This is a genomic window from Staphylococcus sp. GDY8P131P, assembly GCF_017891975.1.
Taxonomy (GTDB): Bacteria; Bacillota; Bacilli; order Staphylococcales; family Staphylococcaceae; genus Staphylococcus; species Staphylococcus nepalensis.
Genome location: NZ_JAESKF010000006.1, coordinates 230,686 through 328,309, shown reverse-complemented (window position 1 = coordinate 328,309; position 97,624 = coordinate 230,686). Strand labels below are relative to the sequence as shown.

Below are 97,624 nucleotides of genomic sequence, written 5' to 3'. Positions count from 1 at the left end.
AAGTGAGTAAGCAAAGCGTGCAAGTGAGGAAAGATGCGAGCGCTTGCCTCATGGCAAGAAAGCTTCTTAGCGCCGATTGTTGCCAACTTACGTTCGGCTAGAGTTGGACGTTGCCAGGCAAACATATAGGGTGCGATGAGCCGAGACCGAAAGGTCTCTTTTTTTTGCCAAAAGGACTTAACTACCAGTGTGAAGCACTGAAAAACAATTGTTATGAGAAAGCGTTTGAAGCTGACGAACTAAGCGAAAGACGAAACGAGCTTACAAGTGGTAAGTGAGTAAGGAAAGCGTGCAAGTGAGGAAAGATGCGAGCGCTTGCCTCATGGCAAGAAAGCTTCTTAGCGCCGATGGTAGCCAACTTACGTTCCGCAAGAGTAGGACGTTGCCAGGCAAACATATAGGGTGCGATGAGCCGAGACCGAAAGGTCTCTTTTTTTTTGCCAAAAGGACTTAACTACCAGTGTGAAGCACTGAAAAACAATTGTTATGAGAAAGCGTTTGAAGCTGACGAACTAAGCGAAAGACGAAACGAGCTTACAAGTGGTAAGTGAGTAAGGAAAGCGTGCAAGTGAGGAAAGATGCGAGCGCTTGCCTCATGGCAAGAAAGCTTCTTAGCGCCGATGGTAGCCCAACTTACGTTCCGCAAGAGTAGGACGTTGCCAGGCAAGCATATAGGATGCGATGAGCCGAGACCGAAAGGTCTCTTTTTTTTTGCCCAAAAGGAGCTTAACTACCAGTGTGAAGCACTGAAAAACGATTGTCATGAGAAAGCGTTTGAAGCTGACGAACTACGCGAAAGACGAAACGAGCTTACAAGTGATAAGTGAGTAAGGAAAGCGTGCAAGTGAGAAATACATGAGCCCTCAGCTCATGTATAAGTTCCATTAACTGCATAAAAAGAAAAGTGACATTTTAAAAGAAAGAATTTTTAATCTATTATTTAAATGATACTAATTTATACTATTAAAGATTTAATAAGCGCATCTGTATGTTCTTTTAATTGAGATATAGGTATCCCACCAAATCCTAAAATAAATTTTGCTGAATTTTGGTTATTGTCATATTGACTAAAAGGTATGATTTTTAATTTGTTTTTTTTTGCGTTCTCTAGACATTGTTTCATTGTGAGACTGTTTTTTACAGTTAATGTAAAGTGCATACCTGCTAAAGCACCGTCTATTTTTAACTGAGATTGATATGGCATCAATGCATTTAAAATAGTCGTTAATTTATGTCTATATACATTTCTCATTTTATTTAAATGTCTTTCAAAACTACCGGATTTCATAAAATTTGCTACTATTTTTTGCGTGTGAGCAGGAACTGTATTACCTTCCTTGTTATTTAATTGATTATAAGTTGATAATAATTTATTCGGCAATACTAAATAAGCTATTCTACAGCTTGGGAACAGTGATTTGGAGAAAGTACTGATATAAATAACTTTGTCTTTAGTATCTAAACTTTGTAAGGCAGGAATAGGTTTCCCAAAATATCGAAATTCTGAATCATAATCATCTTCAATGATATATCTACCTTCACTTTGTTGTGCCCAATTTATAAGTTGTGTGCGTTTTTTTAAGCTCATCACATAACCTGTTGGAAATTGATGAGAAGGTGTGACATAAGCAATATTATTATTTGATTTTTGGAAATAATCTATTTCTATCCCTGTATGGCTGACCGGGACTTGAAGGTAGGTTATTTGTTTTTTATCTAATACTTGCTTAATAGGGGGATAACTAGGGTTTTCTATTAAAAATTTGCCGTTACTTAAAATATCTGTTAAAAGATTGATAAGTTGCTCAGTCGAAGAACCAATAATAATTTGTTCAGGATGGCAAGTAACACCACGACTATTAAATAAATAATGCGCAATTTCTTGTCTTAATGAGATTTCCCCTTTGAAACTTGCATGTAGCAGAAGATCGAGTTCATCATCTTCAAAAGCATCTTTAGCATATTTTCTAAATTGTTTCATTGGGAAGTATTCTGTATCAATTTCAGACATATTAAACGCTAAATCGTAATCTGGTTTTGGATTATGGAAGTTTTCGTTTGAGCTAAATATCTGATGTGCATGATTGATATTTGTAGGAATGATAGGAAGCGTTTCAATATCAGAAACAAAATAACCCGACCTCGGTTTAGAATAAATGTACCCTTCATCTAATAAAAGTTGATAGGCATGTTCAATCGTAGTGTTACTTACTGATAAATGTTGTCCCAACGCACGTTTAGATGGAAACTTATCTTCAGATTTATATTGACCTTCTATGATTTGTTGTTTCAAAGTTTCATATAAATTGACATAGAGATGATTTTTAGACAATAAACTGACCTCCTAAATTATTTTGAAAGTGTACCTTTTTAAATACCAGTTTATCTTTTAAAATGAATTTAATCAACTAAGTAAAGGGGTAAATAAGATGTCTAAATTTACAGGATCAGAAAGAGTTAAAAGAGGAATGGCTGAAATGCAAAAAGGCGGTGTTATTATGGACGTCGTTAATGCAGAACAAGCGAAAATTGCAGAAGAATCAGGTGCAGTTGCAGTAATGGCATTAGAACGTGTGCCTTCTGATATAAGAGCTGCAGGCGGTGTTGCTAGAATGGCAAATCCTAAAATTGTAGAAGAAGTGATGAATGCAGTATCTATACCAGTAATGGCAAAAGGCCGTATTGGTCATATAACAGAAGCACGTGTGCTTGAAGCCATGGGTGTTGATTATATCGACGAATCAGAAGTTTTAACACCAGCAGACGAAGAATTCCACTTGCGTAAAGATACCTTTACAGTACCATTTGTTTGTGGTTGTCGCAATTTAGGGGAAGCTTCACGTCGTATAGGCGAAGGAGCTGCTATGTTACGTACAAAAGGCGAGCCAGGTACAGGTAATATTGTTGAAGCCGTTAGACATATTAGACAAGTAAACGCTGAAGTGAATCGCATCACAGTGATGAATGACGACGAAATTATGACTGAAGCCAAAAATATTGGCGCGCCGTATGATGTGTTAAAATCAATTAAAGAAAATGGTAAGTTACCAGTTGTAAACTTTGCTGCAGGCGGTGTTGCAACCCCACAAGACGCAGCTTTAATGATGGAATTGGGGGCTGATGGTGTATTTGTTGGTTCAGGCATTTTTAAATCAGAAGACCCTGAAAAATTTGCCAAAGCAATTGTACAAGCTACAACACACTACCAAGACTATGAATTAATTGGACGTTTAGCTAAAGAATTAGGTACTGCGATGAAAGGTTTAGATATTAATGACTTATCCTTAGAAGAACGTATGCAAGAGCGTGGTTGGTAATATGAAAATAGGTGTCTTAGCCTTACAAGGGGCTGTAAGAGAGCATTTAAAACATATTGAACTAAGCGGTCATGAAGGCATCGCTGTTAAGCATGTAGAACAATTAAAAGATATTGATGGTTTAATACTACCTGGTGGCGAATCAACGACATTGCGCCGACTAATGAATTTGTATGGTTTTAAAGAAGCATTACAACAATCTGATTTACCTATGTTTGGAACGTGTGCGGGGCTCATTGTCATGGCAAAAGATATCGTTGGAGAAGAAGGCTATCTCAACAAATTAGATATTTCAGTCCAAAGAAATTCTTTCGGTAGACAGGTAGATAGTTTTGAAAGTGAATTAGATGTTAAAGATGTTGCTGCTGATATAGAAGGCGTCTTTATTAGAGCCCCACATATAGCAGAAGTGCATGGAAATGTATCCATCTTAAGCAAAATCGGAGAAAAGATTGTAGCAGTCCAAGAAGGACGCTATTTAGGTGTCTCATTTCATCCGGAGTTAACAGATGATTACCGTATAACACGATATTTCATTAATCATATTGTGAAAACAACACTAAGTGAAAAAGTTTAAAATAAACCAAATAAAAACAGGTCGATTCTTGTATATATACAAGAATCGACCTGTTTTATCTTAATTTCATTTAGATGAAGAAACCTGCGATTGCAGCAGAAATAAATGAAACGAGTGTAGCACCAAATAAAAGTTTCAACCCAAAACGCGCTACCATATCTCCTTTTTCGTTGTTAAGTGATTTAATTGCGCCTGAAATGATTCCGATAGAGCTGAAGTTAGCAAATGAGACAACAAATACAGATATAACGCCTTTAGCATGTTCGCTCATGTCTTTAACTTCTTTTAAACTTTGCATAGCAACGAATTCATTTGACAATAATTTTGTTGCCATAATCGAGCCAGCTTGAACGGCATCGCTCCATGGCACACCAATTAAGAAGGCTAATGGTGCAAATATGAAACCAATGAAAGTTTGGAAGTCCCAAGTAATACTTCCACCTGAAGCTGCTGTGAAAATAGCACTGACAACTCCATTGAGTAAAGCAATAATGGCTATGTAACCAATTAGCATTGCACCTACGATTACAGCGACTTTAAATCCATCTAAAATGTATTCCCCTAACATTTCAAAGAAAGATTGTTTCTCTGTTTCACTGTCTTCAACGATTAATTTATCTTCATTAACATCTACTTTGTATGGATTGATAATAGAAGCAATAATAAAACCGCCGAATAAATTTAAAACGACTGCTGTAACAACATACCGTGGTTCAATTAATGTGAAATACGCGCCAATGATTGAAGCTGATACAGTAGACATGGCTGAAGCAGTTAATGTATAAAGGCGTTGTCTAGGAATATGCGCTAATTCTTTTTTTAGCGAAATAAATACTTCTGATTGTCCTAAAATTGCTGCTGCTACTGCATTATATGATTCTAAGCGTCCCATCCCATTCACTTTAGAAATAGCTAATCCTAAATAGTTAATAATAAACGGTAATATTTTTGTATATTGTAAAATACCAATTAGTGCTGAAATAAAAACAATTGGTAATAAGACATTGAAGAAGAATGGTGGATTGTTAGGATCCACAAATTCAAACCCACCGAAAACAAAGTTGACGCCTTCTGCAGCTTTAGCTAGTAGATAGTTAAAGCCGTCTGAAATGGCACCAATGACAGTAATACCAAATTTTGTTTTTAATAGTATAAACGCAAATACAAGTTGTATGACGAGTAATAGGCCAATGTATTGCCAACGAATATTTTTTCTATCAGAGCTAAAGAGAAAAGCTAATGCAAGAAAAACTGCAATCCCAATTAAACCAATGATAATATGCATAATAATTTCATCCCTTTAAATTTTTTCTTAACTCCTATAATACAATAAATGGGAGATTTCTTACATGCATAAAATGAAAATTTTTAAAACATATTGGTTGAAAAAGGTCAAAGTTGGTCATATAATATAGTCAAAGAAGGTCAAAAGAGGTGATAATCATGCATAACATGTCCGACATCATAGAACAATACATTAAAAAATTATTTGAAGACGCCAATGAAGATGTTGTTGAAATTCAGCGTGCAAATATTGCACAGCGTTTTGACTGTGTGCCTTCTCAATTAAATTACGTGATCAAAACACGATTCACTAATGAACACGGCTATGAAATAGAAAGTAAAAGAGGTGGCGGCGGCTACATTCGAATCACTAAAATTGAAAATAAAGACGAAACAGGTTACATTAACCATTTACTTCAATTAATAGGACCGTCTATTTCACAACAACAAGCCTATTACATTATAGATGGCTTATTAGATAAAGAATATCTTAGCGAACGGGAAGCGAAGATGATTTATGCGGTCATTGATAGAGAAACATTGAAAATGGATGTATTATCAAGAGATATCATACGTGCTAATATAGTTAAACGCGTATTACATGTGATAAATTACTATTAAAGAGAGGTGTTTAGTCGTGCTGTGCGAAAATTGTCATTTAAATGAAGCGGAAGTTAAGTTAGCGGTTAAAGGACAAGACGGTATACATGAAAGATGGGTATGTTCCACATGTGCACAAGGAGGTAATCCTTGGACTCAAAATCAGCAAATGCAGTCACAAGATGATATTGAGGGTGCCTTTGTTGTAAAGCAAATATTACAGCATTTAGCAGCTAAACATGGTATTGATTTCGATGAAATAGCTTTTAAAGAAGAGAAAAGATGTCCTACTTGTCAAATGACGTTAAAAGATATTGCACATGTCGGTAAATTTGGTTGTGCAGACTGCTATGCAACATTTAAAGATGACATTGTTGATATTGTACGACGTGTACAAGGTGGTCAAATTGAACACACTGGAAAAACACCACGCTCTTCACACAGAAAGTTAGCGTTAAAAAAACAAATAGAAGAAAAAACAAACTATTTAAATCAATTGATTGAAGAACAAAATTTTGAAGAAGCTGCAATTGTTAGAGATGAAATTAAAGCATTAAAAGAAGACAGCGAGGTGAAACATGATGAGTAAAAATGATATTAGTACTCATATTAGTGAGTGGATGAGAGATGAGGAAGAGAGTCCAATTGTGATGTCCTCAAGGCTCCGATTAGCTAGAAATTTAGAAAATCATGTTCATCCTTTGATGTTTCCTTCAGAACAAGATGGTTATAGAGTAATAAATGAGGTACAAGATGCGCTTCCTGATATGTTTATACAGAGATTAGACACTTTGGATCAACAGAGTAAGTATAAACTTGTAGCGAAACATCTTATAAGCCCAGAGTTAATAAAGCAGCCTGCTTCAGCTGTGCTTTTGAATGATGATGAATCTTTAAGTGTTATGGTAAATGAAGAAGATCATATACGCATTCAAGCTATGGGAAATGACCTATCATTGCAAACATTATATGATAAGGCTTCTTCTATAGATGATACACTCGATAGTGAACTAGATGTTAGCTTTGATGAAACACTTGGTTATTTAACAACTTGCCCGACAAATATAGGGACTGGTATGAGAGCGAGTGTAATGCTACATCTGCCTGGCCTAACGATTATGAAGCGGATGAATAGAATCGCTCAAACAATCAATCGCTTTGGATTTACTATAAGAGGTATCTACGGTGAAGGCTCTCAAGTATATGGTCATATTTATCAAATTTCTAATCAGCTTACACTTGGTAAAACAGAAGAAGAAATTATCGAAAGTTTAACTGAAGTTGTGCAACAAATTATTAACGAAGAAATGCAAATTCGCGAACGTCTCAGTAAGCATAATGAAATTGAAACATTAGATAGAGTATATCGTTCGTTAGGAATATTAAAATATAGTAGACTAATATCTATGGAAGAAGCGTCATTTAGATTAAGTGAAGTGAAACTCGGTATAGATTTAGGCTATATTGATTTAGAAGACTTCAAATTTAATGAGTTAATGGTCGCAATTCAATCACCATTCTTGTTAGATGATGAAGATGATAGAGCAGTTAATGAAAAAAGAGCAGATATATTAAGAGAACATATAAATTAGGAGGTCATGCTATGTTATTTGGTAGACTGACAGAACGTGCACAACGCGTATTGGCACATGCTCAAGAAGAAGCGATTCGCTTAAATCATTCAAATATTGGAACAGAACATTTACTTTTAGGTTTAATGAAAGAACCAGAAGGTATTGCAGCAAAAGTATTAGAATCATTCGATATTACTGAAGAAAAAGTAGTGACAGAAGTTGAAAAATTAATTGGTCACGGCCAAGAACAAATGGGTGCTTTACACTACACACCACGCGCTAAAAAAGTGATTGAGTTATCAATGGATGAAGCAAGAAAACTACATCATAATTTTGTAGGAACAGAACACATCTTGCTTGGTCTAATTAGAGAAAATGAAGGCGTTGCAGCACGCGTATTTGCTAATTTAGATTTAAATATTACTAAAGCACGTGCGCAAGTTGTTAAAGCTTTAGGTAGCCCTGAAATGAGCAATAAAAACGCACAAGCAAATAAATCTAATAACACACCAACATTAGATAGCCTTGCACGCGATTTAACAGTTATTGCAAATGATGGTACTTTAGACCCTGTGATTGGTAGAGATAAAGAAATCACACGTGTTATCGAAGTATTAAGTAGACGTACTAAGAATAACCCAGTCTTAATTGGGGAACCGGGCGTAGGTAAAACAGCAATTGCAGAAGGCTTAGCACTTGCAATCGTTAACAACGAAGTACCAGAGACACTTAAAGGTAAACGCGTGATGTCTCTAGACATGGGAACAGTAGTAGCTGGTACGAAATACCGTGGTGAATTCGAAGAACGTCTGAAAAAAGTTATGGAAGAAATTCACCAAGCAGGCAATGTTGTACTCTTTATTGATGAGCTACACACTTTAGTTGGTGCTGGTGGTGCAGAAGGCGCAATTGATGCATCTAATATTTTAAAACCAGCGTTAGCGCGTGGCGAACTACAATGTATTGGTGCAACTACACTGGATGAATATCGTAAAAACATTGAAAAAGATGCAGCACTAGAACGTCGTTTCCAACCAGTTCAAGTGGACGAGCCAACAGTCGAAGATACAATTGAAATCTTGAAAGGCTTACGTGACCGTTATGAAGCGCATCACCGCATTAATATTTCAGATGAAGCTTTAGAATCTGCTGCGAAATTAAGCCATCGTTATGTGTCAGACCGTTTCTTACCAGACAAAGCAATTGATTTAATTGATGAAGCAAGTTCTAAAGTAAGACTAAAAAGTCATACAACGCCACCTAACTTGAAAGAATTAGAGCAAGAAATTGAACAAGTTAAAAATGAAAAAGATGCTGCTGTACACGCACAAGAATTTGAAAATGCAGCAAATTTACGTGATAAACAAACTAAATTAGAAAAACAATATGAAGAAGCGAATAATAATTGGAAAAACGCTCAAAACGGTGCAAGCACATCATTGTCTGAAGAAGATATTGGAGAAGTTATTGCAGGTTGGACTGGTATTCCATTAACTAGAATTAATGAAACAGAATCAGACCGCCTACTTAATTTGGAAGACACGTTACACAAACGTGTTATTGGCCAAAAAGAAGCAGTTACGTCTATCAGTAAAGCAGTAAGACGCGCTAGAGCAGGATTGAAAGATCCTAAACGTCCAATTGGTAGCTTTATCTTCTTAGGCCCTACAGGTGTAGGTAAAACAGAATTAGCACGTGCATTAGCAGAATCCATGTTTGGTGAAGATGATGCAATGATTCGCGTAGATATGAGTGAATTTATGGAAAAACACGCTGTGAGCCGTTTAGTTGGGGCACCTCCAGGTTATGTAGGTCATGATGATGGTGGACAATTAACTGAAAAAGTTAGACGTAAACCATATTCAGTTATACTATTCGATGAAATTGAAAAAGCACACCCTGATGTATTTAACATCTTGTTACAAGTGCTTGATGATGGACACTTAACAGATACAAAAGGACGTCAAGTAGATTTCCGCAATACAGTGATTATTATGACTTCCAACGTTGGCGCTCAAGAACTGCAAGATCAACGCTTTGCAGGTTTTGGCGGCGCATCTGAAGGACAAGATTATGAATCAATTCGTAAAACAATGATGAAAGAATTGAAAAATGCTTTCCGCCCAGAATTCTTAAACCGTGTTGATGACATTATTGTATTCCACAAACTTTCTAAAGATGAATTGAAAGAAATTGTGACTATGATGGTGAATAAATTAACAGATCGCTTAGCAGAACAAGATATTGATATCGTAGTTTCTGATGCAGCGAAAGAAAGAATTGCAGAAGAAGGTTATGATCCAGAATACGGAGCTAGACCACTTATCCGCGAAATTCAAAAAACAATCGAAGATAACTTAAGTGAGTTAATCTTGGATGGTAACCAAATCGAAGGTAAAAATGTTTATATCGATTATGACGGTAAAGAATATAAATACGATATTAAAGATAGAACAGAAGATCAAAAAGAAAAAGAGACTTCTGATTCATAAGATTGAGTTATTAAAGTGATATCAAGTATGAATAGCGCTTCTCAAGTATGCAAATGCAACTTGGGGAGCGCTTCTTTTATAAAAAGTATCACTAAAATGTTAATAAACGAAACATCATCGTATGTTAATCAAAAATTTTAATCACCTATATCATATTAATAGTACTGAATATATAATAGTGTTAATTTAAAAAATAGACTTTAACATTAATCTATTGAAGTGCATGCTATAATATAAAATTAAAGGCTAAGAAACAATAAATATCGAAATGAATCGAATATAAATAAAGTTTGTTTTTAATTAGACAGAGGTATAAAATAGATTTGTTCAATAAAGATGGAGGTGCAGTTTTGGCCAAAAAGAAAGTGATTTTTGAATGTATGGCGTGTGGTTATCAATCACCAAAATGGATGGGCAAATGTCCCAACTGTGGTGGTTGGAACCAAATGGAAGAAATTATAGAACAAAAATCGACAAGCCCAAAACATGGGGTTCGAAGTCGTGAAAATAGCGCGAAAGTACAAAAACTAAATGAAATTAAACATGAGACGACACCACGTATTAAAACCAACTCAGCAGAATTTAACCGAGTACTTGGCGGTGGCATTGTAAACGGTTCGCTTGTATTAATTGGCGGCGACCCAGGTATTGGTAAATCGACCTTATTACTACAAATTTGTGCTGCTTTATCACAAAGTAAAAGCGTTTTATATATAACAGGTGAAGAGTCGTTAAATCAAACTAAGTTAAGAGCAGATAGATTAGAAGAGGATTCAAGTAATTTAAATGTGTTTGCGGAAACAGATTTAGAAGTGATACATGAAACGGTTAAACAATTGAAACCAGATTTACTTGTAGTTGATTCTATACAGACTATTTTTCATCCTGAAATCAGCTCTGCGCCTGGTTCAGTATCTCAAGTAAGAGAAAGTACACAGAGCTTAATGAATATTGCTAAACAATTAAACATCCCAACTTTTATTGTTGGTCATGTAACTAAAGAAGGGCAAATTGCAGGTCCACGTTTATTAGAACATATGGTGGATACAGTACTTTATTTTGAAGGTGATGAGCATCATGCTTACCGTATTTTAAGAGCAGTTAAAAATCGCTTTGGTTCGACAAATGAAATGGGTATTTTTGAAATGAAGCAGAGTGGATTGAAAGGCGTGAAAAACCCTTCAGAAATGTTTTTGGAAGAGCGTTCTACTAATGTTCCTGGGTCAACAATCGTATCGACAATGGAAGGCACAAGACCATTGCTCATAGAAGTACAAGCATTAGTGACACCGACCACATTTAACAACCCAAGACGTATGGCTACAGGCATAGACCATAATCGATTAAGTTTATTGATGGCTGTCTTAGAGAAAAAAGAAAATTATTTGCTTCAACAACAAGATGCTTATATTAAAGTAGCAGGTGGCGTCAGATTAACAGAACCTGCTGTTGATTTAGGTATTGTTATTGCCACGGCGTCTAGTTTTAAAGATTTAACTGTAGACGGATTGGATTGCTTTATTGGTGAAGTTGGATTGACGGGAGAAGTAAGACGCGTCTCTCGTATCGAACAACGCGTACAAGAAGCGGAAAAACTAGGATTTAAACGTATTATTATTCCTGAATCCAATATTGGTGGATGGGAATTCCCTAGCGGTATTAAAGTCATTGGTGTTAAAAATGTACATGAGGCTTTAAAATATGCTTTAACTAAGCATTAATATCACTTAATGATACAACATGTAACTGGCTTATATAGTCAAAATAGCTTTCATGTGAAAGGAGCGTTAACATTTGAACATGATAAGACTCATTGTAATCTTGTGCTATATTATATTAGGTGCAAGTTTAGGCGTGTATCTTATACCAGAAATTATTACAGATGCTGGTTTGGGGCATTTCACGCTACTAACAAATAATTATTTCAATGGGCTACTAGGGATTGTACTGATATTTGTAATCTTTGGTTGGTTTATTAAAAAAGTAACATTAGCATTGAAAGAACTAGAACAAATGATTATGCGTCAAAGCGCAATTGAAATATTGTTCGCCACAATTGGACTCATTATAGGGTTACTTATTTCAGTTATGATATCATTTATTTTCCAAATTATTGGTAACAATGTTTTAAATCATTTTGTACCTATTATTATCACGATTATCTTGGGGTATTTAGGGTTTCAATTTGGTCTACGCAAACGCGATGAAATGCTATTGTTTTTACCTGAAAATATGGCGCGATCTGTGTCAATGAATACACGTAGTGCAATGCCTAAAATCATAGATACGAGTGCCATTATTGATGGGCGTATTTTAGATGTTTTGAAATGTGGTTTTATAGATGGTGAAATATTAATTCCACAAGGGGTAATTAATGAATTGCAAGTAATTGCAGACGCAAACGATAGTGTAAAGAGAGAAAAAGGGCAAAGAGGCTTAGATATGCTCAATGCTTTGCATGATGGAAAGCACCCTACGCGCATTATACATCCAACAAAATCGCATAGTGATATAGATGCAATGTTAATTAAATTGGCATTGCATTATAGAGCACAAATTATTACTACAGATTTCAACCTAAATAAGGTCTGTCATATACAAGGTGTTCAAGTGTTGAATGTGAACGACTTATCAGAAGCAATTAAGCCAACCGTACATCAAGGCGATCGATTTAACTTGTTGTTGACTAAGATGGGGAAAGAAGCTGGTCAAGCAGTAGGGTATTTAGATGACGGTACAATGGTAGTTGTAGATAACGCTAAAAAATATATCGGTGAATATATTGATTTAGAAGTAGTAAGTTTGTTGCAAACTTCATCCGGACGCATTATTTTTGCTAAAAAAATATACTGAAATTAAAAAGCGGGTTTCATTTGATATTGTAGCTAAAAAAGTTACAGTTTCACATGAAACCTTTTCATTATGAGCAATATTTTCAAAAAATTGTTCAGATAGCATTTTAATTTAAGCACAGTGATATCATAATCATCTTTAAAGTGCTACAATAGATAGCGAAATTGTATTACTGTACTTAGAATTATAAACTTGAAATTCAATGGGCGTCATACGTTTGTTTTTAGTATAGTGATGCTTTAAAAAATGATGAGCTATGATATCATAAATAAGCAAATGAGCAACACGCTTTGAATGCTTTTATATTAACTTATTGTTAGGCACATTTGAAAAGTGTAGTAACATAGGTTGAATTCTTTTTATGTGTGTGCGCAGTTAAGCTGAAAATATAAGATTAAAATCGTGAAAAATTATTAAACAGGAGTGAACATAATGAGTAATCGTGTAAGAGTTAGATATGCCCCAAGCCCAACAGGCTATTTGCATATTGGTAATGCAAGAACTGCATTATTTAACTATTTATTTGCTAAACATTATGATGGAGATTTTGTAATTCGTATAGAAGATACGGATAGTAAACGTAATTTAGAAGATGGAGAATCTTCACAATTTGATAACTTAAAATGGTTAGGTATTGATTGGGATGAGTCTGTAGATAAAGATAAAGGTTATGGGCCTTATCGCCAGTCAGAACGTGCTGAAATATATAACCCACTTATCCAACAATTGTTAGATGAAGATAAAGCGTATAAATGCTATATGACTGAAGAAGAATTAGAAGAAGAACGTGAACAACAAATTGCACGTGGTGAAATGCCACGTTACGGTGGTAAACATGCACATTTAACAGAAGACGAACGCCAACAATTTGAAGCAGAAGGACGCCAACCTTCGATTCGTTTCCGAGTGCCAAAAGATACAACATATGCATTTGACGATATGGTGAAAGGTGAAATTTCATTTGACTCAAATAATATGGGTGATTGGGTTATTGTGAAAAAAGACGGCGTGCCAACGTATAATTTTGCAGTAGCAATTGATGACCACTTGATGGAAATTTCAGATGTTATTCGTGGAGATGACCATATTTCAAATACACCCAAACAATTAATGATTTACGAAACGTTTGGTTGGGAAGCGCCAAGATTTGCACACATGTCACTAATCGTAAACGAAGAACGTAAAAAATTAAGTAAACGCGATGGCCAAATCCTACAATTTATTGAGCAATATCGCGATTTGGGTTATTTGCCTGAGGCGTTATTTAACTTTATTACATTATTAGGTTGGTCCCCTGAAGGTGAAGATGAAATTTATTCTAAAGAAGAATTCATTAAAATCTTTGATGAAAAACGATTATCTAAATCACCTGCATTCTTCGACAAACAAAAATTAGCTTGGATTAATAACCAATATATGAAACAAAAAGACACTGAAACAGTCTTTGAACTTGCTTTTCCTCACTTAGTTAAAGCGAATTTATTACCTGAAAACCCATCTGAAGAAGATAAAGAATGGGGACGTAAACTGATTGCTCTTTATCAAAAAGAAATGAGTTACGCTGGCGAAATTGTTCCGTTATCTGAAATTTTCTTCCGTGATGAACAAACATTAGGAGCAGATGAGCAAGAAATCATCAATGGGGAACAAGTGCCAGAATTAATGAACCATTTATATGGCAAATTAGAAGCACTAGAACCTTTTGAAGTGGCAGAAATTAAAAAAACAATTAAAGAAGTTCAAAAAGAGACAGGTATTAAAGGCAAACAATTATTTATGCCAATACGTGTAGCTGTGACAGGACAAATGCATGGTCCAGAGTTACCAAATACAATCGAAGTATTAGGTAAAGATAAAGTATTGAATCGCTTAAAAAAATACGTTTAATGCTGATTATAAGTAAATTGTATCAAATAGATAATACTTGAAAAATTACAATCAAGCACCTATGATTATAATTGAATACACTAAAGGATTAGTAGACAATGGAATGTGTCAAGAGAGTGTGCGGTTGCTGCGAGCACATCATGGAAATTGTTGAATGCACCTTTAGAATAATGAACTGAATAACTTTAATGAGTTAATATAAGTTGTTTTACCATGTTAGATTATTGCTAACTTAATGAACAAGCAGCTTGTTTTAAAAAAAGAGTGGAACCGTGCAAAGCACCTCTAACAATAATGTTAGAGGTGCTTTTTTAATAAGGAGGTCGCAACCTTGTTTAAAATATTAAAAAGAATAAAAGACGATATAAATATGGTGTTTGAACAAGACCCAGCTGCACGTACTACTTTAGAGGTAGTCACTTCATATGCGGGCGTACATGCAGTATGGAGTCATTTAATCGCACACGCTTTATACAAAAAGAAAAGATATATATTAGCAAGATTAATTTCACAAATTTCACGTTTTTTTACTGGCATCGAAATTCATCCTGGCGCCCAAATTGGGAAACGTTTATTTATCGACCACGGCATGGGCGTTGTTATTGGAGAAACATGCAGAATTGGTGATAATGTTACAATTTATCAGGGCGTTACTTTAGGTGGTACTGGTAAAGAAAAAGGAAAACGTCACCCTGATATAGGTGATAATGTACTGATAGCAGCAGGCGCCAAAGTACTCGGTAATATTAAAATTAATTCGAATGTAAACATCGGGGCGAATTCAGTAGTATTGAATTCGGTGCCTAGCTATTCTACAGTCGTTGGTATACCAGGACACATTGTTAAACAAGATGGTAGAAGAATTGGTAAGACATTCGACCATCGTAATTTACCAGATCCGATTTATGAACAATTAAAACAATTAGAGAAACAACTTGAGAAAACAAGAAATGGAGAGATTCAAGATGATTACATTATATAACACGTTAACGCGTCAAAAAGAGACGTTTAAATCTATAGAACCAGGTAAGGTTAAGATGTACGTCTGCGGACCAACTGTATATAATTACATCCATATAGGTAATGCCAGACCAGCAATTAACTATGATGTTGTGAGAAGGTACCTTGAATACCAAGGTTATGAAGTAAATTATGTTTCAAATTTCACTGATGTAGATGATAAATTGATTAAGCGCTCGAAAGAATTGAATGAACCTGTTAACACAATCGCTAATCGTTATATCGATGCATTTTACGAAGATGTTGGCGCTTTGAATGTGAAAAAAGCAACTTCAAACCCAAGAGTAATGAATCATATGGATGACATTATTAAGTTTATAGGAGAACTTGTAGAAGAAGGTTATGCCTACCAAAGTGGTGGAGATGTGTATTTTAGAACACGTAAATTTGAAGATTACGGTAAACTCAGTCATCAATCCCTTAATGATTTGAAAGTAGGTGCACGCATTGAGCAAGGCGAGCAAAAAGAAGATGCGCTAGATTTCACATTATGGAAACAAGCAAAACCTGATGAAATTAGTTGGGACAGTCCATTTGGCAAAGGTAGACCAGGTTGGCATATTGAATGCTCTGTTATGGCTTACCATGAACTTGGTGCGACGATAGATATTCATGCTGGCGGTACTGATTTACAATTTCCACATCATGAAAATGAAATCGCCCAATCTGAAGCCCATAACCATGCGCCATTCGCCAACTATTGGATGCATAACGGGTTTATTAATATTGACAACGAAAAAATGAGTAAATCCCTAGGTAACTTTGTGTTAGTACACGAGATTATTAAAGAAATTGATCCAGATGTATTACGATTTTTCATGATTAGTGTACATTATCGAAGCCCAATCAATTATAATATGGAACTTGTTAGTGCTGCTAGAAGTGGTTTAGAACGTATCCGTAATAGTTACCAAGCTATCGAGGAACGTGAAGCGATTGCCACAAATATCGAAGCTCAAGATAATTATATAGAAGAAATCAACCAGATTTTAGAACAGTTCGAAACTGTTATGAATGACGACTTTAACACAGCTAATGCCATTACAGCTTGGTACGATTTGACAAAATTAGCTAATAAATATGTATTAGAAAATACAACGTCAACTGAAGTGATTGAACGATTTAAAACAGTATATCAAATTTTTAGTGATGTATTAGGTGTACCTTTAAAACCAGAAACAAGTGACGAATTATTAGACGAAGATGTTGAAGCTTTAATCGAAGAAAGAAACACAGCAAGAAAAAATAAAGATTTTGCACGTGCAGATGAAATTCGCGATCAATTGAAAGCACAAAATATTATTTTGGAAGACACACCTCAAGGCGTGAGATTTAAACGTGGCTAATATGGATAATAAATTGTTAAACCCATTGACTTTGGCATATATGGGGGACGCGGTCTTAGACCAATTTGTGAGAGAGTATATTATATTGAAATTAAAAGCTAAACCTAATCGATTACATCAAGAAGCCAAGCGTTACGTGTCTGCGAAAAGCCAGGCACAATCGCTTGAATGCTTGTTAGAAAGCAACTGGTTTACCGAAGAAGAATTAGATATTGTTCGCCGTGGAAGAAATGCGAAGAGTTATACGAAGGCGAAAAATACAGACATACAAACGTATCGAAAAAGTTCAGGGTTAGAAGCAATCATTGGTTTTTTATATCTTGAAAAAGATCAAAGCCGTTTAACAACATTGCTTGAACATATTGTGAAAAGTATAGATGAAAGGTAGTGAGACTTTGGAAGAACTTGTTATCGTAGGTCGTCATGCCGTAAAAGAAGCCATTGTTTCTGGGCATACAATTAATAAAATTTTAATTCAAGACACCGTAAAAAAAAGACAAATAAATGAAATTTTAAAAAAAGCAAATAGTAATAAAATCATTGTACAATCAGTGCCAAAATCTAAATTAGATGGATTGTCTGACACCCCTCACCAAGGTGTCGCTGCGTATATTGCACCGTACGAATATGCGGATTTCGATGCGTTTCTGGCACAGCAAAAAGAAAATGAAAAACTATCTACAGTTTTAATTTTAGATGGACTTGAAGATCCTCATAATTTAGGTTCAATCTTGAGAACTGCTGATGCCTCTGGCGTTGACGGTGTGATTATCCCTAAAAGACGCTCGGTTTCACTGACTCAAACAGTTGCAAAAGCTTCTACAGGAGCAATACAACATGTCCCGGTGATGAGGGTTACAAATTTAGCGAACACGATTGAAACATTAAAGGACAACGGCTATTGGGTAGTGGGCACAGAAGCTGAAAACGCAACAGATTACCGTGAAATGGACGCTGGCATGCCTTTGGCAATCATTATTGGAAGTGAAGGCCAAGGCATGAGTCGTTTAATTAAAGACAAATGTGATTTTTATATTAATATTCCAATGGTAGGCCATGTAAATAGTTTGAATGCTTCTGTTGCAGCAAGTCTAATGATGTACGAAGTGTATCGTAAACGTAACCAGATTGGAGATAAATCATGAAAGATCGTTACTTAATTATTGATGGTTATAATATGATTGGCCAATCGCAAGAATTAAGTCAAATAGCGCAAGAAAATTTAGAAGAAGCTCGAGACCAGTTATTGACGGCTATTGCAAATTACAATGCAGTTATAGCTGATGAAGTCGTATGTGTGTTTGATGCTTATGAGCAATCTGGTACAGGATCGGAGTATATGTATCATGGTGTAAAGATTATATTCACTAAAGAAAAAGAAACAGCAGATAGTTTTATTGAAAAATATGTGTATGATTTATATGACAAACATACGAGGCACATTACAGTTGTAACGAGCGACATGAGTGAACAACACGCTATATTTGGCGCAGGTGCATATCGTATATCTTCAAGAGAGATGTGGCGTGACCTAAGGGAAAACGAGATTTTAGTATCGAAAAAGCTTGACGGCTTTAATGAGCGTAAGCCTAGGACTCGAATCGAGCTGTCTAACGAAATTTTAGAAGAATTTGAAAAAATAAGGAGGGGGAACAATCATAAATAAAGAGATTGTCCCCTTGATTTTTTTGTAAGGAACTTTGTATGCTATCCTTAATCTAAGGAAAGGATTTAAAATATGCTACAAAGGATATGCCAACCAGAATCTACAACTATTTTAAATAATACACTGGATGATGCGAATGCATTAATCGAGTTGTTAGATAAAATGCAGCCGTATATTTGGAAAAGTTTAAATCATTTCTCAATACACCCTAACGATAAAGAAGATCTTCAACAAGAAATACTGTTTAAAGTATTCAAAGCACTCAGCCAATTTGATTTTTCAAAAGAAACACCATTAGCGCATTATGTAAATCGTATTATTAAAAACACCAAAAATGATTACATACGAAAAAAATTAATAAACTTAAAACGTCAAAAATTATTAGAAAATGAATTTTTAATAACTGAGCAAATGTTAAGACAACAACACACGATAGATGGCATTGTTTTAAGAAAAGAAATAGTATCTACGCTGCACCAGAACATTGATAAATTAACAGAACTCGAACAAACTATTATAAGATATGTTTTGAAAGATTATAAACCGTGTGAAATAGCGACTATTTTATGTGTCGATGTCAAAGTAGTTTACAATACAATACATAGATGTAAAATAAAGTTGAGACATTTTTTGAAATAAATTTCATTTTACTACCTAAGTTATTTAGCGTGCGATAGTGACTATATGGATTGATAGAAAGCAATGGTGGAAGATTGACAATAGACAGCGATGTTATGTATAGTAGATTGGTATTATAATGAGTAAGGTGAAGTTATATGAAAAAAGTACCGTTAAGTTGCGAAGCATGTGGGAATAGAAACTATAATGTGCCCAAGCAAAGTAACCTTACATCTAGATTGACATTAAAAAAATATTGTCCGAGATGTAACGCACATACATTGCATAAAGAAGCGAAATAATCATCGGTATATTAGATGGAGCAATTGAGTAAATATATCCTTCCAATTTAAGTTGTGAGTATTGTATTTGCTTAATTTGTCGTATGAATAAGCAAATGAGGAAAAAACGAATTAATACGGAGGTATTGCTAATGGCTAAAAAAGAAAATTTCTTTCAAGGCGTAAAGTCAGAAATGGAAAAAACAAGTTGGCCAACGAAAGAAGAATTGTTTAAATATACTGTCATCGTTGTAGCAACGGTAGTATTTTTCTTAGCGTTCTTCTATGTTTTAGATTTAGGAATTGGTAGAATTATAGAGTTAATTAAATAGATAGGAGTGACGACATGTCTGAAGAAGTTGGCGCAAAGCGTTGGTATGCTGTGCATACTTATTCTGGTTACGAGAACAAAGTTAAAAAGAATTTAGAAAAACGTGTAGAATCTATGAATATGACTGAATTGATATTCAGAGTGGTTATACCAGAAGAAGAAGAAACACAAGTTAAAGATGGTAAAGCCAAAACATTAACTAAAAAAACGTTCCCCGGTTACGTTTTAGTAGAATTAATAATGACGGATGAATCATGGTATATTGTAAGAAATACACCAGGAGTAACAGGATTTGTTGGCTCAGCAGGTGCTGGATCAAAACCTAATCCGTTATTACCTGAGGAAGCACGTTTCATCTTGAAACAAATGGGCATGAAAGAAAAAACAATTGATGTTGAATTAGATTTAGGTGAACAAGTTCAAATCAAATCTGGTCCATTTGCAAACCAAGTGGGTGAAGTTCAAGAAATTGAAGCGGATAAATTCAAATTGACAGTTCTTGTAGACATGTTTGGTAGAGAAACACCGGTTGAAGTAGAATTTGATCAAATTGAAAAATTATAGCTAAACAAATATAGCGAAAAGCATATATTAACGGATAAAGTTCTTTTCAAGGATTTGTTAAAGTAAAGCTATACAAGTGCGCTCGCACTTGTATAAGTAACACTAACCTTGTTGAAGCAAGAAGTGTTACTTTGTATGCATTAAGGCTATCCAATCATTTTAATGACGTAATTAGAGGAACGCCCGAGCTAGAGCTCATGCATTAAGCCCCCTTATCATTAAAATGATTAGGGGAGCTATATAAAAAGTTACGCTTTACTCTTGCTTTATATATAAGGACAATGTTATAATACTGTGGTCGCGCTCATAGAGCGTTCATTTCGTCACGAAATGTAGAAGAGTGGGAGGACAAAACTCAGTCCTGTGACCACATCACGATATCAAGGAGGTGCACATCGTGGCTAAAAAAGTAGAAAAAGTTGTTAAATTACAAATTCCTGCAGGTAAAGCGAACCCAGCACCACCCGTTGGCCCAGCATTAGGTCAAGCAGGTGTGAACATTATGGGATTCTGTAAGGAATTCAATGCACGTACACAAGAAGACGCAGGTTTAATCATTCCGGTAGAAATTAGTGTTTATGAAGATCGTTCATTTACATTTATTACAAAAACACCACCGGCTCCAGTACTACTTAAAAAAGCAGCTGGCGTTGAAAAAGGTTCTGGTGAACCTAACAAAAACAAAATTGCTACAGTAACTAAAGATCAAGTACGTGAAATTGCAAACCAAAAAATGCAAGACTTAAATGCTGCAGACGAAGAAGCAGCTGTACGTATTATCGAAGGTACTGCACGTAGTATGGGTATCACAGTTCAATAATTTTAAAAATTAACTAAAAACATAGATTGACGATGAAGCAGATGACAGAAATGACAAACAGGATCAGAGCGTTCAATATTGTCGTAATAAGAGGAAGCGTGTCGTTTATTAAGGAAATGTTTCCTGATATAAAATACAATTTTGCAACCTCTCTGTTATCTGCTCTTAACTTGCAAAAGCAAGTAAATGTGGGAGGAAATTCCGCTAAAACCACTAAAGGAGGACATGAAATGGCTAAGAAAAGTAAAAGATTTCAAGAAGTAGCTAATAAAATTGACCGCCAAAAACACTATAGTGTTGAAGAAGCAGTTGAGTTAGCTAAAGAAACAAGTATCGCAAACTTTGACGCATCAGTTGAAGTGGCGTTCCGTTTAGGAATTGATACACGTAAAAATGATCAACAAATCCGTGGTGCAGTAGTGCTACCAAACGGTACTGGTAAATCACAACGTGTATTAGTATTCGCAAAAGGTGATAAAGCAGCTGAAGCAGAAGCAGCAGGTGCTGATTTCGTAGGTGAAGGTGAATATGTTCAAAAAATCCAACAAGGTTGGTTCGATTTTGACGTAGTAGTAGCTACACCAGACATGATGGGCGAAGTTGGTAAACTTGGTCGTGTATTAGGACCTAAAGGTTTAATGCCAAACCCTAAAACTGGAACTGTAACAATGGATGTTACAAAAGCAGTTGAAGAAATCAAAGCAGGTAAAGTAGAATATCGTGCTGAAAAAGCAGGTATTGTGCATGCTTCAATTGGTAAAGTATCATTTGATACGGACAAACTTGTTGAAAACTTCAAAGCATTACAAGATGTGTTAACTAAAGCTAAACCATCTTCAGCTAAAGGTACTTACTTCAAATCTGTTGCTGTTACGACAACAATGGGCCCTGGAGTTAAAGTTGATACTTCTAGTTTCAAACTATAATCTTATATATAAATGAAAATACTGAGATATAAATAATGTTTCAGAGTTGAATATTATATTGGCAATAGATGACTAAAAAGAAAATGTGCTTTATTAAGATTTTAAAGTGCCAATGCTTAATCTGTTGAGTTAGTAGCATTTATGAAAGAACATAGTACTTGTACTCTTTTTTCTCGTTCTACTTGCCAGAGGTGGACGGCGAAATCATTTTGAAATGATTTCTACCCTGTCCCCTTAAAAATGTATTGACATACCACATTGAACCAGTTATATTGGTTAATGTATTATTTTACCTAAGACAGTAGGAGTTAGCGATAACTTAAAAATGATCCTACCGAGGCTAAAATTGACTTGAACGTGAAGGTTTTTAGATCTTTCAAGCACTTTTTGCCGTGGGTAGAAAGTGCTTTTTTTATTGAGACAAAATTATTAGTTGTCGTGATTAATGGTTGTAATCAAGATTAAAAGCACCAAATAAAAAAACTATGGAGGTGTCTAAATGTCTGCTATCATCGAAGCTAAAAAACAACAAGTTGATGTAATTGCTGAGTCACTTAAAAATTCAGTATCTACTGTAATCGTTGACTATCGTGGTCTAACTGTTGCTGAAGTAACTGAATTACGTTCACAATTACGTGAAGCTGGCGTGGAATTCAAAGTATTAAAAAATACTATGGTTCGTCGTGCAGCTGAACAAGTTGGTTTAGAAGGTTTAAATGAACACTTAGTAGGTCCTACTGCAGTTGCTACTTCAACAGAAGATGTTGTTGCTCCAGCAAAAGTACTTGCAGGATTTGCAAAAGAACATAAAGCTTTAGAAATTAAAGTAGGTGTTATGGAAGGTTCTGTTATTTCAGGCGAAGAAGTTAACACAGTTGGTACATTACCATCACATGACGGTCTTGTTTCTATGCTTTTATCAGTATTACAAGCTCCAGTACGCAACTTCGCTTATGCGGTTAAAGCTGTTGGAGAAGATAAAGAACAAAACGAAGAAAGCGCTGAATAATTGCGCATAATTAACTAATCAAAATTAATGGAGGAATATTAAAATGGCTAATCAAGAACAAATCATTGAAGCAATTAAAGAAATGTCAGTTTTAGAATTAAACGACTTAGTAAAAGCAATTGAAGAAGAATTTGGTGTAACTGCAGCAGCTCCAGTAGCAGCAGCAGGTGCAGCAGGCGGCGGAGACGAAGCTGAAGAAAAAACAGAATTCGATGTTGAATTAACATCAGCTGGATCATCTAAAATCAAAGTCGTTAAAGCTGTTAAAGAAGCTACTGGCTTAGGATTGAAAGATGCTAAAGAATTAGTTGACGGAGCGCCTAAAGTAATTAAAGAAGGCTTACCAACTGAAGAAGCTGAAAAACTTAAAGAAACATTAGAAGAAGTTGGCGCTACAGTAGAATTAAAATAATTCTAGCTGGCTAACAGTTCATAATTATATATTGAAGATTATCCGAATTGCTTAATACATTAGCTGCTTCGGTACGTTGGTTTTAAGTGTTATATGGATATTCTGAAATCTTTGAGAAATGAAAACCCCGTTATCGATATAACGGGGTTTTATCTTATTTGATCTATACCCCTCCAAGCATTTGTTAATAGCATCGCGTTATGGGTATAGTATTAATCTAAGACGAATTAGATTAAAAGAGGTGTAATCATGAGTCATTACTATGATGAAAATCCTGAAGTAGAAAGTGATGAACTTCCTTTTACGTATTCCTACAAAAATTATGATTTAAAATTAGTAACTGATTCAGGCGTGTTTTCTAAAGGGAAAATAGACTTTGGTTCAGATTTACTAATACGCACTTTTTTAAAAGAAAATCCCCCTGGGCCCACTAAAAAAATAATAGATGTTGGCTGTGGTTATGGACCGATTGGTTTGATGATTGCGAAAGTATCCCCGCATCATGAAATAACGATGGTTGATGTAAACCAACGTGCACTTGCTTTATCGGCCAAAAATGGAAAACTAAATCACATAGAAAATGTAGAAATTAAAGAAAGTGATGGTTTGTCGAAGGTAGAGGATAATGCTTTTGATGCAATCCTAACTAACCCACCAATTAGAGCAGGCAAAAAGGTAGTTCACAGTATTTTAGAAGATTCATTTAAAAAATTAAAATCAAATGGCACGCTTTATGTTGTTATTCAGAAAAAACAAGGTATGCCATCTGCTAAGAAGAAAATGGAAGAGACATTTGACAACGTGAAAGTCATAGAAAAAAGTAAAGGCTATTACATATTAAGCAGTGTAAAAGGTTGATTAAAAAGCACTGTTCTGATATAGTAATAGAATGTAAAAAATTATGTTCAATAAGTGTGTACTTTTACGTATAAATTAACAAAGTATATAAGGTGAAATAGAAAATGGTGTCATGAGGTATGCTACCGTTTTCTTTTTGTCTAATTATATTTGCTTATTTAGTAAAAGTAAACACGCAATTTTTGAGGGGTGAATCTGTTTGGCAGGTCAATTTGTCCAATATGGAAGACATCGTAAACGTAGAAACTATGCGAGAATTTCAGAGGTATTAGAATTACCGAATTTAATTGAGATTCAAACTAAATCTTACGAGTGGTTCTTAGAAGAAGGTTTATATGAAATGTTTAGAGACATTTCACCGATTGAAGATTTCACAGGTAATCTATCTTTAGAGTTTGTTGATTACAGACTTGGTGAACCGAAATATGATTTAGAAGAATCGAAAAACCGTGACACGACGTATTCTGCACCTCTACGTGTAAAAGTACGTCTAATCATTAAAGAAACAGGCGAAGTGAAAGAGCAAGAAGTGTTTATGGGTGATTTCCCATTAATGACAGATACAGGTACATTTGTCATTAATGGTGCTGAACGTGTAATTGTATCTCAACTAGTTCGTTCACCATCCGTATATTTTAATGAAAAACTAGATAAAAATGGTCGCACAAACTATGATGCAACAATCATTCCTAACCGTGGTGCATGGTTAGAATATGAAACTGACGCAAAAGACGTAGTATATGTACGCATTGATAGAACAAGAAAACTACCATTAACCGTGTTGTTACGTGCTTTAGGATTCTCTACAGATCAAGAAATCATTGATCTTTTAGGTGATAACGAGTACTTACGTAACACATTAGAAAAAGATGGTACAGAAAACACAGATCAAGCATTATTAGAAATTTATGAGCGTTTACGCCCAGGCGAACCTCCTACAGTTGAAAATGCTAAAAGTTTACTATATTCACGTTTCTTTGATCCAAAACGTTATGACCTAGCAAGTGTAGGTCGTTATAAAGCAAATAAAAAACTTCATTTAAAACACCGTCTATTCAATCAAAAATTAGCAGAACCTATTGTTAATACTGAAACAGGCGAAATTGTTGCTGAAGAAGGCACAGTCTTAGATCGTCGTAATTTAGATGAAATTATGGACGTATTAGAAGCTAACGCGAACAGTGAAGTGTTTGAACTAGAAGGTACAGTGATTGATGAGCCAGTTGAAATACAGTCAATCAAAGTGTATGTTCCGAATGATGAAGAAGGTCGTACGACTACAGTGATTGGTAATGCGTTCCCAGACTCTGAAGTGAAATGCATTACACCGGCAGATATCATTGCATCAATGTCTTATTTCTTTAACTTGTTAAGTGGTATTGGCTTTACAGATGATATTGACCACCTTGGTAACCGTCGTCTACGTTCAGTAGGTGAGTTGTTACAAAACCAATTCCGTATTGGTTTATCAAGAATGGAACGTGTTGTACGTGAAAGAATGTCTATTCAAGATACAGACTCTATTACACCACAACAATTAATCAATATTCGTCCTGTAATTGCATCTATTAAAGAATTCTTTGGTAGTTCTCAATTGTCACAATTCATGGACCAAGCTAACCCATTAGCAGAGTTGACACATAAACGTCGTCTATCAGCATTAGGGCCTGGTGGTTTAACACGTGAACGTGCTCAAATGGAAGTACGTGACGTTCACTATTCACACTATGGTCGTATGTGTCCAATTGAAACGCCAGAGGGGCCAAACATTGGTTTGATCAACTCATTATCAAGTTATGCACGTGTAAACGAATTTGGCTTTATCGAAACACCATACCGTAAAGTAGATATTGAAACAAACAGCATTACTGATCAAATCGATTACTTAACAGCTGATGAAGAGGATAGCTATGTGGTAGCACAAGCGAACTCTAATTTAGATGAAAATGGTCGCTTCTTAGACGACGAAGTTGTTTGTCGTTTCCGTGGTAATAACACAGTGATGGCTAAAGAAAAAATGGATTATATGGATGTATCTCCTAAACAAGTTGTTTCGGCAGCGACAGCATGTATTCCTTTCTTAGAAAACGATGACTCTAACCGTGCATTAATGGGTGCAAACATGCAACGTCAAGCGGTACCATTGATGAATCCAGAATCACCTTTCGTAGGTACTGGTATGGAGCACGTAGCAGCACGCGATTCTGGTGCAGCTATTGTTGCTAAAAATAAAGGACGTGTTGAGCACGTTGAATCTAATGAAATCCTTGTACGTCAACTTATTGAAGAAGATGGCCAAGAATACGAGGGAGAAATCGATCGTTACCCATTAGCTAAGTTCAAACGTTCAAACACAGGTACTTGCTATAACCAACGACCTATCGTTGCTACAGGTGATGTCGTAGCTAAAGGTGAAATATTAGCCGATGGTCCTTCAATGGAACTTGGTGAAATGGCGTTAGGTAGAAACGTAGTTGTCGGCTTCATGACTTGGGACGGCTATAACTACGAGGATGCTGTAATTATGAGTGAACGTCTAATGAAAGATGACGTTTATACTTCTATTCATATTGAAGAGTATGAATCAGAAGCGCGTGATACAAAACTAGGACCTGAAGAAATTACACGTGATATCCCTAACGTTTCAGATAGTGCACTTAAAAACTTAGATGACCGTGGTATTGTATACGTAGGTGCTGAAGTTAATGATGGTGACATTTTAGTAGGTAAAGTAACGCCTAAAGGTGTAACAGAATTAACAGCAGAAGAGCGTTTATTACATGCAATATTCGGTGAAAAAGCACGTGAAGTACGTGATACATCGTTACGTGTACCTCATGGTGCAGGCGGTATTGTTCTAGATGTTAAAGTCTTCAACCGTGAAGAGGGAGATGACACACTATCTCCAGGTGTAAACCAATTAGTACGTGTTTATATCGTTCAAAAACGTAAAATTCATGTTGGTGATAAAATGTGTGGTCGTCACGGTAACAAAGGTGTTATTTCTAAGCTAGTTCCTGAAGAAGATATGCCTTATTTACCAGACGGTACACCAATTGATATCATGCTTAACCCATTAGGTGTGCCATCACGTATGAATATCGGACAAGTATTAGAGTTGCACTTAGGTATGGCTGCTAAAAACTTAGGTATTCATGTCGCATCACCAGTATTTGATGGTGCGAGTGACGAAGATGTATGGTCAACAATTGAAGAAGCTGGCATGGCACGTGACGGTAAGACAGTATTGTATGACGGACGTACAGGTGAACCATTTGATAACAGAATTTCAGTCGGTGTTATGTATATGCTGAAACTTGCACATATGGTTGACGATAAACTACACGCACGTTCAACTGGACCTTACTCACTTGTGACACAACAACCACTTGGCGGTAAAGCACAATTTGGTGGACAACGTTTCGGTGAGATGGAAGTATGGGCACTTGAAGCTTACGGTGCTGCATACACACTTCAAGAAATCTTAACTTATAAATCTGATGATACTGTAGGTCGTGTTAAAACTTACGAATCTATTGTTAAAGGTGAAAACATTACTAAACCTGGTGTGCCTGAATCATTCCGAGTATTGATGAAAGAACTACAAAGTTTAGGCTTAGACGTTAAGATTATGGATGAGCATGACAATGAAATTGACATGCAGGATAATGAAGATGAAGACGCAGTAGAACGCAAAGTGGATCTCCAACAAAAAGGAGCTCCACAATCACAAAAAGAAATTACTGACTAATACAATTCGCATTTAAGTTTATAAAAAGATTTACCGTATTGAGGTTAAGTATTGATTACTTGCCTCATTCTCGGTTTATCTATTATTGATATAGAGCAATCAATCAATTTGCACAGCTAATCTAAATTGAAGGAGGTAGGCTCCTTGATTGATGTAAATAATTTCCATTATATGAAAATAGGACTTGCTTCACCTGAAAAAATCCGTTCATGGTCTTTTGGTGAGGTTAAAAAGCCAGAAACAATTAACTATCGTACTTTAAAACCAGAAAAAGATGGTCTATTCTGTGAGAGAATTTTCGGACCTACAAAAGACTGGGAATGTAGTTGTGGTAAATACAAACGTGTACGTTATAAAGGTATGGTTTGTGACAGATGTGGCGTAGAAGTAACTAAATCTAAAGTACGCCGTGAAAGAATGGGGCACATTGAATTAGCTGCACCTGTATCTCACATTTGGTACTTCAAAGGTATCCCAAGTCGTATGGGTCTTTTATTAGATATGTCACCAAGAGCGTTAGAAGAAGTTATTTACTTTGCTTCATACGTTGTAGTTAACCCAGGACCAACTGGATTAGAGAAAAAGACATTATTATCTGAAGCAGAATTCAGAGAATACTATGATAAATTCCCAGGTCAATTTACAGCTAAAATGGGTGCTGAAGGAATCAAAGAATTACTAGATGAAATTGATTTAGACGCCGAATTAAAAGCGTTGCGTGATGAGTTAGAATCTGCAACTGGACAAAGACTTACACGTGCAATTAAACGTCTAGAAGTAGTTGAATCATTCAGACATTCTGGTAACAACCCAGCTTGGATGGTATTAGATGTACTCCCAATCATCCCACCAGAAATTAGACCAATGGTTCAATTAGATGGTGGACGTTTCGCTACAAGTGACTTGAACGACTTATACCGTCGTGTTATTAACCGCAATAACCGTTTGAAACGTTTGTTAGATTTAGGTGCTCCTGGCATCATCGTACAAAACGAAAAACGTATGTTACAAGAAGCAGTGGATGCATTAATAGATAATGGTCGTCGTGGTCGTCCAGTAACTGGACCAGGTAACCGTCCATTAAAATCACTTTCACATATGTTGAAAGGTAAACAAGGTCGTTTCCGTCAAAACTTATTAGGTAAACGTGTTGACTATTCAGGCCGTTCAGTTATCGCTGTTGGTCCTAGCTTGAAGATGTATCAATGTGGTCTACCTAAAGAAATGGCATTAGAGCTATTCAAACCTTTCATTATGAAAGAGTTAGTTCAGCGTGAAATTGCAACAAACATTAAAAATGCTAAGAGCAAGATTGAACGTATGGATGATGAAGTTTGGGATGTATTAGAAGATGTTATTAAAGAACATCCAGTTCTTTTAAACCGTGCACCAACACTTCACAGATTAGGTATCCAAGCATTTGAACCAACGTTAGTGGAAGGCCGTGCAATCCGTTTACACCCACTTGCAACAACAGCTTATAACGCTGACTTTGACGGTGACCAAATGGCTGTTCACGTACCGCTATCTAAAGAAGCACAAGCAGAAGCACGTATGCTAATGCTTGCAGCTCAAAATATCTTAAACCCTAAAGATGGTAAACCTGTTGTTACACCATCACAAGACATGGTATTAGGTAACTATTATCTTACTTTAGAGCGTAAAGATGCTGTAAATACTGGTACAATTTACAATGATACAAATGAAGTACTCAAAGCTTATGCAAATGGTTATGTGCACTTGCATACGCGTATTGGCGTACATGCATCATCATTTAACAACCCAACATTTACAGAAGAACAAAACAAAAAAATCTTAACAACATCTGTTGGTAAAGTTATCTTTAATGAAATCATCCCTGATTCATTTGCATATATTAATGAACCAACTAAATCTAATTTAGAAAACAGTACACCAGATAAATATTTCGTTTCTGCTACTGAATTAGGTGAAGATGGATTGAAAGCATACTTTGATAACCAAGAACTCATCGATCCATTTAATAAGAATTTCTTAGGTAATATCATTGCAGAAGTCTTCAATCGCTTCAGCATCACTGATACATCAATGATGTTAGACAGAATGAAAGACTTAGGATTCAAATACTCTTCTAAAGCGGGTATTACTGTTGGTGTATCTGACATTGTTGTATTACCAGATAAACAACAAATCTTAGATGAACATGAAAAATTAGTAGATAAAGTACAAAAACAATTTAACCGTGGTTTAATCACAGAATTTGAACGCTATAATGCAGTTGTTGAAATTTGGACAGATGCTAAAGATCAAATTCAAAAAGAATTGATGGGATCACTTGAAAAAACCAACCCAATCTTTATGATGAGTGACTCTGGTGCTCGTGGTAACGCATCTAACTTTACTCAGTTAGCAGGTATGCGTGGTCTTATGGCTGCACCATCAGGTAAGATTATTGAATTACCAATTACTTCATCATTCCGTGAAGGTTTAACTGTATTAGAGTACTTCATTTCTACTCACGGTGCACGTAAAGGTCTTGCCGATACAGCACTTAAAACAGCAGACTCTGGTTATCTTACGCGTCGTCTTGTTGATGTGGCACAAGATGTTATTGTTCGTGAGGAAGACTGTGGTACTGACCGAGGTTTACTTGTATCTGATATTAAAGAAGGTACAGAAATGATCGAACCATTCAGTGAACGTATTGAAGGCCGTTACTCAAAAGAAACTATCCGTCACCCAGAAACAGACGAAGTGATTGTTCGACCAGATGAATTGGTAACAGCAGAAATCGCTAAGAATATCACGGACGCTGGTATAGAAGAAATGTATATCCGTTCAGCATTTACATGTAACACACGTCATGGTGTATGTGAAAAATGTTATGGTAAAAACCTTGCTACTGGTGAAAAAGTTGAAGTTGGTGAAGCAGTTGGAACAATTGCTGCACAATCAATTGGTGAACCAGGTACACAGCTTACTATGCGTACATTCCATACAGGTGGGGTAGCAGGTAGCGATATCACTCAAGGTCTTCCTCGTATCCAAGAGATTTTCGAGGCGCGTAACCCTAAAGGTCAGGCAGTGATTACTGAAATTGAAGGTGTTGTTGATGACATTAGTGTTGCAAAAGACCGTCAACAAGAAATCGTAATCAAAGGCGAAAATGAAACTAAATCTTACCTGGCTTCAGGTACTTCAAGATTAAAAGTTGAAATCGGCCAAAGTGTTGAACGTGGTGAAGCTCTTACAGAAGGTTCAATTGAACCTAAGAACTTCCTATCTGTTTCAGGTCTAAATGCTACTGAAAGTTATTTATTAAAAGAAGTGCAAAAAGTTTACCGTATGCAAGGTGTTGAAATTGATGACAAACACGTTGAAGTTATGGTAAGACAAATGTTACGTAAAGTGCGTATCATTGAAGCTGGAGATACGAAATTACTTCCAGGTGCACTTGTTGACATTCATAACTTTACAGATGCTAACCGTGAAGCGTTCAAAGACCGTAAACGTCCAGCTACATCTAAACCAGTATTACTTGGTATTACGAAAGCTTCTCTTGAAACTGAAAGCTTCTTATCTGCAGCTTCATTCCAAGAAACAACACGTGTACTTACAGATGCAGCAATCAAAGGTAAACGTGATAATTTACTTGGACTTAAAGAGAACGTTATTATTGGTAAATTAATTCCAGCTGGTACAGGTATGAGACGTTATAGCGATGTTCAGTATGACAAAGCAACACCAGAAGAAGTTGTAGAAGATATTCAAACAACTGAAATCTAATGCTATTGTTAAAAAATGATTAGCGCATATTGTATTCATTATGAGTACTGTATTGATCCAGTCCAATATTAAAAATTAAAAGTATTTATACTAAATTTTTAAAACCTAATCCTTTTACAGAGGGTAGAAACAGAGATTAAATTTTATAAATTTAACCTTTGTTTCGCTCTCTTATTTTTAAAAAATAATTCCTGTAAAAAATGTTAATTAAAGTTGACTTAGCAGTAATTTAGATGTTATTATTATTAAGGTTGATGCAAGCAGAACTTTGGAGGATATTTAAATGTCTAATGAAAAAGTTGCACGCTTTAACAAACAACACTATGTTATTGGTCTTAAACAAACGCTCAAAGCTTTGAATAAAGATCAAGTTACATCATTGATTATTGCTGAAGACGTTGAAGTTCATTTAATGACTCGCGTATTAAGTCATATCAATCACAAAGACATATCTATCTCATTTTTCGAAAGCAAACAAGCTTTAGGAAAGTGTGTAGGTATAAACGTTGATGCGACAATTGTTGCATTATTGAAATGAGATTAGTAAGATTTTTCTTACTAAATTTTATTTACCCTTAAAATGAACCACCTGGATGTGTGGGATTATAAAAGAAGAGAGGAGGACACATTCATGCCAACTATTAACCAATTGGTACGTAAACCAAGACAAAGAAAATCAAAAAACTATGATTCACCAGCATTGAACAAAAACTTCAATAGCAGAAAGAAAAAGTACACTACTTTAAATTCACCACAAAAACGTGGTGTTTGTACACGTGTAGGTACTATGGCACCTAAAAAACCTAACTCTGCGTTACGTAAATATGCGCGTGTGCGTTTGTCTAACAATATTGAAATCAACGCGTATATCCCTGGTATCGGCCATAACTTACAAGAACACAGTGTTGTACTTGTACGCGGTGGACGTGTAAAAGACTTACCTGGTGTGCGTTACCACATCGTACGTGGTGCACTTGATACTTCAGGTGTTGACGGTCGTAGAAAAGGACGTTCATTATACGGAACTAAAAAACCTAAACAAAATAAAAAATAAGTTTAAGATTGCGTAAATTTTCGTTATAAAGCATAAAAATATATTACAATTAGGAAGGGAGGATTTACATTATGCCTCGTAAAGGATCAGTACCAAAAAGAGACGTATTACCAGATCCAATTCATAATTCAAAATTAGTTACAAAATTAATTAACAAGATTATGTTAGATGGTAAACGTGGAACAGCTCAAAAAATTCTTTATTCTGCATTTGAATTAGTTCAAGAACGCAGTGGTCGTGAAGCTATCGAAGTATTCGAAGAAGCGATTGACAATATCATGCCAGTATTAGAAGTTAAAGCACGCCGTGTAGGTGGCTCTAACTATCAAGTACCTGTAGAAGTTCGTCCAGAACGTCGTACTACTTTAGGTCTTCGTTGGTTAGTTAACTATTCACGTCTTCGTGGTGAAAAAACTATGGAAGAACGTTTAGCTAACGAAATCTTAGATGCTGCAAACAACACTGGTGGTGCAGTTAAGAAACGTGAAGACGTTCATAAAATGGCTGAAGCTAACAAAGCCTTCGCTCACTATCGTTGGTAGGATAGTAGGTTTTTCCCTGAGCGTGTTCCAAAACGATAGTTTACTATCTAGGTGCATGTTTAGGGTATCGCCATATTTATAGTATTTATTCGCAGTTATACTGGAAGGAGAAAAATACATGGCTAGAGATTTTAGTTTAGAAAGAACTCGTAATATCGGTATCATGGCTCACATCGATGCTGGTAAAACAACTACGACTGAACGTATTCTTTACTATACTGGACGTATCCATAAAATCGGTGAAACTCACGAAGGAGCTTCACAAATGGACTGGATGGAACAGGAGCAAGATCGCGGTATCACAATTACATCAGCTGCAACAACAGCTTCATGGGATGATCACCGTGTAAACATCATTGATACACCTGGACACGTAGACTTCACTGTAGAAGTTGAACGTTCATTACGTGTACTTGATGGTGCGGTAACTGTACTTGATGCACAATCAGGTGTTGAACCTCAAACTGAAACAGTTTGGCGTCAAGCTACAACTTACAGCGTTCCTCGTATTGTTTTTGTAAACAAAATGGACAAATTAGGTGCGAACTTTGAATATGCTGTAAGCACTATTCATGATCGCTTACAAGCGAATGCGCAACCAATCCAATTACCAATTGGTGCGGAAGATGAATTTGAAGCAATCATCGACTTAGTTGAAATGAAATGTTTCAAATACAACAATGATTTAGGAACTGAAATTGAAGAAATTGAAATTCCTGAAGATCACAAAGAAAGAGCTGAAGAAGCTCGTGCAACACTAATTGAAGCAGTAGCTGAAACTAGTGATGAATTAATGGAAAAATACCTTGGTGACGAAGAAATTACTGTAGCTGAATTAAAAGATGCTATTCGTCAAGCAACTAATAATATTGAATTCTACCCAGTTCTTGTTGGTACTGCCTTCAAAAACAAAGGTGTTCAATTAATGCTTAACGCAGTAATTGATTATTTACCATCACCATTAGATGTTAAACCAATTGTCGGCCACCGTGCTGAAGACCCAGACGAAGAAGTTATCGCAAGAGCTGATGACGACGCTGAGTTCGCTGCATTAGCGTTCAAAGTAATGACTGACCCTTATGTTGGTAAATTAACATTCTTCCGTGTGTATTCAGGTACATTATCATCTGGTTCATACGTTAAAAACTCTACGAAGAACAAACGTGAACGTGTAGGTCGTTTACTACAAATGCATGCTAACTCTCGTCAAGAGTTAAACACAGTTTACTCAGGAGATATCGCTGCTGCGGTAGGTCTTAAAGAAACTGGTACTGGTGATACTTTATGTGGTGAGAAAAATGATATTATCTTGGAATCAATGGATTTCCCAGAACCTGTTATTCACTTATCAGTTGAACCAAAATCTAAAGCAGACCAAGATAAAATGACTACAGCTTTAGTTAAATTACAAGAAGAAGACCCAACGTTCCATGCGCATACTGATGAAGAAACTGGACAAGTTATTATCGGCGGTATGGGTGAGCTTCACTTAGATATCTTAGTTGATCGTATGAAGAAAGAATTTAACGTTGAATGTAATGTTGGTGCGCCAATGGTTTCATATCGTGAAACATTCAAGCAATCAGCAGAAGTTCAAGGTAAATTCGCTCGTCAATCTGGTGGTCGTGGTCAATACGGTGACGTTAAAATTGAATTCTCACCTAACGAAACAGGTGCAGGTTTCGAATTCGAAAACGCTATCGTTGGTGGTGTAGTTCCTCGTGAATACATTCCATCAGTTGAAGCAGGACTTAAAGATTCAATGGAAAATGGTGTATTAGCTGGATATCCATTAATTGATGTTAAAGCTAGATTATTTGATGGTTCATACCACGATGTCGATTCATCAGAAATGGCCTTCAAAATTGCTGCATCAATGGCACTTAAAGAAGCTGCCAAAAAATGTGATCCAGTTATCTTAGAACCAATGATGAAAGTAACAATCGAAATGCCTGAAGAATACATGGGCGACATCATGGGTGACGTAACTTCTCGTCGTGGACGCGTTGATGGTATGGAACCTCGTGGTAATGCACAAGTTGTAAATGCTTTTGTACCACTTTCAGAAATGTTCGGTTATGCAACTGCATTACGTTCTAACACACAAGGTCGTGGAACATACACAATGTACTTCGATCACTATGCAGAAGTTCCAAAATCAGTTGCTGAAGATATTATCAAGAAAAACAGTGGTAATAAAGCTGAATAATTAAACTTGTATTGTTTAGCGCTAGTCTGTACAATACATGTAAAGTTTAATTATGTAGTTTACAGTTTTATCAATTGATTTTTTTGGGAAAATGCATTATAAAGGTACTGTACAGTCCTTTTAAACCTAAATAAATCATTTTCTCATGATGGTGAGAAACTGTCATGAGAGATAAATTTTACAATTAATTTTCTAACGAATAGGAGAGATTTTATAATGGCTAAAGAAAAATTCGATCGCTCAAAAGAACATGCCAATATTGGTACAATCGGACACGTTGACCACGGTAAAACTACTTTAACAGCTGCTATTGCAACTGTTTTAGCAAAAAATGGTGACGCTGTTGCACAATCATACGACATGATTGACAACGCTCCAGAAGAAAAAGAACGTGGTATTACAATCAATACTTCTCACATCGAGTATACAACTGACAAACGTCACTATGCTCACGTTGACTGCCCAGGACACGCTGACTATGTTAAAAACATGATCACTGGTGCTGCTCAAATGGACGGAGCTATCTTAGTAGTATCTGCTGCTGATGGCCCAATGCCACAAACGCGTGAACACATTCTTTTATCACGTAACGTTGGTGTTCCAGCATTAGTTGTATTCTTAAACAAAGTTGACATGGTTGACGATGAAGAATTATTAGAATTAGTAGAAATGGAAGTTCGTGACTTATTAAGCGAATATGACTTCCCAGGTGACGATGTACCTGTAATCTCTGGTTCAGCATTAAAAGCACTTGAAGGCGACGCTGACTATGAGCAAAAAATCTTAGACTTAATGCAAGCAGTTGATGACTTCATTCCAACTCCAGAACGTGATTCTGACAAACCATTCATGATGCCAGTTGAGGACGTATTCTCAATCACTGGTCGTGGTACTGTTGCTACAGGCCGTGTTGAACGTGGTCAAATCAAAGTCGGTGAAGAAGTTGAAATCATCGGTATGCAAGAAGAATCAAGCAAAACAACTGTTACTGGTGTAGAAATGTTCCGTAAATTATTAGACTATGCTGAAGCTGGTGACAACATTGGTGCATTATTACGTGGTGTTGCACGTGAAGATATCCAACGTGGTCAAGTTTTAGCTGCTCCTGGTTCAATTACACCGCACACAAGCTTCAAAGCAGAAGTTTATGTTTTATCTAAAGATGAAGGTGGACGTCATACGCCATTCTTCAGTAACTACCGCCCACAATTCTATTTCCGTACTACTGATGTAACTGGTGTTGTTACTTTACCAGAAGGTACTGAAATGGTTATGCCTGGCGATAACGTAGAAATGCAAGTTGAATTGATTTCTCCAATCGCTATTGAAGACGGTACTCGTTTCTCAATCCGTGAAGGTGGACGTACTGTTGGATCAGGCGTTGTAACTGAAATCTTCAAATAAGATAGTTTATCTTAAAAATAGATTAAGAGGGTCTCCAATATTGGAGGCTCTTTTTTTAGACACTATGCTAAACAGGACTGGTTTTTATATCAGTCCTGTTTTTTGATACAAAAAAAGCGCAAAATCTCTATAATTTAAATATCCGACCAAATAAATTAAGGAGAGATTATGCGCCTATGAATTATTTTATATCAAAGACACTTGGAATTGAAAATTGAACGCTTTGGAATAAGTATATTTTTGAATTTTACCAGCCATTGTTATTTTATATGGGTTTAAGATGTTAGTTATGTTGTAGGTTGGCTAATTACGTTTTCTAACTCTAATATTTTTAAGAATTGACTAGCCGTGTATTTCATAGCTTTTTCATCTAAATTGAAATAAGGACTGTGGTGCGGATATGTGGTATTTTTTTCAGGATCGCCACAGCCAGTTAAAAAGAACGCACCTGGACGTACTTTTTGGTAATGTGAAAAGTCTTCACCAATCATCATCAGTTCTGATTCATTAAATCTTAAATTCATATCATTAGTAGCTTGTTTTACAATTTCATAGCATGTCGGATTGTTATGGACTGGTAAATAACCTTTGATATAATCCAAATCATATGTGATATCGTTTGCGACAGCCAATCCTTGTAATAATTTATCCATTTTATTCATGACATGGGCTTGTATCTCTGTATCAAATGTACGAACCGTTCCTTTACAAAATGCACTGTCTGGTATGATGTTATCTGCTGAACCAGCTTGCACCATTCCAAAACTGATGACAGCTTGCTTTACTGGATCGATAGTTCGAGATACAATCTTTTGTGCACTCATAATAAATTCAGCCATAATCACAACAGGATCAATGGTTTCGTGTGGTTTAGCACCATGACCGCCTCTGCCATGTATTGTCACATTGAATTCATCTGGGGATGCCATCATAGCACCTGGTCGAGAATAAATCGTACCAGTTGGGTAACCACTCCATAAATGATTGCCATAAATTCTATCTACATTTTGTAAACAGCCATCATCAATCATTTCTTGCGATCCGCCGGGCATAATTTCTTCACCATATTGGAAGATTAATACTACATTGCCATTGAGCGCATTTTGATGTGCTTCGATGATTTCTGCAACGGCTAATAATATTGCAGTATGACCATCATGCCCACAAGCGTGCATAGCACCTGGATTTTTAGATTTATAATCTAAATCAGTCAATTCGTCGATAGGTAATGCGTCAAAGTCAGCACGTAAAGCGATTGTAGGCCCATCGCCATGACCTGTAAATGTCGCAACGATACCATTTCGTCCAACCGGTGAACGTACTTCACATGATAATTGGCTGAGTTGATTGAGGATGTAATCACGTGTATGATACTCCTCGAATGATAATTCAGGATATTGATGTAAGTAACGACGCACTTGAATCATTGAGTTTTCTTTTTCTTTAGCTAGTTGAAACCAGTCAAACAACTTCAACCCTTCTTTCTTAAAAATGATTACTCCATTATACCATTTTAAATGACTTAACTGTAGAGCCAATGATTATCATAGCAATTAAATCGTAGAAAACGCTTTACTGTTTAAGATGATTCTACTTTCCTGTTGATAAAAAATGGGGTATGATAAGCATAACATTAGATAACTCAAAGGGGGACATTGCAGTGGTACAGTCACTACATGACTTTTTAGATGAAAATATTCAATATTTGAAAGATAACGGATTATATAATGAAATTGATACAATTGAAGGCGCTAATGGGCCAGAAATTACTATTAATGGAAAAAATTATGTGAACTTATCATCAAATAACTATTTGGGACTAGCAACAGATACAGATTTAAAACAAGCAGCAAAGGATGCCATCGATACACATGGTGTAGGCGCGGGCGCCGTACGCTCAATCAACGGCACCTTAGATGTGCATGATGAATTGGAAGCAACACTTGCAGAATTTAAAGGGACTGAAGCAGCTATAGCGTACCAATCTGGATTCAACTGTAATATGGCTGCCATTTCAGCAGTTATGAATAAAAATGACGCGATTCTTTCAGATGAATTAAACCATGCTTCTATTATTGATGGTTGTCGTTTGTCTAAAGCAAAGATTATTCGTGTTAACCACTCAGATATGGTTGATTTACGTGCTAAAGCGAAAGAAGCTGTAGAATCTGGACAATATAACAAAGTCATGTATATTACTGATGGTGTATTTAGTATGGATGGTGACGTAGCTAAGTTACCAGAAATCGTTGAGATTGCAGAAGAATTTGGCTTAATTACTTATGTCGATGATGCACATGGATCAGGTGTCATGGGTAAAGGTGCTGGAACAGTTAAACATTTCGGATTACAAGATAAGATTGATTTCCAAATTGGTACATTATCAAAAGCCATCGGTGTTGTTGGTGGTTATGTAGCAGGCACGAAATCATTAATCGATTGGTTAAAAGCGCAATCTAGACCATTTTTATTCTCAACATCATTAGCACCTGGAGACACGAAAGCAATCACAGAAGCTGTAAAAAAATTAATGGCATCTACAGCGTTACATGATAAACTTTGGGAAAATGGTAATTACTTGAAAGATGGCTTACAAAAATTAGGTTTTGATATTGGTAATTCTGAATCGCCTATTACGCCAGTAATTATAGGTGATGAAAAAGAAACACAAACATTCAGTAGTCGCTTAAAAGACGAAGGTATCTATGTGAAATCTATTGTTTTTCCAACAGTACCTAAAGGTACGGGTCGTGTACGTAATATGCCAACAGCAGCGCATACAAAAGAAATGCTTGACCAAGCATTAGCTGCATATGAAAAAGTAGGTAAAGAATTAGGAACTATTTAAAGAACGATATAAAGCTAGAGTCCAATGGTATTTTATGCCAGTCATACTTGATGGGAACTTGAAAAAAGCTATCATTTCTAAATCATTTTGTTACCATACTTAGGCAGCGTAGATGACTCTTTAAAAACGCAATATAAGTGTGTTGAGGGTTCTAGTTATGATAATCGTAAGAAATGCCTGAGATATTTATGTATCTCAGGTTTTTTTATGATATTGACAGTAAGGTGATTATAAAGTGGAATATGAAATGCCATTCCTTTATTAATTGAGCTATGAAGCGTGCAACAGCTTTAGATTATGTCATCTATATATGAAGTATAGTCGTTCTGATGTAAGCATGTTAGTGCTTATATCTTTTTTCTAAATTAACAAAGAATGGGTTGAAGAACGCAATTTTTAGAAAAAGAGGTTATATTCTTTATGCTTTCGTTTTTTGACTTTTGAATAGGGTATGATTTTAAGATAGGTTGTTGATTTTATAGAAAATTATATGATTGTGATGCATTAATAATAAAAATGAATTATAGAAGAAATGATAGAAAATAAAATCGTAAAAAATGATTTTAAAAACTATGTTATATAATGATTAAAAGTAATGTATTTGATTGTTTATATAGGTGTCTCATCGTTTCAAATTAAAAGGTTGATTTTATACCAAACGATGTTATAGTTTGGTTGCTAAAGCCTTTTATTAAGGGGTTTTTGAATGAATAATAATTTAGGGTTGCAATTCAGTACACAACGTCTTATCATTAGACCGTTGGAAGAAAAAGATTATGAATCTTGGTTGTCTGGGTTTGTCAATCGTCATGCTTCTCAATATAAATATGACAAAGGACAAATAGATATGTCAGATGCGACAGAACCTTGGTTTGCAGCAATGATACAAAAGCATCAACAAGCGATTGAAGCAGATGATATATATATTTTTGCTGTCTTTGATAAAGCTGGGCATCACTTAGGCATGCTTAATATTAAAAATTTAAGCCGAGACCAATTTCAATGGGCAGAAATAGGTTATTTTATTCATAACCAATATTGGCGTCAAGGTTACGCTTATGAAGCTTTAACTGAACTTATTAAACAGACGAAAGAAACATTAAAGTTTCACAGAATTGAAGCCCATATTAATTTGGATAATCAGCCTTCAATACAGCTCATTGAAAAAGTTGGCTTTGAATTTGAATGTCTGCGTAAAGGATTTATTTTTGAGCATGGTGCGTGGACAGATCATTACGTATTTTATCTTAATACCCATGACGAACCGATTGAATAGCGACTAAAGGGAAGGAGTGTCAACATGGTTGAATTTAGAGAGTTAACAATGAGTGACGAATCATTATATTGTGATTATATGAAAGAATGGATTGATCACGATGAAATGGTAGTGCCTGAGATTACGAATATCACCAAGTATAGTAATTTTGAAGAAATTGTTCACGAATTAGCAGATAACAAATCTAATGATGAGTCGGTAGATAACACAACATTGTTTTTAATTGACGATGATAAAATCATTGGTGCTGCCAATATTCGTCATAATTTGAATGAAAAATTGAAAGTTATTGGTGGCCATGTTGGCTACGGTATTCGTAATAGTTATCGAGGCAAAGGCTTTGGTAACAAAATTTTGAAAAAGTCATTAGATTATTTATCACGCATTGGCGTACAAGAAGCTTTAATTACTTGTGATAAAGATAATGAAGTTTCTGCATCTGTTATCTTACACAATGGTGGAGAAGAAATTGAACCCTCTATCTTAGAAGATGGTACAGTAATTCGTCGTTTCCAAATCGAAATTGCATAGTCCAAAATAGTCTAAAAGTTGTCAGTTATTATTACTGGCAACTTTTTTGTTTATCTAAAATGAAAACGCCAACATCAATTAAAAGACTTCAGAAATAATTTCAAGTATAATTGTTTTTAATACTAGGTATTAAATTTAAATATAGAAACGAGGTTTTACAATGTCAAAGGTAATTCAAGATATACATAGTGCGTTTGACCACTTAAAAGATGGCATGACAGTACTTGCTGGAGGATTTGGTTTATGTGGTATACCGGAACATGCTATTGAAGCAATTCGTTCAAAAGGTACTAAAAAACTAACTGTAGTAAGCAATAACTGTGGTGTCGAAGATTTTGGATTGGGTCGCCTATTAGAGAAAAAACAAATCGATAAAATGATTAGTTCATACGTAGGTGAAAATAAAATATTTGAACAACAGCTGATTAATGGTGAATTAGACGTAGCGTTAACACCACAAGGTACTTTAGCTGAAAAACTACGTGCAGGCGGTGCAGGCATACCTGCTTTTTATACAAAAACAGGTGTAGGTACATTAATTGCTGAAGGTAAAGAAACGCGTGAATTTGACGGAGAAACATATGTCATGGAACGTGCTATTAAAGGTGATTTCGGGATTGTAAAAGCGCAAAAGGCGGATACCTTTGGCAATTTAGTGTTTGAAAAGACTGCACGTAATTTTAATCCTTTATGTGCCATGGCAGCTCAAACCACAGTCGTTGAAGTTGAAGAAATTGTTGAACTAGGAGACATTGATCCAGATGACGTGCATATGTCAGGCGTATATGTAGACTTTATATATTTAGGAAAGGATTATGAAAAACGTATAGAAAAACGTACAGTGAAGGAGGCTAACCATGGATAAACAAGCACAACGCAAGAAGATTATTCAACGTGCTGCACGAGAAATCAAAAGCGATATGGTGATTAATTTAGGTATCGGGATGCCCACGCTTGTAGCTAATGAAATCAATGATCATGTGGAAAACGTCTTTTTCCAATCTGAAAATGGATTACTAGGTATTGGACCTTATCCGACGGAAGATGAAGTGAATCCTGATTTAATCAATGCTGGTAAAGAAACAGTAACTGCTGCTAAAGGTGCGTCTTATTTTGATAATGCAGAGTCATTTGCCATGATTCGTGGAGGGCATATCGATTTAGCTATTCTTGGCGGTATGGAGGTATCAGAAACAGGCGATTTAGCAAATTATATGATACCTGGCAAACTAGTTAAAGGCATGGGCGGTGCGATGGATTTGGTCGTTGGCGCGCAAAAGGTAGTTGTAATTATGGATCATATGAATAAACACGGACAGTCAAAGATTAAATCAAAATGCGAATTGCCATTAACTGGTGCGGGCGTTGTTAATACATTGATTACAGATTTAGCTGTTTTTAAATTTGAAGATAATGTTATGAAATTAATAGAGATCCAAGAAGGTGCAACACTCGAACAAATACAAACAAATACTGATGCTTATTTTGAAAACTGTTTGAATGGTCAACTTTAAAACCAACGAATGTGGAAATCATTAAAAGTGCTGTTAAGTGATCACTGGAATTCGTTTAAATCCATAATGGGGTGTTTAAACATAAGCGTCATTTTGGAAAAATGTATGTTATTGTAAACATAAGCATACAGAACTAACGACAAAGGTGAGGATATAAGTATGAAGCAACATTCAGAAGTGAAGAGCTTTGGTATTGCCATCTTATTGGCAGCTGCTTCAGATTTATTGCAAAACAGTTTTTATCATAGGCTGATATTAATGGCAGCTATTTTAGTAATGATTTATAGTTTGATTACCCATTTAAAGTTTACGATATATCAAATTAAACATGAAGAAAGAACTCATAAATCATGGTTTAGTGTGAAAATAGATTATTGGCTATTATTTGCGAAAAATATATTGGCTTTAGGGTCGTTATTAGCGATATACTTTGTTTCGGTGTATGTAAACAATCAATTCGCATGGTTGATTATCCCTTTACTGATTGTATTGATGATTGGGCTCATTATGTTCGAAAGTAAATTGAATAAAAAGAGTGGTATTCTAGAATCAGAAAGTGAAAGTGTTGAAGAATAGGGGTGACTTATGGAATTTATTGATGCAAATGAACAAGCACAATTATTAAATATGGAAGAAGTTGTTGAAGCGGTGGCGGAATCTTTAAGTGCTTATTCTGAAGGTAAAACTGATACGCCATTGCGCTACGCTTTACCTTTCAATGGAGATAACCGTTACCTTGTCATGCCTGCTTTATCGGATGAGTTAAAAATTGTTGGCCTTAAAACAGTAACAGTCGCGCCAAATAATACGACAATTGGTAAAAACACGATAGTAGGGTCTGTAATATTATCAGATTACGAAACTGGAGAAACATTAGCTGTATTAGAAGGTTCGTACTTAACTAAGATACGTACAGGTGCCATATCGGGGGTAGCCACAAAATATCTGGCACGTCAAAATGCAGAAACGTTATGTGTGATTGGGACTGGCGATCAAGCGCAGGGACTGATTGAAGCCGTATGTGCTGTTAGAGATATTAAATATATCCAACTGTATAATAGAACATATCGTAAAGCAGTAACATTTGCTGAAGCCGTTCAACATAAATATCCTTCTATAAATATTGAAATAATGGAAGCTGTAAATGACGCTATAACCAATGCAGATATTATTGTCACTGCTACAAATGCGGTGAGGCCAGTTTTTAGTCAGCCATTAAAAGCGGGTGTCCACGTTAATGCGGTAGGTTCATTTAAGCCTGATATGCAAGAGTTACCTTCACAAGCAATAGCAAATGCAGATAAAATTGTCGTAGAAGCATCACAAGCAGCATTAGAAGAAACAGGCGATTTAATTACTCCGCTGAAAGAAGGTCTGTTTAGTCAGGAAGATTTATACGGTGAATTAGGTCATATTGTTAAATCAAATTTACCTGGACGTGAATCCGAAGATGAAATAACGATTTTTAAATCTGTTGGTGTAGCTATCGTTGATATTGTTGTTGCTAATTATTTTTATCAAAAGCGTCAGAAAAAGAAACTGTGTCTATAATGATTGTATATAATAAGCAGTAAAATTTTGAAAGTTTATAGTAAAATGAATGAGCGTTTTATTGTAGATCTCTATAGTATAATATATGTATTATTTTATACTTATAAGGATATATTACAATGAAACGTTTTTTTATTCTATTATGTTTAATTAATATTTTTATATTTCCCTCGCAAATGCATGCAGAAACCTCTATTGATGTCACAAAGTCTTACGGCATCGAAATGAGTTCATTTTATCAACCTAAAGGAAGCATTGTCGCAGATAATCATACTGGTAGAATTTTATGGGAAGAAAACATTGATCGGAAATGGCCTTTAGCAAGTATGTCTAAGCTAATGACTTTGACATTTGTATTAGATAAAATTAAAGAAGGCACATTACCTTTAGATAAAAAGATCACTGTTACCGTAGATGATGAAGTGTTTAGTCAACACCCTTTGTTAAGTAATAATAAAATGCAAAAAGGTGCAGTTTACAGTGTTGAAGAACTTATTTATCTTACGATTGTGCCTAGTTCTAATGTAGCTACGCGCATGCTAATGCAACAAGTAGAGCCTGACATGCGTCAGTTTGTAAAAGGCATGAATCAACGTGCTAAAGATTTAGGTATGAGAAATACTTATTTTACAAACCCATTTGGCGCTGAAAATGCAATAGTTGGTAAACAATATTTGCCTACAGGATTTGCTTTAAATGAAGATAATATTTCAACTTCTAGAGATTTTGCAAAATTAGCATATTATATGATGAATACCTACCCTAACATAACAAAATATACGAAACATGCGACTTATGTTAGTAAACCGAACACTGAATTAGAAGAACAGTTTCACACATATCTCCATTCATTAAAAGGGGATGTACATGAATATCCAGGCACAGACGGGTTAAAGACTGGTTCAAGTGGACATGCTGCATATAATTATACTGCTACTGTCCAAAAAGGTGGTTTTCGAATTGTGCAGGTGTTGTTGGGCGTTGGACATTGGGACGTGGATGATTCTGAGTATAAGCGTCATGTGATAGGTAATGCTTTATTGGATAGAGTATATGAACGATATCAATATAAAGAAGTGCTTTCAAAAGGGATGCATTATATAAATGGAAGATGGTATAAAGTCGAACACCCATTAAAAGATGTAGTAGAAAAAGATAAGCCAGTGCGCTTTGAAATCTTGAATAATAAAATAACTGTACTTGACCCAGATAGACACTATTTAACAAGCGATATGAAACCCCCGAGCGTGGTTGTGACCCCATTAACGAATTATAAAACTTTTATTATAAGCGGTGCGTTTACCCTGTTTATGATGATTTGTATATTGATATTACTTAGTTTAATTCGTAAGCACCGACACAAATACATGAGTTAATCGTGTTTTTGTTCAATTATTATTACAATTTTACCTCTTTTTCTTTTGATTTGTAATGCAAACTTGTTAAACTTGAACTTAAATAAGAAAATACGAAATAAACAATATATTGTCATATATTGTTTATCACATGCTTGTAATTATTTTATTTAATTAATAACTTTTTTAAAGAATATGTGTTATAATTTTTTCGACTAATCAAAACAGTGCAATGTATAATAAAACGAGGAAGTAGGAGAGTGAACAAATGAAAATTCTAATTACTGGCGGTGCTGGGTTTATCGGTTCTCACTTAGCGGCGTATTTTATTAATGATAACGAAGTCTTTATATTAGATAATTTAAGTACAGGCCATCGTTCAAATGTTGATTTTATAGATGACGCACACTTTATTGAAGAAGATGTGATGCACAAATCTTTCGTGACAGAACTTATAAAGCAGAAACAATTTGATATTGTCATTCATTTAGCAGCAGTAGTTAGTGTTGTAGAAACAATAAATAATCCTATAAACTCGCAATCTATTAATATAGATAGTACATTAAATCTTTTAGAAGCAAATCGTCAATATAATGCTAAGTTAAAAAAATTTATTTTCGCTTCATCTGCGGCTGTATACGGTAATACAGATGAATTACCAAAACAGATTGAAACATTTATTGATCCTGAATCACCATATGCTATAGAAAAGTATGCTGGGGAACAATATGCAAAACTTTATAATAAATTATATGATTTACCAACAACTGCATTAAGATTCTTTAATGTTTATGGTCCTAGACAAGATCCAAGCTCTCCATATTCTGGCGTTCTATCAATTATGGATAAAAAATTTAAAAACGATGAACCCTTTACATTTTTTGGAGACGGTGAGCAAACTAGAGACTTTGTCTACATAAAGGATTTAGTACAAGCAGTGGCAATCGTTATTGATAATGAAGCGTCAAATGGTAAAATATATAATCTAGCTACCGGTACACAAATATCATTACTACAAATTTTTGAAAAATTCAAGTTGATTTATAATAAGTCTATTAGCTATCAATTTGCTGAGCCAAGAAGTGGCGATATCAAGCATTCATGTGCTGAAATTAAAGGTTTAGAAGCGCTGGGCTTTAAACCTAAATATGATATTGTATCAGGCTTAACAGAATATATTAATTACTCAAAAACAGATAAATAAATGATGAGGTGGAATCATGGCAGGGAAAGCTAAAAAGTTTGTATTAAATCAAGGAAAAAGAAAATTAAAATTTGTTTTAGAACCATTAAAATTACAATTAAGAAGCAAATACACCAAAAATATTATGCATTATGCCAATTTATATAAAACAATCGAAGTAGATGAAAATCATATTTTATATCAAGTTAGAGACGGACAAAGTATGACAGATAGTCCGTACGCTATTTTTAAATATTTAATGGAACACCAAGCCTATCAAAAATATATACATATTTGGGTCGTTGCATCTCAAAAAATGCAAAAGGCATATTCAAAAAAGTTTAATAAATATAAAAACGTAAAGTTTATTGTTAAAGAAAGTGATGATTATTTACATTATTTAGCTAAGTGTAAATATCTCATTAATAATGCAACATTCCCTACATATTTCACGAAAAAACCAAATCAAGTTTATGTGAATACTTGGCACGGCACACCGTTAAAGTCAATGGGATTGGATATCAAAGATAATTTATTAGAATCTCAAAATACTATTAGGAATTTCTTGAGTTCTGATTACATTATTTCACCTAATCAACATACTACTGATATTTTTAAAAAAGCGTTTAAATTAGAAGAGTTAAATGACGATGCAATTTTAGAAATAGGATACCCTAGAATTGATGCAACGCTAAAAGCACAATCTGAAACAGTTATTCAAAAATTGAAAAAGCAAGGCCTTAAAATGACGAATGCACCTATATTATTATGCTCACCTACGTGGCGCGGTCATACTGTAAGCACGCCAGAAGATAATATTGAAGAAATGGAAGAAATGATAGAAGTATTAAATAAAAAAACAGACTATCAAGTACTGTTAAAAGTGCATCCATTCATTTATAGGAAAGCAGAAGGCAATAAGAAGTTAAAAAAATATCTAGTAAATGATACCTTTGATACAAATGAGCTATTAAGTATTGTTGATTTATTGGTAACAGATTATTCGAGCATCTTTTTTGATTATTTAGTTACTAATAAACCGATTATTTTCTATACGCCAGATTATGAAGACTATGAGGAAAACAGAGGCTTCTATCTACCGGTTGATAGTTTGCCAGGGCCTAGCGTACATTCAATAGAAACATTGGTAGATACAGTGAACCACCAACAAAATATATTGACTCAATATAATGATAATTATCGTGCTTATCAACAAAAGTTTGCTAATTATGATGATGGTCATGTTACAGAGCGTGTAGTTAACAAAGTATTTAATACAACCCAACAGCACAAAGAAAAACAACAAAATCGAAAAGAACGATTATTAATTTACCCTGGTGGCATGAAACCAAATGGTATAACGACATCCATGATGAATTTATTAGAAAACGTGGATTATGATAGGTATGATATTACAATTTACTTAGGTTTCAATAGAAATAAGGACGTCGTGGATAACCTTAAGAGTTTAAATGAAAATGTTAGGGTTATTTTAAGAAAAGGTCCGTTACTAGCTACTACTATGGAATATTATCGTAACCTTTTAGTACGTAATCGAGGTATTAAATCTAAAATTGAAGAAAAAATCTACCCTAATGAATTGTATGAGCGTGAGTTTAGGAAAGTATTTGGTAATTCAGAGTTTGATGTAGTCATTGACTTTAGTGGCTATGCCATGTTCTGGTCAGAATTATTATTAGCAAGTAACGCTAAACGAAAGTTAATATACTTGCATAGTGATATGAAAATGGACATGGAACGTAAAGTAAATGGCGTGAGACCGCATTACACTAATTTAAAAGGCGTTATGTCCTTATATCCTTATTATGATAAGCTTGTAAGTGTTTCTGAAGTTACGAAACAAGAAAATATTAAAAAAATAGCAACTAGAAAAACAATTAATAAATTTAATGCTTCAATGAATACGATTAATTTAGATAGAATTTATAATTCGATTAATGAAGACAATGATATCTTTATGAAAAACGGAGAACGTGTCATCGTTAGGGAACAAGATAAGCAAATTACTAGTGTGCCTTTCCATAAAAATGATTATAAAGTAATGACGATGGGCAGATTATCACCTGAAAAAGGATTTGATAATTTAATTAAAGCATTTAGTGGTATCGTAGAAGCCAATCCGAATGCTAGACTGTATATTTTAGGCGATGGCCCGCTTAAACATCAGCTTAACAAGTTAATAGAGTCATTGAATTTGTCAGAACACGTATTTTTAATGGGGCAAAAAAGAAATCCATTTAATATTATGAAAGATTGTGAATTATTTGTCTTACCATCTTATTATGAAGGCCAATCAATGGTCCTATTAGAGGCCCTGACAGTAGGCATTGATATCCTTGCTTCAGATATACCAGCTAATCAATATGTACTTGATTATGGTAAATACGGCATGCTTAGTTTCAATGATTCTGAATCACTACAAGCAAGCATACAACAGTTTATCAGCGGTGAAACGCCTGATTATGCTAAGTTTGATCCAGAATTATATAATAAAGAAGCGGTTGAACAATTTTATCATTTATTAGATGATTAAATTGAAATAAGAAACCAAGACAAGGATCACATTTTTTTAGTGATTTTGTTACGTAAACAAGAAGGCAAGATGGCTAAGTAAAAAGCGTACAAGAATTAGAAATTTATGTAAAAATGACGGAGTTTAAGTGGACTAAATAAGCTAAGGTTCATGTATAAGAACTACAAATGCGACATGATTACAAGAACTAAGATGCTTATTCTTGTATAAGAATGATATACTCCTTCATCAATGAAAAATGGCTCTTTAAAAAAACAACATTTTAAATGATTGATATTAAGGCTATTTTCATTCTAATCATCTATGATTAATATTATAGAAGATGCTGAGACATTTTGAATGTCTCAGCATTTTTAATATGACTAACTATGATGTTTATAATTATTAATAACCATAGGGTGTAATGTGTTTCTCCCTACAATCATTCTCACATAAGGTATAAATGATAAAATAACAGCTAAACCAATACAAAAACCAAGTGTGAAAATAGTATTAATTATTAAAAATGGTATTGGCAATGTGACAAATGACGCCAGTGACCTAGAAATAGCATCTACAATAATTTGATGTGATAAGTAAATGAAAAAGGAAATTTCACTAATCAAAAAGATAAACACTAAATTAAATTTAGCCAATAGTTTTGAAAAATATACGATAAACACAAAACTAACTGCAGAAAATAAGACTAAGTCAAACCGATTGGATTCATTTAAATATACACCTAAATAAAAGAAATTAAATGCCATATATAAAATAGCTAAAATCCAGATTAAAATAAGCCAAATTAAATGCCGTTTTAAAAATTGAATTACGGTGTCGTAATATTTTCCGAAATAGAACCCAACTACAAAATAAAATAACCAATATAAAATAATAGTTCTGTTAAACAAAGGGTAAAAACCCCAAAACTCAAGATACGACGTACTATAATACATTAAATAAGAATGTGCAAAACTAATTATAAAAGTTGTAATAAGTACAAAGGCTGGATTGGCTTTGCTTAATAATTTATAGAATAAGCGATGTAATATATAAAACTGGAAAATAACAATTACAAACCACCCAAAAAAATTACCTTTTATAACAATGCTTATAAAAATGTCTAAAAATGATTTATTTGAGCCGTCACCTAAAAATAATTTAAACGTAACGAATAAACCGAATAAAACATATGGGATTAAAATAAACTTCATTCGTTTTAGTAAAAAGTTTTTAGGGATGCTATTTGAATATCGCATACCTAACAAAATTTCCGACAAAATAATAAAGCATGGTGTTGCGAATAGTAAAATAACTTGCACAAAACTAAAACTTATTTTTTCAAATGATGTAATATGAGGATCATTGACTAAACCAGTTAAACAATGAACGATAACTATAGTAATACAAAAAATCGCCCTAGCATATGTGAGCTCTATCTTCCTCTCCAAAATAACAAACTCCTCTCAAAAATCCATTCCATGATATGATAATTAGAGTAAAAAGTAAAGTTTATATATTTCCATTTTTATAATTTATTTATATAAAGTATCGTACCGTATAAATTTTGAAAATAAATAAAGAAAATAAAAAACTAAAGAGAGTAAGTTTAACTATAGAATAAGCAATGCGGTAATAGTTTTAAATTTTTAATGCATGTGTATAGAATAACAGTATTTGTTATTAAATGTTAAAATAATAAAAAGTTGGAATTTGAAAGGAAATGAGTTATGAAATCAATTTTACTTATTGGACAATCAAATATGGCAGGTCGTGGTTTTTTAAATAGTGTGAAGCCTATTATAGATGAGCGTATTTTTGTATTAAGAAATGGTAGATGGCAGATGGTGGAAGAACCAATACATAGCGACCGTTCTGTTGCTGGTATAGGGCCGGCTGCATCTTTTGCAAAGATGTGGTTAGATAATCATCCCAATGAAACTATTGGTTTAATCCCATGTGCAGATGGAGGTACTTCTATTGATGATTGGGCAGATAATGGCGCATTGACACGTCATGCGTTAAGTGAAGCCCGCTTCGCAATGGAAACATCTGACCTGATGGGTGTGTTATGGCATCAAGGGGAAAGTGATAGCCAAAATAAGCAATTTCAAACATATGAATCGAAATTAATGCATTTAATTACGTATTTTAGAGAAGCGCTTCATAAACCGCAACTTACTTTTGTGATGGGCTTATTAGGAGAATTTTTAGGACAAGATGGGTTTGGTGCGAGTGCAACAGAATATCAAGAAATTAACGAAATCATTAAAAGTGTAGCCAATAAAAATGCACAATGTTTTTATGTCACAGCGGAAGGGTTAACAGCAAATCCAGATGGCATTCATATTGATGGTTATTCTCAACGCTTGTTTGGTTTGCGTTATTACGAAGCTTTTTCAAAAAGGGGAAACATCCAACACCCTTTAGCAAATGAGGCAGAAAAAGAATCATATTTGTACAAAAATGAATTTACTCAAAATGAGAAGATATATATGCTTGTTGCGCGTCTATCTCAAAATAAAATTACGTATCAAGATTTCTTAAAAGAAATGGCGCAACTATATTAGAAATACCGTTGGAAAATATTTTAATTATCAAAATTGGATAGTCAAGATATAAATATAATAAGCCTTCCATATCAAAATATTGATTGATATGAAAGGCTTATTTGATTATATAGATTCATTGATTTAATCTAAGCGGCCATGCGTTATTTGAGTGAGCACATCATTGGTAGCTAGAATTTTTGCATTTACGTTTGGCACACCCATAGATTTAAGACGTTCACTATGCATGTTTAAGTAGTTTTCTGCATTTTCGTAACTATCAAATGCATATATGCCGCCAGCTTCTTTGGTTGCCTCATTTTCAGTCCATATTTTCCATAAAAATCCTGGTTCTTCGTTAATAGACTTGGCTAAATCAGAGAATTGGGTTGCCATCTCTTCTCCAAAAGGGCCATCAATAGGAAAATCAACTTGTAAAATATAACGCATTATAAATCATCCTTTCTAAAATACTTATTTATGTAACTTTACCAGATTAAGTAGCATTTCAGTAAAATTTCGCCTTAACTATATAGGAATTGATTGAAATGCTGTAGTTAAAATAGGCCTAGTAACATATTTAATATCAACATCATAATTAAACCACAAATGCCTACAATGAATTGAACTAATTGAAATATTTTTAATCATAAATTTAATTGTAAAACAAAACAATTCCTATTACAATAAAACGCTTTCTAAAAGGTTATTTAAGTATATAAGAAATAGAGGGTATTTTTTGCTTGCAAATATAAATGATAGGTGTATGATTAAGGTGAATAATTACACTTTGCATTTGAGAGACTACGAATAAGGAGGAATTAATTATGTATAAAGTAGTAAAGATACTTTCGTCAACAGTCGTTGTATCCACACTTGTCTTAGGTTCTTCAGCAGCATATGTTGCCACGAGTAGTCCGAACGTGCAAGCAGCAGAACAGGTTCAAAAATGGGGCCACGGTGAAGGTGGCGCAAGTGGTGCCAGCAGTGAAAGTGACGTTAATTTAAAAGCCGAAACACCATGGTACAATTATGAAGGTTATACCACATATGATCCTTCATTCACTCAAGATTATAACTTTGTACGTGCTTTGAAATATGATAACGTCTCAATCAATGGTTATAAAGTTGATACAGGAGCCAAAGAAGAGTTTGATCATAACAAGAAAGTTTATGATACGACAGTAGAATTTAATAGCGCAAATGAAGTAGTACAAATCACTTTCTTTACTAAACCTGACTCAGTTTCTAAAGATACTTTTAAAAAAGCACATACATCTAACGAAATAACTGAAGAAGGTAAATTAGGTAACGGCGATGGCACATTTGTAACTTATGATACTAATAATGGCTCTTATACTGCTTTCTTTGATCAAAACGATAACTTAATGGAAATGACAATTGGTCAATAACTGTAACTGGTATTTATAAAACGTGACGTGTTTTGATAATAGTGTCTAATTATTGTTATCAACAAGACGTTTTATGAGTCAATCGAACTCAGACGACTCAATACAGTTAGCAATATGGGGCTGGGGCATGTATACATGTCCCAGCTTTAAATATGATAAGGACGATGGATTGAAAAACACATGTGCATGAAGTGCTTTGAATTTTAGGTAGATTTTATTAAAAAGCGCTTATAATGACTTTAATAGAAAAATTAAATAGACGTGGTAGATTACTAATCTATCTCCATTTGTACGTTTTATGAGTTCCTTTTATAAGATAATTGTATTTTATAATATTTATGATTATAGTTAAACTTAAGTAAAGACATAGCAATCATATATAGGAAAAGGGGAGAATAAAAAATGAGGAAATTATGTTTAAGTATATTGGTTGGGTTCATGTTGCTCATTTTAACGGGGAATACTGCTTCAGCAAAGACATTTGAGCAAATTGAACAAGACAATGATACAATCGTAGGGGTCTATGGTGTAAATACAGCTAATGGCAAACACATACAACATCGCTCAGATGAACGATTTGCATTTGCATCTACATATAAAGCAATCGCCAGCGGGATATTATTACAAAACACTGCTACCTCAACACTAAATAAAAAAATAGATATAAAGAAAGATGATATTGTAGCAAACTCACCTGTAACTGAAAAATATGTAGGTAGTCAGATGACTTTAAAAGCATTAATCCAAGCATCTATGCTACAAAGCGATAATACAGCTAATAATAAAATTATTAATGAAATTGGTGGCATCAAGGGTTTTCATGAAGAATTAAAACAACTCGAAGATAATATATCAAATCCGCAAAGATTAGAACCCGAATTAAATTTATATGATCCAACAAGTACTGCAGATACTACAACGCCTAAAGCTGCGGCAATGACATTAAAACACATTTTAACGAATGAAGATATGAGTAAAGCTAATCGTAATTTATTAAAAAATGTGATGATTCATAATGAAACGGGCGATACTTTAATTAAGGCTGGTGTACCTAAACAAGCCGTAGTAGGTGACAAAAGTGGTCAAGGTTTAACTTATGGTACGCGCAATGATTTGGCTTTTATATATCCTAAAAACCAAAAAGAGCCGATTGTGCTTGCTATTTATACGAAAAAAGATGGCAAAGATGCAAAACCTAATGATAAAGTGATTCAAATGGCAACAAAAACAGCAATGGAAGCTTTGAAATAATTACGTATGCAAACGATTATAGAGCGATTCAGAGGGGTTAAAAATGGAAATTAAGCAAATGAAATATTTTGTAGAAGTTGTGAAAAATGGTGGGATGACCCAAGCATCTGAACATTTATATATTGCGCAGTCTACAATCAGTAAAAATATTAAAAGTATTGAAAATGAATTCAACATTACCTTGTTTGATAGAAGAAAAAAACACATTATTTTAACGGATATCGGCCAAATATTTTATGATAAATGTGTAGAAGCATTAGCCGTCTTAGATGATTTATCTTTAGAAATGGGAGATGTAACAAATTTAGAAAGAGGTCATATTAGAGTTGGGATATCAGCGATTATGAATGTAAGGCTTTTTACAGAAAGCTTGAATCAATTTCATAATAAATACCCCAATGTGACTTATGAAGTCATTGAAGGGGGCGGTAAAGCAGTTGAATTATATTTAAATAATGATGAGATTGACGTAGGTATCACAACGTTACCCGTAGATGATGATGTTTATCACGCTGTCCCTTTATACAATGAAAAATTATTATTAGTAGTAGATAAGCAGTCTGAAATTGCCAAACAATCATCGGTCTACTTAGGTGATTTAAAAAATGAAAGTTTTATTATGTTTCATGATGACTACTATTTAAAGGATCAAATTATTGAAAGCTGCAGAAAAGTTGGATTTCATCCTAAAACAGTAGCGAAAATGTCACAAATTACATTTATTGAAAATATGATTCGTGATGGTATCGGTGTCAGTATATTACCAGAAAGTATTGTAAATATTTTGAATGATGATGTTGTAGGCTTAGACATTAAGGGCGCTGATGTGTCATGGAATTTAGGTATTATTTGGAAAAAAGATAGTTATATGAATTATGTAACGCATGAATGGATTAATTTTTTAAAAGAAACAAAATAAAATGCGTTAATAAAACTTGAACGCATTATAGTTAAAATGTATTCCGTAGTAGAATACGATATATTCCAACTATGTATTTTAATCATGACGATATGCGTAATATAATAGATGTATAGAGGGTTATGCGTACTGGTTATTATTAATTGATAGAAGAGAAAAAGTTAATATGTTAATGATAATCCCTAACGCCAAAGTAGCGAGCATAATTGCGTTTCATAATTCAGAACTCATAATAAATTTATCTAGAATAACATAATTCTCCCCATTCATTCACTTAAATAAGAACTCCCTATTCTTATTATAATATATTGAGTATCTATATTTATACATTAAGCTTATCTTCTATATCAAGTAGGTTAATGATAAAAAGTAGCCCTCTTGTCAAACATCAATCAAACACATAAACATGCCCAAACCGCAATACTAAGGTTTGGGCATATTTATGTCTATATGTATTTTTGAATCTTGGGATGAAGATGGTAAGTTGATTGAGTCTCTTCGTTTTTGATTATTTTATCTAAAGTATCTACAATACTCTGTGCAATTTCTGTCGTTGGGACCCCAATAGCATTGACAGGATAATCTAATTTTTTAATTTGTGGAATATTATCATAAGAATACAAAATAGGGTGGTCGTTTGGACCAAGTGCATTAATGGTTCCGACTGTGATGTCATAACTACCACAAATTACACCTTGAGCAAGATCGTTATACTGTAAAAAATGTTTAACGGAAGATTCAGTTTCGATAGCGTTCAAGCTTGTAGAATCAATGATACGATAATCGATGTGGTGTTTTTCACAGTACTGTGTAATAGTTTCTTTTTTAGCAATTTGACGTGTATCGCTTGTATGTATATCACCAATATAGTCAATGGAATTTACGCCTTGATTTACGAGTGCTTTAATTGCCATAATCATCGCTTCTGAATGATTTACATTAATCATTGGATAAGGAATATCGCGATTAACACCATAAGCTACCACAGGCACATTATTATAAATTTCTGGAGATAAATTTGTAGCATCTCCCTCATCAAAAATGACGATACCATCACAACCGAATTCCACAAATTTCTTTGAGGCTGCAGCAACGTCATCTATTGAAACAAACATGACATAACCTAAATCTTTAATCGCATGGTTTATTTCTGAAATCAGATGAGTAACTGCTACACGATCAACAGAAGGCCATATTAATCCAATTGTGCCACTTTTCTTAGATACGAGTGCTCTTGCTGAATGATTAGGGATATAATTCATTTCGAGTGCTTTTTGCTGAATCATGCTTTTTGTTTTGGGTTTAACGAGATGAGAATTTTTAAGTGCTTTACTAACTGTGGAATAACTGACTCCACAGGCTTCAGCAACGTCTTTTAAAGTTACAGCCATAAAATTTCTCCTTGAAATTGATTGATTTAAATTCGAATTAATTATACCATAGAGATAAGCATTACAATATTTTTTTGTATGATAATAACAACGTTGTTATTTTGAAATAGTATTGTAAATCATATAATTATGAGGGGTTGAAGAGATGGATTCAATTAACACAATGAAAGAAATTCAACAAGGTCAGCATATTGCCGTGATGCGCACGGATGATGCAGCATCGTTTTTGGATATTGCGCATACAATTATAGATAAGGGGCTTCATATTATCGAAGTAACATTAACGACGCCTAATGCTATGGACATAATAGCTAAATTATCAAAAAGAGAAGACGCATTGATAGGCGCTGGTACAGTATTAGATAGTGTTTCTGCGCGGACTGCTATTTTAAACGGGGCAAAATTTATTGTAAGCCCTAGTTTTGATAAAGAAACAGCTAAAATTGCCAATTTGTATGATGTACCATATATTCCTGGATGTATGACAGTCAAAGAAATGGTCGAATCATTAAGATATGGGTGCAAAGTGCTTAAATTATTCCCTGCTACTCAATTTACGCCTAAGTCTATTAAAGATTTTAAAGGGCCGTTACCACAAATTGAAATTGTACCGACGGGTGGCGTAGGAAAAGCGAATCACAAAGAATGGTTAGATGCTGGAAGTTTTGCAGTGGGCATAGGTAGTGAAATCACAAAAATTTATCAACAAGAAGGTAAAGAAGCTCTAGAAAGCTATATTTCAGAAATAAAAAGCGAGGTATAACAATGACAGTTTATGGGTTTGGTGAAGTGTTGTTACGTTATACGCCACCTGATTACGAACAGTTGAAAGACGCAGGCACGTTTAAAGTAAACGTGGGTGGCGCAGAATTAAACGCACTTGTAACGTTAGCACAATTTGGTCATCCTACTGAAATATTAACGGTATTACCTAATCATGCACTTGGTCACTTAGCTTTGCAAAAAATGTTTCAAACACGTGTGGGAACATCATTTATCAAATATAATAACGGCCGGGTAGGCACTTATTATATGGAAGAAAGTTTTGGTTTTCGCAGTGGTAAAGTCATTTACGATAGGGAACATTCAACATTCGCTGAACATGGTGCCAGTGTCATGAATGATATTAACGCTCAAAATGGTGACTATTTTGTATTTACAGGTATTACATTAGCTGTAAATAAAGCGATACGTCGTCAGATTGTTGATGTATTAGCACATTTGAAAGAAAAGGGCGTTAAAATCGTATTTGATATTAATTTTAGAAGCAATTTGTGGGATAAAGAAGAAGCAGTTCCAGTTATTAAGTCAATTTTACCTTTAGTTGATGTACTATTTTTTGGGAAAAAGGATGCTACACATTTGCTTGAAACCAATGCTTTAGATGACGATATGAAAACTTGTGCAAAGACGATTCAATCGCAATATGATATTGCGTTGATGGCTTCAAGTAATAGAAATATTGAACAAAGTACCTTACAAGGTATTATCCTTACAAAGGACGATTATATCGAAAGTCAAGCATATGCATATACTGTATTAAACCGTATTGGCGCAGGAGACGCATTTATGGCGGGTGTTTTACATGGATTGAATAAAGGGTGGCAACTAGGAGAAACGGTTGACTTTGCAACGAAATGTTCAGTCCTACAGCATACGACAAATGAAGATGCACTCAACGTACAAGAAAGTGATGTGTTTAATTTATCAACACATTTTGGAGCGTTAAAACGATAAAAATTGCAATACAAGGGGCATTATCTTTATGAAAAAAATTTTATTTCTACTTGTAAGCGCATTCTTTATGATTGGGATGGCATCGATGATATTAACAAATGGGGATGTTAAAGCTAAAGATAAGCAAAAAGAAATTATGTTAGCACATAATCAACCAACTGAGCATCCTGTGCATAAATCATTAAAGATATTTAAAGAGAGATTAGAAAAAAAGTCACATGGTCAAATTAAAGTGAATATTTACCCCAACGGCCAACTCGGCAGCGAACGTGAAGCGATTGAAATGACCCAAACCAATGCTATACAAATGACAAAAGTATCAGCAGGCGCACTCGAAAGCTTTTCACCGACATACTCACTATTTAATATGCCATATTTATTTGAATCTGAAGATAATTATCGCCATGTGATGAAGCAGAAGAACGTACAAGATGCGTTTTTTAAATCCACAGATGATCAAGGTTTTTTAGGTATCACTTATTATGATGCAGGTATGCGTAATATTTATACCAAAGATAAAAAAATTAAAGACAACACAGACTTGAAAGGGTTGAAGGTACGAGTTCAACCAGGGAAAACAAGTGTTGATTTAATCAAGTCATTAGGTGGCACGCCTACGCCAATGGATTTTGGCGAAGTTTATACAGCCATGCAGTCAGGCGTGATTGATGCAGCAGAGAATAATGAAACAGCCTTAACGACTAATAACCATGGTGAAGTTGCTAAAAATTATTATTATACAGAACATGCAACCGTACCGGATATTTTAATCATGAATAAAGAAACCTACGACAGTTTGACAAAACAACAACAAAAATGGTTAGAAGAGGCTGCTGATTATTCTACTAAAAAGCATGAAGTGATTTGGGATAAGGAAGTAAAAAACGCCAAGAAAACAGCTAAAGAAAAAATGGGAGTGCAATTTCATGATGTAGATAAAACATCATTTAAAGCGACTTCTAAACCACTTCAAGATGAATTTAAAAATAATCCAGACACAAAAGAGGATTATAAATTAATCGAGAAGGAGGAACAACGCTATGAAGAAAACAAAGCAAATCATTGATAGATTGCTGTTGACGTTGGCAGGTATCTCGCTTTTTGTAATGGTGATTTTATCCATTTATCAAGTGGCAACGCGATTTATATTTAACACACCCAGTACAACGAGTGAAGAGATTGTTAGATTCTTGTTAATTTGGTTTGGCTTATTGAGTGCAAGTTATGTATTTGGAATTAAACAACATATTGCTATCGTGTTTATGAGAGAGAAATTACCTGAGAAAGCACAAGTTATTTTAGAGAAAATGTCAGACGTTATCTTAATTATCGTCGCGATTATACTTATGATCTGGGGCGGATTTGAAGTTGTGAAATTAACTTGGTCTCAGATCGCGCCATCTACAGGTTTATCGATGGCATTGATGTATGGTGCGTTACCAGTGTCGGGTATATTTATCATTTTCTATGCATTTTACAATTTATTGAACAAAGAGGAATTAGTTCAAGAAGGTAATGAGGTTGAAGGCGGTGATGGTTTATGACGACAACTGCAGGGTTAGTTTTGTTCATCACGTTCTTCGTCTTTCTGATTATGGGGCTGCCTATTGCACTTTCGATTATTTTAAGTTCAATTATCACTTTATTATTAATACTGCCATTTGATGTCACAATTGTGACTGCCGCACAGCGGATGGTGACAGGGATTGATGATTTTACAATGTTAGCCATACCCCTATTTGTATTAGCAGGCATCATTATGAATAACGGAGGCATCGCATTTAGATTAGTGAATTTTGCTAAAGTTTTAGTAGGGCGATTACCGGGTTCATTAGCGCATACCAATATTGTGGGGAATATGCTGTTTGGTTCTATTTCTGGTTCAAGTGTTGCTGCAGCCGCAGCGATGGGACGTATCATGGGCCCGATGGAAAAAACGCAAGGCTATAAAAAAGAATATTCCGCAGCAGCAAATATTGCATCTGCACCATCAGGTTTAATGATTCCACCGAGTTCGCTATTGATTGTATATTCATTAGTCAGCGGTGGTACATCTATTGCTGCACTATTTATCGCAGGTTATATCCCTGGTATTTTATGGGGTATTGCTTGTATGATTGTCGCTTATTTTATGGCAAAAAAACAAGGCTATAAAGTGTCAGAAAAAATAAGTTGGAAAGATAAATTATTCCTAACACTTGATGCGTTGCCAAGTTTATTTTTAATCGTAGTTGTTATAGGAGGTATTGTATCTGGTATCTTTACAGCTACGGAAGGCGCTGCAGTAGCAGTTTTATATTCTGTAGTGTTGTCGCTTATTTATAAGAGTTTGAAAATAAAGCAACTTTCAAATGTTATCAAAGAAACAGCAGAAATTAGCGGTATGATTTTATTTTTAATAACCGCTTCTGCATTGTTTTCACTTGTTATGAGTTATACAGGACTACCAGAAGCAATATCTAACGGTATTATTTCAATGACAGACAATCCGATTGCACTTCTATTATTAATCAACGTTATTTTATTAGTGATTGGTACATTTATGGACATCACGCCAGCTGTACTTATATTTACACCAATCTTCTTACCGATTTCAGAAGTGTTAGGACTTGACCCAATACATTTTGGTATTATTATTGCTTTCAATTTATGTATTGGTAATATCACACCACCTGTGGGTAGTGCACTGTTTGTGGGAGCAAGCGTAGGTGGCGTTCGTGTAGAATCAGTATTTAAATATTTAGTTCCTTATTTTGGAGCACTAATTATTTTAATGCTTATTATCACATTTATTCCACAATTATCATTATTCCTTCCAAAATTATTAGGATTATAGAAAAGGGGCAAAGTTATGACTTTAATTAATGACAATTTTTTATTAAATAATAAAACAGCAGTTAAGTTATACCAAAAAGTTAAAGATTTACCTATTTATGATTTTCACTGTCATCTAGATCCGAAAGAAATTTATGAAAATAAAAATTACGACAATATCACACAATTATGGCTAGGTGGCGACCATTATAAATGGCGTTTAATGAGAGCTTATGGCATTGAAGAGGCATTCATTACAGGTACTGTTGATGATTTTGATAAATTCAAAGCATTTATGCATATGTTACCTTACGCTATTGTGAACCCAATGTATCATTGGTGTGCACTTGAGCTAAAACGTTATTTCGACGAAGACACAGATTTGGATAAAGTGAACGTCAAAAAATTGTACAAATCACTTAATAAAAAACTGGCAAAACCTTCACACACGCCGCAAAGTTTAATTAAACAAAGTAACGTTAAAGTCGTTTGTACCACAGATGATCCATGCGATGATTTGAAATATCATAAGTTGCTAAATGAAGACGACAAGGTGACGTTTAAAGTTATACCTACTTTTAGACCAGATAGTTATGTTTTCTTAAATCAAGATTCTATTAATACAAAAATTAATCAACTAGATGAAACAACAGATTGTGATATTAAAGATTTAAGTACTTATATTGACGCATTAAAAGCACGTGTTCATTACTTTGATAGACAAGGTGCACGTAGTTCTGATCAAAGTTTTGAAAAGACGCCATTAGTTACAGCATCTGCTAAAGATGCTAATGCGGTATATGATGCATTAAAACGTGGCGAGCAAGTATCTGAAACAGAACAATATGAATTAGCAGGTTATATTTTAACTGAAATTAGTAAAGTGTATGAAGAGTTAGGTTGGGTTGTACAATTCCACCTTGGACCAACAAGAAATAATAATTCGAATATGTTTGGTATTACAGGGCCAGATAGCGGTTTTGACAGTGTAGGTGAACAACTAAGCGCTAAAAAATTAAATGCATTACTTGATCATCTTGAGCAAAACCAAGCTTTATCGGATACGATTATTTATCCTAATAATGGAAATGACCATTTAATGGTTCAAGCAACAGCAGGTAACTTTACAAATAGCAGTCATAAGGTTCAACTTGGCGCAGCATGGTGGTTTAACGACACTAAAGAAGGTATGGAACAACATTTAATAGATTACGCTAACGTTGGTTTATTATCTAAATTTGTTGGTATGCTCACTGATTCACGCAGCATGATCTCATATACACGACATGAGTATTTCAGAAGAATTTTATGCAATTTCTTAGGAGATAAGATTGAAAAAGGTGAAATTCAACTGTCAGATGACACAATTACTAAAATATTGAAAGATATTTGTTATAACAATGCAGTAAACTTATTTAAAATTGAAGGCGTTGAGGAGGTATAATGATGGAATTATCATTTCGTTGGTATGGAGAAGATGACCCAGTAACATTAAATAACATTAGACAAATTCCAGATATGAAACACATTGTTTCAGCTATTTATGACATTCCTGTTGGAGAGGTTTGGACTAAAGAGAGAATTGCAGCATTAAAACAATCGATTGAAGATGCAGGTTTGAAATTTGAAGTTGTAGAAAGTTTACCTGTAAGTGAAGAAATCAAATTAGGTACAGAAAAGCGCGATGAATTAATTGAAAATTATAAGACTTCGCTCATTAATCTTGCTGAAAATGGTATTAAAACAGTGACTTACAACTTTATGCCCGTGTTCGATTGGACGCGTTCACAATTAGATTATGAGTTGCCAGATGGTTCAAATACATTAATTTATAACCACGATCAAATTAAAGATATTGACCCATTAACAACTAATTTAAATTTACCAGGTTGGGACGAAAGTTACTCACGTAAAGAGATGAATCATCTTATTTCAGCATATCGTGAAACATCAGATGAACAGTTATGGGATAACTTGAAATATTTCTTAGATGCTGTGTTGCCAACTGCGATAGAACATGACGTTGATCTGGCGATTCATCCGGACGATCCGCCTTGGGCTATATTCGGTATCCCACGTATCATAAAGAATAAGGAAAGTTATGAACGCCTATTATCAATTAATAATGATACGCATAACGGCATTTGTTTCTGTACTGGGTCATTAGGTTCATTAGCAGAAAATGATTTACCGAGTATGATTCGAACATTTGGCGACCATATTCATTTTGTACACATGCGTAATGTTAAACGTTTAGATGAATATTCTTTCGTTGAAACAGGTCATTTATCCAAAAATGGTTCTATAGATATGAAAGCGATAGCAGAAGCATTAAGAGATATTGATTTTAAAGGCACAATCAGACCAGATCACGGACGCATGATTTGGGGAGAAACAGGTAAGGCTGGTTATGGATTATTCGATAGAGCACTAGGTGCCACATATATAAATGGATTAATTGAAGGAGTGAGAAAATAATGGCAACACAATTTAAAGATGTGAATGTTGTTATTACAGGGGCAACGGGAGTCATCGGCGCTACATTTGTAAAAGCACTTGTAGAAAAAGGTGCGAATGTAGGTATATTAGGCCGCTCTGAAGATAAGATTGTACAATTACAAGACGAAATTGATCAAAATAGACAACAAACGGTCGCTTTAGTAGCAGACGTGTTAGACAAAGAAGCTTTAGAGAAAGCAAAACAAACATACAATGATCAATTTGGTGCGATTACTATTTTGATTAATGGTGCAGGCGGAAATCATCCTGATGCGACCACAAATGATGAAATGTATGATCAAGCAGGTGATAAAACATTCTTTGACCTTACAGAAGATGGTATAGACAAAGTCTTTAAATTGAACTATACAGGTACATTTTTACCATCACAAGTATTTGGTAAAGATGTAGTGGCATCAGAAAAAGGCACGATTATCAATATTTCTTCTATGAATGCATTTACACCGTTGACGAAAATTCCAGCGTATAGTGGTGCAAAAGCTTCTGTAAGTAACTTCACACAGTGGTTAAGCACATATTTCGCGGGACAAATACGCGTCAATGCGATTGCGCCAGGATTTTTCGAAACAAATCAAAATAAAGCATTGCTCAGAAATGAAGATGGTTCATATTCAGAACGTGCTCAAAAAATTCTTTCACAAACACCAATGGATCGATTTGGTGTTCCTGAAGACATCTTAGGCACATTATACTGGTTAATGGATCATGATATGAGTGGTTTTGTAACTGGTATTGTAGTACCTGTAGACGGCGGATTTTCATCCTATTCTGGTGTATAAAAGTCGTGTTAATCTATGATTGTGCATTCTTAAGTAAAAGTATTGTCGTTTATTTATAATAAAGGTATGTTTTTATATGAGTGGTATTGGTCACCAAATTAGAATATTTGGTGTCTGTGCCACTCTTATTTTATTTTTGGTTGGTATAACGTATATAATGTTTTTTAAAATGTATGAATATTTGATTTTACACATTTATAAAATTTTAATAAATTTCATTGATAATAATTATCATTTAATCCATAATATACTTCATATGAATGTTTATAAATTTAAAAGTAGGTGGGATGTTGTGAAAGCTTTTTTGAATTACTATAAGCCGTATAAAGGGTTGTTTTTTATAGATTTTGGTTCTGCTATTGTAGTAGGTTTATTGGAATTAATTTTTCCACTTATTACAAGTATTTATATAGACCGTTTGTTACCTACAAATCATTGGAATCTCATTGTGATTTTTGGGTTGGTTTTATTAGGTGTTTTTGCTATTGCATCAGTACTTAAGTTTGTTGTAACCTATTGGGGGCATAAGTTAGGTACAAATATAGAACGTGATATGCGTAATGATTTATATAGTCATATTCAAAAACTAAACTTTAAGTATTTTGATAACCAAAAATCTGGGAAATTAATTGGTCGCTTAACCAATGATTTAATGGATATTGGAGAAGCGGCGCATCATGGCCCCGAGGATATCTTTTTATCTATTATGACATTGATTGGTGCATTTATCATTATGTTGACAATTGATGTGAAATTAGCATTGATTACATTCTGTGTAGTGCCAATTGTTTTTATATTAGCGATATATTTCAATCAAAAAATGTCTCGTGCGTTTAAAGGACTATTTGCGAATGTATCCCGTTTTAATGAATTAATAGCGGATAATGTTGGTGGTATTAGATTAGTTCAAGCATTCACTAATGAGCGCCACGAACAACAAAAATTTAATCGTATTAATGATGACTTTAGAGCCACAAAATTAAAAGCTTATAATTATATGTCATGGAACGTTACGATTAGCCACATTGCTCAAAAATTAACACTGGTTATTGTATTAATCGTTGGCAGTTACTTCGTATTGCATGGTGACTTGAGCTATGGGGGCATCGTTGCATTTATTATGATTACGAATGTTTTATTTAAACCTTTAGAACAAATTAATATGATTATTGAGCTATTTCCAAAAGCCATTGCAGGGTTCAATAATTTCAGAGAAATCTTGGCGATAGACCCAGAAATACAAGACGACCCGCAGGCTATCAAGATGCCTTCTAAACCTAAAACAATTCAATATAAGGATGTATCATTTGGCTATGGAGAAACACCTATTCTAAATAAAATGAATTTAACAATTTATCAAGGTGAAAAAATTGCGTTAGTAGGACCAAGTGGCAGCGGTAAGACAACGATTAGTTCATTATTACCTCGATTTTACGAAGTAGATGAAGGAGATATTTTATTTGACGGTCAAAGCATTCAATCTATTCGGTTAGCATCTCTGCGTTCAGAAATAGGTGTGGTTCAGCAAGATGTATTCTTATTTTCTGGCACGTTAAGAGACAATATTGTATACGGACATTTAGAGGCTGATGAAGCACAAATATGGGAAGCAATCCGACACGCCCAACTGGAAAACTTTATCAATGAATTGCCATTTGGGCTTGATACGCTCGTAGGAGAAAGAGGTACAAAATTATCAGGCGGACAAAAGCAACGTATATCGATTGCGAGAATGTTTTTAAAAGACCCCTCTATTATTATTTTAGATGAAGCGACGAGTGCGCTTGATATTGAAACAGAAAACAAGATACAAAAAGCATTTAAAAAACTTTCTGAACATAGAACATCTTTAATTATTGCCCATCGTTTATCAACGATTAAAGATGTTGACCGTATTATCTTTATTAAAGACGGTCAGATATTAGAAGAAGGCAGCCATGAGGCACTCATGCAACATGAAGGTCCCTATAAGCAACTTTACTTATCACAATTTACAGACGTTGAGACCTTTTAAATGAACTGAAGTAAAGCGCGTATCATTAACCTGCAGTACTCTGAACTTTTAAAATGATAATTGAATAAAAATGCAATATTTTAAGCTACTTATTTTCTAGACGTTATCAGAGATAAGTAGCTTAGTTTTTGTTTCTATATTTTGGTCATTACAAGTTATGACTACATTTGCTATTGGAACTTATATACCGGAAATATTATCACAATTTGGATTTCATGAAGGATCGCTAAAATACTTAGGATCTGCAGTTATCAATATGTTTTATTTGATAGGCGTTTTCCCTGCACTTTACTTAGTGGAGAAATATGGCCGAAGACCAACTTTAATATAACCCTTCTTGATTACTGCGCTAGCTTTGTTATCATTAGGTATAGTATCGGAAGGAAATACTTCATTTTTAATTATACTTGTACTATTTATTGTATATGGCATTTTCAATACAGCAATGGGGAGCCATCAATGGATTGATCCATATGAATTATTCCCAACGCATGTACGAAGCACCGGCGGGGGGTTACTACTACAGTAAGCCGATTAGCTTCTACTTTAAGTACATTTTTCTTCCCTATGATTTTAGCAAATTATGGGCTAAGTCTAACCATGTATATTTTCTTCATCACTATTATTTATTGGTTTTATACTATCATTGAGTATGGCGCCAGAAACAAAAGAAAAAATCTAGAAGAGACAAGCGCTATTTAAAAACACGTAATTATTGTTTAAGAGGCTGAAATAAATAAAACGCATAGCCTTTTATATGATGTTAACAGTATATGATTGGATTGGAAACGTACTGACTTCATTTTTTTAACCCTCATCATGCTTGCCGGGGCGGGACAATGAAACCTTTGTAAAAAAAGGGTTTCTGTCTTGCCCTTATTTATTTTAGATTTTGATACGGCACTATCTTTTAACGTTTGTCCTCGTAGGTAGTGATTAATTATTTTTAATAATGGTTAAGCTTACATTGAAAAATTAATAAGTAGTATAAATTAATCAAATTTAAAGGGGATGTATGATAAATGAGTAAAGATAATAAAGCTGCAGTTAAGACTGCGCTAGCTTATCTTAGTTTTATAGTAGGCGCTGGGTTTACTACAGGCCAAGAACTATTACAATTTTTCGTTAATCATGGTAACTATGCGTACATTGCTGTGATTTTCACAGGGATTATCGTGACGTTTGCAACTAGACAAATTTCAAAGATTGGTTATCGATTAGATGCGAATACATATGAAATTTCATTAAATAGTATTTTTGGTAAATATGTGGGGAAAATCATTGATTATTTAACGATTTTCTTTTTATTTGGATTAACCGTAGTTATGGTTGCAGGCGGAGGATCTGCTTTATATCAAGGCTTTGGTCTCCCGGTATGGACCGGCTCTTTAGGTATAGTTATTTTATTGTTCGTTGTGTTACAACTTAAATTTAATAAGATTATGACCATACTCAGCATTGTTACACCTTTTTTAGTTATCGCGGTATTGATTATCGCTGGCTATAATATCATTAATCCAACTATCCCGTTTTCAGACGTAGAACAATATATTAAACCATCTAAAACGTCTAGTTCGTTATGGTGGTGGGATGCTATTGTATATGGCGGGTTGATAATTGGAAACAGCTTCAGCTTTTTAACGATAGTGGGGAGCGATTCAATCAGTCATAAAACAGCACGTAGAGGCGCATTTTATGGCGGCCTTTCATTTAGTATCTTGCTATTAATCATGACTTGCGGTTTGATGACAAATATTCAAAATGCCAATAGCGTAGATATTCCAACGTTATTATTAGCAAACGATATTCACCCCTATATTGGTATATTTATGTCTGCAGTGATGATAGGTGTTATCTTTAATAGTTGTATTGGTATGCTGTATCCATTTTTAAGTAGGTTTACACAGCCAAGTAGTAAGGGCTATGTGACGCTATTAACGATTTCATTAATTGTAGCCTTTATCTTAAGTTTCATTGGATTTGTGGATCTCGTGAACTTTGTATTTAAAACATTTGGTTATATTGGGTTATTTATTAGTGCAGCATTATTAATTAGATGGGTATATAATAAATTTAGTAAGAAACGCTTAATGTAATGGATATCAATAGAGGACGTATAGTGTTCAGTTATTTTAACTGAACACTATACGTCCCTTTATTTTTAAGAAATAAAACTCGTGATTGCATCAATTAAACTATAAAATCCTAGAAAAGTGACGATTAATACTACAATGAGTCCGATGATATTGAGCCAAATCGTATTCGCAAATCGTCCCATGAGATTTTGCTTGTTGATAATAATAAAGATAAGTATAGCTACAATAGGTAATATAATACCATTTAGTGCTTGTGCTATTAATAATACTTCCAATGGCTCAAATCCAAGTGCAGAGGTAGTTATACCAACGAGTATAATCACCGTGAAAACAGCTTTATATTTTTTGCTTTCCATTCCACCTTTCCAACCTAATAAACTACTAATTGTAGCAGCTGCACCAGTAGGCGAGGCAATTGCTGATGAAAGTCCTGCTGCGAACAGTCCAATGCTAATTGCAAATGGTGCTGCATCTCCTAACACAGGTTTGAGTGGGCCAGAAAGTTGAATAACACTTTTGACGTCATCGCCTTGTATTAAAGTGGCAGCAGCAATCAAGATAGCAGCTGAAATAATACCGCCTACTGTAATTGAAATGATTGTATCCCAACGTGCAAACTTAAGTTCTCTGATACCATTAAAACGTTCATGTACTGCCGTTGAATGAATAAAGAAATTATAAGGTACTACAGTGGTTCCAATTAATGCGATGACAGTAATAATAGAACCATCAGGAATAGTTGGTACAAAAATACCTTTTAAGATACCTATGACATCAGGTTTAATAACAATCATGGTTGTTATAAAGATGACCCCCATAATAACCATCAGAAAAATCATGACTTTTTCTAGAAATTTATAATTACCAAATAAGCCAATAAGTAAGATAATAATACCTATGACAGGTGCTACGACATGCTCTGGTAAATTTAATAGATAGGCAGCACCAAGTGATGTGCCAATTAAATCGCCGCTTATGTAAGCAGCACAACCAATGGCTACTGCGATTAATGTAAACCAAACAATAATCAGCTTTCCAACTTTATGAGCAAATAATTCTTGGATGGCTTCTCCTAATCCTTCTCTTGTCACTAGTGACAAACGGATGATCATTTCTTGTAAGACGATAGTTGCTATAATTGAAAAAGCGACAGCCCATAATAAGCTATATCCAAATCCTGCGCCACCTTGTGTCATAGTGGTAACCGTGCCAGGGCCAATAAACGAAGCGGTGATAATCATTCCTGGACCAAGTGATTTAATAACTTTTTTTATACTGTTGACCAATATCATCACCCCTCAGCTATTTCGTTTTGTTTAAATATGCTACATGACCAGCTAGTACATATAACACGGCTGTTGAGACAAAATGCGCAGAATTTTGATTTGCATCTTGCATCGGATAAACTTCCACATAATCCATGCCACATAAACCTAATGCGCCAAATTCATAAATCATCGTTAATAATTCATAAGAAGTTAGACCATTGCCATCTACAGGGCCACCTGGATTAAATGCAAAGTCTAATACATCACTACAAATAGTTAAGTAAACAACATCTACGTCTTTACTTGCTTGGTCATAAATAGCTTTGGCATATGCTTTTAAATCTTTGGCTGCACGTATATCATTAATTGTAAGTGTGACTGCGCCAGCTTCTTGAGCGTAGCGTCCTGTTTCTGGTTTATTCCTAGGACCATGTATACCAGTGTGAATAATACTTTCATTACGCACACCATCCGTTTCATACAATCTCATAAATGGCGTGTTTCGTGCGTAGTTTTCACCTTCATAATCAGGCATATTATCATAATGTGCATCTAAATGTATAATACCTATTTTTTTGCCTGTTTTTGCCAAAGATTTAAGAATAGGATAGGTGACGCCATGTTCACCACCAAATCCGACTAAAAATTTCTCGCTTTCCCATAACCTTTTCGTGAAATCAGCAATGTTTTCGTAACTTTCTTTATTATTGTGGGCGACAAATGGCACGTCTCCGGCGTCACCGATAGTTAAATGTTCACTTATATCTATATGGTTTAATTCGGGTAAATATTGACTATAACGTGCCGAACACGCTCTAATTTGTTTAGGGCCTAATTCGACGCCAGTATAGTCACCCCAGGTACTTTCACCTTCAAAAGGTGCACCATAAACAATGACATCTGTATTTAAATCATCTGTTAAAGTCAGATTTTTGCTATTTAAAAAACATGGTATATTACCATAAATATTATTTTTCATAATGTATTTACACCCCTTTGTTGTAAATAGTATATATTGGATAGTTTTTTATTTCAAATAAATTCAGAAAATTCAATTTTCAATACTTTTGAAAATGCTAATATTTCAATACTAAGATAATTTTTTTATTTGAAGTGTGAATTTGAAAATGAAGCGCTTATATAAAAACAAGCTGATTCGAACACCGAACCAGCTTGTTTTAAAATAATATAATAAAAAGCTTAATATTATGCCCAACCACGGAAACGTGTCGCTTCAGCAGTACGTTTAAGACCGACTACATAAGCAGCTAAGCGCATATCCATTTTCCTATTTTCTGCTAAGTCATAAATTTTATTAAAGGCTTCCACCATTTTTTCTTGAAGTTTAACAATGATATCTTCTTCTGACCAATAATAGCCTTGATTATTCTGAACCCACTCGAAGTAAGAAACTGTGACGCCACCCGCACTTGCAAGGACATCTGGTATAATCAAGACGTCTCGATCCGTTAATATTTTAGTTGCTTCTGGAGTTGTTGGACCGTTTGCAGCTTCAGCAACGATATTTGCTTTAATTAAATGTGCATTTTCTTTATTAATTTGATTGGATAATGCAGCAGGGATCAAAATATCACAATCGATTTCAAATAATTTTTCGTTTGGAATGACTTCATCAAATAATGGTGTTACGCGACCATGTTGCGCTTTCAACTCAATTAGACTTTCTATGTCTAGGCCATTGGGGTCATATAAAGCACCACGACTTTCGGAAATTGCAACAATTTTGGCACCTTTATCGTGTAAAATTTTAGCTATAAAACTACCAGCATTCCCAAAACCTTGAATTGCAACGCGAGAACCTGCAATACTCATATTTCTACGTTTGGCAGCTTCTTCAATTGTGATAACCGCGCCAAGTGCTGTAGCACGATTACGCCCTTGAGATCCACCTAAAGATAGTGGTTTACCAGTAATAAATGCGAACGCATTTGAACGGTTAATCTTACTATATTCATCCATCATCCAAGACATAACTTGGGGGTTAGTATACACGTCTGGAGCTGGGATATCACTAGCTGGTCCAACAAATTGAGAGATTGCTTTGACATAGCCTCGTGATAAACGTTCAAGTTCTAAATTACTCATTTCTCTTGGGTCACAGATGACGCCGCCTTTACCACCACCAAATGGTAAATTTGTAATACCGCATTTCATCGTCATCCACATCGATAAAGCTTTAACTTCTTCTACATTAACATCAGGATGAAAGCGAACGCCCCCTTTAGTAGGACCGACAGCTTGATTATGTTGTGCTCGGTACCCTTTAAATGTTTTAACAGTACCATCATCCATCCGAACGGGGATACGGATCTCTAAAAATCTTAGAGGCTCTTTAACAAGTTCGTACATACCATCGTCAAAACCTAATTTATGTAAAGCTTCTTTCATAATTTCTTGAGTTGAAGTTACTAAGTCATTATTTTCTGTCATGGTTAATCTCCTCTATCTATTACTTCAAATTTTAAGTTACTTATATATAAATGTTATCTATAATAAGATATAAAATCAATACTTAGCAACTGAATTTTTGTAAAAGTTAGAAAATTCAGTAAAAGAATGTATATAGAACATTTTAAAAATAGTAATAATTTATAGCTTGTAAATCATTGTAAAGTATATGAAAAGCGAAGGTTTATTATAAACTATTAATAAATAAAATTTCATGGAAATTGGTTAATTATACTAAAAGGTTAATAGATATTGAAATGTTATAGATACAATAGAAAGATAACCCCATGTTACTCAAATATGAAAGATTCGATATAGATACGATTAATTCTATCAATTCTTTTAATTTAATGTAATAAGGTTAATCAAATGCAATCCATACAATAATCTATTATTTTAAATAGAGCTAACAAAGTAAATCGGCTCAATTACAATCCAAAGGCAATGTATAAGTTACTGTAATAAAATGACAGGGAATATGAAATGAGTCATCATACTTATATGTTATATTCCCTATATGATGTTAAGGAGGTAATATTATGACTATCCAATACGCAAAAGATCAACAAGGTGTTTATCAAACGATAACTGTAAACATTAGTAACGGAGCCCATCATATTTTCAAATATTTAAGTACTACAGAGGGTATACAGCAATGGTTTCCACAATTATCATTTCAAGAAAGGGCCGTCGGAGGAAAAATGTATTTTCATATAGCTGAGAGTGAAAATATAGAAATGCGCATTACACATTTTGAAGAAAATAAAGTGATTGGGTTTACATGGGATATTGGTAAAGTGAGATTTGAATTATACGAACACCCCTCATATGTGGCGCTCATTTTTTATGAATATCTACCCTTTGAATTTCCTCATACGGCATTAGATTTTGCAGGTTGGCAATTTCAGTTGGAAAGTATTAAAAATATTGCTGAAACAGGGGAAGCATTAGACCAATACAATTATGATTTTGATGCGAAAAAAACTGAAATAGAAGCTAGTCTAGCCGTGATTTGAATAGAATTAAATACGGATATATCAAAATAAAAATAAGACGAGAATGCGAAACAATAAAAAATTGGTTCGTTTTCGTATTCTCGTCCCTACTTTGTGAGTTTATAGTATATGCTAAATTTGTTTAGCATTAATAATTAGGGTTTTTAGCAGCTTTTTTACCATGTAATATAAAGTAAAACACAATGGAAATAATAATGAGTATAGCCATTGTTACATATAAGTTACGATAACCCATGATTGGAATCATAATACCTAAAATAAATGGTCCTATACCTGCACCGAAATCAGCAAACATATAGAAAGTAGAAGTGGCAAGTCCAATTTTCTCAACAGGTGACTGCTGTATAGCGATTGCTTGAGCGCTAGGTATGATTGTACCGTAACCGATACCAATAAATATAGCTGAGATGAGTAACAGTAAACTTGTATGTGTTGCGCTTAATAATATAAGCCCTAGCATAAAGCTAATTAATACAGGATACATTACTTTATTTTCACCATAATTATCATAGATTTTACCGGTAAATGGGCGTGTGACAAAGGTACTAACTGCATAGATGATAAAGAAGAAACTAGATGCTGTGGTAAGGTTTATTTGTTCCGTATAAACAGTTAAGAATGATAGGACACTGGAATAAGCAATACCAACGAATATAACGACAAAGGAAATAGGTAATGCTTCTTTTTGGATATAAGCATTGATACCTTTAGTACTTGGATCGTCATCATCTTCTGAAGGTTCTGGTTTAGGTAACCCTTTAATCAATAATGAAAAGACAAAAGCAATTATAATCACAATTAAGCTTACGACAAAGATAGACTCAAAACCAAACCGTTGATTTAAAAGGATACCAGTGAACGGACCGATTGCAGACGCAGTTGTTACACTTAGTGCATAGTAACCAATACCCTCGCCTTTACGTTTGTCTGGTATAATACTTGATGAAATTGTTCCTGTAGCAGTGGAAGATAACCCGAAAGCAATGCCATGTAATAGTCTAACTATCATTAAGATAAGTAAACTATTAATTGCAAAGTATAACCCAACAGTAATAATTGAAAAAGTAACACCAAATAGTAATACTTTTTTCGGTTGCAGACTATCAATCACCCGACCAGAAGCTAAACGTCCGAACAACATACCTATAATAAAAATACCGGCAGCTAGACCGCCCATGCTTTCGGAAGCATGATATTTATCAATAGTAAATATAGTAACAGTGACAATTAATGTATAATGTATTAAATACATCAAAAAGTTTGTGATAGTAATGAAGATAAAATCTTTTGACCAGAGTTTATCGTACATATTTAATACCGTCCTTTAATATGAATTTTTCGACCACCATTAATTATAATGAATAACAGATGCTAATGTATAATTAGAATTTTTGAAGTTTATATAAGTTTTACTAATACAAAAGGGTGATTTAATGAATTTTGAGCAGTTATCATATGTCCAGAAGATTTACGAATTAGAATCTATCATTCATGCATCTGAAGCTATGCATATTAGCCAATCTGCAATGAGCCAGTCCATAGCAAACCTAGAGTCAGAATTAGGTTATAAAATTTTTAATCGTTCTCGTAAGGGGACTTTGCCGACTACAGTAGGTAAGCGGTTAATACCTTTGATTATAGAAATTTTAGAAGCACAAACAAATTTATTGTCTGAAGTAGAGGCGTTACATAGTAACATTAAAGGTTCAATAAAAATAGCTACTATACCAACTTTATTTAATAAAATAGTACCTAAAGCTTTATCAAATTTTAAGAAGGATTACGCCCATATTGAGGTAGAAGTATTTGAAAGTGATAGACAAGACATTATTAAAATGATTGAAAATAATGAAATAGATATTGGATTAATAGGTAGAACGGAAAATGAAACATTTGCTCAGAATATCGTGTCACATTCATTGAACTTATCTACAGATTTTAAGTTAATCGTGCCTAAAAAATCTAAACTTGCTTTAAAACATACGGTGGATATGGAAGCAATAAAACAATTTCCTTTTGTACTATATGATCGGAATTTTTACCACGATAATTTTAAAACTTATGAAAATGAAAACGGGCCTTTAAAAATTGTTTTTAGAACAAATAATCCTAGTGTACTTATTAAAACTGTTTCCGAAGGATTAGGTGTTAGTATTGTATCTAGCTTAATGTTAGAGGATGATCCCTTTATCCTCAATGGTTTAATTGAGATGTTGCCCATTGGCTCTCCTTTTGATTATTATATATATTTTACAGCGCTGACAAATGTCGATCGCGCTGATGAACAGACTATTCGTACTTTTATTAATTACTTAAAAAATTAAAACACAAATATGAATCTTAGATTTTGAAACAAAAAGTGGGAACGAACTAGAAATCATACATAGATAGTTTGATTCCATCTGTTTATTCCCACTTAGGTTAAATAGAATTTTTAAAAACGCATTGCTTTAAACGATTAAATATTAAATGTTAGGTCGGATGCTTGTAAGCTTATTTTGAATATTATAGTTTAAGCATGTATTTTATTTATAAAACGATAAAATTGCGTTATATCCGACAACTGCTGGTTACACTTTGTACTATCGTAACAAATATAGTCCCCTTTTTTAGTGTATTGTCCATCACTTGAAGTGCGTGTTTTACGCATGAATAGTGCCACGTTAGATTCTTTATTACAAATAGCACAAAACCCCTTTACAGTTTGATGAGATATATCACCATAAAAACCGTTAAACCTACCTTGTGCATCATAGTAGATTATGAATTTTCTGTTAGAAGCTAGGTCATTCCAACCTATATAGGTACTTTCTAAAAGTACTTCGTTACTTATGAATGGTGCTTTTAGTTTTTTTATTTTGCGGAATACTTTTTCTATTTGCTTATTTGATGGTTGCTCAAACGGTATAACATAAGTTTGTAAGGTTTCTAAAACTTTTTCTACTTGCTCCTTTGAAATTTGCATATACATTAATTTTTCAACTGTATAAATAATTGTCTCGTCTGTTTCATAAAACGTATTATAAATCTGTTCTTTAGTCATTTGTTTTATGGATGCTATCGTATTTAAGTCATTAACAGATTTATAGGCACTAAACAAATGCGCGATATGCACTTTTATATCATTAAATTGATATGGATAGATTTGTCTTTCCAATTTTAAAATTCCTTTCACATTCATTTTTAAAACCAAAAAAGACGCTCTGTGAAAAGAAACTTTTAACAAAGCATCTTAACTAAAAACAGTCATTACTTTGTATTAATAATACAGCATGGTTATGCAACATATCATCATCTCCAGATACTATATTTGATTGCTTTATACCAAAATAGTAAACGGATGTCAATAAGGCGTTATATCAATAGCTGCTTATTCTTAGTGGAGATTAAATAGTTAAAATAATAAAAGCAAAGCAATTCGTAGAAATAAAAGGAAAAATTACATATATTGTACACACATAGTATACAAAAAAGCGCTTTTATTGTATAATACATGTAAATATTAGATATTTGTCCACTACGAAAATACATTGCAGTTTCTGTAATAGACAAAGGAGTTTTTAATTATGAAAAAAATAATGATTACAGGTGCTTTAGGTCAAATCGGTACAGAACTCGTTATCAAATGTAGAACATTATATGGGAATGATAATGTGCTCGCTACAGACATTAGAGAGCCAGACGTTGATTCTGCTATTGCTCAGGGTCCTTTTGAAATTTTAGATGTTACAGATAAAAATCATATGACTCAAATTGTGGAATCGTTTAAGCCAGATACATTTATGCATATGGCTGCGTTACTATCTGCAACAGCTGAAAAAAACCCTCAATTTGCATGGGACTTAAATATGGGAGGTTTATTGAATGCTTTAGAGGTAGCTAGAGAATATCATTTACAATTCTTTACCCCTAGTTCTATCGGTGCATTTGGCCCTTCGACCCCAAAAGTGAACACACCACAAGTTACAATCCAACGACCAACGTCTATGTATGGTGTGAATAAAGTTGCTGGCGAGTTATTATGCCAATACTACTTTGATAAATTTGGAGTGGATACAAGAAGTGTTAGATTCCCCGGTTTAATTTCACATATTAAAGAGCCAGGTGGGGGCACAACAGATTATGCAGTTGATATTTATTTTAAAGCAGTTAGAGAAGGACACTATTCAAGTTATATTGCTAAAGACACGTTTATGGATATGATGTATATGGAAGATGCAATTGATGCGATTATCCAATTAATGGAAGCAGATGGGGTGAAATTGATTAACCGTAATGCTTATAACTTAAGCGCGATGAGTATCGAACCTGAAATGGTAAAAGAAGCAATTCGAGAGCATTATCCAGAGTTTCAATTAGATTATGAAGTAGACCCTATAAGACAGAATATTGCCGATAGTTGGCCAAATAATATCGATATAAGTTGTGCAAGAGCAGAATGGGGCTTTAACCCGAAATATGATTTAAATAAAATGACTGAAGTTATGTTAAATGAAATTGCAAAAAAAGATAAAGTAAGGTAAGCCTGTGAGCACTCAATAGGATGAGTGACTAGGCCAAATGATATGCTCCTTCTAAAGTAGACGTTAAAAAGTTGGCACTTTAGAAGGTTTTTTTATGTTATCAGTAATAGCTGAATCCATTTGTTAAAGTATTTATATCAAGATATGAAAGATGCTTCACCTGTGGGATGTGGGTTGGACAACGAAATTAATTTAGAAAAAAGCGGTTTTTTGTTTTGCTTATTTTGTCATATTGATGTTCCATTTAGCTTATAAATCAAGCTTAAATAGTGAAAATACTTCATATTAATATTTTTTAAATTTTTTGAAAATTATTGAACGAAACTATTCTGATTGATATACTTTATTATATTACTTAATAATAGAACATTGGGAGGATATAGTCATGTCAGAAAAAATAAATTTTGTGCAACGTGAAACACTTAAAGAAAAACCAGATCCAAGTCAATTAGGATTTGGACAATACTTCACAGATTATATGTTAAGTTTCGACTACGATATTGATCAAGGATGGCATGATTTGAAGATTGTGCCTTACGGACCAATTGAACTTTCTCCAGCAGCTCAAGCATTACACTATGGCCAAGCAGTATTTGAAGGTTTGAAAGCTTACAAACATGATGGCGAAGTAGACCTATTCCGTCCATCTGAGAACTTTAAACGTATTAATAATTCATTGGCGCGTTTGGATATGCCGAAAATTGATGAAGAGGTACTGTTAGAAGGGTTAAAACAATTAGTTGATATAGAACGTGATTGGGTGCCAGAAGGTGAAGGCCAGTCATTATACATACGTCCATATGTTTTCGCTACTGAAGGTATCTTGGGCGTCCGCCCTTCATATTCATATAAATTATTAATTATTTTATCTCCATCAGGTTCATACTATGGTGGCGCATCATTAAGCCCAACAAAAATTTATGTGGAAGATGAATATGTACGTGCAGTACGCGGTGGCGTAGGCCATGCTAAAGTAGCAGGCAATTATGCTGCTAGTTTATTAGCACAAACAAATGCCTCAGCGCAAGGATATGATCAAGTATTGTGGTTAGATGGTGTGGAACAAAAATATGTAGAAGAAGTAGGAAGCATGAATATCTTCTTTGTAGAAAATGGTAAACTTGTCACACCAGCATTAAACGGTAGTATTTTGCCAGGTATTACGCGTAAAACAGTAATTGAATTAGCACAAAATTTAGGATATGAAGTAGAAGAACGTCGCGTTTCTATTGATGAACTTATTGAAGCGCATCATAAAGGTGAACTGACAGAAGTATTTGGTACAGGTACTGCAGCAGTTATTTCTCCAGTAGGTCAATTGAAATATGGTAACACTGAAATCGTTATTAACAATAACGAAACAGGTGAAATTACACAAGATTTATATGACAATTATACTGGTATCCAAAGCGGTAAACTTGCAGACCCACAGGGTTGGAGAGTAGTTGTACCTAGATATTAATTTATATAAAACTAATCGATTGTTATGCAAAATTCGAGGCTGGGGCATAAAAATAATGTCTCAACCTCGAATTTTATATAGGCAGCAGATATCTCATTGGAAAATGAATGGGTATTTGATTATTTTATATGGTGCTAATTTAAATAGATAGCTTTTATGAATGGTACGTTTGAGCTCATAGTCATGTTAGATTATCTTTGTATAACATGTAACAATGCGACACAAATTCAGAAATTATAAAGAATATTACTTCCAATAACCAAATAGCGGTCCATCATTGCCATATATTGGGTCTGTTTGAGGTAAGCCTACACTTTTAATATTTTCTAAATTCTGAGGCCATTCATCCGGTTGCCCAGTACAAAAGTCATAATCAGCACCGTTTGGATACGCACCTATCACAGCAAATGCGTCTTGACTATCAATAAGTTTATGCCCGAATCCCGCTGGAAGTATGACAACATCACCATATTGAATACCGGTTTTAGGACCATTTTCACCACCTAATTGAACTGTCGCTTTACCTGAAACAACCACTAACACTTCATGCGTATTGCTATGATAGTGATGTTTTGGAAATATGCCCCCACGCCAAGTGTTTAACCAGTTATTAAATTTTAAAATATCTAGAGGGCTGTCCACATCATTGATTACATTTTTGTATAATAATAAGGGATATTGAGCGTTGTTTGGAATGGCGCCATCCTGGTCACGAAAAATCGTTTCGACTTCAATTTTTTTATCTGACATTATTGGTTTCACCTCTTTAGCTATTATTACTATATCTCATTACCGAGATGTTAATATTTTAAACCACAGTAAATAATCTTAGCATCAGGTACATAATTTGTTCCTTAATCTATTTTTATATTAAAATAAACAAGCAGATTAGATTATACATACTGTTAATACATAGGAGCTGTTCAGAACATGAAATGGATATTATTTGATAAAGATGGCACAATTATCTATTTTGATCGTAGTTGGATGAAAATAGGACTACAATTAGTAGAAGATTTTATGGAAAAATATAAAGAAGATATTAATAATATTGATGAAAGTTATGCATATTTAGGTGTAGTAGACGGTGAAATACAACCTGGGACAATTATGGCATCGGGCGCATTAGACGAGATGGTTAAAGCATTTTGTAAAATTGCAAATCAAGATGTGACGCAGTGGGCACAACAAAGGAGCCAAACACTTGTTGATAATAGAGTCCCAGAAAATGTATTAGTAGAAGGAATTAACGAAACTTTAGAAACACTTCAACAAAGAGGCTATAAAATGGGGATTGTTACAAGCGATTCTAAAAAGGGCGTAGAACAATTTTTAGAATATACACAATTTGAGCGTTTTTTTGATATTGTAATTTCTACAGAAGCAGATGCAGTAGAAAAACCAAACCCAGAAGTACTCAATTCGCTATTTTATAGATATGAAGTAGATCCTAAAGATGTTGCTATTGTCGGGGATACTGCTAACGATATTCAAACAGGTGTAAATGCACAATTAGGCTTAAAAATTGCGGTTTTAACAGGCGTTGGGTTAGAAGAAGAATTTGCTAAAGCAGATTACATTTTTGACAATGTAAATGATATTGTAGATGTATTAAAATAATAGGATAGGTATATAAAATATGTCATAATATACGTAACGTATATTATGATTTTTTTATTTGAAACGTATGGGGGTGATTGAATGATTGATGGGAAATATGCAGATTATCGCGGAGAAATTTATAAAGTTGTAGAAATCGTAAGTAATGAAGTGTTATTAGTAACTGAAGATGAACAAGCGACGGCATTTGGTTTTGAAGCGCAAACCAATCGTCACACGACGCACACTTTATATTACAAACATGTAGCAAGAGATGATATTGATGAATTGTATGAACTCTATCAAGAAGCGAGATATAGTGGTGCCATATTTGACTTGTACCAAGACGTGGATGGCCAATTGTATATAGGCACAGAAGACGAAGATAAAGCAAGTGCATTTGGACTCAGTCAAACAGATGAATATTATTTTAGTAAATACGTTGATGAAGATGAAATAGAAAAAATTATTTATAGAAATCATATAGAGTAAATGCAAGTCTATGCTTTTGCATCAGTTATAGCATATTTACGCTGTTTAAATAAAAAGAGGTTCAAAAATAAGCAATGTTTTGACATTGCTTATGATATCAGCAGCAGATGGCTGAAATGAAAATATAATAAAGTGCTACTTCTTCATTTACGAAGCTTAGTAGCACTTATGCATGAGTCTAAGTTTATGTAGTCTACTGGGCTCTAATAGCACACTACATATGAATTGTAGCTCGCAATCTTAGCAGCGTTTATATTTTTTCTAGTCATTTTTGCCAAAGTAGAACAACAAAATTATTTTATAAAAATATGGTTTCTGCTTCTCTCACCAAGTATTGGCAAAGAGCGTTAGAAACTATAAAATCAATATACATCTGTATTACGTTAGCTATGGTTTATAACATATTTGAATCCGAATTGTGAATAGCTGTCGGATGTGTTTAATTAACCAAACTAGCGTTGGTCAACACTACGATAAGTATCAATGATATGACGGATCTTATCAATCACTGGGTTTAACGATTCGGGATTTGAATGTAAATCATACTCATTGATATTTACTCTAACGACTGGACAAGCATTGAATTCACTAATCCAATCTTCATAACGTTGAAATAATTTCTGCCAATATTCAGGATCCGTTTCAATTTCCATTTGACGGCCACGTTGTTTAATACGATCAATGACTTCGTCATAGTCACATTCTAAGTAGATAAGCACATCTGGTTTAGGGAAGTAAGGAGTCATGACCATTGCATTAAATAATTCTGAATACGTATTGAAGTCCTCTGGGCTCATAGTGCCTTGTTCTTCATGCATTTTAGCAAAGATGTCCACGTCTTCATAGATAGAGCGATCTTGGATAAAGCCGCCACCGTATTCAAACATACGTTTTTGTTCTTTAAAACGTTCCGCTAAAAAGTAAATTTGTAAATGAAAGCTCCAACGTTCAAAGTCATTATAAAATTTATCTAGATAAGGATTTTGGTCTACATTTTCAAAAGATGTTCTGAAATTCAACCTTTTAGCTAATGCCTTGGTTAATGTAGATTTACCAACGCCGACTGTACCAGCGATTGTAATTACAGCATCTTGAGGTATACCGTATTTATTCATGCTCATTTCCTCCGATCAATGGTTTCACTAAGTTTAATATATAGTTATAATCATTTTCTTGTTTCATAAAGTCTAAATCAGTTGTATCTATGTGAATAACGCGCTCGCCGTCTGCTTCTAATGAACTATAATAGGCATTGTAATCTCGTTTTAGATTAAGCAAATAGTCATCTTCGATCTGGTGTTCGAAACTACGATTACGTAATGCAATACGTTTTTTTAAAACTTCTAAATCAGCATCTAAAAAGATGATGATATTAGGCATTTCTAAGTCTTCAGTTAAAATATCATAAATTCTTGAAAACTTGCTAAATTCAGTAGGAGTTAAAGTGTTATTTGCAAATATTTTATTTTTATAAATATGATAGTCACTGACGATGCCAGTAGAAATTGATGCAAGATCTTGAAATTGTTTATAACGATTGCATAAAAAGAACATTTCTGTTTGGAAGCTCCACTTGGAGATATCTTCATAGAAATCAGATAAAAAGGGGTTTTCGTTTACAATTTCTTTTTCTTCATAATAATTAAAAGTTTGGCTAAGTTTATGTGCTAACGAAGATTTACCGACGCCAATCGGGCCTTCTACAGCAATAAATTGTTTTTTCATGTTTTTACCGCTCCAATGTTAAAATAGACAATAAATATTGTACCATATGTGAGGTGATAGACACATGTTAACTGACCAATTTTATATGAAAATAGCGATTGAAGAGGCTAAAAAGGCTGCCAATATCGGAGAAGTACCGATTGGAGCAATTATTGTGAGAGATGGAGAAGTGATTTCACGAGCACACAATTTGCGAGAAAGTACTCAAAACCCTACAGCACATGCTGAACATATCGCTATTCAAAAGGCATCTCAATATCTTAAAAGTTGGAGATTAGAAGGGTGTAAACTTTACATTACTTTGGAACCTTGTGTAATGTGTTCAGGTTCTATAGTGATGAGTCGTATTCCTGAAGTCATATACGGAGCAAAGGACCCAAAAGGTGGCTGTGCAGGGAGTCTTATGGACCTCTTACAGGAATCTAGATTTAACCATCGAGCAAACGTTAAAACCGGCATATTAGAAGAAGAATGTAGTGAATTGTTAAAAGTATTTTTTAAAGATATTAGACAAAAGAAAAAACTCATACGAACAGAGGATAATACAAATAATGAAACATTTGGTAGAATATGAAATGTGTTACAAAATTGTGGCAAATGATAGATGTGTAATTTTGAGATATAGATGAAACGGGGTAAATAAATGATAAATTTAATTGCAACAGACATGGATGGTACATTATTGAACGCTGCGCACGAAATATCAGATGAAAATATTCGAGCTATCAAATATGCACAATCACACGGTATTACGGTAGTTATCGCTACTGGGCGTGCATTTTATGAAGCCAATGCACCAATCAATCAAACTGATTTAAAAGTGCCCTATATATGTTTGAATGGTGCAGAAGTACGAGATGAATCATTTAATATTATGAGTACTTCAAATTTAAATAGAGAACTCATTAATCGAATTACTGATGAACTAAATAAAGAAAATATTTTTTACCAAGTATATACTAATTTGGGTATTTACACAGAAAACCCATTACGTGACTTAGAAATTTATATTGATATCGCTCAACGCGCGGGCCAAGAGGCTGATGTTGAAAAAATAAAAAGTGGTATTCAAAAACGTATAGATAACGGGACTTTAAAAGTTGTTGATAATTACGACAAAATTGAGGATACTCCAGGTGAAATCGTCATGAAAATATTAGCATTTGATAGTGATTTAGAAAAAATTGATCGAGTTAGTGAAATTTTAGCGCAATCTGGAAGTTTAGCAGTTTCTTCTTCTTCTAGAGGGAATATTGAAATTACACATTCAGATGCTCAAAAAGGCATCGCATTAAACACGATTGCAGAACGCCTGAATATTGATATGGAAAATGTTATGGCGATTGGTGATAACATGAATGATGTATCTATGTTAGAGCGTGTCGGCTATTCAGTCGCTATGGATAATGCAGCGCCAGAAGTCAAAGCGATTGCGAAATACCAAACAGATTCTAATGAACAAAGTGGTGTAGGAAAAGCAATTATGACGTTACTTAAAGAAAACAACAAAATATAGCATGAGGTGAAAGAGGGAATGAAAGGATTAATCATTGTTGGTAGTGCTAAAATGGGCTCTCATACTAATGCACTGGCTCATTATTTGAAAGGTCATTTTAAAGACCAATCTTTTGAAGCGGAAATATTTGATCTGGCAGAGCAACCCATTCATCAACTTGATGTTTCTGGCGTATCTAAGCCAAGCGAAGTATATAAAAATAACTTGAAAATGCTACAAACTAAAGCTAGAGAAGCAGATTTCTTTGTTTTAGGTACACCAAATTATCATGGGTCGTATTCTGGTATTTTAAAAAACGCACTAGACCATTTAACGATGGATGACTTTAAAATGAAACCAGTTGGCTTAATAGGGAACAGTGGTGGCATTGTAAGTGCTGAACCACTATCCCATTTACGTCTGATTGTACGTTCGTTACTTGGTATTGCAGTGCCAACACAAATTGCGACGCATGATACGGATTATAATAAATTGGATGATGCTACATATTATTTAGATAATGAAGAATTTCAATTACGCGCGAGATTATTTGTGGAGCAAATCATTGCTTTTGCGAATAATAGTCCATATGAACACTTGAAATAGCACGTATAGCATATCCATTACGCATTAGGTTGCAGTGATATTAAAACGGATAATAGCATATCTATTTTTTTATGGAAAATAATCAAGTTTTTAAAGGAGAGCATATAAAATCAAAGTCATTTTTAATGACGATTCATTTTATATGCTCTCCTTTTTGGTATGTTAATTAAGATGACGAATGAAGCATTGAATCAACAATTAAATGGTATTGTTCAATAATGTGTTTGATTTTTTCTAAGTCGATGTCGTGTAAGTAGATACATCTTTCATCGTATTGGTCTCTTGATTTTTTTAAAAGATTGAGTTCTATGAAATGGTTGATTTGCATAGAGATAGGTGAGTTTTGAACTTGTAATTGTTTCTTTAAATCTAATGCATTCATTTTGCGTTTATTAAGGTAGCGTAATTTATCTAAAATAATAATCTCAGATATAGTAAGGTTCAAATTCTGTTTTACTACTTTATTTATGAGACCTCTTTTTTCTTCATAAATAATTGTGTTCATATTATCACACCCTTTTTAAAATGACATTTACACCTTAGTTTGATAACGATGATTGAAATCGAATGTTATGTGTTGGATATCACGCCATGGGTTTCTATACTTATGAATCTCAGAAGGTTGATAACCTATAAAACGTTTAAAAAGATAGCAATAATCATCTTGAGTACGAAAACCATAACGCTGTTGTATTGTATTTAATTGATCGTCTTCAAGTAAATCACAAATGGAAGCGTGGATTTTAGAAGACGTTATATAGTTAGATAGTTTGCAACCCATCAATGCTGAAAATTCTCTTGATAAAAAACTATTATTTACAAAAAATTGATTAGCGATTTGTTGGCAAGAGACTTTCGTGGTTAAATGTGTGTTTACATAATGAACCACGTCTTTAATTAAACGATGTTTATAATTATTTTGAATTTCAGTGTATTGAGAAGCGCCATAATCTAAAACATAAATACTTTTGATTAATCGATTGATGGATTGATTAAAACGGTGGTTGGATTTATGTTGAATCGCCTTAATCATATCGGAAAATTGGATGTGTAAATCGTATTTCTCTGGGATATATGTATTATTTTTATCGTTTTGGTGAGAGCTGCACTGATAATAATAAAAATTATTGATAGATAAGCAAATTAAAGTGCCATTAAAAGAGATATGTTTAACGCATTCGTAGTCGTGGATATGAAATATATCGCCCACTTTAAAATGATGAAAAGTATTGTTTTTTAAAATGATTAAAGTGCCTTCTAATATTAAAAAAATATTGAAGCAGTGTCGTTTGCTTAATTGGTTAAGCGGGGCATGCGTAGTATAATATATATTTAAATTGTAATCCATTTTGTCTTTTTCACCACTTACATCAAATAAAAATTAATTTCAAACTACTACAGTCATTATTTTAATATGAAAATTGTATATAGAACATTAATAAAATTTAACAGTTAATACACAATATTTTATAATTAGTTATATATGGACGTATTTAGTAGTAATATTTTTAAATGAACCATTAAAATTTTACTATTATACATTTGATTAATGATTGGGAGAAAAATTAATTTATATAGTGCAATATTTACATTGACAAAATATTTTGAAAGTAGATTAAATAAGGGTTAAGAAATGGGGCACCCATATCCGTATACAAAATTAAAATGTTTTTCTGTTCAAAAGGAGTCAAGTCTCAACAGTTGAAATTTTAAATTTAACTGTTGGCGTACACTACAATAAAAATAGAAACCCTATGTTGGTATTCCAAAAATTCCCAATTTGAAGATACATATTATCTAAAAATATCCTACGCCGCTTATAATTGTTGTTCAAAGTAGTCTTATTTAAGTATGTTTATATGGGTGGGACGTTTATTTTTAGTAAGACATATATAGTTCATATTGTTACTCATTGTAAATAGAGTTATGGTTATTAATATTTTATAATAAGGTGTCATTTTGGGATATTTGCTATAAAATTTTAAACCTTATATTTAATATTGCAATGCATTAAATAAAAAAAGAGACCCAGCTGGGTCTCTGATAGTCTATAAAAATGATGTCTTCTAAAGCGTTACTTTTCATATATCGTTATTGATGCATAATAATATGAGTCGATATAGTCGACTCTAAAAATATTTTCCACTTATCATCCATTTTATTTCATAGCGTTATCTTCTGTATTTTAATTTTGCAAAAGCATCATGTTGATGAATTGATTCTTCATTTCTACATTCAATGTCAAAACCTTCAATCCAATCAAAATCGACTAAATCTGCAGCAATCAGACGGATTAAGTCTTCGACAAATCTAGGGTTTTCATAAGCGTGTTCTGTAACACTTTTTTCATCTGGACGTTTTAATATAGGGTAAAGTATGGAGCTTGCATTGGCTTCCATGGCATCTAAGATTTTTTCTTTATAATCATCTGTTAAATTAGCGTCTTTACTTAAATAAGCTTTAACAGTTACAATACCACGTTGGTTGTGTGCTGAGTATTCGCTGATTTCTTTTGAGCAAGGGCAAAGTGTTGTCACTGCGACTTGAAGTGTAATTTCTTTACGTGTAACGTTTTCTTTATCTATAGCCATACCATAAGTTACATCTGCATGACCTACAGCTTTAATATTTGTAATTGGGCTATGACGATCAAAGAACCATTTAGCTGATACATCAAGTCCGGCAGCGTTTTGTTCCATGCGTTCTTGCAAACTTCGTAAAAGACGATATAAAGAATCGAAATCTAATTCAATACCATTGTCATAATGCTTTTCAACACTTTCTAAGATACGACTCATGTTAATACCTTTTTCATCTTGATTAAGACTTGTTGAAAAACTGAAATTTCCAGCTGTTTGAAAACGATCTACTAATACCGGATATACAAGATTTTTAATACCTACTTCTTCAATTTCAAACAAGAAATTTTTGTTTGTGCTTTGTAAATCTTTCATTTCTTCTTTAACGGTTGGTTTTGTCCCTTCGATTGGGTCAACAGAGCCAAAATGTTTCCATCGACCTTCTCGAGTTGATAAATCAAATTCTGTCATGATATTGCCTCCACTTAAGATTCAAAGTTATAAGTCCAATAAGGTTCAACTTCTAAAAAGCTTTGCGCTTCTCCAGATACATCAGGTGTAGCAAGTTGTTTCAAAAATGGCCCTGTTTGAGATGCGTGCGCTTCAAATGCACGAAGTTTAACCTCTTTATAATCACTGATCTCATTTAGAATGTCTGGTTCACCTAATTTTTCGGGTGCGTCATTACTAAATGCAACAAGTTGTAGACGGGGTCTTTCCGCTGCTTTCATGCGTCCAACAGTTCTAACAACTGCTTCTGCAGTAGCTTCATGGTCAGGATGCACTGCGAATTGAGGATAGAATGAAATGATCACTGATGGGTTTAATTCATCGATTAATGATTTTATCATCTCGTCCATTTCATCATGTGGTTCAAATTCTACCGTTTTGTCACGCAAACCCATTTTACGTAAATCAGTTATACCAATTGCTTCCATTGCATTCTCTAATTCTTTTTCACGAATATCTGGTAAAGATTCACGTGTGGCAAATGGTGGATTACCTAAATTTCGTCCCATTTGACCTAGTGTTAAACAAGCGTATGTGACTGGTACGCCGTTATCTATATAACGTGCTAATGTGCCTGCAGATGAGAATGATTCATCATCTGGATGTGGAAAAATAACTAATACATGGCTCTCCTCTGTCATGATTCATCCTCCTTATGCGTTAAATGGTTGAGTACTTATTTCTAATGCTGCCGCCAATTGTCCTTCATAATTAAAGCCAGCTAATAGAAGCTCACCATGCTCATTTATTTCATAATGTGTTAAACCTTGCACATAGACCCAACCGCCATCTTTCAATTTTAATCCTACGCGATACGGGTCTTTATTGCCGCCTTTAAGCTGTGCATGTTCAAAAGTTACTTGAATGTTTCTTAAAAAAGTGCCTGCGTTAAATACACGTTGGTCAAAGTGAGCAGCGTATGCGCCGTTAGTCGTTTCGACATGTAAATACACAGGTTTATCTTCATATGAAGATAGTAATGTTTGTACTTTTTCATCAATTATTTGTTCCAAACTTTTGCCTCCTTGATTCCAAACCCCAAAACTTTTATGATATCAATTGTTTTAAACAAGTGTCATTGAAAATAATCAGTCTAACCTTTAGTGTAAACTGACTTAAACACATTTTCTACCTGAAAAATGAATTTTATCTTAGATTTGTACGTAATATTTTGATTATCTTTCTATTTTACTAAAAAAGCCTTGAAAAATGTATCAGTCTGCTCATTTGGTATTTTGAGCTTAAAATTTATAATGGGAAATTATTGGGGATTCATTTTCTGTAAAAAATATAGAAAAAACGTATAATAAGAAGTATAATAATGTTTTATTTGTTGCAAACAAAAATCAATGACATAAGGAGGGCAACGGTAAATGAAAATTACAAATTTAGGATCCCGTGACTATGCTTCATTTTATGTTGCATGTGAATTATTTAAACAAATGAGCCAACAATCACACAGTAAATTAGGCTTAGCTACAGGTGGAACTATGGTTGATGTGTATGCATTTTTAGTAGATTTGCTCAAAAAGAACCAATTAGATGTTTCAGGTATCGAAACATTTAATTTAGATGAATATGTCGGATTGTCGGCATCACATGAACAAAGTTATCACCGTTATATGAATGATATTTTATTTGAGCGTTATCCATATTTTACGCAATCTTTGATTCATGTCCCGAACGGTGACGCAGATGACTTAGCAGCGGAAACTAAAAGATATGAAGATTTAATCAACCAACAAGGACCAGTAGATATTCAAATTTTAGGTATTGGGGAAAATGGTCATATCGGCTTTAACGAGCCAGGTACAGATATGAATAGTACGACTCAAGTCGTTAATTTGACTGAAAGTACAATTAACGCGAATAGTCGTTATTTTGATAATGAAGATGAAGTGCCAAAACAAGCTGTGTCAATGGGTCTAGCTTCTATTTTGAAAGCAAAAAGAATTATTTTATTGGCTTTTGGCGAGAAAAAAAGGGCAGCAATAGAACAATTAGCGAAAAATGAAGTGGATAAACAAGTACCTGCTACAATTTTACACGCACATCCAGATGTAGAAATTTATGTAGACGATGAAGCGGCACCACGCTTTTAAACTTTCAGTTTAAATCATCTCTGAATGGGTAAACATGTATATGTGTAAGTTTTTAAATAAAGTAAATTAGCTCATGTATATCATGGCTATAATTAATTCAAGAAGGGATGATCATATTGGAATTACAACTAGCAATTGATTTATTAAATAAAGAGCAAGCTACAGAGCTTGCAAATAAAGTTAAAGATTATGTAGATATCGTAGAAATTGGTACGCCAATCGTTATTAATGAAGGTTTGCCAGCGGTACAACATTTAAATGATAATATTGATGGTGTTAAAGTGTTAGCTGACCTTAAAATTATGGATGCGGCAGATTATGAAGTGAGCCAAGCGGTTAAATTTGGTGCTGACGTCGTTACTATTTTAGGAGTTGCAGAAGATGCATCAATCAAAGCTGCAGTAGAAGAAGCACATAAAAATGATAAAGAATTATTAGTGGATATGATTGCAGTGCAAGATTTACAAAAACGTGCTAAAGAACTTGATGAATTAGGCGCAGATTATATCGCAGTGCATACTGGTTATGACTTACAAGCTGAAGGCAAGTCTCCATTGGAAAGTTTACGCCAGGTGAAGTCAGTAATTACAAACTCTAAAGTAGCAGTAATTGGTGGTATTAAACCTGATACAATTAAGGAAGTAGTGGCAGAAGAGCCAGATTTAGTTGTCGTTGGCGGCGGTATCGCAAATGCAGACGATCCAGTAGCAGCTGCAAAACAATGTAAAGATGCGATTGAAGGCAGATAGTATGACTGAAATTACAAATTATCGTTTAATCTTAGATGAATTAGATCATACACTTTCACACGTGAGAGATAGTGAGGCACAGGCGTTTTTATCACAAGTGATTAAAGCAAATCATGTATTTGTAGCAGGCAAAGGACGTTCAGGGTTTGTAGCGAATAGCTTTGCGATGCGCTTGAACCAGCTTGGAAAATACGCCTACGTTATTGGTGAATCGACAACACCTTCGATTACTGAAAATGATTTGTTTATCGTTATTTCAGGCTCAGGTTCAACGGAACATTTGAGATTATTAGTGGAAAAAGCTAAGTCGGTAGATGCAGAAGTTGTGTTATTATCCACAAACCCAAGTTCAGCTATTGGAGCACTTGCTAATACAGTGATAGAATTGCCTGCTGGAACAAAGTATGACGCAGAGGGATCATCACAACCCTTAGGAAGCCTTTTCGAACAAGCTGCACAAGTTTTTCTAGACAGTATCGTACTTGATTTAATGAAAGAACTTAAAGTCGATGAAGAAACAATGCAACGAAATCATGCTAATTTAGAATAATAGTTAACATTTCTTACATTGATTACGATAATCGTATGTGATTTATACAATAGGACGGAGAAGAAATCTTATTAAAAATTAGATTTCTTCTCCATTTTTTTCGCTAATGGTTAAATGTGTAGATATACAAATTAAAAGCAACCATATAACAAACCTAGATACTACATTGTTATACAGAATGAACATGTATGCTAAATTCAGTAGATAAAACGACTGAAACTTACCTATTTTGTATGAGCTAATTCAAATAAAAGAGCATTTATCAATAAAGCATATAAATAAGGCAATAGTTCATATTGGACCACAACGTATCTTTAGCAAATTATCTTGTTTTTATTGGTATTTCATTTGTTCTCTTTATTTGAAAAAAATGGGATTATTACCCATTTTCTATCTATTTTTTAAACTTTTAAGGTATAAATGATAAAAAGTTTGAGAAACTTTTAAATTTTTGGGATAAACTTGTCATTTAAAACCCAAGTGTTTTTGTTATAGCATCTTATATATTAAATGTTAATATATTTTGTATAAAAGTTAACAAAGGGAGTTGTCATAACGTTGGAGATTTTAGAAAAAGTGGAAAATCAAGCTAGAACTCAACCACATCACATAGCACTGACATTTAATGCACAACATATGACTTATGCTGAATTAGAAAATGACATGAAAATAAAAAGCACATTATTTTGGTCTATACCCAAACATAGCTTTGTTGGATTGGTTATTCAAAACCCCCAAACCACAATTTCCTTATATTTAGCATTATTAAAAAGGGGTTGTGTCCCGTGTGTTTTTGATTATCGATGGACGAAAGAACAGATTAATAATTTAGTAGAAAAATATGGAATCCCTTATTTGATGTATGAAGACCATCACTTAATACATACTAAAGCCAACAATGATAAATTGGACTTTAATGAAGACTTATTGCATATTGGTTTTACATCTGGAACGACTGGGATACCAAAAGCCTATTATAGAGGAGAAAAATCTTGGGTTAAGTCATTTATTGAAAATGAGCAATTATTCGAAAGGGCAATTGGTACCATCATTGCACCTGGGCCTTTATCACACTCGTTATCATTATATGCTTGTATTTACGCTTTATATACAGGAAGAGCTTTTATTGGGCAACAATATTTTGACGCTGAAAATATAATGAAAAATATACAAGGGAGACTAGACAATATAGCTTGTTTTCTAGTTCCGACGATGATACAAGCTTGTCTTTCAACTCAAATATGTATAAAAGGAAATCATTATATTTTGAGTACGGGAGATAAACTGACATTATATCATCGTCAACGGGTTAACACATTTTTTCCTAATAGTGATTTAATAGAATTCTTTGGGACATCAGAAGCTAGTTTTATAAGTTATAACTTTAATAATAGCGCACCATCAGAATCAGTTGGAAAATTATTCCAAAGTGTAAAAATGAATGTTGATCAGCCTGATGAATTAGGCATAGGTGTATTAAAGATACAAAGTGAATTGGCTTTTAGTGGTTATGTTGAAGAAGGGATATGTTACTATACTTGGATTGAAACAGGTGACTTCGCTTTTTATGATAACAATGGCTATTTATACTTACGCGGTAGAAAACATGACCGTATGATTATTGGTGGACGCAATGTTTATCCTTCTGAAATTGAAAACAGTGCACAACAATTACATATATTTGATGAAGTAATCGTCATAAATGAAACACATTCAAAATTTGGAGAAATTGCTGTATTACTGTATACAGGGGATGAAGAAGTGACCTATAAGTACTTTAAATCATTAATGATGCAACGTTTAGCTCGATATCAAATTCCTTCTAAAATATTTAAAGTTAAACGAATGTTGTATACGCAAAGTGGTAAAATTGCGCGTAGTCATATGAAACAATATTATTTAAAGGGAGAATTGTAAATGAAAGAAGCAGTTATCGTTGCAGCCAAACGTACTGCATTTGGAAAATATGGTGGTAAAATGAGACATATAGAGCCAGAAGGGTTATTGAAACCATTATTTAGCTATTTTAATACACACTATACCAGCATTATGGACAATGTCGATGATGTTATATTAGGAAATGTGGTAGGAAACGGTGGTAATATAGCTCGGAAAGCATTATTGGAAGCAGGACTCAAGCACCAAATACCAGGTATGACAATTGATCGCCAATGTGGTTCAGGGTTAGAAGCAGTGAATCAAGCTTGCAGAATGGTTCAAGCAGGGGCTGGCACAGTATATATTGCGGGCGGTGTAGAAAGTACAAGTAGAGCACCTTGGAAAATCAAACGCCCTCAATCTCTCTATGATACACATCTGCCGGAATTTTACGAAAGAGCACCATTCGCACCAGAATCCCAAGATCCTTCTATGATACAAGCGGCCGAAAATGTAGCTGAACAATACGATATATCTCGAATTGAACAAGATACCTTTGCGTGGCAAAGTCATCAAAAAACGATTGAAGCATATAATCAAAACCTTATTCCCCAAGAAATACTACCATTTAAGATAAAGGGGGGCATATTTCAATATGATGAGAGTATTAAACCACAGTTAAATCAACGCGTCTTGAGTCGTTTAAAGCCATTATTAGTAAATGGAACTATCACTGCTGGTAATTGTTGTATGAAAAACGACGGCGCCGTATTATTGTTGGTAATGGAAAAATCAGTGGCTGAATCATACGGATTACATACTGGTTTAGCATTTGTTGATCATGTAAGCACCGGAGTAGACCCAAATGTATTGGGCATAGGACCCGTGCCTGCTGTAAAAAATTTGTTAGCCAAACAAGCATTTTCTGTAAAAGATATTGATGCAGTTGAATTGAATGAAGCATTTGCCTCCCAAGTATTAGCGAGCCAAAAGGCATTGCACATTTCAGATGAAAAGTTAAACATCTATGGTGGTGCGATTGCAACTGGGCACCCTTATGGTGCAAGTGGCCCTGCACTTGTTGCTAGGTTATTTTATATGCAACATAAATATAGAACAATAGCTACAATGGGCATTGGAGGAGGTATGGGCAATGCAACATTATTTGAAAGATGGTCATGAAGACAAACAAATGGTATTTCATAAAGGCGACGTCGTTGCTTATAATCCATTATTTGAGCAAAAGTTAGAAACCTTCATATCGCCATTATATTGCGCAAGTTTGTGGCCTGAATTTGAATTGTTCCAACCATTTATTGCACGTAATCTGTTATTGAAATCAACAGAAATAGAATATTTACATGCCTTGAAAACTGAGATGACTTACGATGTTCAATTATCATTGATTGAGCAGAAAAGGGTAAGACAATTTGTCAAATATGTTTTTGAAATGAAAATAAATAAAAATAGAGTGAAATGTATATATATTAAACAAACATTTTTGGAGAGGGTATAAAATGATAGAGATATTACCAAAACAAATAGAGACATATTTATCTCTTGTTAACGATGTAAATCCTATACATCAGTATATTGCGCCCGGCCAAATGATTGTTCAGATTGCATTGGTGCACAACAAACTCAACTGGGCATCCTATAAAGTGAATTATGTTGAAGTAGTTGAGGTATATGAATTTATTAAGTTTGACTTTGAAAATAAAAACAAATTAGTTATAAAAAATCAAAACGATAAAGTTAAGATTATTGTTTTGAAGAATGAATTAGGCGCTGTTTATTAATTATAGAAAATGATAAAAAATTTAAGGATAAAATAAATTTTATTATTTTAAAAGATGTTTCCGATTTTTGTATAAAAATTAAAAATTGAAAATAAAAAACTATGAATCAATTTGACATACTCACTTAACTAAGTATAATAAGTTAACATGTTAAGGGAGTGACATAGTCATGGATTATGAAAAGGATTTCGATGAACGTAATATAAACAAAGTAAATCCCAGGACCGCTAAAAAAACTGTTTTTGCGACTGGCATAGGTAATGCTATGGAATGGTTCGATTTTGGACTTTATTCCTATTTAGCAGTTATCTTAGGACAAAACTTTTTTAGTTCAGTCGAAAATGATCAACTTAAAACGATATTCATATTTGCCACATTTGCAATTGCTTTTTTATTAAGGCCTGTAGGCGGTATTATATTTGGTATGATTGGTGATAAATTTGGCAGGAAAGTCGTTTTGACGACAACCATTATTATGATGGCATTTTCTACATTGCTGATTGGTTTATTACCCACTTATGATCAAATAGGTGTTTGGGCTCCCATTTTGCTTTTATTAGGTAGGGTACTTCAAGGTTTTTCTACGGGCGGAGAGTATGCAGGTGCCATGGTATACGTTGCAGAATCTTCACCAGATAAAACAAGAAATACACTTGGCTCAGGATTAGAAATCGGTACACTATCTGGTTATATCGCTGCTTCAGTTTTAAGCGGCTTGCTATTTTTCTTTTTAAATGATGAACAAATGACAACATGGGGTTGGAGAATTCCATTTATTTTAGGACTGTTTTTAGGTATATTTGGTTTTTATTTAAGAAGAAAATTAGAAGAGTCACCTGTATATGAAAATGAAATTGCAACACAACCTAAGCGTGATAATATTGGACTCTTCACCATTGTACGGTATTATTACAAAGATATTATTGTGTGTTTCGTAGCTGTTGCATTCTTTAATTGTACGAATTACATGGTAACTTCGTATATGCCATCTTATTTACAACAGATTATTAAATTAGATAGTACAACAGTGTCTGTGCTTATAACGCTTGTTATGGCGTTTATGATACCATTAGCTTTAACATTTGGTAGGGTTGCAGATCGAATTGGAGAGAAAAAAGTTTTCTTGATTGGATTAATTGGTACAGCTATTTTCAGCACTGTGGCATTTTCACTGTTTCAATCAAGTTCATTAATCTTAATTGTGTTAGGTATATTCATTTTAGGCTTTTTCTTATCTACGTATGAAGGAACGATGCCGGGTTCATTACCAACTATGTTCTACACACATATTAGGTATAGAACGTTAGCAGTAACATTTAATGTGTCAGTTTCACTGTTTGGTGGCACCACACCGTTAATAGCATCTTCA

General features: G+C 34.2%; 91 protein-coding genes and 1 other annotated feature (1 of these 92 cut by a window edge). Of the genes, 72 read left to right on the top strand and 19 right to left on the bottom strand.

Annotated features, from left to right (window positions below):
• Positions 1-955 precede the first annotated feature (955 nt).
• Positions 956-2,332, bottom strand: a complete 1,377-nt coding sequence (pdxR, locus tag KA894_RS07160; protein WP_119487752.1) for a MocR-like pyridoxine biosynthesis transcription factor PdxR — start codon at positions 2,330-2,332, stop codon at positions 956-958.
• Between the two features lie 97 nt (positions 2,333-2,429).
• Here pdxR and pdxS point away from each other — a divergent pair, with 97 nt between their 5' ends.
• Both pdxS and pdxT read left to right on the top strand, forming a co-directional pair.
• Positions 2,430-3,317 carry a pyridoxal 5'-phosphate synthase lyase subunit PdxS gene (gene pdxS / locus KA894_RS07155; protein WP_103373378.1) on the top strand — a complete coding sequence of 296 codons (888 nt, stop codon included), beginning with the start codon at positions 2,430-2,432 and terminating at the stop codon, positions 3,315-3,317.
• Position 3,318: 1 nt separating this feature from the next.
• Positions 3,319-3,894: a pyridoxal 5'-phosphate synthase glutaminase subunit PdxT gene (gene pdxT / locus KA894_RS07150; RefSeq protein ID WP_096810939.1), complete on the top strand. Its 576-nt coding sequence runs from the start codon at positions 3,319-3,321 to the stop codon at positions 3,892-3,894.
• 70 nt (positions 3,895-3,964) lie between these two features.
• Here the strand turns inward: pdxT and KA894_RS07145 are convergent, their stop codons facing one another.
• Positions 3,965-5,179, bottom strand: coding sequence for a NupC/NupG family nucleoside CNT transporter (locus tag KA894_RS07145; protein ID WP_096810938.1), 1,215 nt, complete (start codon positions 5,177-5,179; stop codon positions 3,965-3,967).
• A gap of 158 nt (positions 5,180-5,337) precedes the next feature.
• Here KA894_RS07145 and KA894_RS07140 point away from each other — a divergent pair, with 158 nt between their 5' ends.
• The 28 genes from KA894_RS07140 to tuf all read left to right on the top strand — a co-directional run bounded on the left by KA894_RS07140 (position 5,338) and on the right by tuf (position 37,160).
• A complete protein-coding gene (locus KA894_RS07140; protein WP_096810937.1) occupies positions 5,338-5,799 on the top strand; it encodes a CtsR family transcriptional regulator in 462 nt (153 codons plus the stop codon).
• Positions 5,800-5,815: 16 nt separating this feature from the next.
• The gene (locus tag KA894_RS07135; RefSeq protein ID WP_096810936.1) at positions 5,816-6,367 is read left to right on the top strand and encodes a UvrB/UvrC motif-containing protein; all 552 of its coding nucleotides are present in this window, start codon (positions 5,816-5,818) and stop codon (positions 6,365-6,367) included.
• Positions 6,360-7,370 carry a protein arginine kinase gene (locus KA894_RS07130; protein WP_170006919.1) on the top strand — a complete coding sequence of 337 codons (1,011 nt, stop codon included), beginning with the start codon at positions 6,360-6,362 and terminating at the stop codon, positions 7,368-7,370. The genes KA894_RS07135 and KA894_RS07130 overlap by 8 nt, the downstream gene beginning before the upstream one ends.
• 11 nt (positions 7,371-7,381) lie before the next feature.
• The gene (locus KA894_RS07125) at positions 7,382-9,844 is read left to right on the top strand and encodes an ATP-dependent Clp protease ATP-binding subunit (RefSeq protein ID WP_096810934.1); all 2,463 of its coding nucleotides are present in this window, start codon (positions 7,382-7,384) and stop codon (positions 9,842-9,844) included.
• A 350-nt stretch (positions 9,845-10,194) separates the two neighbouring features.
• On the top strand, positions 10,195-11,565 hold the full coding sequence (gene radA / locus KA894_RS07120; RefSeq protein WP_096810933.1) for a DNA repair protein RadA: 1,371 nt from the start codon (positions 10,195-10,197) through the stop codon (positions 11,563-11,565).
• Positions 11,566-11,638: 73 nt separating this feature from the next.
• Positions 11,639-12,697: a PIN/TRAM domain-containing protein gene (locus tag KA894_RS07115; RefSeq protein WP_103372873.1), complete on the top strand. Its 1,059-nt coding sequence runs from the start codon at positions 11,639-11,641 to the stop codon at positions 12,695-12,697.
• A gap of 432 nt (positions 12,698-13,129) precedes the next feature.
• On the top strand, positions 13,130-14,584 hold the full coding sequence (gltX, locus tag KA894_RS07110; RefSeq protein ID WP_119487751.1) for a glutamate--tRNA ligase: 1,455 nt from the start codon (positions 13,130-13,132) through the stop codon (positions 14,582-14,584).
• 340 nt (positions 14,585-14,924) lie between these two features.
• A complete protein-coding gene (gene cysE / locus KA894_RS07105) occupies positions 14,925-15,566 on the top strand; it encodes a serine O-acetyltransferase (RefSeq protein ID WP_096811242.1) in 642 nt (213 codons plus the stop codon).
• Entirely contained in the window at positions 15,550-16,950 is a 1,401-nt protein-coding gene (cysS, locus tag KA894_RS07100; RefSeq protein WP_096810930.1) for a cysteine--tRNA ligase, read from the top strand. Before cysE ends, cysS begins: the two co-directional genes overlap by 17 nt.
• Before the next feature lies 1 nt (position 16,951).
• Entirely contained in the window at positions 16,952-17,338 is a 387-nt protein-coding gene (locus tag KA894_RS07095; protein ID WP_096810929.1) for a Mini-ribonuclease 3, read from the top strand.
• 7 nt (positions 17,339-17,345) lie between these two features.
• Positions 17,346-18,095 carry a 23S rRNA (guanosine(2251)-2'-O)-methyltransferase RlmB gene (gene rlmB / locus KA894_RS07090; protein WP_210133857.1) on the top strand — a complete coding sequence of 250 codons (750 nt, stop codon included), beginning with the start codon at positions 17,346-17,348 and terminating at the stop codon, positions 18,093-18,095.
• Positions 18,092-18,616 carry an NYN domain-containing protein gene (locus tag KA894_RS07085; protein WP_096810927.1) on the top strand — a complete coding sequence of 175 codons (525 nt, stop codon included), beginning with the start codon at positions 18,092-18,094 and terminating at the stop codon, positions 18,614-18,616. Before rlmB ends, KA894_RS07085 begins: the two co-directional genes overlap by 4 nt.
• 72 nt (positions 18,617-18,688) lie before the next feature.
• Positions 18,689-19,255 (top strand): sigma-70 family RNA polymerase sigma factor, encoded by a 567-nt coding sequence (locus tag KA894_RS07080; RefSeq protein ID WP_115342408.1) that lies wholly within the window; start codon positions 18,689-18,691, stop codon positions 19,253-19,255.
• A gap of 137 nt (positions 19,256-19,392) precedes the next feature.
• Complete coding sequence (rpmG, locus tag KA894_RS07075; RefSeq protein WP_096810925.1) at positions 19,393-19,536, top strand: 50S ribosomal protein L33; 144 nt, start codon at positions 19,393-19,395, stop codon at positions 19,534-19,536.
• A gap of 131 nt (positions 19,537-19,667) precedes the next feature.
• Entirely contained in the window at positions 19,668-19,847 is a 180-nt protein-coding gene (secE, locus tag KA894_RS07070) for a preprotein translocase subunit SecE (RefSeq protein WP_103372870.1), read from the top strand.
• A gap of 14 nt (positions 19,848-19,861) precedes the next feature.
• On the top strand, positions 19,862-20,410 hold the full coding sequence (gene nusG, locus KA894_RS07065; protein WP_019468574.1) for a transcription termination/antitermination protein NusG: 549 nt from the start codon (positions 19,862-19,864) through the stop codon (positions 20,408-20,410).
• A gap of 397 nt (positions 20,411-20,807) precedes the next feature.
• Positions 20,808-21,230: a 50S ribosomal protein L11 gene (gene rplK, locus KA894_RS07060; protein WP_096810923.1), complete on the top strand. Its 423-nt coding sequence runs from the start codon at positions 20,808-20,810 to the stop codon at positions 21,228-21,230.
• A 230-nt stretch (positions 21,231-21,460) separates the two neighbouring features.
• A complete protein-coding gene (gene rplA / locus KA894_RS07055) occupies positions 21,461-22,156 on the top strand; it encodes a 50S ribosomal protein L1 (protein ID WP_096810922.1) in 696 nt (231 codons plus the stop codon).
• Positions 22,157-22,430: 274 nt separating this feature from the next.
• Positions 22,431-22,578: a sequence feature (ribosomal protein L10 leader region), on the top strand.
• 77 nt (positions 22,579-22,655) lie between these two features.
• Positions 22,656-23,165 (top strand): 50S ribosomal protein L10, encoded by a 510-nt coding sequence (gene rplJ / locus KA894_RS07050; protein ID WP_096810921.1) that lies wholly within the window; start codon positions 22,656-22,658, stop codon positions 23,163-23,165.
• A 43-nt stretch (positions 23,166-23,208) separates the two neighbouring features.
• Entirely contained in the window at positions 23,209-23,577 is a 369-nt protein-coding gene (rplL, locus tag KA894_RS07045) for a 50S ribosomal protein L7/L12 (protein ID WP_096823951.1), read from the top strand.
• Between the two features lie 249 nt (positions 23,578-23,826).
• Positions 23,827-24,435 carry a class I SAM-dependent methyltransferase gene (locus KA894_RS07040; protein ID WP_096810919.1) on the top strand — a complete coding sequence of 203 codons (609 nt, stop codon included), beginning with the start codon at positions 23,827-23,829 and terminating at the stop codon, positions 24,433-24,435.
• Between the two features lie 199 nt (positions 24,436-24,634).
• Positions 24,635-28,186, top strand: a complete 3,552-nt coding sequence (rpoB, locus tag KA894_RS07035) for a DNA-directed RNA polymerase subunit beta (protein ID WP_096810918.1) — start codon at positions 24,635-24,637, stop codon at positions 28,184-28,186.
• Between the two features lie 171 nt (positions 28,187-28,357).
• Entirely contained in the window at positions 28,358-31,951 is a 3,594-nt protein-coding gene (gene rpoC / locus KA894_RS07030; RefSeq protein ID WP_170006859.1) for a DNA-directed RNA polymerase subunit beta', read from the top strand.
• A 283-nt stretch (positions 31,952-32,234) separates the two neighbouring features.
• Positions 32,235-32,489 (top strand): ribosomal L7Ae/L30e/S12e/Gadd45 family protein, encoded by a 255-nt coding sequence (locus KA894_RS07025; protein ID WP_119487748.1) that lies wholly within the window; start codon positions 32,235-32,237, stop codon positions 32,487-32,489.
• Positions 32,490-32,582: 93 nt separating this feature from the next.
• Complete coding sequence (gene rpsL / locus KA894_RS07020; protein ID WP_096810915.1) at positions 32,583-33,005, top strand: 30S ribosomal protein S12; 423 nt, start codon at positions 32,583-32,585, stop codon at positions 33,003-33,005.
• A gap of 71 nt (positions 33,006-33,076) precedes the next feature.
• Complete coding sequence (gene rpsG, locus KA894_RS07015; protein ID WP_019468564.1) at positions 33,077-33,547, top strand: 30S ribosomal protein S7; 471 nt, start codon at positions 33,077-33,079, stop codon at positions 33,545-33,547.
• A gap of 118 nt (positions 33,548-33,665) precedes the next feature.
• Positions 33,666-35,756, top strand: coding sequence for an elongation factor G (fusA, locus tag KA894_RS07010; protein WP_096810914.1), 2,091 nt, complete (start codon positions 33,666-33,668; stop codon positions 35,754-35,756).
• A 216-nt stretch (positions 35,757-35,972) separates the two neighbouring features.
• Positions 35,973-37,160 (top strand): elongation factor Tu, encoded by a 1,188-nt coding sequence (gene tuf / locus KA894_RS07005; RefSeq protein WP_103372867.1) that lies wholly within the window; start codon positions 35,973-35,975, stop codon positions 37,158-37,160.
• 287 nt (positions 37,161-37,447) lie between these two features.
• Here tuf and KA894_RS07000 read toward each other — a convergent pair whose 3' ends face one another.
• Positions 37,448-38,629, bottom strand: a complete 1,182-nt coding sequence (locus tag KA894_RS07000) for a M20 family metallopeptidase (protein WP_096810912.1) — start codon at positions 38,627-38,629, stop codon at positions 37,448-37,450.
• 191 nt (positions 38,630-38,820) lie between these two features.
• On the opposite strand from KA894_RS07000, the gene KA894_RS06995 reads away from it, so the two are divergent.
• The 10 genes from KA894_RS06995 (at position 38,821) to KA894_RS06950 (ending at position 49,972) form a co-directional block, all read left to right on the top strand.
• Entirely contained in the window at positions 38,821-40,008 is a 1,188-nt protein-coding gene (locus KA894_RS06995; protein ID WP_103372866.1) for a glycine C-acetyltransferase, read from the top strand.
• Between the two features lie 706 nt (positions 40,009-40,714).
• Positions 40,715-41,284, top strand: a complete 570-nt coding sequence (locus KA894_RS06990) for a GNAT family N-acetyltransferase (protein ID WP_210133854.1) — start codon at positions 40,715-40,717, stop codon at positions 41,282-41,284.
• A gap of 24 nt (positions 41,285-41,308) precedes the next feature.
• Positions 41,309-41,815 carry a GNAT family N-acetyltransferase gene (locus KA894_RS06985; RefSeq protein ID WP_096810909.1) on the top strand — a complete coding sequence of 169 codons (507 nt, stop codon included), beginning with the start codon at positions 41,309-41,311 and terminating at the stop codon, positions 41,813-41,815.
• Positions 41,816-41,975: 160 nt separating this feature from the next.
• The gene (locus KA894_RS06980; RefSeq protein WP_096810908.1) at positions 41,976-42,680 is read left to right on the top strand and encodes a CoA transferase subunit A; all 705 of its coding nucleotides are present in this window, start codon (positions 41,976-41,978) and stop codon (positions 42,678-42,680) included.
• Positions 42,673-43,329 carry a 3-oxoacid CoA-transferase subunit B gene (locus KA894_RS06975; protein WP_119487747.1) on the top strand — a complete coding sequence of 219 codons (657 nt, stop codon included), beginning with the start codon at positions 42,673-42,675 and terminating at the stop codon, positions 43,327-43,329. Before KA894_RS06980 ends, KA894_RS06975 begins: the two co-directional genes overlap by 8 nt.
• Before the next feature lie 159 nt (positions 43,330-43,488).
• Positions 43,489-43,905 carry a hypothetical protein gene (locus tag KA894_RS06970; protein WP_096810906.1) on the top strand — a complete coding sequence of 139 codons (417 nt, stop codon included), beginning with the start codon at positions 43,489-43,491 and terminating at the stop codon, positions 43,903-43,905.
• Between the two features lie 9 nt (positions 43,906-43,914).
• Positions 43,915-44,880, top strand: a complete 966-nt coding sequence (locus KA894_RS06965; protein WP_103372863.1) for an ornithine cyclodeaminase family protein — start codon at positions 43,915-43,917, stop codon at positions 44,878-44,880.
• Positions 44,881-44,999: 119 nt separating this feature from the next.
• Entirely contained in the window at positions 45,000-46,256 is a 1,257-nt protein-coding gene (locus tag KA894_RS06960) for a DUF1958 domain-containing protein (RefSeq protein WP_115342400.1), read from the top strand.
• 247 nt (positions 46,257-46,503) lie between these two features.
• On the top strand, positions 46,504-47,439 hold the full coding sequence (locus tag KA894_RS06955; protein ID WP_096810903.1) for an NAD-dependent epimerase/dehydratase family protein: 936 nt from the start codon (positions 46,504-46,506) through the stop codon (positions 47,437-47,439).
• 16 nt (positions 47,440-47,455) lie between these two features.
• Complete coding sequence (locus KA894_RS06950; protein WP_096810902.1) at positions 47,456-49,972, top strand: glycosyltransferase; 2,517 nt, start codon at positions 47,456-47,458, stop codon at positions 49,970-49,972.
• Positions 49,973-50,334: 362 nt separating this feature from the next.
• Here KA894_RS06950 and KA894_RS06945 read toward each other — a convergent pair whose 3' ends face one another.
• Positions 50,335-51,402, bottom strand: coding sequence for an acyltransferase family protein (locus KA894_RS06945; protein WP_096810901.1), 1,068 nt, complete (start codon positions 51,400-51,402; stop codon positions 50,335-50,337).
• Between the two features lie 279 nt (positions 51,403-51,681).
• On the opposite strand from KA894_RS06945, the gene KA894_RS06940 reads away from it, so the two are divergent.
• Positions 51,682-52,521: a sialate O-acetylesterase gene (locus KA894_RS06940; RefSeq protein ID WP_210133852.1), complete on the top strand. Its 840-nt coding sequence runs from the start codon at positions 51,682-51,684 to the stop codon at positions 52,519-52,521.
• A 123-nt stretch (positions 52,522-52,644) separates the two neighbouring features.
• Here the strand turns inward: KA894_RS06940 and KA894_RS06935 are convergent, their stop codons facing one another.
• Positions 52,645-52,950, bottom strand: a complete 306-nt coding sequence (locus tag KA894_RS06935; protein ID WP_096810899.1) for a monooxygenase — start codon at positions 52,948-52,950, stop codon at positions 52,645-52,647.
• Between the two features lie 377 nt (positions 52,951-53,327).
• Between KA894_RS06935 and isaB the strand changes: the two genes are divergently transcribed.
• The 3 genes from isaB to cidR all read left to right on the top strand — a co-directional run bounded on the left by isaB (position 53,328) and on the right by cidR (position 56,082).
• A complete protein-coding gene (isaB, locus tag KA894_RS06930; protein ID WP_103373642.1) occupies positions 53,328-53,912 on the top strand; it encodes an immunodominant staphylococcal antigen IsaB family protein in 585 nt (194 codons plus the stop codon).
• Between the two features lie 402 nt (positions 53,913-54,314).
• Positions 54,315-55,163, top strand: coding sequence for a class A beta-lactamase (gene bla, locus KA894_RS06925; protein WP_119487746.1), 849 nt, complete (start codon positions 54,315-54,317; stop codon positions 55,161-55,163).
• Between the two features lie 43 nt (positions 55,164-55,206).
• Positions 55,207-56,082, top strand: coding sequence for a cidABC operon transcriptional activator CidR (cidR, locus tag KA894_RS06920; protein ID WP_119487745.1), 876 nt, complete (start codon positions 55,207-55,209; stop codon positions 56,080-56,082).
• A 446-nt stretch (positions 56,083-56,528) separates the two neighbouring features.
• Here the strand turns inward: cidR and KA894_RS06915 are convergent, their stop codons facing one another.
• Positions 56,529-57,473 carry a LacI family DNA-binding transcriptional regulator gene (locus tag KA894_RS06915; protein ID WP_210133850.1) on the bottom strand — a complete coding sequence of 315 codons (945 nt, stop codon included), beginning with the start codon at positions 57,471-57,473 and terminating at the stop codon, positions 56,529-56,531.
• A 145-nt stretch (positions 57,474-57,618) separates the two neighbouring features.
• Between KA894_RS06915 and eda the strand changes: the two genes are divergently transcribed.
• From eda to KA894_RS06860, 11 genes are all read left to right on the top strand, one after another.
• Positions 57,619-58,236, top strand: coding sequence for a bifunctional 4-hydroxy-2-oxoglutarate aldolase/2-dehydro-3-deoxy-phosphogluconate aldolase (gene eda, locus KA894_RS06910; RefSeq protein WP_096810894.1), 618 nt, complete (start codon positions 57,619-57,621; stop codon positions 58,234-58,236).
• Positions 58,237-58,238: 2 nt separating this feature from the next.
• Positions 58,239-59,210 (top strand): sugar kinase, encoded by a 972-nt coding sequence (locus tag KA894_RS06905; RefSeq protein ID WP_115342394.1) that lies wholly within the window; start codon positions 58,239-58,241, stop codon positions 59,208-59,210.
• 28 nt (positions 59,211-59,238) lie between these two features.
• Complete coding sequence (locus KA894_RS06900; RefSeq protein ID WP_107643995.1) at positions 59,239-60,276, top strand: TRAP transporter substrate-binding protein; 1,038 nt, start codon at positions 59,239-59,241, stop codon at positions 60,274-60,276.
• Entirely contained in the window at positions 60,251-60,754 is a 504-nt protein-coding gene (locus tag KA894_RS06895; protein WP_107643996.1) for a TRAP transporter small permease, read from the top strand. The genes KA894_RS06900 and KA894_RS06895 overlap by 26 nt, the downstream gene beginning before the upstream one ends.
• A complete protein-coding gene (locus KA894_RS06890) occupies positions 60,751-62,046 on the top strand; it encodes a TRAP transporter large permease (RefSeq protein WP_096810890.1) in 1,296 nt (431 codons plus the stop codon). Before KA894_RS06895 ends, KA894_RS06890 begins: the two co-directional genes overlap by 4 nt.
• Positions 62,047-62,061: 15 nt before the next feature.
• Positions 62,062-63,468 carry a glucuronate isomerase gene (uxaC, locus tag KA894_RS06885; RefSeq protein WP_119487744.1) on the top strand — a complete coding sequence of 469 codons (1,407 nt, stop codon included), beginning with the start codon at positions 62,062-62,064 and terminating at the stop codon, positions 63,466-63,468.
• Positions 63,469-63,470: 2 nt separating this feature from the next.
• The gene (locus KA894_RS06880) at positions 63,471-64,502 is read left to right on the top strand and encodes a mannonate dehydratase (protein ID WP_096810888.1); all 1,032 of its coding nucleotides are present in this window, start codon (positions 63,471-63,473) and stop codon (positions 64,500-64,502) included.
• The gene (locus tag KA894_RS06875) at positions 64,502-65,323 is read left to right on the top strand and encodes an SDR family oxidoreductase (RefSeq protein ID WP_096810887.1); all 822 of its coding nucleotides are present in this window, start codon (positions 64,502-64,504) and stop codon (positions 65,321-65,323) included. The genes KA894_RS06880 and KA894_RS06875 overlap by 1 nt, the downstream gene beginning before the upstream one ends.
• 256 nt (positions 65,324-65,579) lie before the next feature.
• A complete protein-coding gene (locus KA894_RS06870) occupies positions 65,580-67,337 on the top strand; it encodes an ABC transporter ATP-binding protein (protein WP_103373646.1) in 1,758 nt (585 codons plus the stop codon).
• A gap of 157 nt (positions 67,338-67,494) precedes the next feature.
• Positions 67,495-67,668, top strand: a complete 174-nt coding sequence (locus tag KA894_RS14700) for a hypothetical protein (protein WP_107643999.1) — start codon at positions 67,495-67,497, stop codon at positions 67,666-67,668.
• Positions 67,669-68,359: 691 nt separating this feature from the next.
• A complete protein-coding gene (locus KA894_RS06860; protein ID WP_119487743.1) occupies positions 68,360-69,433 on the top strand; it encodes a YkvI family membrane protein in 1,074 nt (357 codons plus the stop codon).
• Between the two features lie 65 nt (positions 69,434-69,498).
• On the opposite strand, the gene KA894_RS06855 is transcribed toward KA894_RS06860, so the two are convergent.
• The 3 genes from KA894_RS06855 to KA894_RS06845 all read right to left on the bottom strand — a co-directional run bounded on the left by KA894_RS06855 (position 69,499) and on the right by KA894_RS06845 (position 73,152).
• Positions 69,499-70,725, bottom strand: coding sequence for an Nramp family divalent metal transporter (locus KA894_RS06855; RefSeq protein WP_119487742.1), 1,227 nt, complete (start codon positions 70,723-70,725; stop codon positions 69,499-69,501).
• Positions 70,726-70,735: 10 nt separating this feature from the next.
• On the bottom strand, positions 70,736-71,680 hold the full coding sequence (locus KA894_RS06850) for an agmatinase family protein (protein WP_096810885.1): 945 nt from the start codon (positions 71,678-71,680) through the stop codon (positions 70,736-70,738).
• A 227-nt stretch (positions 71,681-71,907) separates the two neighbouring features.
• A complete protein-coding gene (locus tag KA894_RS06845; RefSeq protein WP_107644001.1) occupies positions 71,908-73,152 on the bottom strand; it encodes a Glu/Leu/Phe/Val family dehydrogenase in 1,245 nt (414 codons plus the stop codon).
• Between the two features lie 557 nt (positions 73,153-73,709).
• Here KA894_RS06845 and KA894_RS06840 point away from each other — a divergent pair.
• Positions 73,710-74,186 carry an SRPBCC domain-containing protein gene (locus tag KA894_RS06840; RefSeq protein ID WP_119487741.1) on the top strand — a complete coding sequence of 159 codons (477 nt, stop codon included), beginning with the start codon at positions 73,710-73,712 and terminating at the stop codon, positions 74,184-74,186.
• Positions 74,187-74,313: 127 nt separating this feature from the next.
• Here the strand turns inward: KA894_RS06840 and KA894_RS06835 are convergent, their stop codons facing one another.
• Positions 74,314-75,495 (bottom strand): MFS transporter, encoded by a 1,182-nt coding sequence (locus KA894_RS06835; protein ID WP_119487740.1) that lies wholly within the window; start codon positions 75,493-75,495, stop codon positions 74,314-74,316.
• A gap of 124 nt (positions 75,496-75,619) precedes the next feature.
• Between KA894_RS06835 and KA894_RS06830 the strand changes: the two genes are divergently transcribed.
• Positions 75,620-76,510 carry a LysR family transcriptional regulator gene (locus KA894_RS06830; protein WP_115342391.1) on the top strand — a complete coding sequence of 297 codons (891 nt, stop codon included), beginning with the start codon at positions 75,620-75,622 and terminating at the stop codon, positions 76,508-76,510.
• A 188-nt stretch (positions 76,511-76,698) separates the two neighbouring features.
• On the opposite strand, the gene KA894_RS06825 is transcribed toward KA894_RS06830, so the two are convergent.
• Complete coding sequence (locus tag KA894_RS06825; RefSeq protein WP_096823944.1) at positions 76,699-77,343, bottom strand: FusB/FusC family EF-G-binding protein; 645 nt, start codon at positions 77,341-77,343, stop codon at positions 76,699-76,701.
• Positions 77,344-77,752: 409 nt separating this feature from the next.
• On the opposite strand from KA894_RS06825, the gene KA894_RS06820 reads away from it, so the two are divergent.
• Together KA894_RS06820 and KA894_RS06815 are read left to right on the top strand one after the other, a co-directional pair.
• A complete protein-coding gene (locus KA894_RS06820) occupies positions 77,753-78,709 on the top strand; it encodes an NAD-dependent epimerase/dehydratase family protein (RefSeq protein ID WP_096810880.1) in 957 nt (318 codons plus the stop codon).
• A gap of 385 nt (positions 78,710-79,094) precedes the next feature.
• Entirely contained in the window at positions 79,095-80,171 is a 1,077-nt protein-coding gene (locus tag KA894_RS06815; protein WP_119487739.1) for a branched-chain amino acid aminotransferase, read from the top strand.
• Between the two features lie 246 nt (positions 80,172-80,417).
• On the opposite strand, the gene KA894_RS06810 is transcribed toward KA894_RS06815, so the two are convergent.
• Positions 80,418-80,921: a cupin domain-containing protein gene (locus tag KA894_RS06810; protein ID WP_096810878.1), complete on the bottom strand. Its 504-nt coding sequence runs from the start codon at positions 80,919-80,921 to the stop codon at positions 80,418-80,420.
• A gap of 180 nt (positions 80,922-81,101) precedes the next feature.
• Between KA894_RS06810 and KA894_RS06805 the strand changes: the two genes are divergently transcribed.
• Together KA894_RS06805 and KA894_RS06800 are read left to right on the top strand one after the other, a co-directional pair.
• Positions 81,102-81,791: an HAD family hydrolase gene (locus tag KA894_RS06805; RefSeq protein ID WP_096810877.1), complete on the top strand. Its 690-nt coding sequence runs from the start codon at positions 81,102-81,104 to the stop codon at positions 81,789-81,791.
• Between the two features lie 81 nt (positions 81,792-81,872).
• Positions 81,873-82,262, top strand: a complete 390-nt coding sequence (locus KA894_RS06800) for a hypothetical protein (RefSeq protein ID WP_103373458.1) — start codon at positions 81,873-81,875, stop codon at positions 82,260-82,262.
• 452 nt (positions 82,263-82,714) lie between these two features.
• Here KA894_RS06800 and KA894_RS06795 read toward each other — a convergent pair whose 3' ends face one another.
• Entirely contained in the window at positions 82,715-83,377 is a 663-nt protein-coding gene (locus tag KA894_RS06795; protein ID WP_096810875.1) for a deoxynucleoside kinase, read from the bottom strand.
• Positions 83,370-83,987, bottom strand: coding sequence for a deoxynucleoside kinase (locus KA894_RS06790; protein ID WP_096810874.1), 618 nt, complete (start codon positions 83,985-83,987; stop codon positions 83,370-83,372). Before KA894_RS06790 ends, KA894_RS06795 begins: the two co-directional genes overlap by 8 nt.
• A gap of 64 nt (positions 83,988-84,051) precedes the next feature.
• Here KA894_RS06790 and tadA point away from each other — a divergent pair, with 64 nt between their 5' ends.
• From tadA to KA894_RS06775, 3 genes are all read left to right on the top strand, one after another.
• Positions 84,052-84,561 carry a tRNA adenosine(34) deaminase TadA gene (gene tadA, locus KA894_RS06785; RefSeq protein ID WP_119487738.1) on the top strand — a complete coding sequence of 170 codons (510 nt, stop codon included), beginning with the start codon at positions 84,052-84,054 and terminating at the stop codon, positions 84,559-84,561.
• 69 nt (positions 84,562-84,630) lie between these two features.
• Entirely contained in the window at positions 84,631-85,503 is an 873-nt protein-coding gene (locus KA894_RS06780) for an HAD family hydrolase (protein ID WP_107644006.1), read from the top strand.
• An 18-nt stretch (positions 85,504-85,521) separates the two neighbouring features.
• Positions 85,522-86,088: an NADPH-dependent FMN reductase gene (locus KA894_RS06775; RefSeq protein WP_096810871.1), complete on the top strand. Its 567-nt coding sequence runs from the start codon at positions 85,522-85,524 to the stop codon at positions 86,086-86,088.
• A 166-nt stretch (positions 86,089-86,254) separates the two neighbouring features.
• Here the strand turns inward: KA894_RS06775 and KA894_RS06770 are convergent, their stop codons facing one another.
• The 5 genes from KA894_RS06770 to KA894_RS06750 all read right to left on the bottom strand — a co-directional run bounded on the left by KA894_RS06770 (position 86,255) and on the right by KA894_RS06750 (position 90,190).
• The gene (locus KA894_RS06770; RefSeq protein WP_096810870.1) at positions 86,255-86,593 is read right to left on the bottom strand and encodes a transcriptional regulator, SarA/Rot family; all 339 of its coding nucleotides are present in this window, start codon (positions 86,591-86,593) and stop codon (positions 86,255-86,257) included.
• Between the two features lie 27 nt (positions 86,594-86,620).
• Positions 86,621-87,436, bottom strand: a complete 816-nt coding sequence (locus KA894_RS06765) for a helix-turn-helix transcriptional regulator (RefSeq protein ID WP_119487737.1) — start codon at positions 87,434-87,436, stop codon at positions 86,621-86,623.
• Between the two features lie 823 nt (positions 87,437-88,259).
• Entirely contained in the window at positions 88,260-89,138 is an 879-nt protein-coding gene (gene folE2 / locus KA894_RS06760; RefSeq protein WP_103373390.1) for a GTP cyclohydrolase FolE2, read from the bottom strand.
• A 14-nt stretch (positions 89,139-89,152) separates the two neighbouring features.
• Positions 89,153-89,818, bottom strand: a complete 666-nt coding sequence (gene bshB2, locus KA894_RS06755) for a bacillithiol biosynthesis deacetylase BshB2 (RefSeq protein WP_096810867.1) — start codon at positions 89,816-89,818, stop codon at positions 89,153-89,155.
• Positions 89,819-89,830: 12 nt separating this feature from the next.
• On the bottom strand, positions 89,831-90,190 hold the full coding sequence (locus tag KA894_RS06750; protein ID WP_103373392.1) for a YojF family protein: 360 nt from the start codon (positions 90,188-90,190) through the stop codon (positions 89,831-89,833).
• Positions 90,191-90,550: 360 nt separating this feature from the next.
• Between KA894_RS06750 and nagB the strand changes: the two genes are divergently transcribed.
• The 8 genes from nagB to KA894_RS06710 all read left to right on the top strand — a co-directional run.
• Positions 90,551-91,279 (top strand): glucosamine-6-phosphate deaminase, encoded by a 729-nt coding sequence (nagB, locus tag KA894_RS06745; protein WP_096810865.1) that lies wholly within the window; start codon positions 90,551-90,553, stop codon positions 91,277-91,279.
• A 116-nt stretch (positions 91,280-91,395) separates the two neighbouring features.
• Complete coding sequence (hxlA, locus tag KA894_RS06740) at positions 91,396-92,028, top strand: 3-hexulose-6-phosphate synthase (RefSeq protein ID WP_096810864.1); 633 nt, start codon at positions 91,396-91,398, stop codon at positions 92,026-92,028.
• 1 nt (position 92,029) lies between these two features.
• Entirely contained in the window at positions 92,030-92,578 is a 549-nt protein-coding gene (hxlB, locus tag KA894_RS06735) for a 6-phospho-3-hexuloisomerase (protein ID WP_096823941.1), read from the top strand.
• 558 nt (positions 92,579-93,136) lie between these two features.
• The gene (locus tag KA894_RS06730) at positions 93,137-94,495 is read left to right on the top strand and encodes an AMP-binding protein (protein WP_115342387.1); all 1,359 of its coding nucleotides are present in this window, start codon (positions 93,137-93,139) and stop codon (positions 94,493-94,495) included.
• Positions 94,496-95,638, top strand: a complete 1,143-nt coding sequence (locus KA894_RS06725) for a thiolase family protein (protein ID WP_210133848.1) — start codon at positions 94,496-94,498, stop codon at positions 95,636-95,638.
• Entirely contained in the window at positions 95,610-95,972 is a 363-nt protein-coding gene (locus tag KA894_RS06720; protein WP_210133846.1) for a hypothetical protein, read from the top strand. The genes KA894_RS06725 and KA894_RS06720 overlap by 29 nt, the downstream gene beginning before the upstream one ends.
• A gap of 1 nt (position 95,973) precedes the next feature.
• A complete protein-coding gene (locus tag KA894_RS06715) occupies positions 95,974-96,255 on the top strand; it encodes a hypothetical protein (protein WP_096810859.1) in 282 nt (93 codons plus the stop codon).
• A 169-nt stretch (positions 96,256-96,424) separates the two neighbouring features.
• Positions 96,425-97,624, top strand: partial view of an MFS transporter gene (locus KA894_RS06710; RefSeq protein WP_210133844.1) — the 5' portion only. The gene runs 213 nt beyond the window's last position; only the first 1,200 of its 1,413 coding nucleotides appear in the window; the start codon lies at positions 96,425-96,427; its stop codon lies beyond the right edge, outside the window.

What these genes read in the sequence shown, in the direction of transcription:
- pdxS (WP_103373378.1), top strand. Translation starts at nt 2,430, where the DNA reads ATGTCTAAATTTACAGGATCAGAAAGAGTTAAAAGAGGAATGGCTGAA.
- pdxT (WP_096810939.1), top strand. Translation starts at nt 3,319, where the DNA reads ATGAAAATAGGTGTCTTAGCCTTACAAGGGGCTGTAAGAGAGCATTTA.
- KA894_RS07145 (WP_096810938.1), bottom strand. Translation starts at nt 5,179, where the DNA reads ATGCATATTATCATTGGTTTAATTGGGATTGCAGTTTTTCTTGCATTA.
- KA894_RS07140 (WP_096810937.1), top strand. Translation starts at nt 5,338, where the DNA reads ATGCATAACATGTCCGACATCATAGAACAATACATTAAAAAATTATTT.
- KA894_RS07130 (WP_170006919.1), top strand. Translation starts at nt 6,360, where the DNA reads ATGAGTAAAAATGATATTAGTACTCATATTAGTGAGTGGATGAGAGAT.
- KA894_RS07125 (WP_096810934.1), top strand. Translation starts at nt 7,382, where the DNA reads ATGTTATTTGGTAGACTGACAGAACGTGCACAACGCGTATTGGCACAT.
- gltX (WP_119487751.1), top strand. Translation starts at nt 13,130, where the DNA reads ATGAGTAATCGTGTAAGAGTTAGATATGCCCCAAGCCCAACAGGCTAT.
- cysS (WP_096810930.1), top strand. Translation starts at nt 15,550, where the DNA reads ATGATTACATTATATAACACGTTAACGCGTCAAAAAGAGACGTTTAAA.
- KA894_RS07095 (WP_096810929.1), top strand. Translation starts at nt 16,952, where the DNA reads ATGGATAATAAATTGTTAAACCCATTGACTTTGGCATATATGGGGGAC.
- KA894_RS07085 (WP_096810927.1), top strand. Translation starts at nt 18,092, where the DNA reads ATGAAAGATCGTTACTTAATTATTGATGGTTATAATATGATTGGCCAA.
- KA894_RS07080 (WP_115342408.1), top strand. Translation starts at nt 18,689, where the DNA reads ATGCTACAAAGGATATGCCAACCAGAATCTACAACTATTTTAAATAAT.
- rpmG (WP_096810925.1), top strand. Translation starts at nt 19,393, where the DNA reads ATGAAAAAAGTACCGTTAAGTTGCGAAGCATGTGGGAATAGAAACTAT.
- secE (WP_103372870.1), top strand. Translation starts at nt 19,668, where the DNA reads ATGGCTAAAAAAGAAAATTTCTTTCAAGGCGTAAAGTCAGAAATGGAA.
- nusG (WP_019468574.1), top strand. Translation starts at nt 19,862, where the DNA reads ATGTCTGAAGAAGTTGGCGCAAAGCGTTGGTATGCTGTGCATACTTAT.
- rplA (WP_096810922.1), top strand. Translation starts at nt 21,461, where the DNA reads ATGGCTAAGAAAAGTAAAAGATTTCAAGAAGTAGCTAATAAAATTGAC.
- rplJ (WP_096810921.1), top strand. Translation starts at nt 22,656, where the DNA reads ATGTCTGCTATCATCGAAGCTAAAAAACAACAAGTTGATGTAATTGCT.
- rplL (WP_096823951.1), top strand. Translation starts at nt 23,209, where the DNA reads ATGGCTAATCAAGAACAAATCATTGAAGCAATTAAAGAAATGTCAGTT.
- KA894_RS07040 (WP_096810919.1), top strand. Translation starts at nt 23,827, where the DNA reads ATGAGTCATTACTATGATGAAAATCCTGAAGTAGAAAGTGATGAACTT.
- rpoC (WP_170006859.1), top strand. Translation starts at nt 28,358, where the DNA reads ATGAAAATAGGACTTGCTTCACCTGAAAAAATCCGTTCATGGTCTTTT.
- KA894_RS07025 (WP_119487748.1), top strand. Translation starts at nt 32,235, where the DNA reads ATGTCTAATGAAAAAGTTGCACGCTTTAACAAACAACACTATGTTATT.
- rpsL (WP_096810915.1), top strand. Translation starts at nt 32,583, where the DNA reads ATGCCAACTATTAACCAATTGGTACGTAAACCAAGACAAAGAAAATCA.
- rpsG (WP_019468564.1), top strand. Translation starts at nt 33,077, where the DNA reads ATGCCTCGTAAAGGATCAGTACCAAAAAGAGACGTATTACCAGATCCA.
- fusA (WP_096810914.1), top strand. Translation starts at nt 33,666, where the DNA reads ATGGCTAGAGATTTTAGTTTAGAAAGAACTCGTAATATCGGTATCATG.
- tuf (WP_103372867.1), top strand. Translation starts at nt 35,973, where the DNA reads ATGGCTAAAGAAAAATTCGATCGCTCAAAAGAACATGCCAATATTGGT.
- KA894_RS06990 (WP_210133854.1), top strand. Translation starts at nt 40,715, where the DNA reads ATGAATAATAATTTAGGGTTGCAATTCAGTACACAACGTCTTATCATT.
- KA894_RS06985 (WP_096810909.1), top strand. Translation starts at nt 41,309, where the DNA reads ATGGTTGAATTTAGAGAGTTAACAATGAGTGACGAATCATTATATTGT.
- KA894_RS06980 (WP_096810908.1), top strand. Translation starts at nt 41,976, where the DNA reads ATGTCAAAGGTAATTCAAGATATACATAGTGCGTTTGACCACTTAAAA.
- KA894_RS06975 (WP_119487747.1), top strand. Translation starts at nt 42,673, where the DNA reads ATGGATAAACAAGCACAACGCAAGAAGATTATTCAACGTGCTGCACGA.
- KA894_RS06970 (WP_096810906.1), top strand. Translation starts at nt 43,489, where the DNA reads ATGAAGCAACATTCAGAAGTGAAGAGCTTTGGTATTGCCATCTTATTG.
- KA894_RS06965 (WP_103372863.1), top strand. Translation starts at nt 43,915, where the DNA reads ATGGAATTTATTGATGCAAATGAACAAGCACAATTATTAAATATGGAA.
- KA894_RS06960 (WP_115342400.1), top strand. Translation starts at nt 45,000, where the DNA reads ATGAAACGTTTTTTTATTCTATTATGTTTAATTAATATTTTTATATTT.
- KA894_RS06955 (WP_096810903.1), top strand. Translation starts at nt 46,504, where the DNA reads ATGAAAATTCTAATTACTGGCGGTGCTGGGTTTATCGGTTCTCACTTA.
- KA894_RS06950 (WP_096810902.1), top strand. Translation starts at nt 47,456, where the DNA reads ATGGCAGGGAAAGCTAAAAAGTTTGTATTAAATCAAGGAAAAAGAAAA.
- KA894_RS06940 (WP_210133852.1), top strand. Translation starts at nt 51,682, where the DNA reads ATGAAATCAATTTTACTTATTGGACAATCAAATATGGCAGGTCGTGGT.
- KA894_RS06935 (WP_096810899.1), bottom strand. Translation starts at nt 52,950, where the DNA reads ATGCGTTATATTTTACAAGTTGATTTTCCTATTGATGGCCCTTTTGGA.
- isaB (WP_103373642.1), top strand. Translation starts at nt 53,328, where the DNA reads ATGTATAAAGTAGTAAAGATACTTTCGTCAACAGTCGTTGTATCCACA.
- bla (WP_119487746.1), top strand. Translation starts at nt 54,315, where the DNA reads ATGAGGAAATTATGTTTAAGTATATTGGTTGGGTTCATGTTGCTCATT.
- cidR (WP_119487745.1), top strand. Translation starts at nt 55,207, where the DNA reads ATGGAAATTAAGCAAATGAAATATTTTGTAGAAGTTGTGAAAAATGGT.
- KA894_RS06915 (WP_210133850.1), bottom strand. Translation starts at nt 57,473, where the DNA reads ATGGCTGTAACTTTAAAAGACGTTGCTGAAGCCTGTGGAGTCAGTTAT.
- eda (WP_096810894.1), top strand. Translation starts at nt 57,619, where the DNA reads ATGGATTCAATTAACACAATGAAAGAAATTCAACAAGGTCAGCATATT.
- KA894_RS06905 (WP_115342394.1), top strand. Translation starts at nt 58,239, where the DNA reads ATGACAGTTTATGGGTTTGGTGAAGTGTTGTTACGTTATACGCCACCT.
- KA894_RS06900 (WP_107643995.1), top strand. Translation starts at nt 59,239, where the DNA reads ATGAAAAAAATTTTATTTCTACTTGTAAGCGCATTCTTTATGATTGGG.
- KA894_RS06895 (WP_107643996.1), top strand. Translation starts at nt 60,251, where the DNA reads ATGAAGAAAACAAAGCAAATCATTGATAGATTGCTGTTGACGTTGGCA.
- KA894_RS06890 (WP_096810890.1), top strand. Translation starts at nt 60,751, where the DNA reads ATGACGACAACTGCAGGGTTAGTTTTGTTCATCACGTTCTTCGTCTTT.
- uxaC (WP_119487744.1), top strand. Translation starts at nt 62,062, where the DNA reads ATGACTTTAATTAATGACAATTTTTTATTAAATAATAAAACAGCAGTT.
- KA894_RS06880 (WP_096810888.1), top strand. Translation starts at nt 63,471, where the DNA reads ATGGAATTATCATTTCGTTGGTATGGAGAAGATGACCCAGTAACATTA.
- KA894_RS06875 (WP_096810887.1), top strand. Translation starts at nt 64,502, where the DNA reads ATGGCAACACAATTTAAAGATGTGAATGTTGTTATTACAGGGGCAACG.
- KA894_RS06870 (WP_103373646.1), top strand. Translation starts at nt 65,580, where the DNA reads ATGAATGTTTATAAATTTAAAAGTAGGTGGGATGTTGTGAAAGCTTTT.
- KA894_RS14700 (WP_107643999.1), top strand. Translation starts at nt 67,495, where the DNA reads ATGACTACATTTGCTATTGGAACTTATATACCGGAAATATTATCACAA.
- KA894_RS06860 (WP_119487743.1), top strand. Translation starts at nt 68,360, where the DNA reads ATGAGTAAAGATAATAAAGCTGCAGTTAAGACTGCGCTAGCTTATCTT.
- KA894_RS06855 (WP_119487742.1), bottom strand. Translation starts at nt 70,725, where the DNA reads ATGATATTGGTCAACAGTATAAAAAAAGTTATTAAATCACTTGGTCCA.
- KA894_RS06850 (WP_096810885.1), bottom strand. Translation starts at nt 71,680, where the DNA reads ATGAAAAATAATATTTATGGTAATATACCATGTTTTTTAAATAGCAAA.
- KA894_RS06845 (WP_107644001.1), bottom strand. Translation starts at nt 73,152, where the DNA reads ATGACAGAAAATAATGACTTAGTAACTTCAACTCAAGAAATTATGAAA.
- KA894_RS06840 (WP_119487741.1), top strand. Translation starts at nt 73,710, where the DNA reads ATGACTATCCAATACGCAAAAGATCAACAAGGTGTTTATCAAACGATA.
- KA894_RS06835 (WP_119487740.1), bottom strand. Translation starts at nt 75,495, where the DNA reads ATGTACGATAAACTCTGGTCAAAAGATTTTATCTTCATTACTATCACA.
- KA894_RS06830 (WP_115342391.1), top strand. Translation starts at nt 75,620, where the DNA reads ATGAATTTTGAGCAGTTATCATATGTCCAGAAGATTTACGAATTAGAA.
- KA894_RS06820 (WP_096810880.1), top strand. Translation starts at nt 77,753, where the DNA reads ATGAAAAAAATAATGATTACAGGTGCTTTAGGTCAAATCGGTACAGAA.
- KA894_RS06815 (WP_119487739.1), top strand. Translation starts at nt 79,095, where the DNA reads ATGTCAGAAAAAATAAATTTTGTGCAACGTGAAACACTTAAAGAAAAA.
- KA894_RS06810 (WP_096810878.1), bottom strand. Translation starts at nt 80,921, where the DNA reads ATGTCAGATAAAAAAATTGAAGTCGAAACGATTTTTCGTGACCAGGAT.
- KA894_RS06805 (WP_096810877.1), top strand. Translation starts at nt 81,102, where the DNA reads ATGAAATGGATATTATTTGATAAAGATGGCACAATTATCTATTTTGAT.
- KA894_RS06800 (WP_103373458.1), top strand. Translation starts at nt 81,873, where the DNA reads ATGATTGATGGGAAATATGCAGATTATCGCGGAGAAATTTATAAAGTT.
- KA894_RS06795 (WP_096810875.1), bottom strand. Translation starts at nt 83,377, where the DNA reads ATGAATAAATACGGTATACCTCAAGATGCTGTAATTACAATCGCTGGT.
- KA894_RS06790 (WP_096810874.1), bottom strand. Translation starts at nt 83,987, where the DNA reads ATGAAAAAACAATTTATTGCTGTAGAAGGCCCGATTGGCGTCGGTAAA.
- tadA (WP_119487738.1), top strand. Translation starts at nt 84,052, where the DNA reads ATGTTAACTGACCAATTTTATATGAAAATAGCGATTGAAGAGGCTAAA.
- KA894_RS06780 (WP_107644006.1), top strand. Translation starts at nt 84,631, where the DNA reads ATGATAAATTTAATTGCAACAGACATGGATGGTACATTATTGAACGCT.
- KA894_RS06775 (WP_096810871.1), top strand. Translation starts at nt 85,522, where the DNA reads ATGAAAGGATTAATCATTGTTGGTAGTGCTAAAATGGGCTCTCATACT.
- KA894_RS06770 (WP_096810870.1), bottom strand. Translation starts at nt 86,593, where the DNA reads ATGAACACAATTATTTATGAAGAAAAAAGAGGTCTCATAAATAAAGTA.
- KA894_RS06765 (WP_119487737.1), bottom strand. Translation starts at nt 87,436, where the DNA reads ATGGATTACAATTTAAATATATATTATACTACGCATGCCCCGCTTAAC.
- folE2 (WP_103373390.1), bottom strand. Translation starts at nt 89,138, where the DNA reads ATGACAGAATTTGATTTATCAACTCGAGAAGGTCGATGGAAACATTTT.
- bshB2 (WP_096810867.1), bottom strand. Translation starts at nt 89,818, where the DNA reads ATGACAGAGGAGAGCCATGTATTAGTTATTTTTCCACATCCAGATGAT.
- nagB (WP_096810865.1), top strand. Translation starts at nt 90,551, where the DNA reads ATGAAAATTACAAATTTAGGATCCCGTGACTATGCTTCATTTTATGTT.
- hxlB (WP_096823941.1), top strand. Translation starts at nt 92,030, where the DNA reads ATGACTGAAATTACAAATTATCGTTTAATCTTAGATGAATTAGATCAT.
- KA894_RS06725 (WP_210133848.1), top strand. Translation starts at nt 94,496, where the DNA reads ATGAAAGAAGCAGTTATCGTTGCAGCCAAACGTACTGCATTTGGAAAA.
- KA894_RS06720 (WP_210133846.1), top strand. Translation starts at nt 95,610, where the DNA reads ATGCAACATTATTTGAAAGATGGTCATGAAGACAAACAAATGGTATTT.
- KA894_RS06715 (WP_096810859.1), top strand. Translation starts at nt 95,974, where the DNA reads ATGATAGAGATATTACCAAAACAAATAGAGACATATTTATCTCTTGTT.